The organism is Glaciecola punicea, from assembly GCF_001756615.1.
In the GTDB taxonomy this organism is placed as follows: Bacteria; Pseudomonadota; Gammaproteobacteria; order Enterobacterales; family Alteromonadaceae; genus Glaciecola; species Glaciecola punicea.
Map to the genome: position 1 here is coordinate 1 of NZ_LZXY01000001.1, position 115,343 is coordinate 115,343.

General features: G+C 42.7%; 86 protein-coding genes, 4 tRNA genes and 1 pseudogene (1 of these 91 running past the window's edge). 58 read left to right on the top strand and 33 right to left on the bottom strand.

The window, feature by feature from the left end; translation table 11 throughout:
• Positions 1-165 precede the first annotated feature (165 nt).
• The 5 genes from pgm to BAE46_RS00025 all read left to right on the top strand — a co-directional run bounded on the left by pgm (position 166) and on the right by BAE46_RS00025 (position 6,859).
• Complete coding sequence (gene pgm, locus BAE46_RS00005; protein WP_006003405.1) at positions 166-1,800, top strand: phosphoglucomutase (alpha-D-glucose-1,6-bisphosphate-dependent); 1,635 nt, start codon at positions 166-168, stop codon at positions 1,798-1,800.
• A gap of 196 nt (positions 1,801-1,996) precedes the next feature.
• The gene (locus BAE46_RS00010) at positions 1,997-4,549 is read left to right on the top strand and encodes a glycogen/starch/alpha-glucan phosphorylase (protein WP_006003406.1); all 2,553 of its coding nucleotides are present in this window, start codon (positions 1,997-1,999) and stop codon (positions 4,547-4,549) included.
• A 469-nt stretch (positions 4,550-5,018) separates the two neighbouring features.
• Positions 5,019-6,089, top strand: a complete 1,071-nt coding sequence (gene astE / locus BAE46_RS00015; protein WP_006003408.1) for a succinylglutamate desuccinylase — start codon at positions 5,019-5,021, stop codon at positions 6,087-6,089.
• Entirely contained in the window at positions 6,079-6,507 is a 429-nt protein-coding gene (locus BAE46_RS00020; protein WP_040520111.1) for an HIT domain-containing protein, read from the top strand. Before astE ends, BAE46_RS00020 begins: the two co-directional genes overlap by 11 nt.
• Positions 6,508-6,538: 31 nt before the next feature.
• Entirely contained in the window at positions 6,539-6,859 is a 321-nt protein-coding gene (locus BAE46_RS00025) for a heavy metal-binding domain-containing protein (RefSeq protein ID WP_006003410.1), read from the top strand.
• A gap of 98 nt (positions 6,860-6,957) precedes the next feature.
• Here BAE46_RS00025 and BAE46_RS00030 read toward each other — a convergent pair whose 3' ends face one another.
• From BAE46_RS00030 to BAE46_RS00050, 5 genes are all read right to left on the bottom strand, one after another.
• Positions 6,958-7,137 (bottom strand): DUF2897 family protein, encoded by a 180-nt coding sequence (locus tag BAE46_RS00030; RefSeq protein ID WP_006003411.1) that lies wholly within the window; start codon positions 7,135-7,137, stop codon positions 6,958-6,960.
• 20 nt (positions 7,138-7,157) lie between these two features.
• Positions 7,158-7,844 carry a M15 family metallopeptidase gene (locus BAE46_RS00035; RefSeq protein ID WP_070111459.1) on the bottom strand — a complete coding sequence of 229 codons (687 nt, stop codon included), beginning with the start codon at positions 7,842-7,844 and terminating at the stop codon, positions 7,158-7,160.
• Positions 7,841-8,971, bottom strand: a complete 1,131-nt coding sequence (dapE, locus tag BAE46_RS00040; RefSeq protein WP_070111460.1) for a succinyl-diaminopimelate desuccinylase — start codon at positions 8,969-8,971, stop codon at positions 7,841-7,843. The genes BAE46_RS00035 and dapE overlap by 4 nt, the downstream gene beginning before the upstream one ends.
• A complete protein-coding gene (locus tag BAE46_RS00045) occupies positions 8,961-9,341 on the bottom strand; it encodes a Spx/MgsR family RNA polymerase-binding regulatory protein (protein ID WP_070111461.1) in 381 nt (126 codons plus the stop codon). The genes dapE and BAE46_RS00045 overlap by 11 nt, the downstream gene beginning before the upstream one ends.
• A gap of 87 nt (positions 9,342-9,428) precedes the next feature.
• Positions 9,429-9,812 carry an ACT domain-containing protein gene (locus BAE46_RS00050; protein ID WP_006003418.1) on the bottom strand — a complete coding sequence of 128 codons (384 nt, stop codon included), beginning with the start codon at positions 9,810-9,812 and terminating at the stop codon, positions 9,429-9,431.
• A 227-nt stretch (positions 9,813-10,039) separates the two neighbouring features.
• On the opposite strand from BAE46_RS00050, the gene BAE46_RS00055 reads away from it, so the two are divergent.
• From BAE46_RS00055 to BAE46_RS00065, 3 genes are all read left to right on the top strand, one after another.
• The gene (locus BAE46_RS00055) at positions 10,040-11,107 is read left to right on the top strand and encodes a patatin-like phospholipase domain-containing protein (RefSeq protein ID WP_006003419.1); all 1,068 of its coding nucleotides are present in this window, start codon (positions 10,040-10,042) and stop codon (positions 11,105-11,107) included.
• Positions 11,108-11,220: 113 nt separating this feature from the next.
• Positions 11,221-11,297: transfer RNA gene (locus BAE46_RS00060), tRNA-Val, on the top strand.
• A gap of 1,083 nt (positions 11,298-12,380) precedes the next feature.
• Entirely contained in the window at positions 12,381-12,782 is a 402-nt protein-coding gene (locus BAE46_RS00065; RefSeq protein WP_141729304.1) for a hypothetical protein, read from the top strand.
• Between the two features lie 124 nt (positions 12,783-12,906).
• Here the strand turns inward: BAE46_RS00065 and BAE46_RS00070 are convergent, their stop codons facing one another.
• Positions 12,907-14,319 (bottom strand): dihydrolipoyl dehydrogenase, encoded by a 1,413-nt coding sequence (locus tag BAE46_RS00070; protein ID WP_070111463.1) that lies wholly within the window; start codon positions 14,317-14,319, stop codon positions 12,907-12,909.
• Between the two features lie 582 nt (positions 14,320-14,901).
• On the opposite strand from BAE46_RS00070, the gene BAE46_RS00075 reads away from it, so the two are divergent.
• The 3 genes from BAE46_RS00075 (at position 14,902) to BAE46_RS00085 (ending at position 16,988) form a co-directional block, all read left to right on the top strand.
• Complete coding sequence (locus BAE46_RS00075) at positions 14,902-15,168, top strand: DksA/TraR family C4-type zinc finger protein (RefSeq protein ID WP_006003423.1); 267 nt, start codon at positions 14,902-14,904, stop codon at positions 15,166-15,168.
• A gap of 188 nt (positions 15,169-15,356) precedes the next feature.
• Complete coding sequence (locus BAE46_RS00080; RefSeq protein WP_006003425.1) at positions 15,357-16,082, top strand: SDR family NAD(P)-dependent oxidoreductase; 726 nt, start codon at positions 15,357-15,359, stop codon at positions 16,080-16,082.
• Between the two features lie 27 nt (positions 16,083-16,109).
• Complete coding sequence (locus BAE46_RS00085) at positions 16,110-16,988, top strand: amidohydrolase family protein (protein WP_006003427.1); 879 nt, start codon at positions 16,110-16,112, stop codon at positions 16,986-16,988.
• 52 nt (positions 16,989-17,040) lie between these two features.
• Here the strand turns inward: BAE46_RS00085 and BAE46_RS00090 are convergent, their stop codons facing one another.
• From BAE46_RS00090 to BAE46_RS00100, 3 genes are all read right to left on the bottom strand, one after another.
• Complete coding sequence (locus BAE46_RS00090) at positions 17,041-18,216, bottom strand: mandelate racemase/muconate lactonizing enzyme family protein (protein ID WP_006003429.1); 1,176 nt, start codon at positions 18,214-18,216, stop codon at positions 17,041-17,043.
• Between the two features lie 64 nt (positions 18,217-18,280).
• The gene (locus tag BAE46_RS00095; RefSeq protein ID WP_070111649.1) at positions 18,281-19,051 is read right to left on the bottom strand and encodes a class II aldolase/adducin family protein; all 771 of its coding nucleotides are present in this window, start codon (positions 19,049-19,051) and stop codon (positions 18,281-18,283) included.
• A 134-nt stretch (positions 19,052-19,185) separates the two neighbouring features.
• Positions 19,186-20,226 carry a DUF3080 family protein gene (locus tag BAE46_RS00100; RefSeq protein ID WP_070111464.1) on the bottom strand — a complete coding sequence of 347 codons (1,041 nt, stop codon included), beginning with the start codon at positions 20,224-20,226 and terminating at the stop codon, positions 19,186-19,188.
• 328 nt (positions 20,227-20,554) lie between these two features.
• Here BAE46_RS00100 and thrS point away from each other — a divergent pair, with 328 nt between their 5' ends.
• From thrS to BAE46_RS14950, 9 genes and pseudogenes are all read left to right on the top strand, one after another.
• The gene (gene thrS / locus BAE46_RS00105) at positions 20,555-22,483 is read left to right on the top strand and encodes a threonine--tRNA ligase (RefSeq protein ID WP_070111465.1); all 1,929 of its coding nucleotides are present in this window, start codon (positions 20,555-20,557) and stop codon (positions 22,481-22,483) included.
• A gap of 118 nt (positions 22,484-22,601) precedes the next feature.
• A complete protein-coding gene (infC, locus tag BAE46_RS00110) occupies positions 22,602-23,141 on the top strand; it encodes a translation initiation factor IF-3 (RefSeq protein ID WP_083256746.1) in 540 nt (179 codons plus the stop codon).
• A 129-nt stretch (positions 23,142-23,270) separates the two neighbouring features.
• A complete protein-coding gene (gene rpmI / locus BAE46_RS14180) occupies positions 23,271-23,468 on the top strand; it encodes a 50S ribosomal protein L35 (RefSeq protein WP_081483888.1) in 198 nt (65 codons plus the stop codon).
• Positions 23,469-23,494: 26 nt separating this feature from the next.
• Complete coding sequence (gene rplT, locus BAE46_RS00115) at positions 23,495-23,851, top strand: 50S ribosomal protein L20 (RefSeq protein ID WP_006003434.1); 357 nt, start codon at positions 23,495-23,497, stop codon at positions 23,849-23,851.
• 278 nt (positions 23,852-24,129) lie between these two features.
• Positions 24,130-25,110: a phenylalanine--tRNA ligase subunit alpha gene (gene pheS / locus BAE46_RS00120; protein WP_070111467.1), complete on the top strand. Its 981-nt coding sequence runs from the start codon at positions 24,130-24,132 to the stop codon at positions 25,108-25,110.
• A 12-nt stretch (positions 25,111-25,122) separates the two neighbouring features.
• Positions 25,123-27,510, top strand: a complete 2,388-nt coding sequence (gene pheT, locus BAE46_RS00125) for a phenylalanine--tRNA ligase subunit beta (protein WP_006003436.1) — start codon at positions 25,123-25,125, stop codon at positions 27,508-27,510.
• Between the two features lie 5 nt (positions 27,511-27,515).
• Complete coding sequence (locus BAE46_RS00130) at positions 27,516-27,809, top strand: integration host factor subunit alpha (RefSeq protein WP_006003437.1); 294 nt, start codon at positions 27,516-27,518, stop codon at positions 27,807-27,809.
• 10 nt (positions 27,810-27,819) lie between these two features.
• Positions 27,820-28,431, top strand: a complete 612-nt coding sequence (locus tag BAE46_RS00135; protein WP_006003438.1) for a hypothetical protein — start codon at positions 27,820-27,822, stop codon at positions 28,429-28,431.
• A 42-nt stretch (positions 28,432-28,473) separates the two neighbouring features.
• Positions 28,474-28,632, top strand: a pseudogene (locus tag BAE46_RS14950) (protein translocase subunit SecF); the annotation flags it as partial.
• A gap of 60 nt (positions 28,633-28,692) precedes the next feature.
• On the opposite strand, the gene BAE46_RS00140 reads toward BAE46_RS14950, so the two are convergent.
• The 4 genes from BAE46_RS00140 to mfd are packed head-to-tail and all read right to left on the bottom strand — an operon-like array spanning position 28,693 to position 36,379.
• The gene (locus BAE46_RS00140; RefSeq protein WP_006003439.1) at positions 28,693-31,017 is read right to left on the bottom strand and encodes a penicillin acylase family protein; all 2,325 of its coding nucleotides are present in this window, start codon (positions 31,015-31,017) and stop codon (positions 28,693-28,695) included.
• A 42-nt stretch (positions 31,018-31,059) separates the two neighbouring features.
• The gene (locus tag BAE46_RS00145; protein WP_006003440.1) at positions 31,060-31,587 is read right to left on the bottom strand and encodes a cob(I)yrinic acid a,c-diamide adenosyltransferase; all 528 of its coding nucleotides are present in this window, start codon (positions 31,585-31,587) and stop codon (positions 31,060-31,062) included.
• A gap of 25 nt (positions 31,588-31,612) precedes the next feature.
• Positions 31,613-32,863, bottom strand: a complete 1,251-nt coding sequence (locus tag BAE46_RS00150) for a CsiV family protein (RefSeq protein ID WP_006003441.1) — start codon at positions 32,861-32,863, stop codon at positions 31,613-31,615.
• Between the two features lie 18 nt (positions 32,864-32,881).
• Entirely contained in the window at positions 32,882-36,379 is a 3,498-nt protein-coding gene (gene mfd, locus BAE46_RS00155; protein ID WP_006003442.1) for a transcription-repair coupling factor, read from the bottom strand.
• A 375-nt stretch (positions 36,380-36,754) separates the two neighbouring features.
• On the opposite strand from mfd, the gene BAE46_RS00160 reads away from it, so the two are divergent.
• Positions 36,755-37,951, top strand: a complete 1,197-nt coding sequence (locus BAE46_RS00160) for a lipoprotein-releasing ABC transporter permease subunit (protein WP_040520116.1) — start codon at positions 36,755-36,757, stop codon at positions 37,949-37,951.
• A gap of 72 nt (positions 37,952-38,023) precedes the next feature.
• Positions 38,024-38,590 (top strand): phosphoribosyltransferase, encoded by a 567-nt coding sequence (locus tag BAE46_RS00165; protein ID WP_070111468.1) that lies wholly within the window; start codon positions 38,024-38,026, stop codon positions 38,588-38,590.
• A gap of 12 nt (positions 38,591-38,602) precedes the next feature.
• Here the strand turns inward: BAE46_RS00165 and BAE46_RS00170 are convergent, their stop codons facing one another.
• Positions 38,603-39,247, bottom strand: a complete 645-nt coding sequence (locus BAE46_RS00170) for an energy-coupling factor ABC transporter permease (protein WP_006003453.1) — start codon at positions 39,245-39,247, stop codon at positions 38,603-38,605.
• Positions 39,248-39,503: 256 nt separating this feature from the next.
• Between BAE46_RS00170 and BAE46_RS00175 the strand changes: the two genes are divergently transcribed.
• On the top strand, positions 39,504-41,213 hold the full coding sequence (locus tag BAE46_RS00175; protein ID WP_171900992.1) for an aminotransferase class V-fold PLP-dependent enzyme: 1,710 nt from the start codon (positions 39,504-39,506) through the stop codon (positions 41,211-41,213).
• 14 nt (positions 41,214-41,227) lie between these two features.
• Here BAE46_RS00175 and BAE46_RS00180 read toward each other — a convergent pair whose 3' ends face one another.
• The 3 genes from BAE46_RS00180 to BAE46_RS00190 form a co-directional block, all read right to left on the bottom strand.
• Positions 41,228-42,502 carry a glycosyltransferase gene (locus tag BAE46_RS00180; protein ID WP_006003457.1) on the bottom strand — a complete coding sequence of 425 codons (1,275 nt, stop codon included), beginning with the start codon at positions 42,500-42,502 and terminating at the stop codon, positions 41,228-41,230.
• 148 nt (positions 42,503-42,650) lie between these two features.
• Positions 42,651-43,454, bottom strand: a complete 804-nt coding sequence (locus tag BAE46_RS00185) for an acyl-CoA thioesterase (protein ID WP_006003460.1) — start codon at positions 43,452-43,454, stop codon at positions 42,651-42,653.
• A 194-nt stretch (positions 43,455-43,648) separates the two neighbouring features.
• Positions 43,649-44,806 (bottom strand): alkane 1-monooxygenase, encoded by a 1,158-nt coding sequence (locus BAE46_RS00190; protein WP_070111469.1) that lies wholly within the window; start codon positions 44,804-44,806, stop codon positions 43,649-43,651.
• 88 nt (positions 44,807-44,894) lie between these two features.
• On the opposite strand from BAE46_RS00190, the gene BAE46_RS00195 reads away from it, so the two are divergent.
• Together BAE46_RS00195 and BAE46_RS00200 are read left to right on the top strand one after the other, a co-directional pair.
• The gene (locus tag BAE46_RS00195) at positions 44,895-45,965 is read left to right on the top strand and encodes an AraC family transcriptional regulator (protein ID WP_006003465.1); all 1,071 of its coding nucleotides are present in this window, start codon (positions 44,895-44,897) and stop codon (positions 45,963-45,965) included.
• A 7-nt stretch (positions 45,966-45,972) separates the two neighbouring features.
• Positions 45,973-46,821, top strand: a complete 849-nt coding sequence (locus tag BAE46_RS00200) for an alpha/beta fold hydrolase (protein ID WP_070111470.1) — start codon at positions 45,973-45,975, stop codon at positions 46,819-46,821.
• A gap of 3 nt (positions 46,822-46,824) precedes the next feature.
• Here the strand turns inward: BAE46_RS00200 and glgC are convergent, their stop codons facing one another.
• From glgC to sbcB, 8 genes are all read right to left on the bottom strand, one after another.
• Positions 46,825-48,081, bottom strand: a complete 1,257-nt coding sequence (glgC, locus tag BAE46_RS00205) for a glucose-1-phosphate adenylyltransferase (RefSeq protein ID WP_006003470.1) — start codon at positions 48,079-48,081, stop codon at positions 46,825-46,827.
• A 39-nt stretch (positions 48,082-48,120) separates the two neighbouring features.
• Complete coding sequence (locus BAE46_RS00210; RefSeq protein ID WP_070111471.1) at positions 48,121-49,032, bottom strand: hydroxymethylglutaryl-CoA lyase; 912 nt, start codon at positions 49,030-49,032, stop codon at positions 48,121-48,123.
• 1 nt (position 49,033) lies between these two features.
• Entirely contained in the window at positions 49,034-51,076 is a 2,043-nt protein-coding gene (locus BAE46_RS00215) for an acetyl/propionyl/methylcrotonyl-CoA carboxylase subunit alpha (protein WP_006003474.1), read from the bottom strand.
• On the bottom strand, positions 51,069-51,857 hold the full coding sequence (locus tag BAE46_RS00220) for an enoyl-CoA hydratase/isomerase family protein (RefSeq protein WP_006003477.1): 789 nt from the start codon (positions 51,855-51,857) through the stop codon (positions 51,069-51,071). The genes BAE46_RS00215 and BAE46_RS00220 overlap by 8 nt, the downstream gene beginning before the upstream one ends.
• A gap of 148 nt (positions 51,858-52,005) precedes the next feature.
• Entirely contained in the window at positions 52,006-53,613 is a 1,608-nt protein-coding gene (locus BAE46_RS00225) for a carboxyl transferase domain-containing protein (protein ID WP_006003479.1), read from the bottom strand.
• Between the two features lie 12 nt (positions 53,614-53,625).
• Entirely contained in the window at positions 53,626-54,798 is a 1,173-nt protein-coding gene (locus BAE46_RS00230; RefSeq protein ID WP_006003481.1) for an isovaleryl-CoA dehydrogenase, read from the bottom strand.
• On the bottom strand, positions 54,795-55,187 hold the full coding sequence (locus BAE46_RS00235) for a MerR family transcriptional regulator (protein ID WP_006003483.1): 393 nt from the start codon (positions 55,185-55,187) through the stop codon (positions 54,795-54,797). The genes BAE46_RS00230 and BAE46_RS00235 overlap by 4 nt, the downstream gene beginning before the upstream one ends.
• 303 nt (positions 55,188-55,490) lie before the next feature.
• Positions 55,491-56,975 carry an exodeoxyribonuclease I gene (gene sbcB, locus BAE46_RS00240; protein ID WP_006003485.1) on the bottom strand — a complete coding sequence of 495 codons (1,485 nt, stop codon included), beginning with the start codon at positions 56,973-56,975 and terminating at the stop codon, positions 55,491-55,493.
• 293 nt (positions 56,976-57,268) lie between these two features.
• Between sbcB and BAE46_RS00245 the strand changes: the two genes are divergently transcribed.
• The 3 genes from BAE46_RS00245 to hrpA all read left to right on the top strand — a co-directional run bounded on the left by BAE46_RS00245 (position 57,269) and on the right by hrpA (position 62,731).
• Complete coding sequence (locus BAE46_RS00245) at positions 57,269-57,517, top strand: hypothetical protein (protein WP_006003487.1); 249 nt, start codon at positions 57,269-57,271, stop codon at positions 57,515-57,517.
• Between the two features lie 285 nt (positions 57,518-57,802).
• A complete protein-coding gene (locus BAE46_RS00250; protein ID WP_040520234.1) occupies positions 57,803-58,834 on the top strand; it encodes an isoaspartyl peptidase/L-asparaginase family protein in 1,032 nt (343 codons plus the stop codon).
• Positions 58,835-62,731, top strand: a complete 3,897-nt coding sequence (gene hrpA / locus BAE46_RS00255; protein WP_070111472.1) for an ATP-dependent RNA helicase HrpA — start codon at positions 58,835-58,837, stop codon at positions 62,729-62,731.
• Positions 62,732-63,095: 364 nt separating this feature from the next.
• Here the strand turns inward: hrpA and BAE46_RS00260 are convergent, their stop codons facing one another.
• Both BAE46_RS00260 and rnhA read right to left on the bottom strand, forming a co-directional pair.
• Positions 63,096-64,406: a class I SAM-dependent rRNA methyltransferase gene (locus BAE46_RS00260; protein WP_006003492.1), complete on the bottom strand. Its 1,311-nt coding sequence runs from the start codon at positions 64,404-64,406 to the stop codon at positions 63,096-63,098.
• The gene (rnhA, locus tag BAE46_RS00265; protein WP_006003495.1) at positions 64,403-64,867 is read right to left on the bottom strand and encodes a ribonuclease HI; all 465 of its coding nucleotides are present in this window, start codon (positions 64,865-64,867) and stop codon (positions 64,403-64,405) included. Before rnhA ends, BAE46_RS00260 begins: the two co-directional genes overlap by 4 nt.
• Positions 64,868-65,048: 181 nt before the next feature.
• On the opposite strand from rnhA, the gene dnaQ reads away from it, so the two are divergent.
• The 6 genes from dnaQ (at position 65,049) to BAE46_RS00295 (ending at position 68,439) form a co-directional block, all read left to right on the top strand.
• A complete protein-coding gene (gene dnaQ, locus BAE46_RS00270) occupies positions 65,049-65,711 on the top strand; it encodes a DNA polymerase III subunit epsilon (RefSeq protein WP_006003497.1) in 663 nt (220 codons plus the stop codon).
• Positions 65,712-66,074: 363 nt separating this feature from the next.
• A tRNA-Asp gene (locus tag BAE46_RS00275) sits at positions 66,075-66,151 on the top strand.
• A gap of 54 nt (positions 66,152-66,205) precedes the next feature.
• A tRNA-Asp gene (locus BAE46_RS00280) sits at positions 66,206-66,282 on the top strand.
• Positions 66,283-66,321: 39 nt separating this feature from the next.
• Positions 66,322-66,398 (top strand) — tRNA-Asp (locus BAE46_RS00285).
• 113 nt (positions 66,399-66,511) lie between these two features.
• Entirely contained in the window at positions 66,512-67,207 is a 696-nt protein-coding gene (gene lolD / locus BAE46_RS00290) for a lipoprotein-releasing ABC transporter ATP-binding protein LolD (protein WP_006003499.1), read from the top strand.
• Positions 67,204-68,439 carry a lipoprotein-releasing ABC transporter permease subunit gene (locus tag BAE46_RS00295; RefSeq protein ID WP_070111473.1) on the top strand — a complete coding sequence of 412 codons (1,236 nt, stop codon included), beginning with the start codon at positions 67,204-67,206 and terminating at the stop codon, positions 68,437-68,439. Before lolD ends, BAE46_RS00295 begins: the two co-directional genes overlap by 4 nt.
• A gap of 64 nt (positions 68,440-68,503) precedes the next feature.
• On the opposite strand, the gene BAE46_RS00300 is transcribed toward BAE46_RS00295, so the two are convergent.
• Both BAE46_RS00300 and astB read right to left on the bottom strand, forming a co-directional pair.
• Positions 68,504-69,838 (bottom strand): dicarboxylate/amino acid:cation symporter, encoded by a 1,335-nt coding sequence (locus tag BAE46_RS00300; RefSeq protein WP_070111474.1) that lies wholly within the window; start codon positions 69,836-69,838, stop codon positions 68,504-68,506.
• Between the two features lie 447 nt (positions 69,839-70,285).
• On the bottom strand, positions 70,286-71,626 hold the full coding sequence (gene astB, locus BAE46_RS00305; protein WP_006003505.1) for an N-succinylarginine dihydrolase: 1,341 nt from the start codon (positions 71,624-71,626) through the stop codon (positions 70,286-70,288).
• Between the two features lie 283 nt (positions 71,627-71,909).
• Between astB and topA the strand changes: the two genes are divergently transcribed.
• Positions 71,910-74,687 carry a type I DNA topoisomerase gene (gene topA / locus BAE46_RS00310; RefSeq protein WP_006003507.1) on the top strand — a complete coding sequence of 926 codons (2,778 nt, stop codon included), beginning with the start codon at positions 71,910-71,912 and terminating at the stop codon, positions 74,685-74,687.
• A 67-nt stretch (positions 74,688-74,754) separates the two neighbouring features.
• On the opposite strand, the gene rne is transcribed toward topA, so the two are convergent.
• Positions 74,755-77,916 (bottom strand): ribonuclease E, encoded by a 3,162-nt coding sequence (gene rne, locus BAE46_RS00315; protein ID WP_425307083.1) that lies wholly within the window; start codon positions 77,914-77,916, stop codon positions 74,755-74,757.
• A gap of 801 nt (positions 77,917-78,717) precedes the next feature.
• Between rne and rluC the strand changes: the two genes are divergently transcribed.
• The 20 genes from rluC to rmf all read left to right on the top strand — a co-directional run bounded on the left by rluC (position 78,718) and on the right by rmf (position 109,837).
• Complete coding sequence (gene rluC / locus BAE46_RS00320; protein WP_006003514.1) at positions 78,718-79,665, top strand: 23S rRNA pseudouridine(955/2504/2580) synthase RluC; 948 nt, start codon at positions 78,718-78,720, stop codon at positions 79,663-79,665.
• A gap of 70 nt (positions 79,666-79,735) precedes the next feature.
• Positions 79,736-80,398 (top strand): HAD family hydrolase, encoded by a 663-nt coding sequence (locus BAE46_RS00325; protein ID WP_006003516.1) that lies wholly within the window; start codon positions 79,736-79,738, stop codon positions 80,396-80,398.
• A 55-nt stretch (positions 80,399-80,453) separates the two neighbouring features.
• On the top strand, positions 80,454-80,915 hold the full coding sequence (locus BAE46_RS00330; RefSeq protein WP_006003518.1) for a GAF domain-containing protein: 462 nt from the start codon (positions 80,454-80,456) through the stop codon (positions 80,913-80,915).
• Between the two features lie 6 nt (positions 80,916-80,921).
• Positions 80,922-81,212, top strand: coding sequence for a hypothetical protein (locus BAE46_RS00335; protein ID WP_006003520.1), 291 nt, complete (start codon positions 80,922-80,924; stop codon positions 81,210-81,212).
• A gap of 19 nt (positions 81,213-81,231) precedes the next feature.
• Positions 81,232-81,948, top strand: coding sequence for an RNA chaperone ProQ (gene proQ, locus BAE46_RS00340; protein ID WP_070111475.1), 717 nt, complete (start codon positions 81,232-81,234; stop codon positions 81,946-81,948).
• 25 nt (positions 81,949-81,973) lie between these two features.
• Positions 81,974-84,112 (top strand): carboxy terminal-processing peptidase, encoded by a 2,139-nt coding sequence (gene prc, locus BAE46_RS00345; RefSeq protein WP_070111476.1) that lies wholly within the window; start codon positions 81,974-81,976, stop codon positions 84,110-84,112.
• Between the two features lie 82 nt (positions 84,113-84,194).
• Positions 84,195-85,520, top strand: a complete 1,326-nt coding sequence (locus BAE46_RS00350; RefSeq protein WP_006003525.1) for a sodium-dependent transporter — start codon at positions 84,195-84,197, stop codon at positions 85,518-85,520.
• Between the two features lie 67 nt (positions 85,521-85,587).
• Complete coding sequence (gene nhaC / locus BAE46_RS00355) at positions 85,588-87,102, top strand: Na+/H+ antiporter NhaC (protein ID WP_006003527.1); 1,515 nt, start codon at positions 85,588-85,590, stop codon at positions 87,100-87,102.
• 109 nt (positions 87,103-87,211) lie between these two features.
• The gene (pepN, locus tag BAE46_RS00360; RefSeq protein ID WP_006003529.1) at positions 87,212-89,848 is read left to right on the top strand and encodes an aminopeptidase N; all 2,637 of its coding nucleotides are present in this window, start codon (positions 87,212-87,214) and stop codon (positions 89,846-89,848) included.
• Between the two features lie 474 nt (positions 89,849-90,322).
• On the top strand, positions 90,323-92,386 hold the full coding sequence (locus tag BAE46_RS00365; RefSeq protein ID WP_070111477.1) for a DUF1302 domain-containing protein: 2,064 nt from the start codon (positions 90,323-90,325) through the stop codon (positions 92,384-92,386).
• 13 nt (positions 92,387-92,399) lie between these two features.
• Entirely contained in the window at positions 92,400-93,764 is a 1,365-nt protein-coding gene (locus tag BAE46_RS00370) for a DUF1329 domain-containing protein (protein ID WP_070111478.1), read from the top strand.
• Positions 93,765-93,822: 58 nt separating this feature from the next.
• Positions 93,823-94,896: a YCF48-related protein gene (locus tag BAE46_RS00375; RefSeq protein ID WP_070111479.1), complete on the top strand. Its 1,074-nt coding sequence runs from the start codon at positions 93,823-93,825 to the stop codon at positions 94,894-94,896.
• A gap of 1 nt (position 94,897) precedes the next feature.
• Positions 94,898-97,216 (top strand): efflux RND transporter permease subunit, encoded by a 2,319-nt coding sequence (locus BAE46_RS00380; protein ID WP_070111480.1) that lies wholly within the window; start codon positions 94,898-94,900, stop codon positions 97,214-97,216.
• Between the two features lie 181 nt (positions 97,217-97,397).
• Positions 97,398-102,236: an NAD-glutamate dehydrogenase gene (locus BAE46_RS00385; protein ID WP_070111481.1), complete on the top strand. Its 4,839-nt coding sequence runs from the start codon at positions 97,398-97,400 to the stop codon at positions 102,234-102,236.
• A gap of 61 nt (positions 102,237-102,297) precedes the next feature.
• A complete protein-coding gene (gene pyrD, locus BAE46_RS00390; RefSeq protein WP_070111482.1) occupies positions 102,298-103,302 on the top strand; it encodes a quinone-dependent dihydroorotate dehydrogenase in 1,005 nt (334 codons plus the stop codon).
• Positions 103,295-105,412 (top strand): bifunctional 23S rRNA (guanine(2069)-N(7))-methyltransferase RlmK/23S rRNA (guanine(2445)-N(2))-methyltransferase RlmL, encoded by a 2,118-nt coding sequence (gene rlmKL / locus BAE46_RS00395; RefSeq protein ID WP_070111483.1) that lies wholly within the window; start codon positions 103,295-103,297, stop codon positions 105,410-105,412. The genes pyrD and rlmKL overlap by 8 nt, the downstream gene beginning before the upstream one ends.
• Positions 105,409-105,687 carry a glutaredoxin family protein gene (locus BAE46_RS00400; RefSeq protein WP_006003545.1) on the top strand — a complete coding sequence of 93 codons (279 nt, stop codon included), beginning with the start codon at positions 105,409-105,411 and terminating at the stop codon, positions 105,685-105,687. Before rlmKL ends, BAE46_RS00400 begins: the two co-directional genes overlap by 4 nt.
• The gene (gene uup, locus BAE46_RS00405) at positions 105,684-107,618 is read left to right on the top strand and encodes an ATP-binding cassette ATPase Uup (protein ID WP_070111484.1); all 1,935 of its coding nucleotides are present in this window, start codon (positions 105,684-105,686) and stop codon (positions 107,616-107,618) included. The genes BAE46_RS00400 and uup overlap by 4 nt, the downstream gene beginning before the upstream one ends.
• A 14-nt stretch (positions 107,619-107,632) precedes the next feature.
• On the top strand, positions 107,633-109,279 hold the full coding sequence (locus BAE46_RS00410; RefSeq protein ID WP_070111485.1) for a DUF3466 family protein: 1,647 nt from the start codon (positions 107,633-107,635) through the stop codon (positions 109,277-109,279).
• A gap of 381 nt (positions 109,280-109,660) precedes the next feature.
• Entirely contained in the window at positions 109,661-109,837 is a 177-nt protein-coding gene (rmf, locus tag BAE46_RS00415; RefSeq protein WP_006003551.1) for a ribosome modulation factor, read from the top strand.
• A gap of 85 nt (positions 109,838-109,922) precedes the next feature.
• Here rmf and fabA read toward each other — a convergent pair whose 3' ends face one another.
• Positions 109,923-110,441: a 3-hydroxyacyl-[acyl-carrier-protein] dehydratase FabA gene (gene fabA / locus BAE46_RS00420; RefSeq protein WP_070111486.1), complete on the bottom strand. Its 519-nt coding sequence runs from the start codon at positions 110,439-110,441 to the stop codon at positions 109,923-109,925.
• A 149-nt stretch (positions 110,442-110,590) separates the two neighbouring features.
• On the opposite strand from fabA, the gene BAE46_RS00425 reads away from it, so the two are divergent.
• Positions 110,591-110,875: a hypothetical protein gene (locus tag BAE46_RS00425; protein WP_006003554.1), complete on the top strand. Its 285-nt coding sequence runs from the start codon at positions 110,591-110,593 to the stop codon at positions 110,873-110,875.
• Here the strand turns inward: BAE46_RS00425 and BAE46_RS00430 are convergent.
• Together BAE46_RS00430 and BAE46_RS00435 are read right to left on the bottom strand one after the other, a co-directional pair.
• Positions 110,868-112,370, bottom strand: coding sequence for a cryptochrome/deoxyribodipyrimidine photo-lyase family protein (locus BAE46_RS00430; RefSeq protein WP_083256748.1), 1,503 nt, complete (start codon positions 112,368-112,370; stop codon positions 110,868-110,870). The genes BAE46_RS00425 and BAE46_RS00430 overlap by 8 nt on opposite strands.
• Positions 112,361-113,668: a DASH family cryptochrome gene (locus BAE46_RS00435; RefSeq protein WP_070111487.1), complete on the bottom strand. Its 1,308-nt coding sequence runs from the start codon at positions 113,666-113,668 to the stop codon at positions 112,361-112,363. Before BAE46_RS00435 ends, BAE46_RS00430 begins: the two co-directional genes overlap by 10 nt.
• A 144-nt stretch (positions 113,669-113,812) precedes the next feature.
• Between BAE46_RS00435 and BAE46_RS00440 the strand changes: the two genes are divergently transcribed.
• Both BAE46_RS00440 and BAE46_RS00445 read left to right on the top strand, forming a co-directional pair.
• The gene (locus BAE46_RS00440) at positions 113,813-115,261 is read left to right on the top strand and encodes a cryptochrome/photolyase family protein (protein ID WP_238528935.1); all 1,449 of its coding nucleotides are present in this window, start codon (positions 113,813-113,815) and stop codon (positions 115,259-115,261) included.
• Positions 115,262-115,309: 48 nt separating this feature from the next.
• On the top strand, positions 115,310-115,343 hold the 5' end (the start) of the coding sequence (locus tag BAE46_RS00445) for a cryptochrome/photolyase family protein (RefSeq protein ID WP_083256749.1). It continues 1,505 nt past the right edge of the window; 34 of the gene's 1,539 nt are visible here — the first part of the coding sequence; it begins with the start codon at positions 115,310-115,312; the stop codon falls past the right edge of the window.

The following is a 115,343-nucleotide window of genomic DNA, read 5'->3' on the forward strand; positions in this document are numbered from 1 at the left end:
TTTTTTTTGCGTAAACTAATCACTGCTATCGCCAAGGTAATCCATGTCCTGCGCATAGTGAGTTTTTTGATTGCGGCTACCTTTTCATACCGCGCTTTAAGTCCCTGTTCAGATATTTGCGCTGCAGGACTATATTTGTGTATAAGTTTTATAAGGAAATTAATCATGTCAACACATCCTAATGCAGGAAAACAAGCTCAACAAAGCGAGCTAATTAATGTGGCTAAATTAACCAGTGATTATTATAGCTTACAGCCAGATATGAGCGATCCAAGCCAAGCGGTAAGCTTCGGGACATCAGGTCACAGAGGAAGTGCATTTAAAAGCAGCTTTAACGACGCCCACATAGCGGCTATTTGCCAAGCCTTAGCCGAGTATAGATTGGCTAACAATATTACGGGTCCGCTTTTTATTGGCAAAGACACGCATGCACTGTCAGAGCCTGCACTTGTCACTGCAATAGAAGTGTTTAGCGCAAACGAAGTGTCGCTAGTTATTCAAGAAAACAATGAATACACCCCCACACCAGTTATTTCTCAAGCGATTGTATCTTACAACAAAGGGCGTTTATCTAATCTTGCTGATGGTGTGGTGATTACCCCTTCGCACAATCCGCCTGCAGATGGCGGCTTTAAATATAATCAAACGCACGGCGGTCCAGCCGAAAGCGCTGTAACCATTCAAATTCAAAACCGCGCAAACGAAATACTTAATCATAAATTGCCCGTGAAACGGCATATTATCACCAAAGCGATGGCATCAAACTTTGTGAGCACGACTAACTTCGCAATAGACTATGTTGCGCAGTTGTCCGATGTTATAGACATGCAGGCTATCGCTAACGCTGGCCTAAGTTTAGGCACCGATCCCCTTGGCGGTTCGGGTATTCACTATTGGGATATGATCAGTGAACGCTATAATATTGATATAAAAGTGGTCAACAAATCGATTGACCAGCGTTTTGCATTTATGCCCTGCGACAAAGACGGCAAAATACGCATGGACTGTTCATCTGCATTTGCCATGTCGGGCTTAATAAAGCTCAAAGATGAGTTTGATATTGCCTTTGGCAACGATCCCGACTTTGACCGTCACGGCATTGTGTGCAAATCAAGTGGCTTAATGAATCCTAATCATTACTTGGCGGTTGCTATTAACTATTTATGTCAGCATCGGCCGCAGTGGTCTGCGAGTTTGGGCATAGGTAAAACCTTAGTGTCTAGTAGTATGATTGACAGGGTAGTTGGCAGGCTTGGGCGTAATTTGCTGGAAATGCCCGTAGGCTTTAAATGGTTTGTTGATGGCTTAGTCAATAAATCGATTGCCTTTGCCGGTGAAGAATCTGCAGGCGGCATCTTTCTACGTCGCAACGGTGAAACTTGGGCAACCGACAAAGACGGATTCATATTAAGCCTCTTAGCCGCTGAAATAACCGCTGTGACAGGCAAAGATCCGGGTGAACATTACACTGACTTTACCAAAGACTTCGGTGAACCAAGCTATACCAGAATAGATGTCGCTACGAGCTTAATGCAAAAACAAAAGTTGTCATCATTAACGGTAAGTGATATTGCTGCTACGATGATGGCGGGCGAGAGCATTATCAATGTGCAAACTCATGCACCTGGTAATAATGCGCCTATTGGTGGTATCAAGGTGAGTACGCAAAACGGCTGGTTTGCAGCGCGTCCTTCAGGCACTGAAGACGTGTATAAAATTTATGCAGAAAGTTTTAAAGGTGAAACTCATTTGCAGAACATTATTAGTGAGGCTGAGGCATTAGTTGCAAAGGCTATTTAATAGCTAAATGTATATTAATAGCTATCATAATGTTGTAAATATGTAAAACAAAGCGGATTAAAATTTATATATATCGAAATAGTATTAAAAATTAACAGGTTTTTAACGTTTGACTTGTTTTATTAGCGCTACATTGTAGAGTTGAAGAGAAATCTATAATAAAATTATGGGATGTTTTTTCTTTTTCAGGGTATTTATGAGTAGTCAAACAGATTCAAACATCACAACACCAATAAAAGCGGCAGCAAAGCTTAGAAAGCCAGCAACAACAAAAGCAAACCACGCGAGTCAATCAGAGAATTCCTATAGTACCAAATTAGATAAAAAAGCCTTCAAAGCATCGGTAATATCGCACTTGCATTCAACCTTAGGCACCGACGAGAACAAGGCCGACAATCACGCGTGGTTCAAGGCCACCAGCGCGGCAATTCAAGAGCTTGTGCTTAACAGATTACGTACCACTCAAAAAACGCACTATATGAACGACACGCGCGCGGTGCATTACTTTTCTGCTGAATTTTTAATGGGTCGTTTATTGTCAAACAACATGCATAACTTCGGCTTATTTGAAACTGCAGACGCTGCGCTAAAAGAGTTAGGCGTTGATATAAGCGATGTGCTTGAAGAAGAGCCTGACATGGCCCTCGGTAACGGTGGTTTAGGTCGCTTAGCCGCCTGTTTTATTGACTCATTAGCCACAATGGAACTTCCAGCAATTGGCTATGGTATTCACTATGAAAATGGATTGTTTAGGCAGGAAATAAAAAAAGGTGCGCAAATAGAGCGTCCGGACAGCTGGCGAGACTACGGTAATCCGTGGGAAATTTGTCGGCCAGAATCTACTCAAGAAGTACCGTTATACGGCTATGTTGAAACCAAATATGGCAGCAATGGGAATATTCAAAAAGAGTGGCACCCAGGCTCTATCGTAAAAGGAGTTCCTTGGGATATTCCGGTAGTGGGTTACGGCGGCAATACGGTAAATGTGTTGCGTTTATGGCAAAGTCAGTCATCTAGTCATTTCAACTGGGATGTATTTAATGCCGGAGGTTATGTTGACGCTCAGCGCGAAAACATTCAGGCCGAAACAATATCTAAAGTTTTGTATCCAAATGATGAGACCGAAGCTGGTAAAGAGCTGCGTCTTATTCAACAATATTTTTTCAGCGCGTGTTCTTTAAAAGACATTATTCGCCGTTATAAGCGCGCCCATGGCGACGATTGGACGCGCTTTTCTGAGCAAGTTGTTATTCAATTAAATGACACGCACCCAGCCATCGCAATTCCTGAGTTAATGCGCATATTGGTTGATCGAGCAGAGCTTGATTGGGATACCGCATGGGCTATTTCATCTAAAACCTTCGCCTATACAAATCACACTTTGTTGCCTGAAGCGTTAGAGCGTTGGCCTGTGCGCATGCTTGAAAAAATATTACCGCGTCACCTAGAAATTATCTATGAGATTAATCATCGTTTTATGCAAGAGCTTGAAAAGAAATGGCCCGGCGATAATGTGATGAAAGCGAAGTTGTCAATTATTGAAGAGTCTGATGAAAAAATGGTCCGAATGGGTAATCTCTCGGTAATTGGTTCGTTTAAGGTTAACGGCGTTGCTCAGATCCATTCTAAATTAGTCAAAGAAAACCTCTTTCCTGAATTTGATCAACTTTATCCAAATAAACTGACTAACGTAACTAATGGCGTGACGCCAAGGCGCTGGTTAAAAGCGTGTAATCCTCTATTATCAGCATTAATCACCAAGAAAATTGGCGACCAATGGCCGGTAAATTTGACGCAGTTAGACAAGTTGTCAGTCTTTGCCGACGACAAAACCTTCCAAAATCAGTTTATGAAGGTAAAGCAAAAAAATAAGGAAGCCCTAGCTAAGGAAATAAAGGCGATTACCGGCATAGCGGTAGACACTAAAGCTATATTTGACGTCCAAATAAAGCGCTTACATGAGTACAAGCGTCAGCACCTTAACCTTCTACATATTATGGCTTTGTATAAGCGCCTGCTTAAAGATCCTAGTTACGACATGCATTCGCGAGTGTTTATTTTTGGTGCAAAAGCAGCGCCTGGCTATACTCTTGCGAAAACGATTATTTATGCAATTAACAAAGTTGCGGATAAAATAAATAACGATAAGCGCATAAACAATAAGATTAAAGTCATATTTTTGCCAAATTATCGTGTGTCGCTAGCGGAGAAAATGATCCCCGCTGCAGACGTATCTCAGCAAATTTCAACCGCGGGTAAAGAAGCTTCGGGTACTGGCAACATGAAACTTGCCCTAAACGGCGCGGTCACCATTGGCACGCTAGATGGTGCGAATATTGAAATTGCAGAAGAAGTTGGCGCAGAGAATATCTTTATTTTTGGTAAAACGGTAGACGAAGTAGCGGCCATTAACAAAGCCGGATACAAGCCGTATGATTATTACTATAATAATAGCGAAATAAAAGCGCTACTTGACTGGCTTGATACAGACTACTTTACACCAGAACAGCCAGGAGCGCTGTCGAGCTTAAAACGCAGCATGCTAGAAGGCGGTGATCCTTACTTAGTGCTTGCCGATTTTGAGTCATACAGTAAAGCTAACGAAGCACTCGACAAAGCTTATAAAGATAAAGATCGATGGGCAAAAATGGCCATTCTAAACACCGCTAAAATGGGTAAGTTCACCTCGGATAGATCGGTACAAGAATATGTGGACCGTATTTGGAAACTTGACACATGTAAGGTGTAGCCTAGCTAAGGCTTATATTAAAGTATAGTAAGAACAAAAAAACCGGTTACCCGGTTTTTTGTTTAAGATATATCAACAATCTCTGATAAGACATAGAAGCGTATTTTATTAAAACTCGATCGCTAGGATTGTTACCTTTTTTATGAGTGTAAAATTAACGAAACATTTTAATGAAACTCTAAATCGATAGAGCGTGTCAGCGCTGATATTTTCGGTGTTACATTCACCCACACAGCAACTTAGACAAGCTTGCGCAATGAGCATGCTCGTTTATACAATTATTTTAAAACGCCTATGTTGGTAGAGGGCACCTGTTTTATTGCCGACTTTAAGGCTTTTTATTTTCTGAAGCGCTACAAACGGATACGGTTTTGGCCATGCTTAAGGTCGTTAATTTTCAATATATTATTCACCAATAGCACCAAAAAGTCGGCTAAAACTGTTATTATATTAATGGAATAATATATGAATGGGTGTAGTCAACGGTATGCAATTAGCAAAAAAATCTTATGAAAATTATAGTCATGAAAACCTTCTTAGTGTAATTCAATCCGATTTTCTGCAGTTTTCATTACAGTATACGAGTGAAAATCATGGGGCAGAATTCACGTTTGATAATGGGATATCTATGTGCCTCTTAGCCGATGGCATTGTTGCTTTTAATCACAATAACAAATCACCTACTAGTAAAAGCATCGTGCTGTCGTGCGGCATTCATGGCAATGAAACTGCGCCTATAGAAATTTGCAATCAACTTGTAAACGATTTAGTTAATCAGAAAATAAAGACAGATCATCGTGTGCTCTTTATCTTTGGCAACCTTGACTCAATGCCAAGTGCCCAACGTTTTATCGAAGAAAACCTGAATAGGCTTTTCAGCAAAGAGCAGTCATCAACAAGCATTGAAGGGTTAAGAGCTACCAAAATAATGCGTATTGTGGATGATTTTTTTAGCGCAGCCAGTGAGACTGCCGATCGAATTCACTATGACTTACATACCGCTATTCGTCCTTCAAAAAATGAAAAGTTTGCGGTATATCCGTTTTTACACGGCAAACCTTATTCTAAACAACAGCTCGCTTTCTTGTCTGCGTGCGACGTAAATACAATATTACTGTCGCAGTCGCCCACCACCACATTTAGCTATTACTCATCGTTAAATCATAATGCTAATGCTTTCACGGTTGAACTAGGCACAGTGATGCCGTTTGGTCAAAACGACATGTCAAAATTTACAGCGTTTATGGCGACACTCACCGAGCTATTAACTAAGCCTGACGTAAATCTGCCTGATTTCGGTCAGTGTAATATGGACATCTTTAATGTTAATCAAGTTATAAACAAGCACCATAGCGACTTTGCACTTCATTTTGACGACAACATTGCTAACTTCGAAACCTTTTCAAAAGGGGCCTTAATTGCCAGTGAAACAGGCTGTGAATATCGTGCCCAGCACGACGGTGAAGCCATTGTGTTTCCTAATGCGAACGTGGCCATTGGTCAACGCGCGCTGCTAACGGTTATTCCCTATGCGCTTTAAACTTGATAGCCGCTTGGCACAGGATTCAAGCTTGGTGACTGTAATTGGCTTAAGTCAAATAAGATTGAGCCATGACAGTCGATACCCTTGGCTTATCCTGATCCCACAAATTAATAACTGCAGCGAGCTTGATGACCTATCGTTTGAACAGCAAATAGAGGTACTGAAAGCCTCGAATATCCTAAGTGCTGTGCTTAAAAACTGCTTTTTTCCCACTAAATTGAATATCGCTGCCTTAGGCAACATGGTGAAACAGTTACATATTCATCATGTAGCGCGATTCGAGTACGATGATGCATGGCCAGGGCCTATTTGGGGCCGAGGCCATGCGATTGTTTATGCCAGTGATAAAAAAAAGGCGCTAATAGCCTTGCTGCGCCGCTCAATCACTAATTCAGTATATGCGACAGCCAATTAAATAACATTAAGCTTAAAACAAAGGATAAGTAATGATTATTACTACAACACATACAATCGAAGGTAAACCTATACAGGCCTATTATGGCGTTGTTATTGGTGAAGCTATTATGGGCGCTAATCTATTTAAGGATTTATTTGCCTCTATCCGCGATATTGTTGGCGGGCGATCGGGTGCATACGAGCAAGAGTTAACCAAAGCCAGGCGTGTTGCATTTGAAGAACTAAGCTATGAGGCTCAGCAATTAGGCGCGAACGCTATTGTTGGCGTCGATTTAGATTATGAAGTGGTCGGGCAAAAAGGCAGTATGCTTATGGTCAGCATTAGTGGCACCGCCGTGCGAATAGGCTAAGCGTTGAAGTGCATTTACAGTATTTTTGCCTATTGAATAGCGGTAAAAACAGCGTAAAGCCTATTTAAATAAACGCTTTTTCTATCGTTTAGGAAGGTCTACTTAGTTGACGATTCCTCTTCTTTTCTTGCATCTTCTAATTTTTGTTTTTCTGTTTTCTCATACGAATCGGGAAAAACAAAAGGCTTATTGCTTTGTATAAGCAGCATAATATTACTAATGATGATGGCTAATACGACTACTATAATAATGATAATCCACGTGGTACTAAGCTGCATATGTGTATCCTGTCATAAATTCATGGCCCTAAATTAAATGTATATTGCTTCACGAGGCGGGGCAACTGCTGCAAAATAAGTTCTTTTCCTAGTATATCAGCCTGCTCAAGCTGTGAATACAGTTCATCAATGACAAAGCCTTCTTGTATGCTTGTCGCTTCGCTTTTGTACGATAAATGCCAAGGCTCCCGAGCAACGCCGCCCACGTAGTTGGCATAGGGCAAATAAAACCCAAATTGTGAAGCGTATTGAATAATCCACTTAGAAAGCTTTTCGCATGGTCCGCCATTTTCGTACTCGCTGGGTATTAAGGCCAACTTATGCTTTTGAGCATGAACCGATGCGCGATCGTATACGTCAAAATCGGTGCCCCAATGATGACGGCTGGCGCCCGGCAATGCCGACCATAGCATGATAGCGTGAATCTTTTCTTGCTCGCTTAACTCACTTGCCAGCAGCTCTGTATTTTGCAAAGTATACAGCGGCAGCTCACCTGAGAATTTGCGATTCCAAATCGATAGTTGTTTATCAAAATTACGAAAGCTGCTGCATATTTGCATATCAATATGCTGTGTGGCCGCAGCGTCCTGCATCTCAATAAAGGGTAGCGCCACGTTCTTATGCAAAAAGTGATTATTGCCTATTGGCACTAAATGAGCTTCACTAAGACCCATTACTTCATTTGCCCTGCTGTTAAATGCGTTCATGTAAGCAAGTTGACCAATACTTGGTAATACACTTTCTCCAGCGTAATAACATTGGCGATATTAACGCACTCGTCTATTTTGTGAATAGTGTTGTTTTCAGGTCCTAGCTCAACTATTTGAGCACCCGTTGGGGCAATAAAGCGACCGTCGGAAGTACCGCCGGCTGTGGATAATTCGGTTTGAATGCCGCATACCTCTTGAATACTCTTAACAACCGCGTTTACCAGCACGCCAGGTTCAGTTAAAAAGGGCAGGCCATTATACGTCCACTGTATGTCGTAATTAACTTTGAGACCTTCGAGTATAAAATAAACGCGCTCTTGGATACATTCGAACGTAAGCTCGGTAGAATAGCGAAAATTGAAAACCATACTCGCGGTGCCCGGCACTACGTTAGTGGCACCTGTACCGCCACTTATATTTGATATTTGCATACTGGTGGCAGGGAAAAAATCATTTCCTTCATCCCACTTAGTATTCACAAGCTCAGCAATAACAGGCCCAAGTGCGTGAATAGGATTGTCGACTAAATGCGGGTAGGCGACATGTCCTTGCATGCCTTTAACGTTTAAGTTTGCAGTTAATGACCCTCTGCGGCCATTTTTAATAACATCCCCAGTTACGTTAGTGCTCGAGGGCTCACCTACAATACAGTAGTCTATTTTTTCATGGCGCGCTTCTAGGGTGTCAATCACCTTGGTTGTCCCATTTATAAAGTGACCTTCTTCGTCGCTAGTAATTAGGTAAGCAATTGAGCCTTTATGATCAGGGTAGTCCTGCACAAATTTTTGTGTTGCCACCAGCATAGCGGCTATTGACGCTTTCATGTCGGCAGTGCCGCGCCCGTATAAAAAACCATTATGTTCGGTAGGTGTAAACGGGTCAAACTGCCATCTTTCGATAGGGCCTGTTGGCACAACATCGGTATGGCCTGCAAAACAAAATACAGGCTGGGCAGCACCGCGCCGCGCCCAAAGGTTTGTGGTGTCGGCAAACACCATGGTTTCATTTACAAAGCCCTGTGCGGCCAATTGTTCTTTCAAATATGTTTGGCAACCTGCATCGTTTGGTGTTACCGAAGCTCGGGCCACTAATAATTTGGTGACGTCTATAACATCAAGCACCATATAAAAACTCCTGATAAGCACTGTCGTTAAAGCCTACTATAATGACCTGACCAGTGTCGCTGGATTGCTTGACCAAAAGAGGGCGCTTGATAAGTGAAGAATGCTCGCACAGCAAATCGAGAACAGCGCTGTTATCTTCATTTTGCGCATCCACTATCGACTTTTCTTCATCTGATAGCTTACGGTAGGTGGTACCGCGTTTATTAAGCACTGTGTCGATGCCACTTGCAGCAATGCTTGCCTCAATAATGCCGCGAGGTACGCCGAGCTTTTTATAGTCGTGAAAGGTGTATTTAATATCTGCGGATGCTAGCCACTTTTTGGCCTTTTTAACCGTGTCGCAGTTCGGTATACCGTACATTGTGAGCATATTTTTACTTCTCAGTTTTAAATCAATGTGTTAATTAACATGAAAAAGGTGCGTCAAAAAAGTTTGTGTCATTTATTAGTTAAGTTCCTAAGTAGTTATCCTGTAGTCATCTTGTATCAACGCTTCTTTGGCTGTCTTTAGCTGATTCTCTTTAAGCAATATAATATCAGTGTCAAAGGTAGATACTATAAATACACTCACTTGGGCTTTTGCTAGCACACTGCTAATTTCAGCCATTATTCCCACTAATGAAAGATTAAGTGGCCCAAGGACTTCAAGCGCTCGCCAGTCCAGATCAGACTCTAAGGCGTCAATAGAAAGTGACTGTGGCGCTACAATAGACAGTTCGTCGAGCGTTTTGCCAATAAAAAATAGGGAGCACTGTAGGACCTTTGATGGAATTTCACTGCCAACATCTAGGCTATGAATGGCGAATGTCTCTTTTAGCACTTTTAGTGTTTGCTTAAGCAAATGTCTTTCCTCTTTCTTGCATTATGCTCATGTTTATCCACTAAAGCTGTGGATAAGCTTGTGTGTTACCAGTGCGTTGTCCACTAAGTTAATGAAAAATATAGCAAATATCAAGTGCTTAATATACATTCGATTAACGCTTATTAAGTAGTATTAGGTGTATTTATTTGAATTTCAATGAAATAATTCACATACTGCCAAGACTACACTATTGGAAGAACATTAATATGCAGGCCCTATCTTTTTATGCTGGCAAAACCGCCATGGCCAGAATCCAAGCTGAAGGGTTAACGCCCAGCATGTTTAGCGCGTTTTTAGGCGCAAGCGGCGGCCCTAAATGGTTTGTGCTGGCGGGTTTAGATAAAGTCGTTTTCAATGAATTTATGCATAAATCACCTCAGCATGTGGATATTATTGGAAGTTCAGCAGGAGCCTTTAGGGCAACATGTTTCGCCCAAGACGACCCTTGTGCGGCTATTACTCGCCTAGCCGATTGCTACTCTACCTTGGTGTATTCTGAAGAACCGAGCGTTAAAGAAATTACCCAAAAAGGAATTGAGCTACTCGATTTTATGGTAGGTAAAAACGGCGTGAAAGAAGTACTAGCCTCAAATACTAAATCGCTACATATAGTGGTGGCGAGGTGTCATGGTTTAACCGCGTCTGAAAAAAAGCTTAAGCAGCTCGCTGGGCTTGCGCTTGCGGCAGGACGAAATGCACTATCGCGAAGAAAGCTCGCGAGCAGCTTTACGCGCGTGATATTTTCATCTAATAAGAAAGGCTTTGCCTTCAGTGAAAAAAATCCGATAAAGACTGAACAGGGATTGTTAACGCCAGAAAACTTTTTGGACTGTCTAATGGCTTCAGGCTCAATCCCGGCGGTTATTGAAGGCGTTAAAAATATAGCGGGCGTGCCAAATGGCACATTTAGAGACGGCGGTATTATTGATTACCATTTTGACATGAAAATAGACACGCCCAACTTAGTACTCTATCCACACTTTTATGCGACACCGACACCGGGCTGGTTTGATAAATCCTTAAAGTCTCGCGCATGTCATCCTAAGAGCTATGATAATGTTTTGCTAATAGCCCCAAGCGATGAATTTGTCGCCAAATTACCCTATGCAAAAATACCTGACAGAAAGGATTTCACTGAGATACCTGCGCAAGAACGCATTGCCTATTGGACACGCGTTATAAAGGAGTCAGACAGACTTGCTGAACATTTTTTAAACGTTGTTGAACACAGTGAGCCTGGCCAGTTCATTAAACCTATAAACTTACAACGCTAATGTAAAAAAGCACTTGCCTATCACGGCCTTGGTAGCTATTATACGCGCCGTTGGCTTGGTTCAGTCAGCGAAGGTGTAAAATCCTCTTTTACACCGCATATAAGCATAAATGTGCGCCTATAGCTCAGTTGGTTAGAGCGCTACCTTGACATGGTAGAGGTCCCCAGTTCGAGTCTGGGTAGACGCACCAATATTTATTAGGCTTGTAGAGATATCTTAAAATTGTTAAACACTAAATTTTTTGCTCTGCAAACGGTATGCAAACAATTAATAGCTAATTTGAAGAAAATTTTGTATGTAGCGTGCAGTCAGCATCCCAACATTGTTTGTTGATGTTATGCCAGTTATTAAATAAAGATTGTAAATCTTTCTAACCGTTAACTTCATTTTGCTTAAGGTGTTGTGCTTGCATTCGTCGAACAGCGATCAAATACCGCTGTTATTTGAAAATTCCTTTAGAAAAATGGCCGCTTGGACTTAAGCAAAACACGCTTCCATGACTATCTGCGCACCCAGTGGCTCTTTTTTTCAGATAGCTGCTAACCACGTAAGCCCTTATTACTAAGTATTTTTTACACAGCTACTGCGCTATTCCTACTCATTATGATTACCAAATGCTTAAATGTTCGCTTATTTATCAGTTGTTCTGTTTTACTGCACTTGGCATTTGATCAAGTAAGTCGCGTTACCTGTGCGCCTAGATAAACAAGGCAAAGCGAAGCTTATTTTGGTTCGTTTTTTGCATTAGTGAAGATACTTTATGACACTTGCAAATTATTTGAGCATTCACCTACAAGAGCTGTCTTATGTCAATTAAAATAAAAGATTCAAAGCAGGAGCCTAGCGAAAATGATCTATCGGTCTTAAATCAGCATTTTATAAGGGATATAAGTTAGCCAAACAAGAATCGGTTCAAAGAATAAAAGAAGGCAGCGTAATGCTTATTGTGAGAATGGACAGCCGCCTGTTTATTATGAATGGCGAAAAAGTGGATGAACACTTAATTAACAAATAGCGCTATCATTCCTTAAAGGCGGCGGTACACACAACATTAGCTGCCTTTTACAAGCTTACTCAAAACAAGCTGTCTGACGCAATCTCTGCTATAAAAAAGTGGACTAAAACACTTAGGCAAGAACTAGCTGACGACACATTTGCGTTAATAGCAGATGCAACAGATGAACTAATAGTAGATACACAGCAGCACGGGGCGGTAAGATACCAAGCGCTTGCAATCTATAGCAAGCAGCTGGAGTCGGTGTTCTCTATCATTATGATGAAAGCAGCAGATGACGAAATTGCCAATATTGTTGAAGCGCTAGACGCAGCGTACGAAAAGTATGATAAGTCCAGCGCGGATATTTTCATGGTGGTGTTTGGCGGTGATCAACCAAGGTATAGGGAGTTGGTTAAGTTAGTATTTACGAAATGGTTTAATGAGTTAGATGGACATCTCGTGAATGCAGATCACCACGTCAGATATCTTGAAGGCGGTGAAAGTCTTGATAATACCGTAAATTTGATTACAACAGCAATGACTGACAGTGAGCTAGCGCTTATTTTTATGGGTTCTAGTGAGACACTCAATCAAGATGCGCTTGGTGTAGTGGCGCAAAAGTCATTAGTGCGTTATTGGTCTAATCGAAACGCGTCGCAAGAAACCCAGCGCAAATAAACGCATGACTATAGAATTGCAGGAGCGCATCAAAGTGAATTGGTAATTTTTATCTTACTGTAAGTTCACCATTTGAGGTGGCGCGTTGGAAGTTCAATATCCATCGGTTTATCAAAGACATCCATTAATCCAAGGCATCGTGACCAATCGGTTTGCAATTTGACATATCGGTTCCGCCTGCGCTATCAATATTTTTAGCAAGGTCGCGCAGTGCGCTACGAACGCCTTCTTCAAGCACGGGATGATAGAATGGCGCGGCTAGCATGTCAGCGACAGTCATTTCTCCCTCAATAGCAAGAGCCAATTGATGCGCTATATGTTCACCGCTTGGAATACACATTTCGGCGGCGACAAGGCGGCCCGTTTTACTGTCGGCGTGAATGCGCAATATACCAGCAGCAGTTTGCGCCATACTTGCCCTAGCTTGCTGAGAAAAATCAGCGCTGCCAGATGAAATAGATGTTTCGTCAAGCTGTGATAATGGTGGCCCAACTAATGCAAGTTGAGGAGAGCAGAATACAATTGATAGGCCGGTGCGTCGGCATAACCCTGAATCTGAGTGATCAGGCGCAGCAATGCGTCCTGCGATAGAACCCTCGTCAGAGGCTTCGTGTAATAGCGGGCGATGGCCGTTTGCATCACCTACTAAAAAAACAGACAGCTGGTCTATACGTAATGTATGCGGGTTAATCTCGGGCATGCCCTTATCGTTAAGTTTCACACCCAAATTTTCTAAACCTAAATTACTTATATTAGGCTGTCGACCAATGGCAACTAAAACGGCATCGGCCTCGAAACTCCCCCCTGCACCAGTCACCCGTATTACACCATTTGCTTCTTCCAACTCAGCTTTAGCACCAAGGTGCAGTGGCACTTCTTTTTCAATTAAAGGCCGAAATTTTGCTAAAACTTGGCTGTCGTCAATGCCTGCTAGACTTTCACCAGAGCCAAAACCCGCCACATCGATACCAAGTCGCGCAAGTGCTTGCATAATCTCGATGCCTAGAGCGCCCAGTCCGACGACGGCAATACGCTTTGGCAAGTCGGTTTGCTCAAAGATGGTGTCAGAGGTCAATATGCGATCTTCAAACTTACGCCACTGCTCAGGGATTATGGGGCTGCTACCTGGCGCGAGAATAATTGTGCGAGCTTCAAACTTTTTACCGTTAACTTCTAAATGCTTAGGTCCCAGCAGTTTCGCGCGGCCTGATATTGCGCGCTTACCCATTTTGTAGGGTGTAGCTTCTAGGTCTTCTACAAAATTATCGCGCATTTTCCTGACTCTTGCGAATACGGCAGGGATGTTTGCATAGACCGACTCCGCTCCCTCAATACCAAATTCGTCAAATGTATGTCGAGTGTGGAATGCGTTTGCAGCCTCAATTAAGGCTTTTGAGGGCATACATCCTACAGCAGCACATGTAGTGCCCCAGTGACCATCATTAATGAGTAAAAAGTCTTCGGTATATTGACGAACTTCCCTTAATGCTGAGCGGCCAGCCGTTCCTGCTCCTATAATGATAGTGTCTACTTTCATAAACTTATTTGCCCTATTGTATTTTGAAACAGCTTGTTTCGATATATGTATTGAAGCGCGTGCACAAATCAAACCAATTCTTAAGTTTATGTTTTTATTGCTTAAACTAAATTTTTTAGCTTAAAAATTTATAATAGGGGGTCAGAATTACAGAGCTAGAGTAGTTTTTTCAGGATTATCAAAGAATACTATGAACAATTTATTTAATGAGGCTGAAAATACTGCGCTTTCTTTTCTACATTATTCAAAGTCGACCTCAATCTGGGCATAAACAAGTTCTATAAGTGCTCAATCTTAGTGGTGTGCGTTACTAGTTCCAGCGTTATTTAAAGTAAATTTAAACCAATGTGTAATGCTAAGTATTTATTTAAATCACTCTGGCACTTATTTTGCTCATTCATAAAATGTTGCACTCGCAGTTCGATAAAAATGTTTATCCTTTTACGATTTACGGACAACGCCTGGCACTATGCTCAATATATGATTCTGGCTAGGTTTATTACATAGCGCTACTGCGAGAAACGCTAAACAGCAAAATAATATTGCAGGATAAGAGAGACAGGTAATTAATAGGAGATTAATATGGCTGGTGGTTGGGCGAAAGATGGCGCAGTACAAGATCAGATTGACGCAAGTGTTATCGATGCAGTGGCCTTTGCTAAAAGCAAAATGCCGCGAGGCGAGAGCGCAAAATACTGTGAGGAGTGCGGTAAATCTATTCCTGAGCTAAGGAGAGTCGCGATACCGGGCGTGCAGTTGTGCATCAGCTGTCAGCGGGAAATGGAAAAGAAGCAAGTTAGTCAGTCGGGTATTAATCGCAGGGGCAGTAAAGATAGTCAACTAAGATAAGCATGGGTCTTCTTTGAATTAGCTATGTCATTTGATATGCTTAGTGCTAATTAAACGACTACAAACGATTGGCTGGCGATATTTGAATGAATCAAACTCAGTCTGCTGCTATTGTTTACTGGACGTGTTTTCACAAAAACTATAATGTTTTAGTTTACACACCTTAGTCAACCCTTTAAAAGAAATCTATGAAAAAAACGCTTATCATTACAGGTGCGTCATCTGGCATTGGTTTAGCTATTGCTAAACGCTTTCATTCGGCTAATTATGCTATACATAACTTAGATATTACCTACGGCGACGTTGGGCATTACCACCGGTGCGACGTCACTAAACATGAACAAGTCAGAGCCTGTGTTGAATCTATCGCCGCTGATTATTCAATAGACGTGGCAATATCAAACGCGGGTATGCACTTTTCTGGCAACATAGAAAAGACCTCTGAATCTGACTTTACTAAGGTAATAAACCTCAATGTAAAGGGCGCATATTTGCTGACACAAGCGGTTTTACCGCATATGAAACAGCGGCAAAATGGTGTAATTTTATATATTGGGTCAGACCAATCGACGATTGGCAAGTCTAATTCTTTTATTTACAATCTTAGCAAGCATGCTTTGGCGTCTATGGCGAAAACCACCGCGTTAGACTATGCATCTTACAATATTAGGGCTAATACCCTGTGCCCGGGCACAATAGAAACGCCGCTTTACCACAATGCCATTGCAGCGTACTGCAAAAAGTCGGGTGCTGACTTAGCCGCGGTTCACGCTCAAGAAGCCGCATTGCAGCCCTTAGGTAGAATAGGGCAGCCAGAAGATGTTGCGGCAATGGCGCTATTTTTAGCATCGGATGACGCCGCGTTTATCACCGGTAGTTTGCAGGCGATAGACGGCGGCTACACTACAGGCTAATTTAACGCACAACTATAGGCTTATGCCATGCACAAAATAATTGATCCACACGTTCATTTTTTTGATTTAGCACAAGGTGAATATGCTTGGCTTTTGCCGCAAAACCAGCCGCATTGGCCTGACAAAGCACTCATTAACAAAAATACAATGCCAGACAGCTTGCAGGTATCAGATCATTGTTTGCTTTTGGGCGCCGTTCATGTTGAAGCGGGTTTTGACAACCTAAATCCAAAAAATGAGCTTGACTGGTTAGAGTCGCAGGTTTATCCACAAGCGCCTCTAACGCAGTTCAGTACGATTGGGTTTATCGATATATGCGCTGATTCAAACATTTTTCAACTGCAGCTTGACGGCATGAAAAGCTATCCAACGCTTTGTGGCTTTCGATATATATTCGATGCCCACACTCCCATGTTTGAACAAAAAGCGCAAATCATGCAAAACTTGTCTCTTATTAGCCAAGCAGGCTTGTTACTCGAGTTTCAGGCAGACTTTACCAACACCGCTCTTATACGAGCAGTAATCAGTCTTTTATATTCACTGCCTGAGCTGAAAATAGTGATTAATCATGCGGGATTACCCCCACAAAATGATTCTGGCAGTTTTGGGTTATGGAAAGAAAATATGCGTTTGTTTGCACATTTGCCTAAATGCTACGTGAAATGCTCAGGCTTTGAAATGACGAGCAGGCAGTATACGGTAGAACATGTTTGTAGTGTGCTAAGTGCAACTGTGGATTTGTTTGGAGAAGATCGAATGATGATAGCCAGTAACTTTCCGCTGACCTCATTAACAATGAGTTACTTTGCCTACTGGGAGCTTATGATTGCGTGCGCACAGCAGATTGGCTTGGAGCTTGATAAGGTCTTAAACACAAATGCAAAAGATCTATATGGGTTTGCCTAAGAAAGACGTCACTTTACCCTTTATCTTATCGAGTAAAGTGAAACGTAAAAAGTTATCTGACCGTGACCATAGGCGAACGTTTCACTATTTTATCATTTAATTCAATACCAATACCGGGCAAATCAGGTACCTTGAACTTCCCGTTTACAGGTTGATAGTCCTGTAAACACAGCTCGCGGTTCCAATGTTTTATGGCGTAGGTATGGTGTTCATGTATAAGGAAGTTAGGAATAGCGGCTTCTAACTGTAGAGCTGCCGCAGTGGCGACAGGACCACCGCACACATGGGCTTGAATGCGAATGTCGTATACGTCGGCGTAGTCACACACTTTCTTTGATTCGGTAAAACCACCGCACAGGCCCACATCGGGCTGGAGTACGTCAATTGACTGGTCTTCAAAATAAGGGCGCACATCCCAGCGGTGATATAAACGTTCACCGCCCGCGATTGGCACCTTAACATTCTCGGCTACTTTTTTATGCACCGCTGAATTTAGGTAACTTACGGGTTCTTCAAACATCATGCAGCCGACTTCTTCTACTATTTTTCCCATTTGAATGGCCGATGCACAGCCCATTAAGGAGTGCGCCTCAAAAATAATATCTACGTTGTCGCCTACCTCTTCTCGGATAGCGCGTAGTCTGTCGCCAAATAGTTTCATTTGCGCGGGGGTAAATAAATTAGTCCTATTGAAGCTTGAGTCGCCGTTTGCGTCATACACAATAGGGTCGACTTTTACCGCGTCGTAACCTTCAGCCATTGCCTTAGCGGCAGCTCTTTTATAGTCATCAGGTGTGAGCATTTTTATACAGTCTTGGCTCCAGTCAAATTGCAACTGGCTGGCATAGGTGCGCAGGTTATCGTTTGTTTTGCCGCCTAGCAGTTGGTATACAGGCACATTTAGGGCTTTGCCTTTTATGTCCCAAAGCGCGATGTCTATTGCGCTCATGGCGGAATATAAAACAGGTCCGCCGCCTAAACCCCAAAAGCTCTCGCGTAACATGCGTGACCATAATAGTTCGGTTTTGAAAGGGTCAAACCCTATTAACACCGCTTCTGCAATTTCTTTAATCATCGCGGCTGCGGCGCTGTGTCCCCAATCATATGCCAAACCAGCCTCACCTACGCCGTGAATGCCTTCGTCGGTAAATATTCGCACAAATATTGGATTCCATGGCGGACGTTCAGGACAGTGAATATCGAAGATTTCTACATGAGTTATTTTCATAAATGCTTCTTATCGTAAAGGGTTAAGCTGAATCGCTGTATTTGTTTGTTGCTATATGAGGTGCCTACTTGTCAAAGTCGGGGTAGGCCCGTTTCACGCGGCGCATCATAGCGGGCCATGCTTTTTGGCCGCCAGTTAGGCCCGTGTGAACAATATTAGCTTGGGCTTTTATGCCTTGAATAACCTTATGGTTTACATTTATAACATCGCCAGCACCATGCTGTAATTTAACTTGAATTTCGCACGCACGCAGTAAATCGTACATGTGCATAAAGGCGTCACCGATGGTTTTCCCCATTGTTAAGGCCCCATGATTTCTGAGTAGCATAAAGTTTGCGCTACCTAAATCTTGCTGCAGACTTATTATTTCGTTGTGATCAACGGCTAAACCTTCGTAGTGATGATAGCTCATGCTAGCTAGCGCAAATGCGGCGTATTGGCTATATGGCAATAAACCTTCTTTTGAGCTGGCCACAGCAGTCGCGTCGCTATGATGCAGGTGCAAAGCGCATTGATCCTCTGGGCGGGCATGGTGAACGGCGCTGTGAATGGTGAAGCCTGCTGGGTTTATTTCAAACGGTGAATCAGGGTCGATTATATTGCCGTCTATGTCAATTTTAACGAGGTTTGAGGCCGTTACCTCTTCAAAACTTAAACCAAATGCGTTTATGAGTAGCTCTTCAGTTCCAGGAATACGCGCCGATACGTGGGTGTAAATTAAATCGTCCCAGCCATGCATGACTAATAGTCGATAGCAGGCAGCTAGCTCAACTCTGGTCTGCCATTCAACCTTGGATACTTTTGTGCTTAGGTCTACGTGGGGTATGTCGTACATCATTAGATCATTTATCCTTGTTTGCATCAAAAGCATACCATGCAAGACTAGCTTTGGGCACCAGGCAAAGGCAGCATTTTCCACCAGTTAATCAACTATATTATAGATAATTGGCTTATTGACTGCCTTTTAAGTCACAAACTTGCCTCGAACGCAGCAATATTGTCACAGCGTTCAAATATTTGCTGCCATATTTGAATATGAGACTGCATTGCTTCGGTGTATGCCTCAAAATTTAATGTATTGTGCAACAGCAAGTATTCATTAAATGCGGTCGGCATCTGTGGTGCTTGTGCAAGTTGCTCCACCAAAGGAGACAGCTGGTAATAATAATTGTTTAGCTGCCCCGCAACAGTTTGAATACGCTGCGCAAAGAATATTCTAAAGATATTTCGCATTACCTCAATGCTCTCCTCTTCTTTGCGTGTACTGCAGGTGTTGTTGATTAAATAAGTATTCAGCAGTCGAGAAATGTTATTTAACTCCTGTGCAAGCAACAGCTGTGTGCGCCACTTTTTTGCCATTAATGGCGTGTTATTTAGCTGTTGTAAATGAAGCTCTAAAGCAGATGCATTAACGGGATGTTCGTTTTGACTTTTCAGCAAAAAGTTTAATGCCAGTTTGGTGGCTTGAAAATTATCGTTGCTGGTACCGCTTATATACCCTGTACCCCCAGTGAAATGAGTATCGGTTTCAATAGACTGAGTAATCAAATTCGCCCATACCTGAGGGAGTTGCTGCTGCTTTAATGCAGACCAGTCGGCCAATTTAGCGACAAGTTCAGTCTTACCTTCATTCTCTTGTAAGCTGCGCTGACAGGCTGCAAGTTCATGTACAAGCTCGCTTTCATAGGCATATCGGCTTGAGGGAAGCTGCATCTTACCCAAGGCGGTATTTCGCTGCGCTACAAGCTGATTCAAAGAACAGTCGTTAAAGGCAAAAAGTTCGCGTAAATTGATGCTCGTTCGCTCAATGTCAATTTTTAGGGCTTGCTTGTTGGGCGCATAAAGATTATTTACTTCAGGCAGGGATTCAATCGCTATGCCGGTGTAGCTTTGAAGTCTTTCGCTGTAATCTTCTAAATCGACTGCGATTTTTTTAGTATCGCTGCAGCCGCTTATTATCAGTAGTGCAACTAAGGTCATTGCGGGGTAAGTAAAGTGCTTAGTGACCATGTTTGTAGTCTCGTTATAAACAAAATTTATGTGTAATGTTACCTGTTTAGCCTATGGTTTGGGTCACTATTATGCGCATATTTGTATTAAATAAGCGTAATGTACGTAAATATGCAGTAAAGCCCTTAATTTGTAGGTCTGCGTAATTGCATGTTGTGGGTGCATGTCGGTATAATCTGCCTAGTTGTGAAGTATCGTAAACCCCTAGGAATTTGTTTGTCGGTTGTTAACTGACTTGATTGAAATACGAATCGTTCAATTAAACATGTCCTCATCATACAAAATGCAAGTGGCGCTTGGTAGGTGTCACCACTGCTAAAGGAATTCTATGCCCGTAATTACACTCCCCGACGCAAGTCAACGTTCATTTGAAAATGCTGTTTCTGTGTTAGACGTCGCTAACGACATAGGGCCAGGCCTAGCAAAAGCCACTATAGCGGGGCGTGTCGACGGCAAGCTGGTTGATGCCACCGACTTAATCAAAAACGATGCTAGATTACAAATAATTACCGCTAGAGACGACGACGGGCTCGAAATCCTCAGGCATTCTTGCGCACATTTACTCGGACACGCTATTAAACAGCTTTACCCCGACGTGAAAATGGCCATAGGGCCCACTATCGATAACGGTTTTTACTATGATGTAGATTTAGAAGAGCCTCTTAACGAGCAGGCGCTTGTGCAGCTTGAAAAACGCATGCTACAGCTGGCTAAAACTAACTACGATGTGGTTAAAGAAGTGGTTTCATGGCAGCACGCTAAAGAAACTTTTGAAGCTAAGGGTGAGTCCTACAAAATTGAAATTCTGGATAATAATATTGCGCAAACTGATACGCCTGCGCTCTATTATCACCAAGAATATGTTGATATGTGCCGTGGTCCTCACGTGCCGAACATGCGCTTTTGCCAGCATTTCAAATTAATGAAGGTAGCGGGTGCGTATTGGCGAGGAAACAGCGACAATAAAATGCTTCAGCGTGTATATGGCACGGCTTGGCCAGACAAAAAGCAGCTAAAAGCGTATTTAAATCGCTTAGAAGAAGCTGAAAAGCGCGATCACCGCAAGCTGGGCAAAGCGCTAAACCTATGGCACTGGCAAGAAGAAGCGCCCGGCATGGTGTTTTGGCACAACGATGGTTGGACAATATACACCGAAATAGAAGCCTTTATTCGCAAAAAGCTGCGCCAGTATGGCTATGACGAAGTAAAAGCCCCTTTAATGATGGATCGCACCCTGTGGGAAAAGTCTGGTCATTGGGATAAATACGGTGAAAATATGTTTACCACTATATCTGAAAAACGTGAGTACGCTATTAAACCGATGAACTGTCCAGGGCATGTGCAAATATTCAATCAAGGCTTAAAATCGTATCGTGATTTACCCTTAAAAATGGCTGAGTTTGGCTGCTGCCATCGAAACGAACCCTCTGGCGCACTGCATGGTTTAATGAGAGTACGCGGCTTTACACAAGACGATGCACACATTTTTTGTACCGAAGAACAGGTGCTTGATGAAGTTACGCAGTGCATCAAAATGGTCTACGACACCTACGCCACTTTCGGTTTTGAAAAAATAGTGGTTAAATTATCCACTCGACCTGAAAAGCGCGTGGGTAGCGATGAAGCCTGGGATAAATCTGAAATAGCCTTGGCGGATGCGCTATCTAGAAACAACATTGAGTTTGACTACCTGCCCGGTGAAGGCGCTTTTTATGGGCCCAAAATTGAATTTACACTATATGATTGTTTAGATAGAGCATGGCAGTGCGGTACTATACAGCTAGACTTTTCAATGCCAGAGCGCCTAGGCTCAACCTATGTAGACGAAGACGGGGAACGTAAAACACCCGTTATGATCCATCGCGCTATATTGGGTTCGCTGGAACGCTTCATTGGTATTTTAACCGAAGAGTACACCGGCGCATTTCCAACTTGGTTAGCGCCAACTCAGGTAGTAGTATCTAACATTACTGATTCCCAGTCAGATTACGTCACGCAGGTAGCAGCGCAATTATTTGAACTTGGCTGTAGAGTAAAAGCCGATGTGAGAAACGAAAAGATTGGTTTTAAAATAAGAGAGCACACAATGAAAAAAGTGCCCTACTTGTTAGTTGCAGGCGACAAAGAAAAAGAGTCGGGTCAAGTGTCCGTTAGAACGCGCAAGGGAATAGATCTTGGCGTAATGTCGGTAGCTGAATTTGCTGCATTGTTATCAGATGACGTGAAAACTAAAAAATTAAATAGCACTACAGCATAGAATAGGTATAATGTTAAGTGCGTATGGTACACGAGGGTTAGAGCTGTCGGTACACAAAACTTAAAAACAAGTTTTGCCATACATTCGCTACCTATAAAAATTCTTGGAGGAATAACAAATTAAAGGCGTTAGTAATAAATCTCAGGGTGATAAATCCCGCATTAACGAAGACATAACAGTAAATGAAGTTCGCTTAGTACAAGCAGATGGTGAGCCCGCAGGCGTCGTCACGATTGAAGAGGCCATGGCCCAAGCTGCTGCAGCAAATTTGGATTTAGTAGAAGTTAGCCCTAATGCTGCACCTCCGGTCTGTAAAATTATGGACTACGGCAAGTTCTTGTTTGAAAAGAGTAAAGCCCAAAAAGAGCAAAAAAAGAAGCAAAAGCAAATTCAGGTCAAGGAGATTAAATTTCGCCCTGGCACTGATGAAGGCGATTACCAGGTAAAACTGCGCAACCTGCGTCGCTTTTTAGAAGGTGGAGACAAAGCCAAAGTAACAATACGTTTTCGTGGACGTGAAATGGCTCACCAAGAAATTGGCATCGACTTATTGAAACGAGTTAAAGTCGATCTGGAAGATATTGCTATTGTAGAGTCTTTTCCGCATCGGGTAGAAGGTCGTCAAATGATCATGGTACTTGCACCAATCAAGAAGTAGTATAGGTTTACAAGTTTTTTAGTCTGCACAACTAACGACACCTTGCTGCAAATATTAACAGCTCATGTTTAAGGCATCACGTTAACGTATTAACATTGCCGGTGAGTACAACAATGCGGAGTTTTAGCAATGCCTAAAATGAAATCAAACAGCGGTGCTGCAAAACGTTTTAAGAAAACGGGTTCAGGTCGCTTTAAAAGCAAGCAGTCTCATTTACGTCACATTCTGACCAAGAAGAGTACTAAGCGTAAACGTCATCTACGTAGCAAGAAACTCGTTCATAAGAGTGACCACGCTCTTATTCAACGTATGTTACCGTACGTATAAACTTAGCACTTCAGGAGACTTAAAAAATGGCTAGAGTAAAACGCGGCGTAGTAGCTCGCGCACGTCACAAGAAAGTATTAAAACAAGCTAAAGGTTATTACGGTGCACGTTCACGTGTATATCGCGTAGCGTACCAAGCAGTAACTAAAGCTGGGCAGTATGCATACCGCGACCGTCGTAACAAAAAACGTCAATTCCGTCAGCTTTGGATTGCGCGTATAAATGCAGCATCACGTCAAAATGGTCTTTCTTATTCTCGTTTCATCAACGGTTTGAAAAAAGCGTCTGTTGAAATAGATCGTAAGATACTTGCAGACATCGCAGTACACGACAAGTCAGCATTTACTGCTCTTGTTGATGCAGCAAAAGGCGCATTAGCGTAATCTATTAAACCAAGCTATTAAATTAGTAGTTTAAGTTCTTTTTTAAAAAAGCGAGCAGGAAGCTCGCTTTTTTAATTTTCAACCATTCAAAACTTCCCCTGTGCGCTTCTTCTTTCGATAACATCAGCCACAAAATTTTGCGTTAAATCTATTAATTACCTGTTTTAATAACATTTTATGAATAAATGCGATCAAACTTGTGTAAAATACACTACTGAACAATATAATAATCAGCGCTTATATTACAAGCGTAGATAATGCTCGATAAAGAGGTCGTAATGGAGCTAGAAGTAATCATCGAAGAAGCACGCCAGGCCGTTGAAGGGGCAAATACGCCGCCTGAACTTGATGCAGTGCGCGTTGCCTTTATGGGTAAAAAGGGCAAAGTAACCGACTTAATGAAAGGTCTTGGCGCGCTAAGCGCAGAGCAAAGGCCAGTCGCTGGACAAAAGATAAACCTAGCAAAACAAGAAGTTCAAGGCTTAATTAACGCTAAAGTACAAGGCTTAAAAGAAGCTGAATTAAATGCTAAATTAGCTGCTGAGTCTATAGACGTTAGTTTACCGGGCAGAAGTATACGAATGGGTAACTTACACCCGGTGAGTCGCACCATCGCCAGAATCGAACACTTTTTTGGCGAACTAGGCTTTGTGGTAAAAGAAGGCCCTGAAGTTGAAGATGGTTTTCACAATTTTGATGCGCTTAATATTCCCAAAAATCATCCTGCGCGGGCCGATCACGATACGTTCTATTTCAATCCCGACTTAATGCTGCGTACGCAAACCTCAGGCGTGCAAATTCGCACCATGGAGCATGAAAAACCGCCGCTTAGAATTATTTCACCTGGGCGCGTTTACCGTAACGACTACGATCAAACCCACACGCCTATGTTTCATCAGGTGGAAGGTTTAATGGTCGATAAAAACGTCAGCTTTGCTGAGCTTAAAGGGATTATTCATGACTTTCTGCATCACTTTTTTGAAGAAGATTTACAAATTCGCTTTCGTCCGTCGTATTTTCCTTTCACTGAACCATCAGCTGAAGTTGATGTAATGGGAAAAGACGGCAAATGGCTAGAAGTATTAGGCTGCGGCATGGTGCACCCAAACGTATTAAAAGCGGTAAATATTGATCCTCAAGAGTATACCGGTTTTGCATTTGGTATGGGCGTTGAACGCCTCACCATGCTGCGCTACGGCGTAACCGATTTACGTTCATTTTTTGAAAATGACGTACGTTTCTTGAAACAGTTTGCATAGTAAGAGTATTACATGAAATTCAGTGAATCTTGGTTAAGAGAGTGGGTAAATCCCAAAATAGACACCGCAGCACTATGCGAACAGCTTAGTATGGCTGGCCTTGAAGTAGATGGTATTGCGCCTGTAGCCGGTGAGTTTACCGGCGTGCTTGTAGGTGAAGTAGTGCAATGCGCCAGACATCCGGATGCCGATAAGCTACAGGTAACTAAGGTAGATGTAGGTAGCGGTGATCTGCTTGACATCGTGTGCGGAGCACCAAACTGCAGAGCAGGTATAAAAGTAGCCGTTGCGATTGTAGGCGCGGTTTTACCGGGTCCGTTTAAAATTAAAAAGACAAAATTACGGGGTGAACCGTCACACGGTATGTTGTGCAGTTTTTCTGAGTTAGGCATGGGCGATGATCATTCAGGCATAGCCGAGCTGCCCCACGATGCCACTATTGGCCAAGATTTTCGCGAGTACTTAGACTTAAACGACAATATTATTGAAATTGATTTAACGCCTAATAGAGCCGACTGTTTAGGCCTTAAAGGCATTGCTCGAGAAGTAGGCGTTCTCAATCAGCTGGACGTCAAAAATTTAGCTATAAGCCCCAGTGAAATAAGCACACATGTTGTACGCGGCATTAAACTGGCGAGTCCCCAAGAGTGTCCACGTTATTTGGGCCGTATAATTGAAAATGTTGATTTAACGGTAGACTCTCCACTTTGGCTAAAAGAAAAACTGAGACGCAGCGGCGTGCGTTCTATTGACCCTGTTGTAGACGTTACAAACTATATATTGCTAGAGTTAGGTCATCCAATGCATGCTTTTGATAATGCAAAGTTAAGCGGCGATATAATTATTCGTCACGCGGTAAAAGATGAGAAGCTGACATTGCTTGATGGCAACGAAATAACCTTGCTTGAAAATACCCTCGTCATTGCCGATGAACAAAAAGCGTTAGCTATGGCCGGCATATTCGGTGGGGCAGATTCAGGTGTGCAAACGCACACCAAAGATATTTTCTTAGAGTCAGCTTTTTTTAGTCCTGACGCCATACTTGGCAAGGGCAGACAATATGGTTTACATACTGACGCATCGCATCGCTATGAGCGCGGGGTAGATCCACAGCTACAAACAGATGCTATGGAAAGAGCCACACAGCTTTTACTTGAGATAGTAGGCGGCAAAGCGGGCCCCATCACAGTAGCGCAGAGTGAGTCGTATTTGCCTGTACGTAATCAAGTAGTGCTAAGAAAAGCGCGTCTAGCACATGTGTTAGGTGCAAATATTGAAAATGACAGAGTAAGCGACATCTTAAATAGGTTGGGTATGAAGGTGGTATTCAACAGTGGCCATTGGGAAGTGCAAGCGCCATCATACCGCTTTGATATTGCCATTGAAGAGGACTTAATAGAAGAAGTTGCTCGTGTTTATGGGTATAACAATATTGCAAACACAGCGCCTTTAGCCCGCTTAAATATGTCGTATCAGCAAGAAAAAGTCATTAATCTTAATAGCTTTAAGCAAATGCTATGTGCCAAAGGCTGCCAAGAAGCGATTACGTATTCCTTTGTTGACCCGAAAAAACAAAGCTTGCTGTTTCCCGAGGCGAAAACGCTTAGTTTGGAACATCCTATTAGTGCCGACATGTCGGTGATGAGAGTGAGTTTACTGCCAGGCTTATTGCAGGCGCTGTCTTATAATCAAAAGCGTCAGCAGCAAAATTTGGCTCTGTTTGAATCGGGCCTTGTCTTTAGCGCTGATGAAAACGCGGAGAACGGCGTATATCAGTGTGTTAAGCTGACAGCGGTTTTATCTGGCAATACTGCGGGAGAACACTGGTCGATCGCGAACAAAGCACGCGACTTTTATGATGCTAAAGCCTTAGTGGAAGAAATATTAAGTATGTCAGCAGGGCACATTGAGGCAGAGTTTGTGCCCAGTCAGCATACTATTTTTCACCCAGGCCAGTGCGCTTCGATTGTGGTAAATAAAAAAGTAATTGGCCTTATTGGCGCAATACACCCGCAGTTTGAGAAGCCATTAGGCTTAAATGGACGCACCTTTGCGTTTGAATTAAATGTGGCTGATATTGAACAAAGAAACCTGCCGTCAGCTCAAGCTATTTCTAAGTTTCCGGCTATTCGACGAGACCTGGCAATTACTGTTTTGGAAAATGTAGACACGGGTAAATTACTAAAAAGTATCGAAAAAATTGGAATATCTGGACTGCTTGGCATAAACTTGTTTGATATGTATACTGGTGAAAGTATAAACAAAGGTGAAAAAAGTCTCGCCTTATCAATATGGTTTCAAAGCGTTGATAAAACATTAGAAGATCAAGAAATTCAAGACACTGTCGATAAAGTAGTTAGACACTTGCGAGACAATTTTAGTGCAGCATTAAGAGATTAATATTTATGGCATTAACCAAAGCAGACATGGCCGAACATTTGTTCGAAAAGCTAGATTTAAACAAGAAAGATGCAAAAGATCTTGTTGAGTTATTCTTTGAAGAAATCAAAAAGTGTTTAGAATCTGGAGAGCAAGTAAAGTTGTCTGGCTTTGGTAACTTTGATTTGCGGACTAAAAATGAGCGGCCGGGTCGAAACCCTAAAACCGGTGAAGATATTCCGATTAAGGCTCGCCGGGTGGTAACATTTAGGCCTGGTCAAAAATTAAAAAGTAGGGTAGAGAATATTCCGCTTAAGTAACAGGGTAAAAATGGGTAAAGGTAACTTCTTTTTTAAGCGCATAGTAGTTGTGTGTGCTTTTTTGATGTCTGGCTGTACAGAAAATAGTGATCCTGATGACCCTAGGACCAGTGAAGAACAAGTAAGCGTATATAACGAGCAGCTTGTTTCACCTCCTGAAACCTCAAACACGCCTTTATTGACCTTAGAAGAGATGCTTGGCGCAATAGACGTGCAGCAAGCCCTTGCTCAAGCAGCAGCAGACGATGACGCTGAGGCTTTAGCACTTTGGCAAGAAGCTTTATTAAGCGCCGCAGACCAAGTTAATTTAGCCCCAAATGAACGTTCCCTAATTACCGGAAGACAAGGTCTAAAGTATTTAGAGTTTCAAGGCATGAAGACTAACTATCAAGCCGCATTTGAACGCGTTTTCTTAGAGTTTGAAGACGTAAGTAAAGTCTATGAAAATTATCCTGCCTTTAAAAATTTGCACGAACGCTCAATGGCATTAGTAAAGCAGCGCGATGAACTGGTAGCCAAAGTAGCTTCCCAACTCAAAGAAGACGGCTATGATGGAGATGAAGTGGCGGAAGCTAGACGACAGTGGCAAAACTTCTTTTTGAGCGAATCATCTACAAACTAACGCCAGACGAAAGCCAAGACAATAGTGTGGGTTGGCACATAACTGCAGGGTTTCGCAATAGCCTTATTTGCCGGCATTATAGTAGGTACGTTTTCATCTATATGTATTGCCGCGACATTGCCTGAGCTAATAGGCTTGAATGCTAAAAATTACGAAGTGACAGTAGATGAAGAAACTCAGGCCTTAATGGATAGGCCATAAGCATAGATTGTGAGGCGTTTGTTTTTCCTAACAACACCTCACTTAATGACATCTTTGAGCTTATCGCGACGGTGTAAAGTTGATTTCATGCTGTATCTTTTGGGGTAAAAGTGGTGTATTTCCTTGCGCAGCATATTCGTTGAATCCTGTTTTGTAATACGGCGACATAAAATGGCCAGACTGACCACCGGGCACGGTTAGTATGGCTTTATCTTCATTTCCTGGGCGTACGATAAGGCGCTGTGACGCCCCAAAAGAACCTGATTGCACCGCGGGTAGAAAACTATCACCATAGCCTGCTACTTCAGGCATATCTACCAGCGTACTTAAAGGCCCTAATGTAGAAGAAAACGGATGTTTCACCTCAAGTGCGTTTACATTGCCCCAGTTCAACTGGCTTAAATCATCGCTTTTTGCGTCATGCTGCTCAATAAGACGCGTTTTTGTATCATCATAAACACTGAGCATGAGTGCAGGAAAATCATCGCTGTTCTGGGGTAACCAATCTTTCGCGTCTTGTTCTATTATGGCCCATATTGCAGGCTCTATGCTGCGTAAAAGATAAGACGTGGATAAGTCATGTTCTTTTAATATTTCATTTATGGGCACTAAAAGCTGATTAATAACACCACTGCGAAACATACGTACCAAGGTATAGCCCACAGAGTCTGCACACGCACATGCACCCCAATTATTCAGGGCATCAATATCATGTGAATACTGCTGTGGTTTGCGGTTTAGAGTGTTCAGCAGAAGCTCATGCCAAGGTTTTAGGAATAGAGCGTCGTTGTTTAATTGAATATCGTAAAAATCTTGTTCATTAAAACGTGCTTGCTGCATCAATAAATCTTTAATTTGCTGCTGGCGTGCTCCTAGTGCATAGCCACCGTCGCCAAACTGCGCTAAATCTTTTACGCCAATAACTCTGGCGTTGGCGGTCCATAATCTGCCATTTTCCGGGTTAATGTTGTTAGCTGGCATTAATTGCGGTTCATCCCATAGTGGGCTGTACTGTGCTTCGGCAATGGCATAACGAGGGAGTGGCTTTCGCATCGTCATAGCGCCCGTTAATTGCCACGCTATACTGCCCGCGCTGTCGGCAATTAGCATGTTTTGCGCAGGGATGCGTACTTCTTTAGCCAGTTTGAGCCCGCTTTCAATATTGATCACTTTTGCCATATCGGCAATGCGAATGTTTACCGCGTAGTCTTGATGTGCTATCCATTTTAGGGCGTATCTCTGGTCTTTGAATTTACGCACCGGCCCGTATTTGCTCATTTCAAACTCAAGTGTTTCACTGCCGCTTTGCGTTAATATGGTTTCGGTTATTGTTTGGGTAGATGTGGCGTCATCCAATTTTATCCAGTCAACGTTATCAATATTTGAATTGGTAAATCCCCATGCAATATGACCGTTTGAGCCAACTATAATTGCGGGTGTACCTGGCAAAGATACCCCAGTAACGCTTACATTTTGCTCTCCGCTTTTGTAGTTAAGCTGTGCTCTGTACCATATAGCGGGCACGCGTAATCCTAAATGCATGTCGTTACTAAGCATCGCGCTTTGGCTATGGCTCAACTCACCAATAACGGCCCAACTATTGCTGCCGTAGTCGGGTTGCTCTTGCACCGAATCATAGTAATTAAAAGCCACAGGAGGCTTGTCTTTAGTTTGCTTCATTTTTGAGAGTTGTGGCGCTGGCGGCACCTCAACAGGCGGTATATCGATAATACTGAAGTCGATAGCAGCTTGATAATTGCTTGGTAATGTGAAAAAACGATACATCGAGTCGCCAAACAGGTCTTTTATGACGTTAAGCCGAAAGTCTCTTTCGGTTTGCGCTAGCTGTAAGTCAATATACATACTGTAGCTGGCTAGCAAACTGTCAACAGGCACCCAAGGGGCAAATTTGCTGCCGGTTAATAAATACTCAAATGGCTTCATTGAAAGGGATTGTGCGGCTTCGTTTACCCCATTGGTATAGGCCGATAGAATTTGTTGTTCTTGGCTTGAAAGGCCGTCAAAAGCTATTTGTGCACGTTGACGAAATTGATGAACACGATGTTTTTTATCAACGCTTAGCGCTCGTTGCCCTACAATTTCAGTAAGCTCGCCAGCCGCTTGTCTGCGTAGCAAGTCCATTTGAAATAAGCGGTCTTGCGCGTGTGCGTAACCTAGAGCATAGGCAGCGTCGCTTTGCGATTGTGCGCTAATGACCGCGGTGCCAATGCTGTCTCGGCGTAAACTAGCAGGTTCAGCAATAGTAGATGTTGTTATGTTGCCATCTAAACTTGGCAGGCTGGCGGTTAAGCCTATATAAGCAATGAGAATGAGCATTACAGCAGCAGCGCCAAGACCTAAAAAGCCCCATTTAATCGCCTTCATATATGCGTACCTTAGTTCATATCGTGAAATTTAACATAAGACTTATACGTTAATGTCTACAACGCCCGCAGCGTGGTTGCAGTGCCTTGCCAATACAAATAAATAATCAGACAAACGATTAACGTAGGCTAACGATATGTCATTTACCGCATAGTGTTTGGACACGCTAACGAGTCTTCTTTCCGCACGCCGCGCGATTGTTCTTGCCACCTGCAAATGCGAAGCCACCATGCTACCACCTGGTAAAATGAAGCTGGTTTGTGCAGGTAGGTTTGTTTGCAACTCATCAATACTGCTTTCTAAGTGTTCAACGCTGGTAAGTTCTAGTTTGTCGCTGTCTGACAGAGCAAAGCCGATGGCAAAAAGTTGCTGTTGACACAACAGCAACTTTTCTTTTTGCACTTGCATAGATTCTTCATCTAGGTGGCTTGCGCATAAGCCTAAGTACGAGTTTAACTCGTCAAGGGTGCCATAGCAGTCTAGCAATATATCGTCTTTGTCCATTCTAACCACCGTACTGGTGTAAACAGCGGTTGTGCCTTTATCACCTTGTTTGGTATAGATCTTCAAGTATGTATCCTTGGTTTGTTTGGGGTTAATTGTCAACGTTGTCAAGCGTGCGCGTATCGCTTATTGGCGGCGTAAATCTTTCTAAGTGCACAATGACACCAAAAGCTGGATGGTCAAAGTAATGGATTTGCCGACTAATAATGCGCCTTCTTTGCTTTGATGGAAAGGCCGTTAGTTCACTATTACCATTTTCGTCGATGGCGAGTGAAAAATGATTAAACTCACTGTCTATATGCAGGTAGGGCACTTGGCTTACATAGTCTAAGTAGACTTTTATTTTGCCTTCTATCTCATATTGCTGTGCAAGTGAAAACGGTATCTCTTTTTCATCGTCAAGCGCTGGTTCCTCTTCTAGCCACTCGATGGATTTAAGGTTTTGTAGATCATCTTTTAAATTTTTAAAGAAACGTGCGTCGTCGTTTTGAGCTAGTGCAAGATTAGCTTCTTCGTATGCTTGTTGCCACTGCTTAAAGCTTTGGGTGTTTTTGGCTGCGAGCAGTTTCCCAGCGCGAACGCGAATAAACTCTGCGTTTTCAATGCCAAACTCAATCTCTTGTCGCCATGCTGTATGTAAAAGTGGCGTAATATCACGTTGCCTAAATATATTTTTAGCAAAATCTTCCAAAACTAAGTCAGTTTGTGCTAATAATTGTTTACTGCCCCAAAAATAGCTGTCAGTACTGAATAAACGTGGGCCTATTTGAGGCAAAATAAAATAGCTTAACGGGGCTTGCAAAAAGCTGCTCACACAAGACATGGAAAATGACGAGTTTGCAATATTATCCAATTGATTATTTATAAATAGAATATCGTTTGTTAATGCAGACAGTCTTTCTTTTTGATGCTGGCCTACTGGCTGATCATTACCCAAATCACGCTTGCTTGCATCAGCGGAACTGCTTAAATCAAAGGGTGTAAGTAAACTAGCTAATAGGCTTTCATCAAGAATAACAATGTCAGATGTTTGCTGTGGGTTAACATCACATAAGGGCAACGCGGTGCGATATTTATCTTCACTAAACGCTTTTTGTAAGGCTTTTAAGTACAGAAAATTACTGCTGTAAGCTGTTTTTTGCGTACCGTTACTATTATGCGTATCGATGGCCAATGCAGGCCCAAAGTTCTCATTATTATTGGGCAACAGATCGCGCTTAAACACAATGAGTTCAACATTAAACCACCATTGCGTCTCATTATTATTTTGTGCCAGTACTACAACGCTACCTAACATCAATGTTAAAGATATTGTTGCACAGATTATAAGTCGCTTAGTCATTATATTCCATAGTTATCGTTACGCGTAACAGGTTTCAGCGAGTAATTCTATAAGGTTAAGGGTATAGTCTAGTCTTTCCTTATTGGCCGGTGTTTTACACATAAAGCGTATTTTAGTAGGCCCTTCAAACTTAAACTGAGACGATTTCTTTTGCACTAACTGTATTAATGCACCAGGGTTAACTTTTGCGTCTTGCTCAAACTCAATAGTACCACCTTGATCGTTAGCTTCAATTTTATTTATGCCTAAACTAGCCGCCGCTAGTTTTATCGCCGTTTGCTGAACTAAGTTTTGAGCGGCGGGAGGTAGCAAACCGAAACGATCAATCATCTCTATTTGCAAGCTATCAATCTCGTCTAAATCTTCACAATTAGCAAGTTTTTTATACATGGCTAAGCGCATATTTACATCGCCAATATAATCCTCTGGTAGTAGTGCCGCTACGCGTAAATCGACCTCAGTTTGTTTGCCTAAAGTATCTGCTAAGCTAGGTTCTCTGCCGTCTTTGAGTGCTTCTACGGCTTTTTCTAGCATTTCCATGTACAAGTTGAAGCCTATTGCATTTATTTGCCCAGATTGGCCGTCGCCTAATAATTCTCCCGCGCCTCTTATTTCAAGATCGTGCGTCGCAAGAGCAAAGCCCGCGCCTAGTGTTTCAAGTGAAGCAATAGCTTCTAAACGTTTGCTGGCGTCTTTGGTCATTCTTCTTGGGTGTGGCGTTAGTAAATAAGCATAGGCTTGATGGTGCGAGCGGCCCACTCGCCCGCGCAGTTGGTGGAGTTGCGCTAAACCTAAATGGTCGGCTCTGTCGATAATAATCGTGTTAGCACTTGCCACGTCTATGCCGGTTTCGATAATAGTAGAGCATACCAGGACGTTGTAGCGCTGGTGATAAAAGTCGTTCATGACGTTTTCCAACTCTCGCTCGCGCATTTGTCCATGGCCTATCGCAATACGTGCTTCAGGCACTATTTCGGCAATATCAGCGGCTGTTTTTTCAATTGTCTTTACTTCATTATGTAAGAAATATACTTGCCCGCCGCGCAATATTTCTCGCATTATGGCTTCACGAATAATGTCAGTATGGCGTTGTTGAACAAACGTTTTAACGGCGAGACGCCTAGCAGGCGGCGTTGCAATAATGGACAAATCGCGCATACCGCTTAGCGCCATGTTTAAAGTACGGGGAATCGGAGTAGCGGTAAGGGTGAGTATGTCTACGTCAGCACGTAGGGCTTTAAATTTCTCTTTTTGCCTGACGCCAAATCGATGTTCTTCATCTATTATTACCAAGCCTAAATCATTAAATTTAACATCGTTTTGTAAGAGTTTATGCGTGCCAACCACAATATCAACTTGACCATTGGCTAGTTTTTGCATAATTACTTTTTGGTCTTTTTGACTAACAAATCGCGACATTACTCCTATTTCGAAGGGAAATTGAGAAAATCTGTTTTTAAAGTTTTCGTAGTGCTGCTGTGCCAGTAAAGTGGTGGGCACCAGTATTGCCACTTGTTTTCCGTGAATAGCGCTTATGAAGGCGGCCCGCATGGCCACTTCGGTTTTACCAAAGCCCACGTCGCCGCATACTAAGCGGTCCATTGCGTTATTACTGCCCATGTCTTGCAGAACTGCGTTGATAGCCGTTTCTTGATCGGGCGTTTCATCAAATGGGAAGCTGTCAGTAAAACGTCGATATTCTAGCCAATCAATGGGGTAGGCGAAGCCCGGTTTGGCTGCGCGTTTTGCATAAATATCAAGCAACTGTGCCGCGACATCACGTACTTTTTCGGCCGCTTTTTGTCGTGCTTTTGACCATGTGTCGTTGCCCAATAAATGCAGCGGCGCATTTTCAGCTTCGCCACCGCTGTAGCGACTTATTAGATGCAGCGAAGCTACCGGCACATACAGCTTTGCTTTTTTTGCATATTCAATCGTCAAGTATTCGGTAGTAAGGCCACCTACATCAAGCGTCTGCAGGCCTAGAAAACGGCCCACACCATGGTCAATATGTACTACTGGATAACCTTGCGACAGTTCGGCAAGGTTTCGTATAATAGCGCTTTCATCGACCGATGTGGCTCTACTGCGCTGCTTACGCCGACTGACTTTATGACCGAGTAGCTGTTTTTCAGTAATAAGCAGCAAAGGATAGGTTTTGTCGCTGCAGTCAAAACTTTCTTCTACTTGGCCTATTACAATGCTTATGGGGCTTTTATGCGCTAATGCTTGGGTAAATGAATCAGCAGACACGACTTTTATCGCTGCTTTTTTAAGAATGTTGATTAAGCTTTCTTTGTGTCCCGTAGATTCGGCCACGAATATGACTTTTTTGCGTGTTTCAGCGGCGCGTTTAACTTCTGCTTGAATAGCAGAATAAGGATTCGTGGCTAGTGTATCAATGCCAATGTTTGACACCGCTTGGGTTGAAAATGGTGTGTTCGTCGCTGATTTTTTCACTATCTCACTGGTGATTTTGGCGCTGGGCCACTGTTTCAGGTAGCCATTTAGCTCTTGTTCAGTCAAAAATAGTTTTTCGGGTGGCAACAGCGGGCGCGCTAAATTGTATTGATACTGCTCATACCTGTTTTGCAAATCTGTCCAAAAGCGTTCGCTGGCAGCAGGAATATCATGCGCAAAAACAAGTAGTGAATCTTCATGTAAGTAATCAAACAAGCTAGCGGTGTTTTCGAAGAACAAGGGCAGGTAATATTCAATGCCGCCGGGCATGGTGCCCTTACTTACTTGGTACAAAACAGATTCATGATCATTGTTTGCCGACTGGCTAAACTGGTCTAAATAGCGGGTGCGAAAGCCTGAAATGGCCTCTTTGTCTGTGGGAAACTCGCGTGCTGGAAGCAAACGAATGTTGTTTACTTCTTCTAAACTACGTTGTGTAGACGGATCAAAATAGCGAATAGAGTCTATTTCGTCGTCAAACAAATCGATTCTAAAGGGCTTGTCACTGCCCATCGGGAATAAGTCGATAATAGAGCCGCGCACACTAAATTCGCTGTGTGACATCACTTGCCCCACATGCAAATAACCTGATTTCTCAAGGTTGCGTCTAAACTCGGTGGGATCTAAGGTTTGATTTCTCTCTAAATATAATAAGTGCTGTCCAACATAGGTAACAGGAGAGAGTCTTTGTAGCAATGTGCTCACCGGGACTAAATACACGCCGGCTTTTTTCTTGCTTAATAAATAGAGTGATTCAAGTCGTTTTGACACAATGTCTTGATGCGGCGAAAAATGATCGTACGGCAAGGTTTCCCAGTGCGGGAATAAGTTGACACTCAAGTTCTCGTCATTGCTAAAAAATGCTATCTCTTTTTCAAGTTGATAGGCCTGTGCGGTGTCGGTGGTAATAACAATTAAAGGGCCGTTGTGAGCTTGGGCGGCTTTGGCAATCGCAAGTGATTGTGCGCTACCGCTTAAGCCTGTCCACTTAATACGATCGGTAATGTTGCGCTCTTTTTTGGTTTTTGGTAATCGCGGTTCGATAATTGACGACATATTTTTAAAGCATACTCTTAGTGTAAATTGTTTGAAATGAATCTTTAGCAGTGAATTATGCTGCCTGCATTATTATAAGGGTGTTCGACGCGCTGCAATGATTGTTAGCCTATGGCTGTAAAACGCGAAGAATATTATCATAAAGCAGGCTCATAACCTCTATTAAGGCTATTTTTGTTTTTATAAGGGCTTATTGGCAAGTGAGCATAGGCTGAGTTTTACCGACTCAACTGCCTCGCCATAAGCATAGATAACGGCTGGTTCTGTGCTGATGTAAACGTATATACGCTTGAAGGGATCATATACACCCAAGGGTAAATAATAGTAAACTTGCACGCAAACAACACCCATTTTTCGCTAGGTTACTAATTTTAAATGTCAATTTCTGCTTTTGTCGCGTTGAGATATTCCCAATCAGGCACCAAACAAAGTTTTGTTGCGTTTATTAATCGCTTTTCGATTGTCGGAATAAGCCTAGGTATTGCTGCTTTAATCGTGGTTTTATCCGTCATGAACGGCCTAGAAGGACAATTGAAAAAACGTATATTAGGGATATTGCCGCATATAGTCGTGGCAAGTGAAAACCCTGTGCAGCTGCCGCCTAATTTAGAGATTCAAGTATTAGCGCAGGTACCTTACGCTGAACGTGAGGTAATTGTGCAGTCGCGCTCTACAGTGGCCCCTTTATTTTTACAAGGTACGCAAACGCAAGCGGCAAAACCATTTTCTATTGTGGCTAACAACATTATTGATGGTAATTGGGACAGTCTACTATCTGGAAGTTTTAATGTGGGTATTAGCCGAATTTTAGCCGCTAGTTTGGATGTGAGTTTAGGCCAGCAGCTTAGGCTAATTAGCACCGACACTAGTATTTATTCACCGCTTGGTCGCATACCAAGCCAGCGCTTAGTAACGGTTTCGTTTATATTTGATATAAACTCCGAAATGGACGATAAGGTGATGTTTATTCATCTTGATGATCTGGCACGACTTTCACGTAAAAAAACAACGCAAATACAGCAGCAGCGATTATTTTTGCGTGATGCCTTTGAGTATCTTCCCGTGGTTGAGTATTTAACGGCAAATGATTTTTCGCTTAGAAATTGGCGCGAGCGTCAGGGTCCTTTATTCGACGCCGTTAAAATGGAAAAAAACATGATGTCGCTTATGCTGTTACTGGTCATTGCGGTGGCGGCGTTTAACGTGGTGTCGGCCTTGGTTATGGTGGTATCAGAAAAAAAATCAGACATTGCGATTTTACAAACCCAAGGTATGTTGCCTAAGGATATTATGAAAATATTCTTATTCAACGGCATATTTAATGGCTTAAAAGGTATCATTACGGGTATTTCGCTTGGCCTTTTAGGCTGCTGGGGCTTAAACGATATTCTGCAATTATTGGGATCTAATTTAGCCTTTGGCGAAAATGGGCAAGGCTTGCCTATTGATATTCAAGCGAATCAACTGGTGTTTATTGCACTGGGATCAATCATATTATGTGTGTTGGCAAGCTGGTACCCCGCTTACAAAGCGCAGTCAATTACGCCTGCAAATAGCTTGCGTAGCGAATAATTGCTATTATTTATCATCATATAATTTTTAGCTGCTGGCGGATGCTAGCAGCACAACATCTAGGGAATAACAGTGAGTAAAGTATTCATAAGTTCATCGTCGCTACTGCAGGATTCGTTCAAAGTTGCTTCACAAGTGTTTGAAGATGGCTTTAGGCCAGACTTTATAGTGGGAATTTGGCGTGGTGGTGCGCCCATAGGCATCGCGGTACAAGAATTCTTTGAATACAAGGAGGCGCCCACCGACCATATTGCGGTACGCACATCGTCTTACTATGGCATCAATAAGCAGTCTAAAGAGATAAAAGTGCATGGCTTGCACTATCTGGTTGAAAACGCAAATGCCACCGATAAGTTACTCATTGTTGATGACGTATTCGATTCGGGCCGCAGTATTGAAGCCTTAATTAATCAAATAAACAGCTTGATGCGCTTAAATGCACCTAAAGAAATACGTATTGCAACACCTTACTACAAGCCTAAAAATAACAAAACTAAAAGCAATTTAGTGCCTGATTATTATGTGCATGAAAGTGCTGATTGGCTAGTATTTCCGCATGAATTATCAGGACTGACAAAAGAAGAGATTATAGCGGGCAAATCTGAACTCAACGATTTACACGACATCCTTTTTAAGTAGCGCTTAGTGCGACTACTTTCCATCAATGTAAAATTTGTCGTGGAAGGTATGCACTAAGTCTGGTTTGTAGATGATTAAGCAGGTAATACTGAAGCCATTAAAAAAGGCTTCAGGAAACATCATCAATATTGTCATGGTAGTATAGTTATCTTTAATAATGTCCCACGAGTAGATGCCTTCGGCCAAATAATATCCGCTGAATGAGAGCATTTTGGCTGCCATGGTAATTGCACCGGGGAAAAACGCACACACAAAAATATAGACAAATAACTGGCGGGGTACACGATGAAACGAAAATGCGAAAATACCGTAAGTGATTAGAATGGGCAAAAGCACCCCAAATAGCCCATTTACCCCTAGCATGCTCCATTGCTCAGTGCCTATAGCTGTCATTATAAGCAGTGCGGTTGTGGCAACTAAGACCGCCCAGCGAAAACCTAGCACGAGTGTAAGCGTGGTTAACCACAAAAAGTGCATAGTTAAGCCATCATAAATGCTGACTCTAAATGACCATAAAAACAAAATGCCCACAATTGAACCGAAAATTATATGCTGCCACTTACGTTCTTTTATAATACGGGTATAGTCAACTTTGCTCGCTACGTATACAAAGCCAAAGGCGTAAATAAGTATGCTGATTGTTTGAATAGTGGTCACTAGGTACTACCGAATAGGGCCCAAAAAACACATAGGGCATTGAAAGATATGCTTTATGAAAAGCACAAAGTCTTTTCATATACTTACTATAGCAGATATGCTTCTTATTAATTTAGGATAAGTGTTTCTAAAAGCACACAGCCTTGAATATAATTAGTAAGCGCCGCTATTACGTTTACACTAGCGACTAATGTATACTACAAAACAATTAGTGCAAACCCTTGCACCGTTCAACAGTATAAGGCCTCTCGTATTTATGTCATTGTTTAAGGCGTTATTCCCATTTTTTGATGCGTCCAATGAAGTTTACTTAGACAGCGCTGCTACCAGTCAGCGTGTCAATGCAAGCCTGCTTGCAATGCAAGAATACTACTGCCAATACAATGCTAATGTGCATCGCGGTGGGTATGTCAGCGCTAGGCTTGCCTCCAATAAATACGAAGATGCTAGAACAGTAGTCGCTGAATTTTTAGGCGCAGCGGATGCCTCGCAAATTATATTTACCAGTGGTACCACCGATGCAATTAACTTAATTGCAAATGGTCTTAATATCGCCGATTTGCAAGGCAGTGAAATACTCTTGTTTGAAAGTGAGCATCATGCCAATTTATTGCCTTGGCAGCATTTTGCCGCAAAGTATAGCCTAAGCTTAACAAGAATAAAATTAGGTGATAACGGTACCTTTAACCAGCAAGAACGCAAAGCCGCTTTAGCCAGTATAACCCGCAATGTTGCTATAGTGGCAATGGCCCATGTTTCTAACGCTTTAGGTAATATTTATCCAGTCACTGAATTGTGTAAAAGAGCTGCTGAAGTAGGCGCATTGAGCGTAATTGATGGCACTCAAGCACCAGCGCACATTACAGTAGATGTATCGGCTATACACTGCGATTTTTATGCGATTAGCGGGCATAAAATGTATGCGGGAACAGGTATTGGTGCGCTGTATGGTAAAAAGCATTGCTTAGAAAAGCTCACTCCCAGCAAACTTGGCGGTGAAATGATATCTCACGTTACTTGGGATGCTTATGTGTTGCAACCTGTGCCTGGTAGATTTGAAGCAGGCACACCCAATATTGCCGGCGCAATAGGCTTGGCCGCAGCAGCAACGTTCATACAAGCTAACCTTCAACGTATCCAAGAAACTGAACTGGCATTAGCCCTATATTTATTGGATAAAATAAATCCCTTAGCGAGGTCTCAAAAACTAGTTATTTTGGGTAATATTGGCACTCCCGAGTACTTTACTAAAGAAAGTTCGGCTATTGCGTTACTTTCATTTTATATTCCAAAGATACATGCAAACGACATAGCCGCTCATTTTGCCAGTCACGGCGTTGCCATTAGGGCAGGCCATCACTGCGCCATGCCGTTAATGCAAAGTCTGTCTATAGAGGGTTGCGCGCGAATATCGATAGCTTGCTATACCACATATCAAGACATTGACGCTTTTGTGGTGAGCCTTGATCAACTTTTCCAAGAAAGTGCTAACGATGACCGAAAAGCTATCACAAAGCCCAAACAGTTTGCAAAAAGCTTGAGCGCACTGCCAACAAACATTGGAGACGCCGTTTCACAAGCGCCAGATTGGAATGCCAAACATCGCTTGTTACTAATACACAGTAAAAGCCTAGCAACATTGCCAACACACCAGCGCACCGTTGCTACAGAAATAACAGGCTGTGAAGCGAGGGTGTGGATGTCACTTATTCATAGCGACGAAAAGCAAGCTATAAATGCTAGTAAGCGAAAGCTTTATGCATATTCAGAAAGCAAAGTTATTCGCGGCATCCTTGCGTTAATTATTGAAAAAGTAAACCAGCTACCTTATGAAGAAGTGTCTCGCCTTGATATTCATCAATACCTCAACCAAGTAGGTCTGTCACATTATTTTAGCCAAGGCAGACGCGATGGCATTAGCCAAGTTATTCAAGCTATTTGTAAAAAATATACACAGGCTAGTTAGAGGTCATGGACGCTTCACTTACTTTTAGCTTCAATCCACTGGCTCATGTACTTACTCGTTTGAAACTGATGATGACTTAGCATCTTGTGCAAAAAATTGCTTTGTCTGTCGCTTTTTATAGTACTTATTTTGGCATCTATAATATTTATAAAGGAAGCGCGATTGGTTTGCGTGTTGTAATCACTTAGTAATATATCTTGTCCATTTTGATGAGCCTGCTGCCATTTTTGTTGGTCCGTGTACAGTCTTATTGCTGCAACAACAAATTCATCTATACTAGAGGCTATTTCACCTGCCCAAGGTTTATTAGTAATCCCTTCACACCCTATGGGGGTGGTGACCGACGGGGTGTTGCACTGCATTGCATCGAGTAACTTTCCTTTTACACCTGCACCAAATGAAATAGGGGCAAGCATTATTCTTGCTTGTTGTATAACGGTAAACTGATGCTGTGCAAAGCCATGCACAAAAAAGCCGAGTTTTTTATTTTCAAGCTGCTTAGCTTTAGGCGACATATAAGCGCCGTATACATTACAGCTAATATTTGGATAGTCCTTATGCAAGGCTTTATAAATTTTTGGCCAGCACTGCTCTGCGAGTATCTTAACCGCATGATAGTTAGGCGCATGCCTAAAATTTCCAATAAAGACAAAATTCTGCTTATGTTCAGCGCTCATTGATGTGTTTGATAATGCCTCGCATGATCCAGGTAATATGAAAGGAACATGCGCAACCTGATTACTAGGAACGTTGAAATGTTCAATTAATAGGGCTTTTTCAAAGCCTGACAGCACAATCGTAAGATCGGCTTGCAGCACACAGGCAATTTCACGTAGCGCAATATCATTGTGTAACAAAGGTAGGTTGGCGCATTGGGTAATATCGGTTTGCTGCATAAATGTGAGCGGGGCATTTTGCTGTTTTAATAACGCTTGGCGAGCAGCTCTGAGGCAATGTAAGTCTTCAATGTCGAGTATTAACATAGCCTTTGGACATGTTTTTTTTACGCGCCAAGCAAACTGTTCAAAGCTAAGGTAGCGGTCAAAAATAACAATGTCAGGCTGTAACTCTTCTATTTTAACGTTGAAACTATCGCAATTAAGCTGTATTGGAAACATCTTCACATTCATTGATGATAAGTCAAAGGTTTGTGGTGTAGTTTGCGCCGCACTGCAAAAGCTTACCTGCCAGTGATTATGCTGGGCAGCTTTAATATAGCTGATGATATTTTGGCCTGCAGCAGACGATGTTGGTTCAGGCCATACAAAACCTACGAATAACACATGCATTGTATTTTACACCTAGGTATTTAAAGATGTGAGCATTAAAAAATAATCGCGTTACATTATTCATGCAACATTAACACTATGGGCTTGTTAGTTCCCTAAGTATAAGCTAAACAAAGCTTAAGTCGCCATATAGCGCTTAATTAAATAGTTAATCGAAAATAGCAACCGTTTGTCTGCTCAACGCAATAACATCACCTTGGGCATCCCAAATTGTGGCTTCGGTATGTCCGTAACCGTCAGCCGCCTGGCGGGTAATCGCTTTATAAGCAAGCCAGTCGTTTGGCAAAATTTCTTTATGCGGATATACAAATTCTACATTCCAACTGACCGTGCTTGCGGGTGCCGGTAACTTTATCATTTGTAATAATGTGGGCGGCCAAACGTCAATAATACTGACAATGTGAGCATCGCTTATTTCTTTTGGAGGATTCTTATAACGCATCCAGCCATAATAGTGGCTTTTTTTACCGCCCAGAAAAGGAATGCCGCCTTCTTGTATGCAAAGATCAAAATGCCGCAAAAATGAAGGCGTAATTTTTGGTATTTGTGGAATATACTTTGATTTGGTGGGTGTGACCAAATTATGCTTTTCAGTATTGTTTACTACTACCTTAGATTTACGCCCTTGGGCAAAACAAAATTGACTTAATACGCACACCTTCCCGTTTTGAAAGGCACGCGCCTGGATCTGAGACACATTTTTACCACTGCGAACAATTTCGACCGTAATAATGAAGGCTTCTTCTGAAAGTAATGGACCGACAAAATTTGTCGACATAGAGCGTAAAACTCTGTTTGCATCTACATACGATTTTGCGGCGCTAAACAGCATACCTGCTGAAAGTCCACCGTATACGGTGCGTCCTTGTGACCATTGCTTCGAAATAATATAACTTTGTTCTGGAAAGTCACTGTGGTTTTGCGTGGCGTTCAGGTAATAGTCAATATGCATAGTAATGTAAAGCTTGCTTCTCTGGTCGGATTAGTTGCATTGTTTATTAATCTGCTCTGTTAATCAAGCGCTGTGATCATTAAGCTTTATCAGAATATTTTATGTTGCAAATAAGTGTGGTCAGCATGAAGCTTTAGTAAAGAGAATAATAAAGTGATGCCCAATCTATCTAAGTAGATTGGACATGCTTAATATTAGTAAAAATAGGCAATAAGAGGGCGTTGACGTCGCTTGATGTTTTGCTGCTCAATAATGTCTAGTTCTTCTTTATTCGCGAAATGTGAGTCCCAATGCGCAAGTTTTGGTTTCATAAGCGCAAACCAAAGCGGTGGTATAAGAGCAATACCAATGGTCGACACATAGCCGCTTATCATCATGGGCGCTTCTGGCATAGGCTGTAATTTTTCAAAGGGCATAGCGCCATGCTCGTGATGATGAGAATGACGAGGCAGGTTAAACATAGCCCAAGTGCTAATTTTTCTGTTTGAATTCCATGAATGCTTGGGTTTTACCGGCTGACGAGGATCACGCACTAAGCCGTAGTGCTCCATGTAATTCACTATTTCCAATATACATTTGCCAGTAGCTCCAATTAAGCCTAAGAATAAGGCACCTTGCCAACCGGCGATCATACCTGCAGCGAATAAATAAAGGGCCGACATTAACCAGCCACGGATTACTTTATTATGATGACTAAGCAGTGCTTGTTTTTTGCGTGCTAAGCGCTTTTTCTCAATGTTCCAAGCAGATTTATTCGTCCCAATAATGGCATACACAGTGTGCACGTATACATTTCTGCCTCGCGGCGCGGTGACCGGGTCAGCCTCGGTGGCTACTTTGGCGTGATGATGATAAACATGCTCTATTGAAAAGTTAGCGTCTAAGGTTAAACTCATTAACCATCGGCCAAAACAAACATCGATAGGCTTGGCAATACGATGCACTAATTCGTGACCTACCACGGTGGCGATACCGCTCAACATGAGCCCACAAAATACCACGGCTATCGTTAATTCAAACCCGCTAGTATTTAGCTTTGCCTGCACGAAATCATAGCCAATGAATTCTGAAAACGTCACCATAAAAGCCCAATTGTGCGGTGTTACTAACCACAATGAGCTTATGAGTAACACTACAAGCAATGGCGCAGAGCCATACAACATAGCATTTATCACCACCCTGTTTGCCAAGGTAGGCGTACTGGTATCATCGCCAAATAGAGCGTCGCCAAGCACATATATACTCGCAAACATGGCAAAGCCAATAAGGATGAAGTAGTCAGCAAACAATAAAAATGCGCATCCTAACAGCACGATCGCGTAATAGTGAAAAAACTTTAAATAGTGAAACATATGGCAACTCCTCTTTTAACTATGGTGATAGTGTGGACCAATAATAGTGATTGGGTGAGGATTAGGATTGTCAAAAAGGAGTCTTTAATTGCCAATTGGCGGGAAAAGACGTATATTTGCTTATTTAAGTGAAATAACGGAAGGTGAATTTATGCAATATGTGCCGGTATATTACTTAGGACACCTAATTGATGTGTTGCAAGAGCATGCATTTCCTATACACGAATGGCTTCAGCAGCAGGGTATTAGCAAAGATAAGCTGTACTCGTATGATACTAAATTAGACCCCGCTCAATTTGATCAGCTTTTAAAAAAAGCCTTGGCTCACCCAAGCAGAGAGCATTTAGGCTTAACCGTTGGCAGAAAATTACAAATTGCGCACCACGGCACATTTGGCCTTGCGTTATTAAATTGCGAAACCATCGAAGACATGATTAAGTTCGTACAGCGCTATTTGGTCATCCGTATTCCCTTTATTGAAATTAGCATTGTGTCGTACGACACAGAGGTAGTGGTCTTAGCCAAAGACACACATTGGCAAGGAGAGCTGCATCGTTTTGTAATAGAAGCGGTAACCGGCGCTGTGTTAAATGTATTTGCAGCCCTGCTACAAAGTGTGCCTAGTTTGTCTATATCGCGTTTATTTTTTGACTATGAAAAACCCGCTTACGCTGAGAAATATAATAGTTTGGCAGTGAAAAAAATAGAATTTAATTACGGCTACTGCGGTATTGCGATTGATAAGCGTAGTTTACAAGCTAAAATTCCTAACGTAGATAAATTGAGCTTTATACAGGCACAAAGAGCCTGTGAGCAGGAGCTTGCACGATGGTTGCGATTTGCTAGTTATACAGGTAAAGTTCAGCAGTGTTTAATGCAGTATCAGTCTTCAAGGCCTTGTTTAGGTGATGTAGCGACGCAGCTCAATGTGAGCGCGCGTAGTTTACATCGCTACTTAAAAAGCGAAGGGACTAGCTTTAAAACAATTTTAGATATTCATCAGGCTGCAATCTCAAAAGAATGCCTACTCATTTACGGCTACTCTGTTGCGCAAACCGCCGCTACACTTGGATTTGTCGACATGGCGAATTTTCGACGCGCGTTTAAACGCTGGTATAAGGTAACCCCTTCTGCATTTATTGCGGATAATAAAAAATAAGACGCTTATGACAACGAATGAACAGCATACTATAGTGCACTTTGCGCACGCCAATGGTTTCCCGTCGGGGAGCTATCAGAAATTCTTTGACCATTTACCTAAGCAGTATGCCGTAATAGCTTTGGAAAAATTCGCCCACAACCCTTGTTATCCTTTAAACGATAATTGGGAAAATCAAGTAGCAGAAATGATTGACTATATTGAAAAGAACAAGGGAAAACACGAAAAAGTAGTCGCCATAGGTCATTCGTTTGGTGCGGTGGTCAGCTATATGAGCGCATGCCTGCGGCCTGATTTATTTTCTGCCCTAATAATGCTAGATCCACCCTTAATGACGGGCTTAGCCCGATACGTGTTTAGATTTGCCAAGCGCAACAATCTCATAAACAGACTGACGCCTGCGGGCATTACGGTGCTCAGAAGACAAAAGTGGCACATAGAACAAGACTTACACGCATACTTTGCGGCAAAGTCCTTATTCAAAGACTTTGACCCAGATTGTATCAAAGATTATGTATCGTGCGTGGTGCAAGAGAAAGACGACCACCATCATCTTAATTTTGATGTAGAAATAGAGGCCAATATTTTTCGGACTATTCCGCATAACTTGCCGTCTTATTCGGGTAAATTGAAAATACCAGGACGCTTGATTACAGGCAAAAATACGGATGTTTGTGTGCCAGTGTTAAGAAAACCGTTTTTGAAAGCAAACCCAAGTATTACCCACCTTGAATTTAAGAAAGGGAAACATATGTTTCCCTTAGAATATCCGATAGAAGTTGCTGCGCTGATTGAAATAGCGATTGCCGATATGGGCTTAACGGCTCCTAAAGGCAAGCAAATTTGTTGCGCTTAAACGTTATTTGAGCGCCGCTAACATTTCGCGGGTCACCAGTACAACGCCGTTTTCAGACACTCTGAACCCTCTTGCACGGTCGTCATCGTGGTTCACGCCTATATGGGTGTTCTCAGGTATAATGGCACGGCGATCAATAATGGCTTTTTTGATAATGCAGTTTTGCGCAACCTCAACCCCTGGTAATAAAACAGATTCGTGTACGTCTGAATAAGACATGACTTTTACGTTTGAAAAGCAAATGCTGCGCCTTATTGTGGCCCCCGATACTATGCAGCCGCCAGACACTAATGAATTTAAGGCTTCGCCTCGACGATCGTCTTGCTCCCACACGAATTTCGCGGGAGGTAGCTGCTCTTGATAAGTCCAAATAGGCCAGAGTTTGTCGTATAAATTAAGCTCGGGAATAGGGGCTACTAGCTCCATGTTAGCTTCCCAGAAACTGTCAAGTGTTCCCACGTCGCGCCAGTATGAATCGTTTTTAGCGCTCTTTTTAAAGTCAAATGCGCATACTCGATGATTGTCTATAATACTGGGAATAATATCTTTCCCAAAATCATGCGCTGAGTTTTCATTTTGCGCATCTAATTCAAGCTGTTCAAACAAGAAGTCAGTATCAAACACATAGTTTCCCATTGAGGCCAGACAAGAGCCTGGGTCGTCAATTAACGGGGCTGGGTTACTTGGTTTTTCAATAAATCCGGTGACTCGGTTTTGTTCATTAACCGATATTACGCCGAAAGCATCGCGTGCTTGCGCAATGGGCACTGACATGCAGCTAACGGTCATTTTTGCACCAGACTCGACGTGTTGAGCAAGCATGGGGCCGTAATCCATTCTGTATATATGATCCCCCGACAAGATCATGACATATTTGGGCAACTCATCTCTTATAATGTCGATGTTTTGGTACACTGCATCGGCGGTGCCTTGATACCAGTCTTCCGAAAATCGCTGCGAGGCAGGCAATACTTCTACCGACTCGCCTAATTCTTTTTTGAAGTGGCCCCAACCTCTGACCAAGTGGCGAATTAAAGAATGTGATTTGTATTGTGTTAATACGCCTATATTACGAATGCCGGAGTTAATGCAGTTTGACAGAGGGAAATCGATTATTCTGAATTTACCGCCAAAATACAAGGCCGGTTTTGCGCGCCAATTTGTTAGTTCGTAAAGCCTTGAACCTCTGCCACCAGCGAGAATTAAAGCGTATGTGTCGCGAGTAAGATTACTAATATAACGATTGTTGGGCTTTTCCATATTTTTTATTCATTAATTTCATATTAACGTAAATCTATACTAATTTACTTTATTGTACAGAGCAATGCCTGTTTTAGACTGATTTTTTCGCCCTAAGACATCGCTGATCTCTTGGCCAATATGCGCCATCTTTTGTAAGTCTACACCGGTTTCAATGCCCATATTATTGAGCATATACACAAGGTCTTCACTGGCTAAATTACCAGACGCACCGGCCGCATAAGGACAGCCGCCCAGTCCACCCACTGACGAGTCGAAGGTATTAATGCCTTGCTGCAAACCAATAAGAACATTGGTAAGGGCTTGTCCATAGGTATCGTGACAGTGCAAAGCAAGTTTGTTTATAGATATCTGCGATATTAATAAATCAGTTAGCTTTTTTGTTTTAAGCGCTGTGCCTACACCAATGGTATCGCCTAAAGACACTTCGTAGCAGCCCAGATCCAGTAGTGCTTTGGTCACATCTAATACTGCTTGAGGTGACACATCACCCTCGTAAGGGCAGCCTAATACGCACGAAACATAGCCTCTTACCGGCCTATTGTCTTTTTTTGCTTGTTCTATAACGGCGGTAAAACGCTCAATACTGGTGGGAATATCACAGTTAATATTTTTCATTGAAAACGAGCTTGATGCACTTGCAAAAACAGCCACCGTATCGGCGTTTGCTGCTGACGCGCCCTCATAGCCTTTAAGATTGGGTGTAAGGGCGCTGTAAATAACGCCTGCTTTTCGCGTAATATTGGCAAATACCTGATCAGAATTAGCCATTTGTGGCACCCACTTAGGCGACACAAAACTGCCTGATTCAATATGCTGAAGGCCAGCTTGGCTTAAAGCATTTATCAAATTAACCTTGTCTGCTATGTGTAACAGGCTTGCTTCGTTTTGTAAGCCATCTCTTGGCCCTACTTCAACAATGTTTGCATGGCTTGGGTAATTCACTTGCATTTTACACGCTCATTTCTTGTTCGTCGGCAGCAGAGCTGTCAGCTAGATCGGCTTTAAGCGATACTAACACTTGGCCGCCGTCGACTAAGTCGCCTTTGTTGCCAAAACATTCGCTTACGGTGCCTGCAAATGGCGCGCGCATGCTGTGCTCCATTTTCATGGCCTCAACCACGGCCAGTAAGTCGTCTTTTTCAACCCGCTGACCCTGTTTTACGTTCATGGCCACCAGCGTGCCGTTCATGGGCGCAAGAACATCACCAGCGTGCAATTTCTCGCCTTCAGTGCCCATATTGATTTTAGGCTTAATAACTTTCAGCTCGCCGGTGTTGTCTAACAACCATGCCACATCGTCATTTTCATAAATAGGGTAGCTTGCGATATGCTCGCGAGCATCCACATTGAGCACATTTTGTGTTTTTGAAGCGCTGTAAACGTGATCTATGTCGTTAATAGTGATAGACCATGTGTTTTTATCGATGTGCTTTTGTGAATAACGGTGATAATTGTCACCATGCGCAAATTCAAGCTCTTGCGCTAGTGTGTGGTTAAGTCTAAATCCTGGATAACTTACGCTGCCTGTATAAGCGTTATGGTTAACATCATTTGTATTGCTAAGGCTCAGCATGGCACTCACTGCTATTATTTGCACTGGGCTTAGGCCTTGCACGCTATCAGGAATCTTCTTATTATTCGTGGCAATTACGTTACCATGTCGTTCAATAAAGTCAGTGGTGAGGATTGCTTTTCGAAACGGCTCGCTGCTAGCAACTTGAATCAGATAAGGAATATTGGTGGTTACCCCACAAATCATATATTGCTGTAAAGATGTAATGAGAAGCGCCAATGCTTGATCACGATTTTCCGCCCATACCACCAGTTTTGCAATCATGGGGTCGTAATAAATAGAAACTTCGTCGCCCGATACCACACCAGAGTCTATTCGTACGTGTTCGTTTTTAGGCGGTTCAAGGAGATATTCGATTAAGCCGGTAGAGGGCAAAAACTCGTTATGTGGGTCTTCCGCATAAATTCGCGCTTCAAAAGCATGGCCTTTGATTGACAATGCGTCTTGTGATTTTGGTAAGGGCAGGTTGTTGGCCACGGCTATTTGCCACTCAACCAGATCTTCGCCTGTGATAAATTCAGTTACGGGGTGCTCTACCTGCAAACGAGTGTTCATTTCCATAAAATAAAATGCGCCGTCGCTGTCGAGTAAAAACTCAACGGTACCTGCATTTGTATAGCCAATAGCATGGGCGGCTTTAAGTGCGGCTTCGCCCATTTGCTGGCGAATGTCGCCTGTCATCCCCGGCGCGGGAGCTTCTTCTATTATCTTTTGGTGACGGCGCTGCACGGAGCAATCTCTTTCAAACAAATATACGCCCTTGCCAAAATTGTCGCAAAATACCTGTATTTCGACATGTCTTGGTTCGGTTAGGTACTTTTCAACCAGCATAATGTCGTCGCCAAAGCCGTTCATTGCTTCACGTTTGGCGGCGTCTAGTGCCTCAAAAAAATCTTTTTCTTGCCATACTTGGCGCATGCCTTTGCCACCGCCACCGGCGGCTGCTTTTAACAAAACGGGGTAGCCCATCGCATTGGCCTGATCACGTAAGAAACTGGGATCTTGATTGTCGCCATGATAGCCGGGAACCAAGGGCACATTCGCGGCTTCCATAATAGTTTTTGCCGCCGACTTTGACCCCATTGCACGTATGGCGGAAGAATTTGGCCCTATGAAAATAATGCCATTTTGCTCACATTTATCGGCAAAATTAGCGTTTTCTGATAAGAATCCGTAGCCGGGGTGAATTGCATCAACACCTAAGGACTTAGCTTTTTGTATAATCAAATCGCCGTTAAGATAACTTTTCGTGGCCGGCGCTTCACCTAAGTAAACCGCTTCATTTGCCATTTTAACATGCTGAGCATTAGTGTCGGCCTGCGAATACACGGCAACCGTTGCGATACCAAGCTTATGTGCACTTTTCATGACTCGGCAGGCTATTTCACCGCGATTAGCAATGAGAATTTTTTTAATCATGAGTGTCTACCCAGTTCGCAGGACGCTTTTCTAAAAAGGCAGCAAGGCCTTCTTGGCCTTCATTTGATACGCGTACTGCGGCAATTTGTTTGCTAGTATATCGCATCATATCAGCATCAATTGGCTTAAAGGCGACGTGATCCACCAAAGCTTTTGCCAGTGATACCGCAACAGGGCCATTTTTGAGCAGTTGGGACGCAATATTAGCGACTTCACTGTCTAATTCATCTTCACTAACCGCTTCACTGATGAGACCTATTCTTCTGGCACGCCTAGATGATATAACCTCCGCGGTCATAAATAAGCGTTTTGCCAGCCTAGGTCCTACCGCCTGAATAACGTAGGGCGAAATGGTTGCCGGTATTAAGCCTAGTTTTACTTCACTTAAGCAAAATTTACTCATACGACTAGCAATGGCAATATCGCAGCATGCTACTAAGCCAACTGCGCCACCAAATGCGCTGCCTTGAACTTTTGCAATAGTGGGTTTTGATAAATGAAACAATTTTGACAGCATCAGTGCTAATTGCTGAGCGTCGGCTAGGTTTTGTTCTTCGCTGTAGGATGCCATCTTTTTCATCCAGTTAAGATCAGCGCCAGCGCTAAATGATTTCCCCGTCGACTGTAAAATCATAACGCGTATATTGTCATCATTTTCTACGCGTTCAAAGCAGTCAATCAAATTGCTTATAACGTGCTCATTAAAGGCGTTATGAACCTCGGGACGGTTTAGCGTAACCGTGGCAACTGCGTTTTCTATATTTAATTCAACATGACTCATTACAATAATCTCACCTTAGATGTTTGATGTTTATTTCACGGTAGCGACATTTTCCATTAGTTTTATCGCGTCAGCTATTGCATTTTACAGCCAATTTGAGCACTTGTTTTCCGCCAATACGGTTCACAGGCGCGAAATATGCCAACACTTACATTCTAAAAATACCATGTTTGGTTTCTGTAATAGCTTTGTTATTAGCCGCACAAAGCGCCAGCGCTAGTACTTTGCGGGTATCGGCCGGGTCGATTACGCCATCATCCCACAAACGCGCCGATGCGTAATAAGGGTGGCCTTGGCGTTCGTAAGTATCAATGACAGGTTGTTTAATCGCGTCTATCACTTCTTTACTTAAACTCAAGCCTTCGCGCTGCGCTTGACCTTCTTTTACCTGTGCTAATACCCCTGCAGCCTGAGCTCCGCCCATAACTGAAATTCTGGCATTAGGCCACATAAATAAGAAACGAGGGTCGTAGGCTCGGCCGCACATACCGTAGTTACCCGCACCAAAGCTACCGCCAATCAGTACCGTGAGTTTAGGTACCTGAGCACAGGCCACTGCGGTGACCATTTTCGCGCCATGTTTGGCAATGCCGTTGGCTTCATACTGCTTGCCTACCATAAAACCAGTAATGTTCTGTAAAAACACGAGCGGAATATTGCGTTGGCAGCATAGTTGGACAAAATGAGCGCCTTTTAATGCACTTTCACCAAACAAAATTCCATTATTGCCTAATATGCCTACTTCAAAGCCTTCTATGCGGGCAAAACCACACACTAGTGTAGTGCCGTAAAGAGCTTTAAATTCATGAAAATCACTGTCATCTACTACGCGCGCAATAATTTCTTTTACGTCATAGGTTTGTTTGCTGTCTTTTGGAATAATGCCGTATATCTCATCCATGGGGTAGCGTGGCGCTATGCTAGAATGTTTTTGCAATGCATTTGGTGTCGGTCTGTTTAGTCTAGCAACTGCATCGCGCGCAATGCTCAATGCGTGATGGTCATTATTGGCAAGATGGTCAACTACGCCTGAAGTTCGACAATGCACGTCGCCTCCGCCTAAGTCTTCAGCCGTGACAATTTCACCTGTAGCGGCCTTTACTAAAGGCGGTCCGCCCAAAAATATAGTGCCTTGTTCTCGCACTATAATAGATTCGTCGGCCATAGCAGGAACATAGGCACCACCTGCGGTGCACGAGCCCATTACTACGGCTATTTGCGGGATATTCTGAGCAGACATGTTGGCTTGATTAAAAAATATTCGCCCAAAATGCTCTTTGTCTGGGAAAACATCGTCTTGTCTGGGTAAATTAGCGCCACCCGAATCGACTAAATAAATACACGGTAGATTATTTTCTTGGGCTATGGTTTGGGCACGCAAATGCTTTTTAACCGTAAGAGGATAGTAACTACCGCCTTTCACCGTCGCATCGTTAGCCACAATCATGCACTCTATACCATTAACCTTGCCAATGCCCGCAACAACACCTGCGCAGGGCACATAGTCGTCATATACTTCCCATGCAGCGAACTGAGCAATTTCCAGAAAGCTCGCGTTTTTGTCTATTAAAGCCTCAATACGATCTCTTGGCAGTAATTTACCGCGTGAGAGGTGGCGTTCTCGTGAAGATTTTCCGCCTCCCAGCATAATTTGAGCGACTTTCTGCTGCAAATCGTTTACTTGGGCCTGCATATGCAAACGGTTTTCTGCAAAGGCGTCATTTTTTGTATTTATTTTTGATTGAATAATGGGCACTGATGAACCTCGTTATTTTGATTCGTTAAAAAGTTCTCTGCCTATCAGCATGCGTCTTATTTCGGAGGTGCCAGCGCCAATCTCATATAACTTCGCATCTCGCAGTAAACGGCCAGTAGGGTAGTCATTTATGTAGCCGTTGCCGCCTAGTAGTTGAATTGAATCAAGCGCCATCTTGGTGGCTAGCTCTGCCGAATATAAAATAGCCCCAGCGGCATCTTTACGCGTAGTTTCCCCGCGGTCACACGATTTGGCGACCGTGTAAACATATGCTCGCGCAGCGTTCATTTGGGTGTACATATCGGCTACTTTGCCTTGTACTAATTGAAACTCTCCAATGGATTGACCAAATTGCTGGCGGTCGTGAATGTAGGGAATTACCGCGTCCATTGTGGCCTGCATAATACCTAGTGGGCCGCCCGATAGCACTAAGCGCTCATAGTCTAATCCGCTCATTAGCACTCGCACTCCGCCGCCAACTTCGCCCAAAATATTTTCTTGTGGCACTTCTGCATCTACAAACACAAGTTCGCAGGTGTTTGAAGAGCGCATGCCCAGTTTGTCTAGTTTTTGCGCTTGACTGAACCCAGGTGTGTCTTTTTCAACGATAAACGCGGTAATCCCTTTAGAGCCGGCCGCGGTATCAGTTTTAGCGTAAATAATGAAGGTGTGCGCGTCGGGGCCATTGGTTATCCACATTTTATTGCCGTTTAAAATGTATTTGTCGCCTTTTTTATCGGCTCTAAGCTTCATACTCACCACGTCTGAACCAGCATTAGGCTCACTCATTGCCAGTGCACCAATGTGTTCACCAGTCACAAGTTTACCTAAATATTTTTCTTTTTGTGCTTGAGTACCATTTTTGGCGAGCTGGTTTACACACAAGTTTGAATGCGCGCCATAGCTCAAGCCGATGCCGGCAGACGCGCGGCTAATTTCTTCCATGGCAACGGTGTGCGCTAAATAGCCCATGTCGGAACCACCAAATTCTTCACTTACTGTGACGCCTAACAGGCCCATGTCGCCTAATTTTGCCCATAATTCGTTAGGAAATTGGTTATTCTCGTCGGCTTTAGCGGCCAGTGGTGCAATTTCATTTTGGGCGAAGTTATAGACATGTTCTCGTAGCATATCGATGTCTTCACCAAGACCAAAGTTTAGAGTAGGATAGGGCCCAGTTATCATGCAACACCTCGTTTAATATCGTTAAGTTCTTCTTCGCAGCGTGATTCAACATCGTCAAGTTCATTCATTAACATTTGAATGTCATTAAATTGCTGCTCTAAAACTGCACGTTTTGTTTTGGTAAGCTGCAGCATTGTTTCAAGCTGAGCCGCTGAATTAGGATTGGTATCGTAGAGTTCAAAAAGAGTGCTAATTTCGGCCAAAGAAAATCCCAAGCGTTTGCCTCTTAGAATTAATTTTAAGCGGACTTTATCTTTGCCATAGTAAACTCTTGTCTGGCCTTTTCGTTCGGGCACCAACAAATGCTGTTCTTCATAAAATCGGATTGAACGTGGAGTAATGCCGAAAGATTTAGCTAATTCACCAATACTGAAGGTCTGCAATGACATGTGTATGACAACTCGTTAACTATAGTCTCTCAATACTACTTTACGTTTACGTAAAGTCAAGTTAACGTAAACGTAAGCTTGGCTTTTCGCTTGTTAGGGGCATTCGCGGCAACGCAAATTATTTCTGTTTTCGAGTATCATCTGGCATTTGTCATAGTCTTTTTTTTTGCCAAAAAGTGTTTCTTGTTCAATTTTATTGAAACTCCAACGTGCAACAATTTGTCTGGCCTAAGTGTTAATTTTATTCCCTTCATTCCCTTCATAAATACCTTTTTTCAATGCTCTTTTGGTAAAGCCAAGGACTTACATACCGGTTAGTTGTTGAGCATAGCGCTGTAAAGACTGCAATATTTTCATCTTTTCAGGATATTGTTGATATTCTTGACTTAGTTCGTCAATCGATTCAAAGAACTCTTGTAAAGACAGACAGCTCTTTTTGTTACCTTGCGTAAGTCGCTCTTGTACGTGTTGCTGCCAGCGTGTTATTTCATTTTCATCTAAAAGGTTAGGGTAGTTGCGAGCGCGGTATCTGAACAATAGTTTGTTTAATAAGGCGCTTTCAAACTTACCACTAAAGGCTGCAAGCTGTTCTGGAAGCTGTTGCCTTACAAAGTCCTTGAGCCTTGTATCGGCTGGTGATGGAAAATCACTAGTGTATAGTTGTTCATCAATATTATCGGGCACAGGCTTAACGTCAGCTTGTGCATAAACACCTGTGCATAAGTCTTTTAAGTGGGGCAAATTTGCTAAACGTTTATAGTGTTTTATGGCAAGATCTACATCAATTCCTAATTGGGCTGCTCGTTCGCCAGACAGAGTTTTGATAGGCGCAACAAACGGGCATTTATTTATGGCGATATTGTATAGTCTGGGAGTATCTGCAACAGCATCAACCAAGGCGGCAGACGATGACGAGTCTGAAACCGAGGTCTGTGTAAATAAGGCTTGTTTTAACTGCTGTGGTTCATTTTCTTCAAATAAATTGATTGGTTTTAGTAAATCAATGCAGATAACCGCATTTTTATTATGAGGGTGTGAACATACAGGCATGATAATACTGCAGCATCCCTGCACACTTGAGATAAAGCCACTTACATGCACAAAAATATTTTTTTGAAACTGCTGCAGCATGTCGTTTACGGTATGTTTATTGCGCAATTGCCAATAGTAGTCATACAGCTTAGGCTGCTTGGTCTTAATAAGTTTTGCAATATTAATGGTGGCATGTACATCAGACAGCGCATTGTGAGCCGCTGTATGCTCTATGCTATTGGCTTGCGTTAACGCTTCTAGTTTAAAGCAGGGCTTACCATCTTCATACAAAGGCCAGGCAATTTGCTGTGGCCGAAGTGCATAGCAAGCTCGCACCAAATCAATAACATCCCATCTGGAATTATTGTGCTTGAACTCGCGTTCGTAAACGGGGAATAAATTTCTAAACAGTAAATGCCGCGTTACTTCCTCGTCAAACTTCATGCTGTTATATCCTGCTACGCAGGTATTTTCTTGGCTAATTTGCTGATAAATTTTTTCAGCAAAGACGGGTTCTGGTAGACCCTTGTGTAAGCTGTAAAAAGGTGTGATACCAGTTACTAAACATGCTTTTGGATGAGGCAGATAGTCAAACGGCATTTTACATAACCAGTCGATACTGGCTTTATCATCAATTATATCTAAATTTAGATCGGTGCGAATAGCGGCAAATTGCACAGGAAAATCTACCTTTGGATTTATGCCGAAAGTTTCATAGTCGTGCCACAAAATGGTTTCTTGTATCTCATTAGTCATTTATGTCTTCTCAATCTCCATTGGCGATGTGTAAGCTTGATTAGTAAGCGCTTGAATTTATTAGCTACTTTACACAACCGTTTTTAAATAGCGCTGCGTGCACCTACTGCTTTATGTATGCAGTTTTCAAAGACAGCTTGTGTGTCCATGATTATAACCTAAAGAAAAGACGAGATAGACTCAATCCTTATTTTTAAAAAAGTTATAAAGGATTATTTTTTATTTATTTTAGGAACAAACATAGAGTGTTTTTTTACTTTATTATGTACATAACGGTCAAAGGAATTTGCAACATGAATGAGTCAATCCTGCCCAATAACGAATACATAGAACAGCACAGCACAAGTGGCAACGATTTTGCGTTGAATAATCGCACCGCGCCTTTCTTTTCGATGCGAAAGTTAAGAGTAATATACAATGAATTAGTGGATAGTACCGGTTTTGAGTATTCTTATTTCGACTCATTTAAGTATCAAGTATTAAACTCGACCGCGCCGCGGTTAGAGCTAAACAGATGGCAGTCAATCGCGGCTCGAAGGTAATCGAAAGCAGATAATGAGATAAATAGATACTTGAGTACGACATTTACACTCTATTCTTAAACTCATTACCTAAAAGCATGTAAGACATTGGACATTTTTAAATAATCCTCTTATTCTGCACTTCGGATTAGAATAAGAGGGATTATCATGCTATTAGCTATTTTGCACCGCTCACCCCAAAAAAATAAGGCGTCGTTAGGCACAAATATTGGTCCTGATAAACATTCAAGCAAAGCTATGAAAAAACCGTCATGGTTAAATTCCTACAAGCCTGCTAATCTTGTTATGTCGCTGTATTTGCTTCAATTTGCCGCAAGCGCGGTAAGTGCTGATTTGATAAAAGATACTCTAGATGCCCCAAAAGTTGCGATTGCCATTCATGGTGGTGCGGGCACTATTTTAAAAACAAACATGACAGCCCAGCAGGAAGCCGAATATATAGACATCTTGACCAAAGCGATTAAAAGCGGTCATGAGCAGCTAATGCTAGGCAAAGACGGCACAGAGGCTGTTACTGCTGCAATTATGATCATGGAAGACTCACCGTTATTCAATGCGGGTAAGGGAGCGGTTTACACCTATGAAGGCATACATGAATTAGACGCTTCCATTATGCATGGCGAACAAAAACAAGCGGGCGCCGTAGCCGGTATTAAGACAATCAAAAACCCGATTTTAGCTGCTTTATTAGTCATGCAAAAGTCTGAGCATGTTATGCTTACAGGCACCGGCGCCGAGGCATTTTCAAAGCTGCATAATTTGGAAACGGTGCCAAATAGCTACTTCAATACGCAGCGCCGCTTTGAGTCTTTGCAAAAAGCTAAAAAACGTATTGACACAGCCGCGGCTAACGCGCAAAAGCCTATCCGTAACCAAGATCTAATTGAATATCAAGATCATAAATATGGCACAGTAGGGGCGGTGGTTTTAGACGCCAACGGCAACTTGGTGGCAGGCACCTCAACCGGTGGCATGACCGCTAAACGCTATGGGCGAGTAGGCGATTCTCCCATTATAGGCGCGGGTACCTATGCCAACAATCAATCTTGTGCAGTGTCGGCTACCGGCCACGGCGAGTATTTTATTCGCCACAACGTAGCATCCGATATTTGTGCTCGTGTGCAGTACCAAGGAGTCAGCCTTGATGAGGCCGCCAATACTGTTATGTTTGATGTGCTTAACGAGCAAGCCGGCAGTGGCGGCGTTATAGCGATTGATAACAAAGGCAATATTGCGATGCCTTTTAACACTCCAGGTATGTATCGTGCCAGTATAGACACCAACGGCACGCTAACCGTAAAAATATATAAAGACTAAATGACCATTTCTACAAGCCTTTCAACGCAGCTCGACAAATGTAAACTTCAAGACCAGCTGGCACTTAAGCGCCGCTGGTCAAAATTAAACACTATTAAGGACAGCGAGAAGAAAGAACTCGCTGTTCTAGCATGGCAAGAAAGCCTTGAAGCCGCGCAGCAAAAGTTGAGCGTACGCACCAATGTGAAGGTATTTATTGAATACCCATCACTGCCGGTGTCTGATAAAAAAGAAGATATTAAAGCACTGATTGCCAAACATCAGGTGGTGATAATTGCGGGCGAGACCGGCTCAGGTAAAACCACCCAGCTACCCAAAATGTGTTTAGAACTCGGCCTCGGCCGTAAAGGCATGATTGGGCATACTCAACCACGGCGACTAGCGGCGCGCAGTGTGGCAGCAAGAATTGCTGAAGAGCTTAAGACCAGTGTGGGTCAGGTAGTAGGCTGTAAGGTGCGGTTTTCAGAACAAGTGTCTGACATTAGCCTGATTAAGCTATTAACCGACGGTATGCTGTTAGCCGAAATGCAGCAAGACAAACTTTTGAGTCAGTACGACACCATCATTATTGATGAAGCGCATGAACGCAGCCTTAATATTGACTTTTTGCTGGGATATTTGAAGCGAATTTTGCCTGAAAGACCTGACTTAAAAATTATTATTACCTCGGCCACCATAGATCCTCAGCGCTTTTCTGAGCACTTTAACCACGCGCCAATTGTGGAGGTGAGCGGCCGCAGCTTCGCCGTTGATATTCAATATCGCAATTATGTTGAGCAGCAGCAGGCTGAGGATCAGATTGAGGCGATTAGCCTTGCGGTAGAAGAGCTTTTTGCCCACGGCCGCGGCGATATCTTGGTTTTTTTAAGCAGCGAACGAGAAATTAGAGAAACCCAGCAGGCCCTGCAAAAGAAACAGTATACGCACACTGAGGTTATTCCGCTTTACGCAAGACTCAGCGCCAGTGATCAGCAAAAGATTTTTCACCCACAGGGGCGAAGACGTATTGTCCTATCTACCAACGTGGCGGAAACCTCTTTAACCGTGCCGGGCATAAAATATGTCATAGACACTGGCTTGGTAAGAATGTCACGCTATAGCCATCGTCTTAAAGTACAGCGTTTGCCCATAGAAGCTATTTCACAGGCGTCAGCTAAACAAAGAGCAGGGCGCTGCGGTAGAACCTCTAAAGGTATTTGCATTCGTTTATACAGCGAACAAGACTTTTTATCGCGCCCTGAGTTCACGGATCCTGAAATTACCCGAACCCATTTAAGCAGTGTTATTCTACAAATGCTTAATTTAGGCTTAGGTGAAATTCAACAGTTTGAATTTATTCAGCCGCCACAAGAAAAGTTTATTACTGACGGCGTGCGCTTATTACAAGAACTCCAAGCCGTTGATATTAAAAAAGGCCGCCTATATTTAAATGAGCAAGGCCGAAAAATGGCGCGCTTCCCTCTAGATCCCAAGTACGCGCGTATGCTGCTGGCTGCGGGAGAAACCGATTGTGTGTCTGAGGTAATGGTAATAACGGCAGGTCTTAGCGTACAGGATCCGCGTGAGCGTCCGCACGACAAACAGCAAAAAGCAGATTTGGCGCACGCTGAATTTGCTGACAAAGATTCAGATTTAATTAGTTTGTTGAATTTGTATCAAGCATTCAAAGCTCAGCAAAAAGAATTGACGCAAAATCAGCTCAGAAAATGGTGCTTACAGCATTTTGTGCATTATCAGCGCATGCGAGAATGGCAAGATATTACTCATCAGGTAAAACACATGCTGGTATCGGTAGGCTTGCGCTTAAATAAAGAACAAGCTGATTATCAAAAAATTCACACCGCAATGGCCATTGGCCTGCTGTCGCAGATAGGCTTAAAAGATCTTAATCATGAATATTTAGGCGCGCGTAACAGCAAATTTAAGATATTTCCCGGTTCGGCTTTGTTCAAGTCACAGCCTAAATGGATTATGGCGGGTGAGCTGGTAGAAACTACCAACCTGTATGCTAGGCAAGTCGCCAAAATTGAAACGCAGTGGATTGAAGCTATCGCTCAGCATCTACTGAATAAAAATTATGTGGAAGCGCATTGGAGCAAAAAGCGTGGGGCGGTAATGGCGTATATGAATGCCTTGCTGTTTGGTTTGCCCATTGTATCTAAACGCTTGGTTAACTATTCAAGCGTTGATCATGTGCACACCCGACAGCTCTTTATTCGACACGCGCTCGTGCAAGGCGAGACCAAACTACAGTATGCTTTTTTAAGCAGTAATCAAGCCCTAGTGGAAGACATTCAATTACTTGAAAAAAAGACCCGCCGCAGAGATATTTTAGCAGACGAAGAAGACTTAGTTGCCTTTTATGAGACGCGCGTTGACGAACATGTTTGCAGCGAGCAAAGCTTTACAAAATGGTGGCGCAATGCTAGCCAAAGAACGCCTGACTTACTCAACTTTGAAAAACATGAATTATTAAAACGCGATGCCAGTGATATTACGGAGGCCGCGTTTCCTGACACATGGCACCAAGGCAGTTTGGTGCTGGCGTTGGAGTACCAGTTTGAACCTAACAAAGAGCTTGATGGCATAATTTTGCTTATTCCTATTGAGCTGCTTAACCAAGTTAAAAATATAGGGTTTGACTGGCTAGTGCCAGGCTTACGTCATGAGCTACTGGTGGCTTTAATTAAGTCATTGCCCAAGCGCTTAAGACGTAATTTTGTGCCTGCACCCGACTACGCCAATGCTTGTTTGCATGAACTCCAAGGCACCGATCAGCAAGGCAACGTACTGTCTATTACCCAAGCTTTTGCACTTAAGCTATTCAAAATGTCTGGGGTTGCGCTAAGCAGTGACGACTTCAGCATTGAAGGGCTCGACTCACACCTCACGATTAATTTTAAGGTGGTTGACAATAAAGGCCAGCAAGTGGCGGTCAATAAATCGCTGCCAGCGCTCAAGCAACAGCTGCATAAGCAGTTAAAGCAGACCATAGACAAAGTCGTTACCAGCGATATTGAAAAGCAAGATATTAGCAGTTTTGAGGCAGAAAACTTGCCAACCGTATATACTCAATCGCAAAGCGGCTTTGAGGTAAAGGCTTATCCAGCCCTAAGTGCAGCGGGTAAACAGGTAGATATTAAACTGTTTACCTCAAAGGCTGAGGCTGAAAACGCACATAAGCTTGGCATGATTATGCTGATTAAAAAAAATGTCCCTTCGCCCATGAAATACTTGCAGGAGAAACTGCCAAATAAAGCAAAACTCAGTCTGTATTTTAATCCCTTTGGTCAAATTCAAAAGCTCATTGACGACATTATTGATGCGTCGGTAGATGATCTACTAAAGGCGTTTGGTGGCCCAAGCAATATTCGTAGTCAGCATGAGTATAAAAAAGCCTTAGAAGTGGTGCGCATCAAGCTAAACGCCAAGGCTTTAGACATTGCAAAACAGGTTGAAATGGGGCTGGCCATAGCAAATCAGATTCAAAAACACTGCAAAGGCTCAATCCCTTTACCCTTAGTTGCCCACGTTGGACATATAAAACAGCATTTATCTGAACTGGTATATAAGGGCTTTGTGTTTGATTTTGGATTAGCACGACTGCCCGATTGGAACCGCTATTTGAAAGGTTTACTGCAAAGGTGCGAAAAATTAAAGGTGGATGCGAGTCGCGACAGGCTAAACCAGCTAGAAATAGATAAAGCGCTTAATTTGTTTGCAAGCACTCAAACGCAGCTAGATAGGCAGTTGCGCAAAAGCAACGAGTTAGCACTGGTAAAAGAAATGGTAGAAGAGTTTCGAATTTCTTTATACGCGCAGCAATTAGGGACAAAATACCCCATTTCGCTTAAACGAATCTCTATAAAACTCCAAGAAATTGCAATCACCAGTTGACAGCGTAAAGGCTAAGCCATATGAATTAACACCAGATTTACAAAGCAAACACTAAGACAGGTTTTTTACTTATATATGCTAATAGCATTTAAGACTCAATCGTTACAAGTTAATACACAAGCTAGGTGAGTTCAGTCCCAACGATGCAATTATTTATAGTGTAATATTTTCGTATGTACACTAGTACACCAGCAAAATAGAGGGAATTATTAGGGTTGAGGAATTAAGTCCTTCAACTTCATTTATAAACTTAAAACCGTTGAGTTTAGCCCAGAAGAATATTATAAATGGGACTATTGAAAGGCGTAATAATTAACGATATCTAGTAACTAAGATAAATTTATGTATTGCTATTTAACAAACCCTATATCGAGGTGTTTTTAACGCACACCAAACCTTTCAGGTAATAACCTTCTGGGAAGTAACTTGCCACCATATGGTCGTAGTCTTGGTGGAGGCGCTGAACAATGCTTAAACTGGTGTTGGCATCTAAGGCGGCATCGGCCACTATTTTTCCGAATAAATCTGCAGGCATTAAGCCAGAGCAGCTAAACGTAATAAGCACACCGCCTTCTTCTAATAACTCGCAGGCTAAGCGGTTAATATCTTTATACCCTCTGGATGCTCTTACAAGGTGTCGTTTATTTTCAATGAACTTAGGTGGGTCCATAATTATTACGTCAAACTTATCGCCGTTTTGGTGATAAGTTCGCAGTTGTTCAAATACATCTGCTTTTACGTCAATGACTCGACTCGGGATGCCGCTGTTATTCTCGCCACCGATATTTGCTTTTGTACCATCGTTAGCGTTAATAGCTGCGTGTGAATTAACGTCATCCTTAGCGCTAGAGTCAGGATTGTCAGCATGCTCAGTGCTTATATTAAGCGATAAGTTACGCTTACCTGTATCAAGGGCGGCTTGTGACACATCAATGTTGGTTACGTGCTTAGCGCCATTAAGCGCTGCGTAAACGCCGAACGTACCAGAATAACTAAAACAATTTAACACTTTTTTGCCAGCGCAGTAACTGCCAGCAATTTCACGATTTAGGCGCTGATCCAAATAAAAACCTGTTTTATGGCCATTTAGCAGATCTACTTCTATTTTGACATTGTTTTCGGTAATGATAACAGTGTCAGGCAGGATGCCTGTATGGGTCTTCACGAGTAATTCTAAGCCTTCTTTTTTACGCACTTCAACGTCAGAGCGCTCATGAATACAGGCCTGTGGGAATAGTGCTTTAAGCGCATACACAATTTTTGATTTGTGTTTTTCACCACCTGCGCTCAACACTTGCATGACAACTACATTGTTGTACACATCAATTGTGATACCGGGCAGTCCGTCAGATTCACCTGCCACTAAGCGAAAAGCATTGGTGCGAGATTTTAGCAGCCACGGTTTGCGCAGATCAAATGCGCGCTGAATTTTATTTTTGAAAAAACTGTTGTCTATAATGGCGTCTTTGTTAAAGCTCCATACGCGCGCTCTAATTTGAGAATGAGGTGAGTAGGCGGCTTTCGCCAGCCATTCACCCTTAGATGACATTATGTCAACGGTGGCGCCTATTCTGGGCATGCCCACTTCTTCTTCTATTGCGCCTTCAAATATCCATGGATGCTTGCGCAATAATGACTTCTCGCGTTCTTCTTTCAGTATTAGCGCTGCGTTCATTGTTCTGTAAATCCTGTATCTTGGGGCAGATTGCTACTACCGGCGGCTATTCTGGCCAAATCGTCTACCAGTTCATTTTGGGGGTGGCCGTTGTGTGCTTTTACCCAATGCCAAGTAACACGCTGTTGTTGGCAGGCTGCGTCAAGCTGTTGCCAAAGGTCGGCATTTTTAACGGGTTTTTTATTACTAGTACGCCAGCCGTTTTTCTTCCAGTTATGGATCCACTGATTAATCCCGTTTTTCACATACTGACTGTCGGTATACAGATTAACTTCGCAGGTTTCTTTTAACTGGTTGAGCGCATTTATGGGCGCGAGTAACTCCATCCTGTTATTTGTAGTGTGAGCAAAGCCTGCGCTTATTTCTTTATTGGCATTGTTAAATTCTAACAGTGCGCCCCAACCCCCCGGGCCTGGGTTACCTAGGCATGAGCCATCAGTATAAATGTTTACTTTTTTCATATTGGAATATGTTCACTTCTTTTTGCTACTAAGACGTGCCTAAATTGATAAGATATTGCTGGCATAGGGCATAAAACACGCTAAATAAAAATTTCACGTTTTGGTATGGGCAGCCGCGATGGCCGATAGTATACTATTGCCACGCATTAAATAGCACCACAAAGTAAGAGAATAATACAACATGCGACAAATTGTACTAGACACCGAGACCACCGGCATTAACCCCAAAGAGGGTCACAGAATAATTGAAATTGGCTGCGTAGAGCTTATTGACCGCAAGTTAACCGGCAACACCTTTCATGTTTACATCAACCCAATGCGCGAAATTGAGCAAGAGGCGATAAACGTGCACGGGATCACGAACGAGTTTTTGACAGATAAACCACTGTTTAAAAACGTGGTTCACGGCTTTGTCGATTTTATAAAAGGGGCTGAACTTATCATTCACAACGCGCCGTTTGACGTGGGTTTTATGGATAATGAGTTTGCGCTTACCGATCGTTCTTTACCCATGACTAACACTTTTTGTACTATATTAGACACGCTAGTCATGGCCAGAAGAATGCGTCCAGGTCAAAAAAATAGCCTTGACGCCCTATGTAAGTTTTATCAGGTAGACAACAGCCGCCGCACCTATCATGGCGCTTTATTAGATTCAGAAATATTAGCAGAAGTATATTTGTATATGACGGGCGGCCAAACCAGTTTGTCGTTAAATGCAAACAGCGAAAACAATAATAGTGATGGTATTGAAAACGTCAAAAAGCTTAGCCAAAAACCAGCCTTGAAGATTATTCGTGCAACTGCCGATGATATAGCCAGAGATGAAGCTATATTTGGCTAGCAATGAAAAATACTTATACTTTACGGACATATATACAGGCGCGTTTTTGCGGCTATCATGATAAATAGCAGATTCGCGTTTGCTCCTACAATACAATGTTTAATACAGTAGTGTTTCAATAGTGCTGCTCCAGTAGATGCCCAGTACTATACGAAATTTGCTAATACTGTACGAAATTTATCAATGCTGCACGAAAATCACGCAACAGACTAATTGTTTACAAAAACCAGTTGACTCCTTAATGCTGTCACCGTATTATCTGCGCCGCAATGAGGTAGGCGATAGCGTTTATTAAGGTTTAATACGTAATAAACGCACCAAGCACGGAATTGTTGCAATAAAGTGTTAATGTGAAGTAATTGCGGAGTGGTAGTTCAGTTGGTTAGAATACCGGCCTGTCACGCCGGGGGTCGCGGGTTCGAGTCCCGTCCACTCCGCCAATTTTCATATAATTGATACATTTTACATGGGGCTGTAGTGTAGCTTACCAATGTGGAGTGGTAGTTCAGTTGGTTAGAATACCGGCCTGTCACGCCGGGGGTCGCGGGTTCGAGTCCCGTCCACTCCGCCAACCATGTATCAATGATTATAACACTGCTAAAAACCACGTGGAGTGGTAGTTCAGTTGGTTAGAATACCGGCCTGTCACGCCGGGGGTCGCGGGTTCGAGTCCCGTCCACTCCGCCATTTTTAGTTTTATTGCAAATCTTATCTCTCAAATACATCTATCATATTATTACCTTGGGCTTGTTATTTATAACAGGTACACTATTGCCAAATAAATTTAGTGCGATTGGCTTATGAGTTCTCCTTTATTAGTTGGCAAAAATATTGTCAAAAACTTCATTGATGCACAGCGTAGCGTCGATATTCTTCACGGCGTTAATATAAACGTGCATGCTGGCGAAACACTGGCTATTTTAGGCGCCTCCGGATCTGGTAAAAGCACACTCCTCCATATTCTGGGCACCCTCGATTCTCCATGTTCTGGTGATGTTTTATTTAAGGGCGAAAGCCTTTTGTCGCTGTCCAAAAAGCAGCAGGCGTCTTTTCGCAATACGCAGCTAGGCTTTGTATATCAATTCCACCATTTGCTGCCTGAGTTTAACGCCACTGAAAACGTGGCGATGCCAAAGTTAATTGCCGGTGTAGCAAAAAAAGAGGCCTACGCAGGTGCGCATGAGCTGCTAGAAAGGGTAGGTTTGTCGCATAGGCTAAATCATAAGCCGCATCAAATGTCAGGCGGTGAAAGGCAACGCGTGGCAATTGCTCGCGCAATGATTAACAAACCCAGCATAATAATGGCCGACGAGCCTACTGGTAATTTAGACAACGACGCAAGTGATGACATTTTAAAGCTCATTAATGATATTAATAAAGCAGACAATACCTGCTTTATTATTGTGACCCACGATCATGGCTTAGCCAATAAAATGGATCGTACGCTAACCTTAGTGAACGGTAATTTTATGAATGAAGGTGATGTCGGTAAATGAATAGTTTTGTGTTTGAAATTGCCAAACGATTGCGCCAGCCCAACAAGCAAGATTCCTACATTAGCTTTGTGTCTGCCTCATCTACCGCCGGAATTGGCTTAGGTTGCGCGGTGCTTATTTTATTACTCTCAGTCATGAATGGCTTTGAATATGAACTGCGCAATACTCTATTAAGCATTGTGCCTCATGCGGAAATATTCTCCATTAACGATCGTGGCTTATACCCCGAAAAAGAATTTATTGATTTGCTTGAAAACGATCCTAAAGTTGAAGCTGTCTTTTTGTTAAACAAAGCCAGTGGACTGTTGCAGACGGGTAAAAAAATGAAAGCGGTGTCTGTAATAGGCATAGATCGTGAGTATTTTATGCAGAAACTTATCAGAATGAATAACGATGAAGCTTTATTTGATCAGCTAAGCCAAGTAGAAAACGGCCTTTTACTGGGTAAAACCATTATACAAGACCAAGGGATTTCCGTAGGCGACCAAATCCAGCTACTGCTGCCTTCAAGTACTCAAAACTTAAGCTTTGCCGCGCCGAAATCGGCGTGGCTTGAGGTGGTCGGTGAATTATCGGCAGGCGGGGAGCTAAACAATCAGTTAGGCGTGGTGAACAATCAATATTTGGCTACCTTGTTGGGGTTTAGTGACAAGGTTACCCATATAGAAATTAAACTAAAAGATCCGTTTGACGCGCATGAACTGGTTCGAAAATACGGCTTTAATTTTTCACAAGCCGCTTTTATGTCTGACTGGACACGCACCAACGGCCATTTATATCAAGATATTCAGCTTATTAGGACCGTCGTGTATATTGTCTTGGCCTTGGTCATCGCCGTTGCCTGCTTTAACATAGTCTCGGCATTGGTAATGTCAGTAAAGGAAAAAAGCAAAGAAATCGCTATTTTGAAAACTATTGGCGCCACGAATACTGACATAGGCTCTATTTTTATCTTAAAAGGCCTATATCATGGCCTTAAAGGTGCGCTAGTAGGCACGGTGGTGGGTGTGTTGCTGGCGCTTTATTTACCTGAAATAATTACGCTTATAGAAGTTGTTTTAGGCACCCAAGTTTTTTCAGGCGATATTTACTTTACTGGCAGCATTCCTTCAAAGTTAGACTGGCTTGACGTTGTCATAACTGTGTCGCTTGTCATCGTCATTTCCACCATTGCTACTTTGTATCCGGCCAAACAGGCTGCAAATGTTGAGCCTACCGCTAATTTACATTAATCCTTACGCAGATAAAATGGCGCTTTGTTCTTGGAACAAGCGCCGTTTTCGTCACACTAAAGGTTTATAAAGACCTGTCGTTATAAACTGATTCATCTAGTTCGTTCTCAGACTTTGCCACTATACAGGCCACTGTACAATCGCCTGTCACGTTCACCACCGTTCGGGTCATATCAAGAAGTCTGTCTATGCCAATAATAAGGGCAATGCCTTCTACTGGCAGTCCAACCTGTTGCAAAACCATGGCCAGCATAATGAGTCCTACACCGGGTACACCGGCCGTACCGATAGAGGCAAGCGTTGCCGTTAACACCACCATAAGTAGCTGTGATGTAGTTAAATCTATGCCATAGGCTTGGGCGATAAACACAGTGGCAACACCTTGCATAATAGCGGTGCCGTCCATGTTTATGGTGGCGCCAAGTGGTATGGTAAAAGAGGCTACCGACTTTTTCACGCCAAGCTTGCTGCGTGCAGTTGCCATGGTGATGGGCAAGGTAGCGGCGCTACTAGAGGAGCTAAACGCGAAAACCGCTAGTTCTCTCATTTTATAAAACAAAATAAAAGGATTTAATCTGGCGAGTGTCGCCAGCAATATAGGGAAGGTAACGACGGCGTGCAAAACAAGCACTGCCAGCACTAAGAAGAAGTACTTTCCAATATACGTTAAGTCACCTAAGTCGATAGTGGCACCTAACCTTGCCATTAAGAAAAACACCCCGTAGGGCGCTAGGTTCATCACAATATTCACAATTTGCATGATCACTTCATTGGCTGCCTCAAATGCATTTTGGATTTTTTTGCCGCTGTCACCTGCTTTAGTAATAGCGATGCCAAACACAATTGAAAAAATAATAATCTGCAACATGTTGCCTTCGGCTAAAGAGGCGATGGGGTTAGAGGTAAACATATTGATAACAACCTCGACCAAACCTGGGGCTTCATTAACGACGTAGCTAATTTCCTCTGGTCTTTGAAAACCAACGCCAGGCTTAATGATGAGAGCCGCAATTAGCGCAATTGTTATTGCAATACCGGTAGTCAGTATATAAAGCAGCACTGATTTGCCGCCTAGTCTGCCCATTTTAGAAGGATCAGATAAGCCACTTACTCCACACACTAAACTAACGAAAACTAGCGGCACCACCAGCATTCTAAGTGAGTTTATGAAAATGGTGCCGCCTAACTCAAATATACCCTCTACAAAAAAACCTTTGAAAGAAAAGCTGATGCCTAAGGCGGTTAATATTAGGTCACCGCTGTCGTCATACGACAATTGTATGCAGTAACCTATAACGATTCCTAAAATCATGCCGATAAATATACGAAGGGTGAGATTTGTTTTTACAAGGTGAAGTACTTTTTGGGCACTCGTGCTGTTGTTCACTGCGTTTGACATGCATAGACCTATTTTTATTGGTTATTAGTCTTAATACCTAAGATTGATAAGTATAACTCAAAATCGGAAACCTTTTATATACTCTACACCAGTACGGTGAATTGCTTAAGCCAAAAATTAAAAATGGGTATCATTAATGAAAATCGCTAGGTTAATTTTTACATTCTTTACATCGCTTTGCTTAGTTAATTCGATTTAGCTGTTTTTAACAACGACATCGCCACTGGCCTCACAAACTCCCACGGCATTGTCACGATACAAATGTCGGTAGGCACATTACTGGCAGTGGCACTATTACCGCAAGCGTTGAGAGCTTAGCGGCAGTTTCTATAGGGTTTGCTGCTATTGACACCAAATATCAGTAAGGTCAACAACCCGCTGTGGAACCGAAGCGGCCCGCCGTGTAATAATCTTACATAGCGGACTCTTTGCGTTCAGACGTAAACCTTATATTTGCTGAAAAGGGTACACACTGCCTAGTTGCATAATTTGCGTTAAGTCATCAAGCGCGGTTCTCGACTCTATTAATAGCTGTGGATCGGCTAAATCGTTTGCACTTAATACATCACGGTAGTGTTTATTCACCCATTGTGTAAGCTTGGTATACAAGCTGTCGTTCATCAGCGCATGCTGGTTTACGGCTTGGCGTTGTGCGTCTGTTAAGACCACGCGAAGCCTAAGGCAAGCAGGTCCGCCCCCGTTTTGCATACTTTGTTTTACGTCAAAAAAGTGCACCTTGCTGATAGGGTTGTTGGCCGCTATCACGCGGGTTAAGTAATCATTTATAGCGGAATTATTTTGACATTCCATAGGCGCGATAATTACCATGTCACCGCTGGGTAAATTAATAAGCTGGGTGTTAAATAAATAGCTTTTAACGGCACTTTCAACGCTGACCTGTTCGGTGGGGACTTCTATAAAATGAAAGTCGCCATTACCGTATGCAACGCTAATGTGGCGTTTGACCTGTGCGGTGTTTAAAAAGGCCTGCTCATGGTAAAACAAGACATTTTTATTGCCTACCGCAATAACGTCGTTATGAAAAACACCTTGGTCAATAATATCTGGATTTTGTTGTGCGTATACGGTGTGCTTTTTATCTAAGCCATGAAGGCGAGCAACGGCTTTACTGGCCTCAAGAGTTTGTCTGGCTGGGAAGCACTTGGGAGCGACTTGAGAGTCATCAAAAGCATGTTTTCCATATACAAAAAACTCCACGCCCTTATCGCCATAGTCACTGCAAAAGCGGGTGTGATTTGCGGCACCTTCATCCCCAAAATGATCATTGACTGGTAAGTGTTGATGATGCGTGAAATGCGCATCATCGGTAAAGATCGCACGCAGAATACCGCCGGTTACGGCCGGTTCTATTGAGCGATGGAACTTGTTGGTTAGGTTAGCCGGGGTAAAATTAACTTTTTTGTTGCTGCAGTCGGCGCTAGGCGAGACCGTGGCAGCGTTTGCTGTCCACATACTAGAGGCTGAACAGCACGCTAAGAATATAGCTGGTGCATGCTGTGCAGCCTTTGTTAATACCTCAGCGTCGTTGCCGGTAAAGCCAAGACGACGAAGCGTGTAAACATCAGGGCGTTCTTGTGGTGCCAATACGCCTTGGCACATACCTAAATCTGCAAGGGCTTTCATTTTTTGTAAACCTTGAAGCGCTGCTTGTTTTGGATTGCTGATAGCTTTTGCGTTAGATTTTGAGGCAACGTTGCCAAACGATAGTCCTGCATAATTGTGGGTGGGTCCAACTAAGCCATCAAAATTCGCTTCAAGTGTTTTCATAAATAACCTTATTCTTGCCATGTTGATGATAAGTACTTTAATGTTATCATGCGCGCGATTAGACGCTGAAGTATACGTACTTAAAAATGCTTGCCAATAAATTTTTAAGAAAAGCACTGTGAAAACAACAGCTTTGTGAATTAATTTTAGATATTTATACGGTTCGGCTTGTTTTCTATTCACTTTGCAGATATATCTTAAAAAGAAATCGCACATTATCAATGCCGTTAGTCAGCTTGACTGGCGTAGCAATCATCTAATTTTATAAGGCTTTTAATTATAAATGGGCAAGTCACTCGTTATAGTAGAATCACCCGCGAAGGCGAAAACAATAAATAAATATTTAGGCAAAGATTTTATTGTTAAATCAAGCGTGGGTCACATAAGAGATTTACCAACTAAATCCCTCGGCCTAGTTGAACCTAAAAAACCCGCAAAAGAACTTAAAGAATGGGACGAAGACGCAAAAGCCGATTATTTAAGAACATATGAATACCGTAAGCTAGTAGACAGAATGGGCGTAGATCCTAAGCAAAACTGGAGCGCGCATTACCAAATATTACAAGGTAAAGAGAAAGTCGTTAGCGAGCTTAAAAAGCTGGCTAAACAAGCTGACACAATTTACCTTGCAACGGATTTGGATAGGGAAGGTGAAGCTATTGCGTGGCATCTGCAAGAGCTTCTTGATGGCAAAGGAAAAGAGTTTAAACGTGTGGTCTTTAACGAAATTACCCAAAGTGCTATTCAAGACGCATTCTCTAAACCGAGCACCGTTGACATAAATAGAGTTAACGCTCAGCAGGCTCGTCGCTTCTTAGACAGGGTCGTAGGTTTTATGTTATCGCCACTGCTTTGGAAAAAAGTGGCGCGAGGTTTGTCAGCCGGTCGTGTGCAGTCAGTTGCCGTGCGTTTAGTGGTAGAAAGGGAACGAGAAATAAAGATATTTGTGCCGGAAGAGTTTTGGGACATTCATGCCGATTTAGCCAGCGCTAAATTAGCCAAAGATGCGCCCAATTTACGTATGCTTGTGGCCAAGCAAAATGACAAAGCGTTTAAACCTTTAAACAAAGATCAAGCAACGAGCGCGGTGGTAACGCTTGAAAAAGCTGATTTTGAAGTAGTGAGTAGAGAATCAAAACCGACGCAGAGCAAACCTTCTGCACCATTTATCACATCGACCTTGCAGCAGGCTGCCAGCACGCGTTTAGGGTTTGGCGTGAAAAAAACGATGACCATGGCGCAGCGCCTATACGAAGCTGGGCACATTACCTATATGCGAACCGACTCCACTAATTTAAGCGGTGAAGCGGTCAACACCTGTAGAGAATACATAAGCAAAAAATTTGGGCCTCAGTATATTCCCGAAGATGCAATTAAATACGGCAGTAAGGATGGCGCCCAAGAGGCTCACGAAGCCATCAGGCCTTCGAACGTTGTTGTAACCGCAAACAGTCTTAACGAAATGGAAAGAGACGCACAGCGGCTCTATGAGCTGATTTGGCGTCAGTTCTTAGCATGTCAAATGACTAATGCGAAATATGATGCGACCACCTTGAAAGTAAAAGCGGCTGACTTTGAACTCACGGCCAAAGGTCGTGTGCTGCTGTTTGACGGCTGGACAAGTGTCATGAGTCAGATCAAGAAAAAAGGTGATGCAGAGGCAGACCTGCCTGATTTAAAAGCGGGAGACACGCTCACCTGCAGTGCGGTAGACCCTAAACAACACTTTACTAAACCGGTGGCCCGTTTTAACGAAGCATCGTTGGTTAGAGAGTTAGAAAAAAGAGGAATAGGGCGCCCGTCTACTTACGCCAGTATTATTTCGACTATTCAAGATAGAGGCTACGTTAGGTTAGATACTAAACGTTTCTACGCCGAGAAAATGGGTGAAATAGTCAGTGACCGTTTAGTTGATAACTTTGCTGATCTCATCAGCTATGACTTCACCGCTAACATGGAGCAAAGCCTAGACGATATTGCTCACGGTCAACTACCTTGGAAAAAGGTACTAGATAACTTTTATGCCGATTTCTCTGAAAAGCTAAGCTTAGCCGAGAGAAGTCAAGACGACGGAGGAATGCTGCCTAATCAAGCCGTTCCAGTCGATATTGAGTGTCCTAAATGCGCTCGCCATATGAATTTAAGAACGGCCAGCACTGGGGTATTTTTAGGCTGTTCGGGCTACGCATTACCGCCAAAAGAGAAATGTACGCAAACCTTGAACTTAACCCCTGGCGATGAGGTTATAAAAGTTGATGACGAAGAAGAGTTAGAAACTGAGGCCTTACGCGCTAAAAAACGTTGCCCTATATGCGAAACTGCGATGGACAGCTACCTTGTGGACGAAAATCGCAAACTACATGTATGCGGCAACGTGCCAACCTGCATGGGCTATGAAATTGAAAAAGGTGTCTTTAAAATAAAGGGCTATGATGGCCCTATTATCGAATGCGATAAATGTAAAAGTGATATGGAGCTAAAAACCGGTCGCTTTGGTAAATACTTTGGCTGCACCAGTGAAGAGTGCAAAAACACACGTAAGTTGTTGAGGAATGGCGAAGCAGCGCCGCCTAAAGAAGACCCCGTGTTTATAACCGAGCTTGAATGTGAAAGCTCTGATGCGCATTTTGTGTTGCGTGACGGCGCTTCTGGTATATTCTTAGCAGCCTCTACTTTCCCACGTTCGCGTGAAACACGTGCTCCACTAGTGGCCGAACTAGCTAGGTTCAAAGACAGAATATCGCCTAAATTTTATTACTTAGCCGATGCACCGCTTAAAGATCCTGATGGCAACTTCGCGCTTGTTCGTTATAGTCGTAAAACTAAACAGCAATATGTAATGTCTGAAGATAAAGCTAAGAAGGCGACTGGCTGGGCGGCATGGTATACAGACAAAAACTGGGTGGTTGATGATACACGCAAGCAGTCTGCGGTAGCTAAAAAGCCAGTCAAGAAGACTACTAAAAAGGTCGCTACCAAGTCCCTTAAGAAAGAGTCCCTTAAGAAAGAGGCAGCTAAGAAAACTCCGCCTAAGAAAGAAGCGCTTAACGCCACCAAGTAAGAAACTACAATGTAGACATTAAAAAAGGGACCTGAGGTCCCTTTCTTTATCTCACTACCACCGCCAATTATTTCCCGGGCGTAGTCATAGGAGCGCTGACGCTTGTCTTTGCTTTAGACAGCGCAGAGGTTTTACTTGAAGCCACATATTCGCGTCTATTTTCATCTGCCATTGCCTTTGAGGCCAAGGTCATCTCACCCATATCGACCGATGCTGGGTTTGTACTTGGGTGCGAAGTAAACTTAAGACCGGTTGAAGGCTGAGTTGTTGTCTCATCAGCAACTCCTTTCTTGGATGCAGGTTTTTTGTCTACCGCTGTTGGTTCCTTTTCTTCTTGTTTAGCTTGCACCTTCTGTGTAGCAACCGATCCAAGCGCAGATGCTTGTGTAACGTCCGCCTTTACTTCGCTTTCTGCAACACCCGAGTCAGATTTTGGTGCACTGTATACTTCGGTTTGGGTGACCGTTTCTGGCGTTTCGTTAGCTAAACTATTTTCTATATCAGCGCTTTGCTTAGCATTTTTTGTTTCAGTTGCGTTGGCTACTGCAACGTTAACATCTGCAGGCTTATCATTGTTGACTAGTACAGATGCTTCCTGAGTTATTTGCTTGGCCTTGTTTTTGCTAACTTCAGCGTCAAACATAAGCTCTACCTGCTGAGATTCTTCAGTATTAGACTGTTTACGTTTTTGACCAGCAGCACGAACGTGGCGCGGCGAACGTCGTCTTGTACGCGTTTTCCCATCAGGTTCCTCATCCGATCCTGCGCTGAGCTTTTCGTTAGCGTCGGATTTTGATTCTGCTTTTTCGTCACTGTCTGCAGCTGCTATACTTTCAGCGATTACGCTTTCGCTTTCGCTTTCAGCGTTTACATTCTCGCTTCCAATTTTTACGTTTTCACTATCGAATTTTACGCGCTCACTTACAGCTTTCAAGTCTTCAGAGTTAGCCTCCACCGAAGCTGTTGATGCTTCACTTGCTGACGCGTCGACATTAACATGAGCATTCACTGACGTTTTAGTGACTATTTTGTCCCGCCCTGCAGTGTTTACCGTAGCCGGTTCAGTAGTCTCAACTGCGACTGCCTGCTTCGTATCTTGAGTAACTTCATCACTCACCCTTACACTATTTCGCTCCGGACGACGGTTGCGGCGTTCCTGTGGAATTTTACGAGCTTGCTTAGGCGGTTTAACCTGATTTTCGTCGCTACCATTGTCGAGTACATTTTCAATGTCAACGGCCTTAGTTTCTTGCTTTCGCGCTGGACGGCTGTCTGCCCGTTTGTTGGGCGCTGGTTTTGAAGGCGCTGATGTTTCTTGCGTATCAGCCTTTACTTTATCTGTAGGCTTCTCAGCATTTCTTTCACTTGGTTTTACTCGCTTGTTATTTCGACTCCGAGTACGCTCTGACTTTTCGCCACGGTTATCGTTACGAGTGTCGTTGCGAGGTGTTCTGCGTTTAGCTTGGTTCTCTCTACTGGCCGTAGGCTTTTCAGTTTCTTTGGTTTTAGTCTCAGGTGGACTGAATATATTACTGACCCAAGCACTTAGCTTGGTGAATAAACTGGGCACATCTAGTGCGGTATTGTCGAGTCTTGCCGCTGGGCTAGAACCATGCTGGGCGATAGGCGCTTGTGCTGGTCCTGACATGCCTTGTAAAAGAGGTTCTTCCCGCGTTGAAGTCTTCGCAGCTGGTGTATCAGCTGCGGTTTCTTTTTCTTCTAATAGGTCTACGTTATAGCTTAGTTCTGCAATAACGTCAGCAGCGCGACGACGTAATATTTGGAATTTTGGCGTCTCTAAATTAGGATTTGGGATAACAATAAGATTGACACCATGGCGCGACTCTAGTAGTTGGATAGAAGCGCGCTTTTCATTGAGCAAATAGGTGGCAACAGTAACGGGTAGTTGCGCCTCTATTTGGCCGGTGTTATCTTTTATACATTCTTCTTCCATTATTCGTAAAACAGACAAACCTATAGACTCAATACCTCTAATGTTGCCGTAACCGTCACAGCGAGGACAAACGCTGTGGGCAGATTCGCCTAACGAGGGGCGCAACCGTTGGCGTGACATCTCAAGTAAACCGAAGCGTGAAATCTTACCTAATTGGATCCGCGCGCGGTCATTCGTGACAGCGTCTTTCATGCGATTCTCAACGTCGCGCTGATGTTTAACCGGCGACATATCTATAAAATCAATGACAACAAGGCCGCCGAGATCACGTAAACGCAGTTGGCGGGCAATTTCGTCTGCTGCTTCTAAATTGGTATTGTAAGCGGTCTCTTCAATATCACCGCCTTTGGTTGCTCGGGCACTGTTAATGTCAATCGACGTTAGTGCTTCAGTGGGATCTATAACTATAGAGCCGCCTGATGGTAAGCGAACTTCGCGCTGAAAAGCCGATTCAATTTGGGTTTCAATTTGGTAATGCGAGAATAAAGGAACTTCACCCGTGTATTGCTTTACTTTACTAGCGAAGTCGGGACGCACCAGTTGAATATGTTTCAAAGCCTTGTCAAAAACTTCTTTATCGTCAATAAGGATTTCGCCTACATCACGACGCAAATAATCGCGAATAGCGCGTACAATAACGTTGCTTTCCTGATGTATTAAAAATGGTGCTGGCTTACTTGTGGCGGCTTCAGATACTGCTTCCCAGTGATGGATTAATACGTTTAGATCCCATTTCAATTCTTCTGGTGATTTACCTACGCCCGCAGTTCTAACAATCAACCCCATTCCTTTTGGTACGTCTAATTCACTCAGCGCAGATTTCAGCTCGGTACGCTCGTCGCCTTCTATACGACGAGAAATACCGCCAGCGCGAGGGTTGTTAGGCATAAGTACTAAGTAACTACCGGCTAATGACACAAATGTGGTGAGTGCGGCGCCTTTTTGTCCTCGTTCTTCTTTGTCTATCTGGACAATAACTTCGGTACCTTCACGAATAACTTGTTTAATATTCGGGCGACCATCGTAGCGATAATCTTTAGGAAAGTAAGTTTTAGCAATTTCTTTTAAGGGGAGGAATCCGTGGCGATCTGCGCCATAATCGACAAAGGCAGCTTCTAAGCTTGGCTCAACGCGGGTGATTGTTCCTTTGTAAATATTTGCTTTTTTTTGTTCGTGTCCGGGGCTTTCGATGTCAAGGTCGTAGAGTTTTTGGCCATCTACTAAGGCTACGCGCAACTCTTCTTGTTGCGTTGCGTTAATTAACATTCTTTTCATATTTTAATAGCTCTGTGTCTATGCAGATCTATGAGCAAACAAAGGTTAGCGCAGAGGCTTTCGCCTGTGCTATTTCAAAAGTGCCTGATATGTAAGACGAAGATAAACGAAGCGTTGGTTTGCTTCGTAGCACGCTGTTATGAGTGCTAATATAGGGCACACAATTCAAGGGCCTAAGTCATATTATTATTAACAATAAAGTAATGAGTGGATACGCTAGTTGTAATTAAAATTCAGCGTTACCTCACTACTTTATGCTTGTTAAGTGTGACTCTTTCTTTTCCTACAACTCACAAAAAGTAGTAAAAACTACTGCATGTTCTAAGGCGTGCTAATATCATGTGTTATCACCAAATGCTTTTTCATTCGATGTTGCCTGTTGTCTGCTGTTCAATCTGCATTGTTTCAATGCGTGTTCTACCCTGTTTGTGCATTATCTCGCTGCACATTAGTGGGAAAACACAGTAAATTTATCGTTTGTGCATTCTCGAAACATTAACCGTTGTTATTTTCGGTAATGGCTCATATTTTTAAAATGAAGAAAGAGAATAACTTCCCTTATTTAACGGCGATATACATCACTTTCGTTAATCTTATCTGTTATGAGTGACTCTTAAAAAGTGCGTATGTCATTAATAAATATGCGACTTTTGGTAGAGCGTTTTTACACAGGCTATGATACTATCACATCAAAATTATATGACCTAGACAATTAGCCACTTAATTATGTCACGGCTTCATAAAGCGCAGCGAGATATCATCACAATAGTAACGGATATTAAATGGTAAATAGGATTATTCATGTCTGATGCCTTCGACAAAGTACAATTTGTGACTATTGAAGAAGACAACCACCTTCAACGAATTGATAACTACCTTGTTAGTAAGATGAAAGGGGTCCCTAAAAGTAAAATTTACCGAATTTTACGAAAAGGGGAGGTGCGCGTAAACAAAAAGCGCGCTAAGCCCGATTATAAACTGCAAATTAATGATTACTTGCGAATACCGCCAGTGAAAATAGACGATATGCCAACTCAGCAGCTTAATGTCAACAGTCTTGCTTATATAAAGGACGCTATTATTTACGAAGATGATCGTTTGTTAGTCATCAACAAACCATCTGGTATGGCGGTTCATGGCGGCAGCGGCCTAAGCTACGGCCTTATAGAGGCTTTGCGTGCGCTTAGGCCCAATAGTCCCTATCTAGAATTAGTTCACCGGCTTGATCGTGACACCTCCGGTTGCATAGTACTGGCTAAAAAACGTTCGGCGCTGCGGCATTTGCATGAACAACTGCGCGATAAAAAAATGGACAAAACCTATCATGCACTAGTGGCTGGTCACTGGCCCGAAAAGCGCAGTAAAGTAAGCGCTGGCTTACAAAAGAATCAGATTCAAAGCGGCGAAAGAATGGTATTTGCAGATGAAAACGGTAAACATAGTGAAACACGATTCAGTGTTATTGGATACTACCCGCATGCCAGTTTGCTTGAAGCTAAGCCGATCACCGGCAGAACCCATCAAATACGAGTGCATTGCCAGTTCGCTGGTCACGCTATTGCAAACGACAGTAAATATGGCGACGAAGCGTTTACTAAATACATCAAAAACCTAGGCTGTAAACGCCTATTCTTGCATGCAAAAAGCATCGAGTTTATTCATCCAGCGAGTGAAAAGTTGGTTAAATTTGAAGCCCCTTATGACAAGCATTTGGCGCACTTAATCAAAGCGCTTGAATTAAGCAAATAAGGCCACCTCCCAAATTTTAGTAGGGTGTTATGCGTTTGAGCAGGCGACACATAAGGATACTTAAAACCAAATGTCACAAGATGTAAGCAATGTTAGCCATATCATATTCGATTGGGATGGCACTATCATGAACTCAGCAGGCAAAATAGTGAGTTGTATGCAAAAAGCTGCAGCACTAGCGAGTTTACCCATTCCCAATAGTAAGCAGGTGGAACATATTATAGGCATTAGCTTACTGCCTGCGGTGCAGCAACTGTTTGACATTGGTGTTAATAAGGCGCAAGAAGTTTGCACCTATTATAAACAAGCTTATCTTGAACAAGATCAGACACCTTGTCCTCTATTTGACGGTGCTCATGAGTTGTTATCTGCATTGTCTAGTCGATATACTTTAGGGGTTGCCACAGGCAAAGCAAGAAGAGGGTTACAGCGTGCTTTTGAACAAACGAATTCGGCTGTCTATTTTAGTGACGCTAGATGCGCCGATGAAGCAGACTCGAAACCATCGCCCGATATGCTGATTCAGCTACTCAAGCAGTGGCAAATTGAACCTCATCAAGCGGTCATGATTGGTGATACTACTTATGATATGCAAATGGCTGAGGCTATATCCATGCCCAGAATAGGTGTATCTTATGGCGTGCACGATAAACTTGCAATATTACAACATGGCCCCGCTCACGTTGTCGACGCTTTGCATGAATTACACTGCATTTTTCCGCAGCGTAGTTAATTTTGTAAGCGGTAAAAAACACACAGTTTCATAGAATGAAGGTAAAAAAAGAAGCATGAACAGTAAAGTAAGTCAGTATAAGGAGTTAGTTAGTCAGGTGTCTGCGATAACTGCAGGCGAAACAGACAGTATCGCTAACATGGCCAATATAAGTGCTATTTTGTTTAATGGTATGTCAGGTGTAAATTGGGCTGGTTTTTATATTTACAAAGACGAACAGCTGGTGCTTGGGCCTTTTCAAGGTAATCCTGCATGTATCCGTATACCATTAGATAAAGGTATTTGCGGAAGAGCAGCGACAACGAAAAGCGTTCAGGTGATTGAAAACGTGCACGATTTTGCAGGCCATATTGCCTGTGACGCTGCCTCAAACTCGGAGGTGGTGGTGCCCATCATTAAAAACGGTCAACTTATCGGTGTTTTAGACGTTGATAGTCCCAGTTTTGCTCGTTTTGATAATATTGACGCTGAATATTTATCAAAAGTTGTTGATATTTTAACCAATACTTTGAATTAGGTAAACATGAAACATTTTGTAGATATTCATACTATATTATCAACGGCTGAGGATATGGACGATATTCATGATGAGCCGCAAGCCGCCAGTGATAGGCTAAATGAGGTTTTACATTTAGTATACGATATGAGCAGTGACGATATACCCAGTCAAGAATTAGAGAATATGCTTAGTTTTGTATGGGAGCATTGGCACCCAGACAAGCATTTATCTGATATTGAGGTTGACGATTTGGTCGATTGGGTGGATCATCTAATGAATACTTGGGATAATGACGCTTATAATGGCGAAGAATGAATAGAAGTAACTATATTTAATGGAACAAGAAAAGTTAACAAATCAAAAAGAAACAATTACGTTTTTATGTAATAAGTATCCAAAATGCTTCTTTGCGGATGGTTCGGTAAAGCCACTAAAGATAGGCATATTCCAAGATTTAGCCAGCGAGCTAGAAGGATTAGAAGTCGTCAGCAAACGTTTACTTAGGGTAAGTTTACGCCACTACACCAGTAGTTGGCGTTATTTATTGGCCGTGAAAGCGGGCGTGGCTCGCATTAGTCTAGCCGGTGAAGACGGTGAAGCGGTAGAAGAGCAGCATGCCCAGCACGCTGCTGAGCAGCTTAAAGAAAGCAAAGAAAAAGCGGCCAAATACCGCGAAAACAACCCCAAAGCTCCTAAAAACCCGGCTAAGCATAAAGGTTATGTAAAAAGCAAAGGGATTGACCCTTCTGATATCAGTACGCCGCAGACTAAGACTGCTACTGGCAAAACGAAATTGGGTTCTACAAAGCATTCAAGTAAAACAAGCAAACCTGCAGCTACATCTGTTTTAGCAGATAAACCTCAGGTGTCGCTAGCAATAACTGAGTTGCATATAGGCAATCAAGCTTTGGTGAAATTAGGTAAGGACCCAATGCCAGTAACAATTACCGACATTGCAAAGGACGGTATTTCTGTGCAACTTAAATCAGGTATGACGGTCAAAGTTCAGCAAGCACAATTGTTCAGTTCACAAAAGGCTGCTAATAAATAATTACTATTCTCGAGGTTTCTCACTTATGCAAATAAAACAGGTCGATACACTTGGTCTATTGTCATTCGCAAAGAAGGCAGTCTCCTTTGCGCTGTTTGGTATCGTTACCATTTCAACTGCAGTTTACGCACAGACATCTACAGTTGAAATATCGCCATCTGAATCTTTAAACACTGAACCTGAAGAGGTTTTAGTACTGCCTATTCTATCGCAAGAAAAACAGCATGCTAAGTCGGTTCGACGCATATCTGATTTATTTGTGCGTGCACATTACAAGAAGGTAGAAATCGATGATGCGTTGTCAGCCCAGATATTCGCACGCTATTTAGATTTGCTTGACAACAGTAAACATTTTTTTATCGCCAGCGATATTAGTATGTTTGAGAAATACGCGGATAAATTTGATGAGGCAATAAAGTTAGGAGATTTATCGTTAGCCTATGACATTTATCAATCTAATTTGGAACGCCGTCAGGAGCGTTTCGAATACGCGCTTACCTTACTTAATGATGAGTTTAATTTTGAGCAAAAAGACGACAAGTTTTTCTACGACAGAGAAGACGCTGCATGGGCAAGTTCCCAAACCGAGTTAAATGAGCTGTGGCGGCAGCGCGTTAAGTATGACGCATTAAATTTAAAGCTTGCCGATAAGACATGGGACGAAACCAAAGATATTTTGGATAAACGCTATAAACGCGCTATTAGGCGCTTAACTCAAACAAACAGTGAAGATGTGTTTCAAACCTTAATGAATGCCTTCGCCCGCAGTATAGAGGCACATACGAGCTATTTATCGCCGCGAAATACAGAGCGCTTCCAAATGAATATGAACTTGGAGCTAGAAGGCATTGGCGCCGTGCTGAGAAGTGAAGACGATCATACGGTTATTATGAGTTTGGTCGCAGGTGGGCCAGCGGATAAGACGGGACAAATTAAACCACAAGATAAAATAATGGGTGTTGCGCAAGAAGATGAAAAGACTTTTATCGACGTGGTAGGATGGCGTTTAGATGAAGTGGTTGACTTAATAAAGGGTCCAAAAGGTTCTATTGTAAGGCTTCAGGTCCAAAAGGGCGGTACTGATACCAAAAACATTGAAGAAATTGTAATCACTCGAGACAAAGTCAAATTAGAGGACAGGCAGGCAAAAGCTGAAGTGCTGATAGCGCCTGATGGACCTAATGCTGGGAAAAAGTTAGGCGTAATTGAAATTCCTTCGTTTTATCACAGGCTGCATGCCGACGTGATTAAGCTAATCAGTGATCTTAAGAAAGAACAAGTGCAGGGAATCATAATCGACTTGCGTGGCAATGGCGGTGGCAGTTTACCCGAAGCGATAGCGCTGAGCGGTTTATTTATCGATGAGGGTCCAGTCGTACAAATTAGGTACGAAAGCGGCAGAGTAGATATTGAAAAGAACAGAGATGGCATTAGTTACTACGATGGCCCGCTAACCGTTATGGTTGATCGTTTTAGTGCATCTGCGAGTGAAATCTTCGCGGCGGCAATGCAAGATTTTGGCCGCGGTGTTATTATTGGTGAGCAAACGTTTGGTAAAGGCACTGTGCAGCAGCATCGTTCATTAGAGCGAGCTTTTGACGTATTCGATAAGCCTATTGGCGCGGTGCAGTTTACAACCGGTAAGTTTTATAGAATAAACGGTGGTAGTACACAGCACCTTGGCGTTAAACCTGACATTCTATATCCGTCTCCAATTGATCCCGCAAACTGGGGTGAGAGCAGTGAAGATACTGCGCTGCCATGGGATAGTATTGAAAAAGCTTCTTATGAAGTATTAGCAGATAACACCTCTATCATAAAGGCGCTAAGATTGAAGCATACGCAACGCACGAAAGCAGATCCTGAGTTTCAATATATATTCTCAGATATTGACGAGTACAATGAAAATAAAGACAAAAACTTTATTTCGTTAGTCGCCTCCCAGCGTATTGCAGAAAGAAAAGAAATTGAAATTAAACGTCTTACCAGAGTTAATGAAAGGCTCGTTAGGTTGGGACTGCCGGTTGTTGAATCACTCGAGAACGATCTGCCAGAAGCCTTGGACAAAATAGACCCATTTCTATCTGAGGCAGCTAATATCACCTTTGATATAATAAAATCAGGTAGCTACGCATTAAACAAAGTTGTTGAAGATGCGCTGTAATAAGCGTAAAAAAAAGGCGCCGTTAAGGCGCCTTTTTTGTTAGCATAGAAAAACTAAATAATAAAAATAAAAAGAGGTGGTTATGAGTGCACGGGGCCATTTTTCCTCAAGACTTGGATTTGTGCTAGCGGCCGCTGGCTCTGCGGTTGGCTTAGGTAACATATGGGGTTTCCCCACCAAGGTAGCCGAAAACGGAGGTGCAGCTTTTGTTGTAATGTATCTCGTTATGGCATTTTTATTGGCCTACCCAGTACTTATGGCTGAATTAATCATCGGCCGTGCTAAACAGACCAACATGATTAGTGCACTTCAAAAAATTTCTGGCAATGTCTTTGGCACAGTAACGGGTAGCATTGGTGCAGCGACTGTTATATTAATTTTAGCGTTCTACAGCATTGTAGCTGGCTGGATGATTTCATATTTAATTGACTCTCTCGCCAACGTGTCGACACTCAATATTGCTTGGTTAACCAGCGATTCGGTTTTACGCAACCTGTTCTTTACTGGGTTGTTTTTAGGGCTGACCTGTGTAGTGGTAATTGGGGGCGTTAGCAATGGTATTGAACGTTGGTCGGTAAGGCTGATGCCTACCTTACTAATCTTAATAATACTATTGATAATATATGTAAGCACACTTGAGGGTGCAGCGGACGGTTGGCGTGCATTCTTAGTGCCCGATGTATCACGAGTGCTTGAACCAGCGCTAATGGCCGATGCTATGGGCCAGGCTTTTTTCTCCATGTCGTTGGGTGTGGGTACCATGCTCGTTTACGGTTCATACATTCAAAAGCGCGAGAACCTTCCTCAACTAGGCACCTCTGTTGCCTTAGTGGATATTGGCATTGCGGTACTGGCGGGCATGCTAATTATTCCCGCGATGTATGTAGCATTAGCAAATGGGGTAGAGATATTCGATGATGGAAAGCTAATTTCAGGGCCCAATTTGATCTTCAAAGTGCTGCCTTCTTTGTTTACGTCCATGGGATATGCTGGTGCTTATGTCGCATTCGTGTTCTTTTTACTCATGACAATTGCTGCTCTAACATCATCAATTTCTATGTTAGAGGTGCCCGTTGCCTATTTGGTTGACAGTAAAGGTTTGAAGCGCAAGAAGGCGACTATTTTACTGACCACAATGGTGTTTGGTATAAGCAGTATTATTATATTCAACTTTGACTTATTGTTTGGTTTTGTTGTTACGTTAACGACTGAATATAGCCAGCCCTTGCTGGGCTTAGTGCTTTGTGTTTTTGCAGGATGGATATGGCAGCGTGATCAAATTTTAGATGAGCTTAAGCAAGGTAACAAAGACATTGAAAAAGGGCTGTTTTGGAAAATTTGGCCTGTGTATGTGAAATTCGTGTGTCCTGTTGTCATTGCACTAATGTTTTTGCGTACGGTATTGTAAACTTGCAATATTTTACGGCGCTAAGTCAAATAATAAAAATACAAACACCTAGAATATGGATAATAATATGAGCTCTAGCATTAAGCAGCCGTCTCTTGTAGATGCGTTAATTCCTATATTTACACTTATTGTGTTGATGTTTAGTGCCGTTATGTTATTTGGCGCTGACTCTTCCTACGGACCTAATCAAATAGCATTGTTGATTGGTATGTTTTTGGCCGTAATCATTGGGCTCAAAAACGGACATAAGTGGCAAGACATTGAAGAAGGCATGGTGAAAGGTATTTCGATGTCTTTAGGGGCTTGTTTAATTCTGCTTTCTGTTGGCGCACTTATCGGCACTTGGATGCTAGCAGGTACAGTGCCCACGCTGATATATTATGGTTTGTCATTGCTCAGCCCTAGCTTGTTTTACGCTGCTAGCTGTCTTATTTGTGCGGTTGTGGCTGTGAGTATAGGCAGCAGTTGGACAACAGCTGCCACCATCGGTGTGGCCCTAATTGGGGTGGCCACAGGTATGGAACTTTCGTTGCCAATCACCGCAGGCGCCATCGTTTCAGGTGCATATTTTGGTGATAAACTGTCACCATTGTCTGAAACAACTAATTTAGCACCTGCTATTGCCGGAACTGATTTGTTTGAACACATAAAGTATATGCTGTGGACAACGGTACCAAGCTTTATCATTAGTCTTATCTTGTTTGTTATGTTGGGTTTTAATGCAGAACTTGTTGACTCAGCGCAGCGTATACAGTCTATGCAAGCGCTATTAAACCAAGAGTTTACCATTGGCTGGTTCACACTTATTCCTCTTTTTGTTTTGTTGGGATTAGCCGTGAATAAGATGCCTGCGTTTCCGACTGTCTTTATTGGTGCAATATTAGGTGCGGTGTGGGCACTTATTTTTCAGCAAGATTTAATTGCGGAAATGGTTTTAGCCCAGTCAGATAGCTCAACTAACCAGTTTATTATTAATACCTTAAGTGTAGGGCAGTTTGACGCTATAAAAAGTGTTATGGTTGCTTGGACTGCACTTTTTAGCGGTGTTTCGTTTAACACCCCAGATGAAAATCTGAATAGCTTGCTCTCTAGAGGCGGCATGGCAAGCATGCTAAATACTATTTGGCTGATTATATGCGCCATGTCTTTTGGCGCTGTGCTTGAGCGCGTTGGTTTACTTAAAGCCATAGTCGCAACCTGTTTAAAGGGCGCTACCAGCGCCGGAGACATGGTAACGCGCACTATCTTAACCTGTTTAGGCACTAATTTAGTAACGGCAGATCAATACATTGCGATTGTCATGCCCGGCAGAATGTACAAGAGAGAGTTTGAAAAAAGAGGGCTTCACCAGCTTAATTTATCTAGAAGCTTAGAGGATGGTGGCACCATTACATCGCCTTTAATACCATGGAATACCTGCGGTGCTTATATGCACGGTGTGCTGGGAGTGCACCCTTTCGCTTATATATTTTATGCGTTTTTTAATTTAATAAACCCAGTGCTAGCGATTATTTATGCCTATTTAGGGATCAAGATACTGCGCCTAACGCCACCTAAGGTGGAAGTTAAAGCTCAACGCTAGACCTTGTTGCTTTATGGCCGGTATAAAGACTATTAATTCTCCATATCAACAGTAGTCATCTAATAATATAATTGACTAGTTTTTATTTCTTCACATAGAGTATTTTTAAATGACTATATCATCAACAACATCGCCACTGCTGAGCAAAAAAAGACGCGATTATACGCCGCCAAGCCACACTATTGAGACCGTCGATTTACGTTTTGAACTAAGCCCCCAAGAGACTAAAGTTACGGCCGTTTCAACGATAAAACGAATTGATACGCAGTCGTCTGTTTTATTTTTAGACGGTAAAGATTTGTGTTTGCAGTCGATTAAAATTGATGACCAAATTTTGACAGAAAATGATGATTATAAAATGCTCGATAATGGTCTAGAGCTTTACACCTCGCTTGCGACCTTTACCCTTACCGTTGTGAACACCATAAAACCCATTGAAAATACAAGTTTAGAAGGGCTATATTATTCAAATAACGCATACTGTAGTCAGTGCGAAGCTGAAGGCTTTCGTAAAATTACTTATTTTTTAGACCGCCCCGACGTTCTCGCTATTTTTACAGTAAGCATAGTCAGCACAGCAGAAGCTGACACTTATTTATTAAGCAACGGTAATCTTATTACAGATACTGGTTTTGAAAATGGTGAACGCACTTGCGTATGGGAAGACCCTTTCCCCAAACCAAGCTATTTGTTTGCATTAGTGGCGGGTCATTTTGATAAGCTAGTTGATGAGTTCACTACTCAAAGCGGTAAAAAGATCGCATTAGAGCTTTTTGTAGATGAAGGTCGACTGGGGCAAGGACAACACGCCCTAGACTCTTTGAAAAAGGCAATGAGTTGGGACGAACAAAATTACGGACTCGAATATGATTTAGATATATATATGATAGTGGCCGTTGATTTCTTCAATATGGGCGCGATGGAAAACAAAGGCTTAAATGTATTTAATTCTAAGTTTGTGTTGGCTGATGCGCACACCGCTACAGATGAAGACTATTTTAATGTAGAGGCGGTTATCGCACACGAGTATTTTCATAATTGGACAGGTAATCGCGTCACGTGCCGAGATTGGTTTCAATTAAGTCTAAAAGAGGGTTTGACGGTCTTTCGTGATCAACAGTTTTCGGCTGATATGTACAGTGATTTAGTGACCCGCATTAGCCATGTAAATGTAATGCGCGAAAATCAATTTGCAGAAGACGCGGGCCCCATGAGTCATCCCATTAGACCTGACGAAGTAGTTGAAATGAGTAACTTTTACACAGTAACCGTCTATAATAAAGGCGCAGAAGTAATACGTATGCTGCACACTCTTTTAGGCAAAGCTGGTTTTAGAAAAGGCATGGATGAGTATTTTGCTCGCCATGATGGACAAGCGGTTACCTGCGATGATTTTGTGAATGCAATGCAAGATGCAAACGGCGCAGATTTATCGCACTTTAAGCGTTGGTACTCCCAGTCGGGTACGCCCAGGGTGAGAGTTGAGCAAGCAAGCACAGGTGACAGCCAAACCACCCTAAGCTTCACTCAAATAAATACACCAACGCGCACGCAAGCGCAAAAACAAGATTTGTATGTGCCCATAAAACTCGAATGTTTTGATAAGAATGGCCACAAAGTCGATACTCGTTTAAAAAATGATACATTAGTGATGAATAGTGCAAGCACCGCGCTAGTTTTAGATGTGCCGAACGAACAAATTACGCCGTCTTTGTTACAAGATTTTTCAGCGCCGGTGCTTATTGAATACGACTATACATTGTCGCAACTGCTAATTATTATTGAGTTTGCTGGCAACGACTATGCGAAATGGGAGGCGTCGCACAATGCTTATATAATGTTAATAAAAGAAATATATAATGCAGCAAATGGCGCAAACAATAATGCTGATATGCAACTGAGGCAAGACATTGAAAAACTGGCTACCGCCATTAAAAATTTGACCGTAGCACCTGAGGTGCTCGCGCAAATTCTGTCGGTGCCTAGCGCAGAATCATTATATTCTCAAATAGAAAAAGTAGACCCGATTATGTTATACCATGCTAGACATAAAGTTGTTGTGCAATTATCGAATACTTTACATCATTTTTGTATACGTCATTACCTACGCTTGTCTCAAAACCCAAGGCCATACGCCTATGAAAAACAGCAAGTAAACAATAGATCCTTAAAAAATACCTGTCTTCACTTACTCGCCCATAGCAGTGCCGAGACAGTAGCACCGCTTATTGCCTTACAATATAAAAATGCGCACAATATGTCGGACCGTTTGGGAGCACTAAAAGCTGCACAGGTCACTCAAGATGATACCTTTGACTCTTTAATGATCGCGTTCGAAGAGCAATTTGGAGATGACGCAGTGGTGATGGATAAATGGTTTGCTATGCAGGCAAAATCGAGTAAAACCGATATATTGGCACATTTAGATTTGCTGCAAGCGCATCAGCAGTATTCAATTAAAAATCCTAATAAAGTGCGCTCGCTCATTGGTTCGTTTGCGTTTTATAACACCTTGGGTTTTCATCAAATTGATGGGTCTGGATACAAATATTTAACTGATTACCTAATTACTTTAGATAAAGTAAACCCACAAATTGCGTCGCGATTAATGACACCCCTCATGCAGTTTTCACGCTATGCAAGCACGAATCAAGTGCTCATTAAAGCGCAGCTTAACAGGCTCTACGGTGTAAAGGGTTTGAGCAAAGATTTGTTTGAAAAAATTAGTAAAGCGCTCATTATGTAACCTAGTGTTGGCGTGATTGTTGTATGGTAAAGAAAAGCAATCTTCATCAATCGTACTGTCTTTCAGTGAGTTTGCACTATGCCCAATGTGAAGATTTGTATCGCCAACAAATTAAATTTCTACTGGTGACAAACAGTAAATTCGAATGCCTAAGTAAAATATGCAAAGATTTATTTCGCCAAGCTGCCTGCAGGGCAATTACGGGCTAATCGTCGATACTAATAACAAAATCGTTAGTGTTAAATGTATTCGTTAACAATTATGCAATGATTAACACCTCATAAGCGGCTTAATAAACAAGCATGATATTGCAAGTGGGCGATAAAAGTTTATAAATATCACGATAATGAAGTAACTGGTACGATTTGTTCTTGCGATTACATTAAAATGATGTAATCATTTTGTTAATGTCAAACGAAGTGTTGTGTTTTTTTTTAGCACACCCAAACAAGTGTATTTGAAGAAGGTAAACCCATGACAAATAAGCCTAGCGCCTTTAATAAAACTTCTATCGCAATAGGTATTGCATCAATAATAGCGGCAATGTCTAGCAGTGTTTATGCTGCTAACTGGAGTTTTGGCGACGTAGAAGTCAATTTTGATTCTAACTTCACATTAGCGACAAGTATTCGCGTTGAAGACCGTGATTTTGATCTTATTGGCAACAGTAACCACCCTCAGTTCGACTGGTCTGGCTATAATGCTGCAACCAATGTAATTTATCCAAGCGCAGATGTATGGGCACTGTCAGATGGCGCGTATTCTACTAATGGCGATCTAGGCAACTTAAGTTACGATCCAGGCAAAGCGTTTTCAACTCAGTTCGTTGGCTTACATGAACTCGATGTTAATTACGGCGACTATGGCTTTTTCGCACGTGGCTTCTATTTTTATGATTTTGAATTGTCCGACAACGATAGAGACTGGGCTAATCCTATTACCGGAGTAACGGTTGACCCTTGTAGAGATTCAAATGCTAAAGAGGAGCTTTGCAGTGATGTAAGAATGTTAGACTTCTTTGCTTATGCAAATTTATGGGTCGGCGATATGCCGGTTAGCATCCGTGTAGGTGACCAAGTTGTAAGCTGGGGAGAGAGTACGTTTATCCAACATGGTATTAATACAACTAACCCCGTTGATGTGACGCGATCACGAGCGCCTGGCTCCGAACTCAAAGAAGTATTTATTCCCGTTGGGATGGTATATGCATCGATAGGCCTTACCGATGCCGTGAGCGTTGCAGGTTATTATCAATATGAATATGAGCGTTCGTTGCTGCCAGTAGCAGGTAGCTATTTTGCGGGCAACGACTTTGCAGGCGAGGGCGGTTCGTTTAATAATATCCAACTGGGTTTCACCGGAAACCCTGACATTGACGCAGACACCTTAATAACGCAGCTAAATGGCATAGGAGCAGCCTTGGCCTCTGGTACTATTTCTCCACAACAGGCGGGCCAAGCCTATTTAGCGTATCCGACAAAAGTAGCTGTAAGGGCACGCGGTGACGCAGCGCATGATGAGGCCAGTGACTCGGGTCAATATGGCTTGAAACTATCTTGGTTTGCATCTGAGCTAAACGAAACTGAGTTTGGTTTTTATCATATTAATTATCACTCTACACGACCCTTAGTATCAGGGCGCACATCTGACTTTACGCCGGCTAGCATTGGCAGAGATTTAAATATCCTAGCGTCTGGTGGCGTGACCAGAGATACTATTACAGACTTAGGTGCATTTACGGAAACAAGATTCACCTACCCAGAAGATATTAAATTGTACGGCGTAAGTTTTAACACCACAGTAGGTCAAACAGCGCTCTCTGGAGAATTCGCCTACCGTCAAGACGAGCCCTTGCAAATCGATGATGTTGAACTTTTATATACTGCTATGCCAGAGCAGCTTGCCAATGCAGGTTTACGCCCAGACTTAGCCGGTATATCACAGTTGAATAATATTGGTAGAAATGTGGGGCCCGGCGAGACCGCAGAAGGATTCTTGCTGTCAGATACTTGGCAGGTGCAGATGACTGCTTCGCATGTATTTGGTCCAAGATTGGGCGCCGATAATCTGATACTTTTAGGTGAAGCAGGCTACGTACGCGTTCAAGACTTCCCAGACCCCAGCGTTATTCGTTTAAATGCACCAGGTACTGCTCGTACTCCTTCATTAGAACCCATTGGAAATAATAACAGGGAAGGTTTGCATACAGGTGTTTCCAACGGGCCAGAAACTAATCCATTTGCCACCAGTGGCGCATGGGGATATCGCTTACTCGCGGTAGCCGATTTTAATAATGTGTTTGCGGGTATGAATTTACGCACTCGCGCGACCTTCTCACATGATGTAAATGGCACCACACCCGATCCACTGTTCTTGTTTCTTGAAGATACTAAATCAGCTAACCTAACATTTACGCTAGACTACCTAAGTAAGTGGTCATTTTCGGCGGGCTACAGTGCATTTTGGGGCGGTATAGGCACTACTAATGCGCTATCCGATCGTGATTTTGCCTCATTTAACATTAAATACGATATTTAAGGACCCAACCAATATGAAAAATTTAAGTGTAATTGCAAGCAGTATTGTAATCGCAATTGCCAGCACTCATGCACTTGCGAAAGTGTCTGATGCTGAAATCGCAGAGTTAGGTCAACGTTTAACACCTTTAGGGGCGATACAAGCAGGCAATGCCGACGGTAGCATTCCCGCATGGACAGGGGGCATTACCTCTGCGCCGGAAGGTTACACGGTGGGTGACTTTCACATAGACCCATTTCCAGACGACAAACCGTTGTTCATCATAACCGCAGCCAATTATAAAGAGTACGCTGAGTTTTTATCTGACGGTCAACAAAAGCTTTTTGAAACATATCCTGATACTTACAAAATGCCAGTGTATCAAACAAGAAGAACCGCTTCTAACCCTCAGTTTGTGTATGACGCTACCAAACGAAATGCTAAAACCGCTGAGTTGATACAGGACGGAAACGGCCTGAAAGGCGCTGCGATTGGCATCCCATTTCCGATTCCTCAAAGTGGCGTTGAGGCTATATGGAACCATACGCTTCGCTACAGAGGTCAAGGTGTTCAGCGAAATGGCGGGCAAGCGGCAGTAACCGCAGGCGGCGATTATAACGTTATTGGTTTTGATGAACAGCTAATGATAAAATATGCCGAGACGGGCATGACGCCAGAAAGGCTGACCGAAGAAAATATACTGTTTAAATTTAAGCAAAGTGTGACTAAGCCAGCAAGGCTTGCCGGAACCGCTTTACTCGTTCACGAAACGGTTGATCAGGTTAAAGAGCCACGTCAAGCATGGACATATAATACCGGCCAAAGACGTGTTCGTAGAGCGCCTAATATCGCTTACGATGCACCGGGAACCCAAGCCGATGGCCTGCGCACAACCGACGATTTTGATATGTTTAACGGCTCGCCCAATCGTTATAACTGGACACTCGTAGGCAAGCAAGAACTTTATGTTGCCTATAACAGCTATGCTATTCACAGTAATAACGTTACCTATGAAGATATTCTGCATGCTGGGCATGTAAATCCAGACCTAACGCGATTCGAAAAGCATAGAGTGTGGGTTGTTGAAGCAAACATAAAAGATGAATTTCGTCATATTTACCAAAAACGTGTGTTCTATATTGATGAAGACAGTTGGCAAATTCAAGTCGCTGATATGTACGACAACAGAGGCGAGCTTTATAGAGTTGGCATTGCGCATGGTGTAAACTATTATGATGTGCCGACTCATTGGTCCACGCTTGATGTATATCATGATCTCAATTCGCGTCGTTATCTCGCCATAGGTTTAGACAACGAAGAATCAATGTATGACTTCACCATAGAGCTTGATGACAGAGAATTCACGCCGCAAGCTTTGCGACGAGAAGGCAAACGTTAATTGCAAAAACGGCTGGCTTTGCCAGCCTTTTTTTATGAAAGTTAGAAAGTGAGAGAGTGTGAAAGTAAAAAATATTAGTGTAGCGGCCGTTCTTAGTTTACTTGGGCTTGCAACAGCAAATGCCAACGAGCTATCTTTTATAGCGCCTTTAGTGAAAGAGTCTTTACTGTTGGGTGTAAGCGAAGGCAAGCACAATGTAATTGTAGGTGAGCGTGGCCATATATTGGTTAATCAAACCACGGGTGACGCGTTTGCTGAAAATTTTAGGCAAGTTCTGTCTCCTGCTAACGTCACCTTAACCGATGTATTTAGTCTGAATAACTTTGCATGGGCAGTTGGGCACGATGCCACAATAATTAAATCTTCCGATGCAGGCCTTACATGGACATTAGTGCAAAGCGACCCTGATTTAGATAGGCCGTTGCTGAGCGTCTATTTCTTCGACGAAAAGGAAGGTATTGCTGCTGGTGCATACGGACTCTTCTACCGCTCAACTAACGGTGGTGATTCATGGGTGCAAGAAGGACACCCAGGGATGTTGTCGCCAGATGACAATGATTATTTAGACAGTATTAAAGATGACGAAGCCTTTTATTTAGAAGAGCTGTCGTTTATTTCTCCTCATTTGAACAAAGTTTCTGCAAGTGAAAATACACTTTACGTTGCCGGTGAAGCTGGTTTATTGGCAACTAGCAGCGATAAAGGCAAAAGCTGGAAACGTATTGATATAGGTTATCAAGGGTCTTTCTTTGACGTTGGCATACTACCTAACGAAATATCGTTAGTCGTTGGTTTGCGCGGTCATATGTTTGTATTGGCAACTGATGAACAATTACCTATTGAAACCTGTGTAACGACGTCCTTAAATTCAGTGATTACATCTGAAAACAAAGTGTTTGTGGCGGGCAATAATGGTGTGATATTGAGCATTGACATTCAAAAACTAAACGAAGACTCTGCTAACGCCTACGACACCTTCGATAGAGCCAACATCGCTAATTGCAAAAGGCATCCCTCTGTTTCGCTTGTAAACACTGACTTTTCTGATGCAATTTTAGGCGGTATTATATCCAATGACCGTCTTTTGTTAGTCACCGCAGGTGGTTTAAAAACAATGGTAATAGAAGAATAAGATGAACCCATTCGTTAAAAAAATTGAAAATATGGTGTTTGAGAATCGCATGGCGGTTGTCATCGTCTTTTTAATCGCCACGGTATTCTTAGCCTATCAAGCCTCTTTGCTCAAATTAGATGCTGGCTTTACCAAAAACATTCCACTTAACCATGAGTACATGCAAACCTACATAAAGCATCAAGAAAATTTTGGTGGTGCAAATAATATATTGGTGTCGGTATGTGATAAAAATCAGACCATTTATAATCAAAACTTTTTTGACACACTTAAAAATGTACATGACCAGCTATTCTTTATAGAAGGCGTCAATCGCTCCCTCGTTGTTTCGTTGTTTGCACCCTCTACTCGCTTCACAGAAATTGTAGAAGGTGGCTTTTCAGGTGGCCCCGTTATACCTGCTGACTTCAACTCCTCTGATCCTGAATCGCTACAGATTGTGCGTAAGAATATTGATAAAGCAGGTATTGTTGGACGTCAAGTCTCTAACGACTCGCGCTGCGCTATGGTAACGGCACAGCTTTTAGATATAAGCCCTGAAACGGGAGAGCCTCTTGACACCTTGCAAATAGCCTCAAAGCTCGAAGATCAGCTGCGCGGCCAATATGAAAATGAACAAACAAGTGTTCATATTATTGGCTTTGCCAAGATGATTGGTGATGTGGCTGATGGTGCTAAAGATGTGCTTATGTTCTTTGCTATTGCCATCGCAATAACGGCTATTATGGTGTACTTTTTCTGTAAGTCACTTGTATTAACGTTTTTACCTTTGGCGTGCTCCATTGTGGCCGTCGTTTGGCAACTAGGTCTGCTTACGGTATTCGGATTTGGCATGGATCCCATGTCTATTCTAGTGCCGTTTTTGGTCTTTGCGATAGGGGTGAGCCATGGCGTGCAGATGATCAACGCCATGGGCAAGAAAGCGGCAAAAGGTATATCGGTTAAAGATTCTGCCCGACATGCGTTCTCATCGTTATTGATACCGGGCGGAGTGGCTTTGCTGTCAGACACGATTGGTTTTATGACGCTCTTAGTGATTGATATCGGCATAATAAAAGAGCTGGCTATTACCGCCAGTATGGGGGTTGCGGTTATTATACTGACTAACCTGTTGCTGTTGCCTGTGCTTATGTCATATGTGAAACTATCAGACTCGCATAAAGAGAAATACGCCAAAGAGCCTAAAGAATCGAAATTTTGGTTAATGGTATCCAACTGTGCGTCGCCTAAAATTGCGATAGGTATTGTGGTCGTTACCGGTGCACTCTTCGCATGGGGAAGTTATCAAGCACAATACCTGAAAATAGGCGACCTACACGCCGGAGCGCCTTCTTTACATGAAGACTCTCGCTACAATCAAGACACCTTCTTGATTACCGACAAGTTTGAAATAACGGTTGACTATATTTCGGTTATCGTTGAGGCAACGCCTGAAGCTTGTACGCGCTTTGAAGTAATGAGCGCAATAGATGAATTCCAATGGAAAATGGAGAATATTCCGGGCGTTCAATCCGGCATATCGCTGTCGTCGGTAGCTAAAAAAGTAAACGCTGGTTACAACGAGGGTAATCCCAAGTGGCAAGCACTACCGCGTAATCAGTCCACCATGGTGCAGGCGGTCTCACAAGTACCTTCTTCGTCTGGATTGTTAAACAGCGATTGCTCGGTTATGCCTGTAATCTTGTTTATGGAGGATCATAAAGCGGAAACAATTGATACCGTGGTGAAGGCTATAAAAGAGATTAGTCAAGAGTATGAAACAGACGAACTCACGTTCAAATTAGCATCGGGCCCTGTTGGCGTGATGGCGGCGACAAACGAAGCGGTTGAGGCTTCCCAAGATCCTATGCTGTATTACGTATTTGGTGCCGTAATCATATTATGCCTTATTAGTTTTCGTTCGATAAGGGCGACGCTGTCAGTGGTAATACCGCTTTACGTGGTGTCGGTCTTGGCACAAGCATTAATGACCTTTTTAGAGATAGGCTTAACGGTGTCTACTTTGCCAGTGATTGCCCTTGGGGTAGGTATAGGCGTTGACTATGGGATTTATATTTTGTCGACTATGTCGCAGCGTTTAAAGGCGGGTGACGATGTACAAACTGCCTATTTAGAAGCTTTAAAAGAGCGCGGTAGTGCCGTATTGTTTACCGGCATTACGCTGGCGATTGGCGTGAGTACATGGGTATTTTCAAGTTTAAAGTTCCAAATGGATATGGGGATACTACTCACGTTTATGTTTTTAGTGAATATGTTAGGCGCAATAATAGTGTTACCTGCTATTGCTCGTCTGCTGTGGTTTAACTCACATAAGAAATAACTCACATAAATTACTAAAAAAGGACCAATAAGGTCCTTTTTTTATACATTTTGAAACGATGGGAAGCAAAATGTAAATATTTAGTTAATATAGCTGGCAAACCACTATTAAATCTAGGAAAATGAAAGGAATTACGTGCATTTACAACTAATTCAAATATTAAAAAGGCGGGTATACGAACATGTCGGTCACGCACCAGCAGCAGTCAGTGTTATTAGAACAAGTTTTTTCGCTTATCAACGATAAAGTCGATGCCTCAGAATCGAATAAAGTCATTCAGTTTGGGAATTTGCTGTTAAAGACAATGTCGTTTGACGATTTGGACGGTCGCAGCGATAGCGATTTATACGGCGCTATTTTGAGCTTGTGGAAGCTACTGCAAAGTAAGAAAAATAGTGAACCATCCATCAAAGTGTTCAATCCTGAAATTGCCAAACACGGCTGGCAGTCATCGCATACGGTTATCCAAATTATCGTGGATGACATGCCCTTTTTAGTCGACTCCATCAAAATGGCGATTAACAGACTTAATATTACATCACATCTGGTATTGCATTCTCCTATGCACTTTACCCGTGAGCTTAATGGCAACGTAGGCGCGTTTGTCGAAAAATCAGAGCGCGGAACTAAAGGTTGCTCTGAAACCGCATTTTTGATTGAGATAGATCGCCAGTCTCGCCCCGAGTTTGTAAAAGAGCTTACCAGTGAACTGCATTCAGTGGTAAGTGAAGTGTCTCTGTCGGTAGCTGACTGGCAAACAATGCGTGAAACCTTAACTAATATCACTAAAAATTTCGCCCAGTCTAATAGTAATGCCCTAAATGAAGTTAAGTCTCAGAGCAAAACCTTCTTAAACTGGCTAAATGACCATAATTTCACGCTAATGGGATATCGTTACTACGACGTAAAAGCCATTGAAGGCGATCACCGCTGGATACCCGTAGACGAAAGCTCTTTGGGGTTAATGAAAAATTCGGTAAGTGCACGGGAGCGAGTGCTGTCTAATGTGCCTGCTAGCGCGCGCAAGGAAGCTTTAAGCAGCAACCCACTAATGCTGACTAAAACCAGTTCTAAATCGCGCGTTCATCGACCAGCCTATATGGATTATATAGGCATTAAAGATTTTGATGAAAAAGGCAATGTTAGCGGAGAGCATAGATTTTTAGGCTTATACTCTGCCTCTTTCTACAACAGTAGCGCCACCGACTTACCCATGCTGCGAGAAAAAATTGATAGAATGTGCGTTTTCTCAGGCTTCGAGAAAGGCACGCATGCTTATAAAGCGTTCGTTAACATTATAGAAACTTACCCACGCGACGAGTTAATTCAAACACCTGATCAAGAACTTGCGCAAATTATTTTGGGCATTTTTCAGATGCAAGAAAGAGGAATGACCAGAATATTCGTGAGAAAAGAAGCGTACGGACGCTTTATTTCCTGCATGGTATACGCGCCAAGAGAACGCTATAACACTCAGTTAAGACGAGACACTCAGCGTTTATTAAAAAACGCATTTAATGCTAACGGTGATGTTGAATTTAATACGTATTTTTCAGAATCAGTTTACGCAAGAACGCATTATATTGCGCGCGTCAAAAACAACAACATGGAATTCGATGTGAATGAGATTGAAAAGAACCTGATTGAGCTCACCAAAACATGGCAAGACAAATTAAACAGTAAAATTGTCTCTGTTTATGGTGACGAGCAGGGTAAAAGTATCGCCCAGAAATATGATAACGCCTTTACCCGTAGCTATGCCGAACAAAACCTACCGAGTGCCGCGCTTGTCGATATTCAACGAGTAGAATTGCTCAGTGACGAAAAAACATTGGACATATTGTTTTATCAACCCCAAGAGGAAGTATCGGGTAGTAACATTGTAAAACTAAAGCTTTATCATAAAAATGAGCCAATTCACCTGTCAGATGTACTGCCAATTTTAGAGAACTTTGGACTTAGGGTAGTGGATGAAAGACCTTATAAAGTGACCACTGATAAAGGCGAGCTTAGCTTCGTAATGGACTTCACCATGATTTACAAAACGAGTAGCGTTTTTGATATGGAAAAATCCCAAGAGCTTTTCCAAAAAGCGTTTACCGCTACCTGGGATGGCGACTTAGAAGACGACGGCTTCAACCGCTTAATTTTGAGTGCTGGCATTACCGGCAGAAGAGTCACCATTGTGCGCGCATACGCAAAATATATGCGCCAAATTGGGACGTCGTTTAGTATTGATTACATCGCTAATACAATGGCGAGCTACCCAGAGATCGCTAAGCTTGTCATCGACTTGTTTCACCAGAAATTCAGTCCAAGTATCCGCAGAAACAAAAGTAAAGTTGAAAGCATACAAGCCAACGTAATGGCTAAATTGGATACTGTATCTAATTTAGATGATGACAGAATTATTAGGCGTTATTTAGAACTTCTTAATGCGACTCTAAGAACCAACTTTTATCAGAAAACCAAATTAGGCGCGTTTAAACCCTACATTTCATTTAAGTTACTGCCAGAGCTAATTCCTGATATGCCTTTACCTCTGCCTAAATTCGAGATATTTGTATATTCTCCTAGAATTGAGGGTGTTCACCTTCGCGGCGGAAAAGTGGCGCGGGGTGGACTGAGATGGTCTGACCGCATGGAAGACTTTAGAACAGAAGTGCTAGGCCTTGTAAAAGCTCAGCAGGTGAAAAATACCGTAATTGTTCCGGTTGGCGCAAAAGGGGGGTTTGTGTGTAAGAAAATGCCATCGGGAGCCGATCGGAAGACCATTCAGGCAGAAGGGCAAGCCTGCTATAAAATATTTATTAGAAGCCTATTAGATATTACCGACAACATTAAAGACGGACAAATTATCCATCCTAGAGACGTGGTGCGTTTAGATGAAGATGACCCGTATTTGGTGGTAGCAGCTGATAAAGGCACAGCTACCTTTTCTGACATTGCCAACGCGATATCAAATGAGTTTGATTTTTGGTTAGGCGACGCTTTTGCCTCTGGCGGCAGTGTTGGATACGACCATAAGAAAATGGGAATTACTGCACGCGGCGCGTGGGAGTCAGTGAAGCGCCACTTCCGTGAAGTTGGTATAAATTGCCAAACTACGCCTTTTACCTGCGTAGGAATAGGTGACATGGCAGGTGATGTATTCGGCAACGGTATGCTGTTGTCGCAGCAAACTAAGATTGTGTGTGCGTTTAACCATATGCATATTTTCTTTGACCCTGACCCCGATCCTGAATCCAGCTATAAAGAGCGCAAACGTTTGTTTGGTGACCCTAGTTTAAGTTGGGATGATTACGAGCGCTGCCTTATCTCAAAAGGCGGCGGTGTTTTTAAGCGCAGTGACAAATCAATCAAGCTTAGCCCAGAAATGAAAAAATGGTTAAACACGCGCCAGCTCACCATGTCACCCGTTGAGCTTATTCACAATGTATTAAAAATGCCAGTAGATTTGATTTGGAATGGTGGTATTGGTACCTATGTAAAAAGCAAACACGAGTCGCATTCTGAGGTCGGAGACAGGGCTAATGACGCAACGCGCGTAAACGGCGCTGATGTTAAGGCGAAAATTATCGGCGAAGGCGGAAACTTAGGCTGCACTCAGTTAGGTCGTATTGAATATGCAGCATCTGGCGGTCGTATAAATACCGACTTCTTTGACAACGTGGGCGGTGTAGATTGTTCAGACAATGAAGTTAACATCAAGATATTGTTAAACACGGTCGTAAACAAAGGTGATCTAACTGTAAAGCAGCGCAACAAATTGCTCTACGAAATGACTGATGATGTTGCTCAAATAGTGATTCAAGACTGCTACCGTCAAACCCAATCGCTGTCAATTACCCAAATGATGGGGGTAAAACAGCTTAAAGAACAGCTTCGATTTATTCATGGTCTTGAACGAGAAGGTTCACTTAATCGTGAATTGGAATTTATTCCCTCAGACGATGAAATATCTGAAAGAGTAGTGACGGGTCAAGGCTTAACGCGCCCAGAACTTGCAGTACTTATTGCGTACGGCAAGATGGTACTCAAAGAAGAATTTAATATAGAGGCTATTACTACAAACCCTTATTATAATCAGTACTTGTTAAATGCATTTCCAAAAGTGCTAAGAAATCAGTTTGCTGAACAAATGCAGGAGCATCCTCTTCGCGGCGAAATTATTGCGACAAAATTGACCAATGAAATTATTAATGACATGGGCCTTAATTTTGTGCATCGAATTCGTGAAGAAACGGGTGCAAATGTTGTTCAAATTTGTAACGCCTACTCTATAGTAAAAGCCATTTTTAATATGGGTAGTCTATGGGAGTCAGTAGAGGATTTAGATAATGTAATTAGTGCTGGTCTGCAGCTTGAAATTTTAGACGGCATGCGCCGAACATTACGCCGTATTGTGCGCTGGTATATCCGCCATGGCGAGTTTAAACTAGGTATTGACGAAGCGATTAAAAAATATTTGCCTGCGTTTACTGTCATTAGTACGAATTTGACTAGCTTTTTGGTAGACGAAGAAGTGAAAGAGGTAGAAGACCGCTGTGCCTTTTTAGTATCGGAAAATGTGCCTAAAGAAATTGCATATAAAATTGCCAGTTTAAGCAACTTATTCTCGTCGCTTGATTTAGCCCAAATGGCAGAGCTAAAAGACCGGCCAGTGGAAGTGGTTGCAAGGCTTTACTATCAGCTTGGTCATAAATTTGAACTTCACTGGTTTCTTACTCAAATTATTCAACAGAGTGTTAGTAATAATTGGCAAGCACTGGCAAGAGCCTCTTATCGAGAGGAACTTGATTGGCAGCAGCGCGCGATAACCCTGGTTTTACTGCAATGTTCACCCGACAGCGCCGACGCCGACAAAATACTTAGTGACTGGTCAAGCACTAATAGTGTTAAAGTAGCGCGCTGGTTGCACATGATGACTGAGTTTAAAACCTCAGATAATCACGAGTTTGCTAAATTTTCTGTTGCCTTACGTGAATTGATGCTGTTAAGTATCAGCGCAAACCATTAAACTATAACTCGCAAAAAGTACTCAGCCCTGCTTGCAGGGCTTTTTTATATCTAGGATAAAAGTGTATTCAATCGTTCAAAAATTGTTAATGCTGTGTGATGCAGAACGAAGCCATGATTTTTCGATGGCTTTTCTTAAAGGTTCTCAGCACAACCTGTTGAAAAACATTTATGCCCAATCGCTAAGTGGCAAACCCCTTGAGTGTTTGGGCTTGAGTTTTAAAAACCCAATTGGCTTAGCCGCAGGCTTAGATAAAAACGCCGAGTGTATAGACGCGTTTGACGCAATGGGTTTTGGGTTTATTGAGGTAGGCACCACTACGCCTTTAGCGCAGTTTGGCAACGACAAGCCCCGAATGTTTCGCTTGCCACAGCATAAAGCCATTATTAATCGATTGGGCTTTAACAACAAAGGGGTCGATTACCTTGTTGAGCGCGTAAACCAAAGTAATTACCAAGGTGTGTTGGGCATTAATATTGGTAAAAATAAGGATACGCCTGAAGAAAATGCAATAGATGACTATTTAAACTGCATGCGCAAAGTCTATGAGCTAGCGTCTTACATTACCATCAATATTTCGTCTCCTAACACCCCAGGGCTGCGTAATTTACAATACGGTGATTTACTTAAAACCTTGCTCAGTAGCTTAAAAACAGAACAAACTCTTCTGCACAAAGCAACCGGGAAGTACGTACCATTGGCGGTCAAAATAGCCCCTGATAATACACAAGCAGAAGTTCATGATATTGCCACAGCACTCATCGAAACGGGTATGGATGCAGTGATTGCTACTAATACCACACTTGCCCGAGATAGCGTGCTTGGGCATAAACATGCTGCTGAAATGGGTGGGTTAAGCGGCGCTGTCTTAACTAAGCAAAGTAACGATATCACGCAAATGCTGAGTAAAGCACTCAACGGTGCAATGCCAATTATTGGTGTAGGCGGCATTAGTAATGCACAAGATGCTGCTCAACGCTATGCTTCTGGCGCTCGTTTACTCCAAGTATACTCCAGTTTTATTTACCAAGGACCACCGCTACTAAAAGAGCTGACCAATGTATAAATTTATAGTAACCGCTGCCAAAGGGCTTGACGAATTATTAAAGCTTGAAATAGCAGAAATGTTAAATATTCCTGATGACGAAATTCAATCTTTTGCCCGCGTTCAGCCAGGCCAAGTAAGCTTTGAAGCTGAATTAAAGGACGCCTATAAAATATGCATGAGCTCTCGCCTAGCTAACCGTGTCTTAATCGTCATGAATGAGGGTAAAGCGGGTAATGCTGAAGAGCTATATACGCTTGCCTCTCAGGTCGACTGGCCGCAGCAATTTAGCAGCCATACCTCGTTTGCGGTGCAGTTTGTGGGCGAAAGCAAAACAATCAACAATACCCAGTTTGGTGCCTTAAAAGTAAAAGATGCGATTGTCGATTCTTTTGTAGAAGATGGTCAATCCCGTCCTAATGTTGAAAGACAATTTCCAGAATTTCAGGTGCATGTAAGGCTAAGGCGTGAAAGTGCGGCTATTTGTATCGACTTGTCGGGCACTAGCCTGCATAAGCGAGGGTATCGAGAAGCCACTGGCGATGCCCCTTTAAAAGAACAGCTTGCTGCTGCAATCTTATATAGAAGCGGCTGGCACAAAGACTGCTCAAAAGCCTTGCTAGATCCAATGTGTGGTTCAGGTACCATCGCTATTGAAGGTGCTATGATAGCGGCTAAGATTGCGCCCAACGTTGAGCGTAAGCTATGGGGCTTTAGGCACTGGTTTGGGCATCAGGCCGCTGAATTTGAAAGCGTTAAAGCCGAACTAATAGCTCAGCAGAAAGCACCAGACGGGCCTATTTACGCTTTCGATATTAGTACCACTATTTTAGATTACGCCGTGACCAACGCTGAAAACGCAGGGGTTGTCGACTATATTGATTTTAAACAGTGCGATGCACTGCATGCAAAAGTAAAAGAAACTCAAGGTTACTTTGTGTGCAATCCTCCTTATGGAGAAAGACTTGATGATTACGTTGGTCTGCTGCCTTTATACTCTCAACTAGGCAGCCATTTAAAAGCCAATTTTGCTAATTGGAATGTGGCGCTGTTAAGCTCCAATGACCATTTATTAAAAGCGCTTAAACTTCGCACCCATAAACGGTTCAAGTTATTTAACGGAAAGCTAGAGACTCAGCTAGCCTTGTATCAATTGACTCAAGATAACCTAACTGCTTTTCAGGCTAAGCCCAATGAAGACGAGTTTAGCAACAGGCTCAGCAAAAATGTAAAACGCATTGCGACTTGGTTGAAGAAAACTGACACAAATGCGTACAGAGTTTACGACGCCGATTTGCCAAACTATAACTTTGCCATCGACTGCTACGCCGACTACGTTATTGTGCAAGAATATGCACCGCCTAAAACCATTCCTGAAAATGTTGCGCAAGAGCGTTTAGCCCAAGCTTTGCTGCATATTCCGCATATTTTAAAGGTGGATCGTAAACGTATTGTGCTTAAAGTGCGTAAAAAGCAAGAGGGTAAAACGCAATATCAAAGAGTAGATACGAAGCAATCGCGAATCGAAGTTTATGAGAATCAAGCTAAGTTTTTGATCAACCCGACTGACTATTTAGATGTGGGCTTGTTCTTAGATCATCGTATTACCCGTCAGCGCTTTGCTGCGCAGTCGCGAAATAAGCATGTATTAAACTTATTTTGCTACACCGGGAGTGTGTCGGTACATGCAGCGTTACAAGGTGCCAAATCGGTTACGTCGGTAGACATGTCCAACACTTATATTCAATGGGCTAAAGATAACTTTGCCCTAAATAATCTGCAAGGGGCATATGAATTTGTGCAGGCAGACTGTTTAGTGTGGCTTGCTCGACAAAATCCAGCAAATAAATTTGATATGATGTTTGTAGATCCGCCTTCATTTTCCAATTCAAAACGCATGGAAAACAATTGGGATGTGCAGCGCGACCACGTTGCACTTTTAAGCGATGCTAAAAATATGCTGGCCAGTGACGGTAAAATTTATTTCAGTAACAATTTGCGTAGTTTTAAAATTGATGCCCAAGCTTTAGAAGCACTTGGTTTTAGCCTCAACAATATAGGCACCCAAACCATTGATGAGGACTTTAAACGCAATCAAAAAATTCATCATTGCTGGATATTAAGCCTATGAAAATAACATTATATAAAGGCCCTCAATGCGAGCTTTGCGATCATGCTATTGCGATTATTAAGCAGTTAGACGAGCCCATTGAACTAGAAAAAGTGAATGTTAGAAACTCAAGTGAGTTGTATCATTTATATGGTGCGCGTATACCGGTAATAAAAAAGAATAATGCTAGCATAGGTGGCAGCGTCAGTAATGCTTCAAATAACCCTCCACATAGCTCAACAAACGAGCTTGGTTGGCCATTTTCTCTCACTCAGCTTAAGGCGTTTCTTGCATGAGTTTACTTCAAATTAAACAGGCCAGCATATTGTTTGGTCAGCCACCTTTATTAGACCAAGCCGAATTTGTGCTGCACGAAAAAGAACGCGTATGCGTAGTGGGTCGCAACGGCAGCGGTAAGTCTACCATGCTGCAGGTACTTAGCGGCGAAGTGAAGCTTGATGAAGGACAGCGCATAGGGGCAAATCATGTGAACATAGCGCGTTTAGCTCAAGATCCGCCGACCAATAATGATATTTCTTTATTTGACTATGTGGCCGAGGGTTTAGCTGAAGACGCCTATGCTATTAAAGCGTATAACGCGCAAATACATAAAATTGCTGAAGACAGCAGCGACGCCGCGCTGGCCGAATTACAAAGACTGCAAGAGATACTCGACGCGAATAATGGTTGGCAAACCGAGCAGCGCATAAACAATGTACTTTCCCAGCTAGGTCTGGACGCAGAGATGAGTCTACAGGGCTTATCGGGCGGTTGGCGACGCAAAGCAGCACTGGCAAGAGCCCTGGTGTCGCAACCCGACATATTGCTACTAGATGAGCCAACTAACCACCTAGACATTGATATGGTGAAGTGGTTAGAAAAAACGCTACTGTCTTTTCAAGGGGCCATTGTGTTTATCAGTCACGACCGTGCATTTATTCGCAGCATGGCAACCCGCATTGTTGATATTGATCGTGGCAGCGTGACCTCATATCCCGGCAATTATGAGAAGTACCTTGAACAAAAAGCCATTGATTTAGAAATTCAAGAAACCCACGCGCGCGAATTTGACAAAAAGTTAGCCAAGGAAGAGGTATGGATCCGTCAAGGAATAAAAGCTAGGCGCACACGCAACGAAGGTAGGGTAAGAGCCTTAGAAGCTTTACGGTTGGAGTTTAAAGCTAGGCGCAATCAGTTGGGCAACGCTAATATTGTGAGCTCGGTAGGTGTTAAGTCAGGCAAACGGGTGTTCGAGCTTAAAAACGTCAATTATCAGTATGGCGACAAGCCTGTTATTCAGAACTTAGATGTACTCATAAACAGGGGTGATAAAGTCGCCTTTATTGGCCCGAACGGCTGCGGTAAAACAACCCTTATAAAGTTGCTTATTGGTCAGTTAGAGGCTCAAAGCGGTGAGGTTTTTCAGGGCGCAAACTTAGAAATAGCGTATTTTGATCAGCATCGAAATCAGTTGGATCTAAATAAATCCTTAATAGATGAAATAGCTGACGGTAAAAGAGAAATTGAAGTAAACGGCTCACCTCGACATGTTATTAGTTATTTGCAAGACTATTTGTTTTCACCTGAGCGAGCAAACGCACCAGTATCGACCTTGTCAGGGGGAGAGAAGAACCGCTTGATGTTAGCAAAGCTAATGCTCAAACCTAGTAATCTGCTAATATTAGATGAACCAACCAACGATTTAGATGTCGAAACGCTGGAATTATTAGAGTCTTTGCTAGTGGATTACAAGGGTACTTTGCTGCTAGTCAGCCACGACCGTGAATTTATTGACAATGTCGTAACGTCAAGTTTATTTTTTGAAGGTAATGGCAAGATATCGCAGTTTGTAGGCGGTTATGAAGATGTTCAGCAGTGGTATGCAAGCCAAAGAAGTGCCGCTGAGAAAACGTCTTCGGGGTCAGTAATGAAGCAAAGACTAAATGCACCGCCTAGTGCAGGTAAATCTACAGATTCGGCTACTAAGGTCAGTGCGAAAAAGTTATCATATAAAGAACAGCAAGAGTTACTGGCCTTGCCAAAGCAATTAGAAACATTAGAAGAAACGCTTGAACTTTTGCAACAAGAAGTAAGCCAGACTGATTTTTACAGTCGCGATACTTCCAAAACGCAACCGATAATAGATAAACTAGCTCAGACTGAGCGTAAATTAGATACTACATTTGCGCGTTGGGAAGTGTTGGAATCATTACAGAATAATCAGTAGTTACAGGAAAATTCATGAAATTAAACCGCATAACAGCTTTGTTAATGCTAAGTAGTTTACCTTTACTGGCAAATTCAGCTTCGTATGAAGTGGTCGAACTGCCAGGCGCTAGCATGTCATTAAATCAATTTGGCAGTGCTATAGACGAAACAGGCTTGGTGTTAACGACAGCCGTTCGACCCTTTAATCCGCCTATTGACTTGTCATTAATCGATTTGTCGATTTTTACGATGCTAAATGATCCCCAAGGTGCAGCGCGAGGTGACTTTGAAGAAGAAGACTATAAGCTTATAGCCACTTTTCTTGTTGCTCAAAACGCAAATCAGCAAAACTCCTTATTTGGTCAAAAACTAGCCACAGAGCTTGTCTACTCAAGCGATGGCACCAGCTTGAATTATGTTAGCGGCTTAGATGAAATCGCCGATGCCACGAATGGTTTTTCGTTTGCCCAACGCTCGTTAGTCGGAGATTCGGTAAACGGTACACACATTGTTGGCACAATGGCGGGCCCTTTCTCTAAAATACCTTACACAAATAGCGAAGGTGTTGAACAAGTTTATAATTTAAATACGTTTTCATCACGCGGTTTTGTGCAAGTAGGCAATGCTGTCACCCAACTTGTGCCAGAAAATACAGAGGCAGGGGGGGTTAGCACCGCTCAGGCAATAAATGCTGGTCTGCAAATTGCTGGCTCCACCAGTACTGGCCCGGCACCGGTGTTAGTTGATGTAATTGCTAATTGTGCAGATGATGAACTTCGTCCAGACGAACCTATAGAGGCATGCTTATATAAGCTGCGTATTCAATCGGGCAACGTAGACAGTTTTCGTAACGCAACAACGGAGCGTGCAGCAGTATGGCAAGTAGATGTAAACGGCGCGGTAATAAGTAAAACTATTTATGGCTTGGTATTTGAGCCCCAAGAGGAGTCACGACTCGCATTGTCTACATCAGCAATTGCCATTAACGATAATGGCGTTGCGGTAGGTGTGAGCGATGCACCTTTTTTCAACCGTACTGACGATACCGCTGTAATTTTTGAAAAGGGGCAAACTATTCGCATTATTGAAGATGATGCCTTAATGCCTAACGCTGCAACCGGTATCAATAACAACGGGCTTATTGTCGGTTTTCAGCGATATTTAGTGGGCAGAGACGTGCGCACGAAAATGTTTACTTTTGACCGCAAGACCGATGTTTTGACATTTGTTGATGGTTTTTTTGTAAACTCATCCACAATCCCAAGAGCTATCAATAATAATAACCTTGTTGTTGGAGAGGCAGACCGAGACGCTGGCATCGGTTTGAGGCAGAAAAGTGGATTTTTATATGATATTAATACTGATACTTTTTCAGATTTAAACTCGCTTCTAGCCTGCGATGCAAACTTTACTATTGTAGCGGCCGACGATATTAACGACAGCGGTGAAATAATTGCAAGCGCATTGGTAAGACGACCCGCGCGTAACGTGAAAGGGGAAGAAACAGATGGCCTTGTCGATACAGTCATTGCAGTAAAGTTAATGCCTACTGGTCGGCAGCCAAGTGAATGCGGACCTTCTGAAGACGATATATTTGCTATTGAACGAAAAGGTGCGGGTGTCGGTTTTTTGACTTTATTAGGATTATTCGTAATTAGTGTGTTTAGAAGACGTATTTAAAAAGCTTAGCTTGTAAACATAGAAAATATTAGGATATTTATTCTACTCCTCCCAAAGCCACTCTAGCAGTGGCTTTGCTATTTTTTAATAACTATTTTGCTTATTTATTTCATTTTTTATTGCTAAATAATGTAAGGTGATCCTTCCATATTTTTCAGGCACTTATCATTATTAGCGTTATTTCAAGGGATTACCTTATTGAAAAACTGCTTACATAAGTGTATCAATTAGGGGTAGAGCTTTGATGTTGCCACCCTTAATTATTAAACCGTGGAGGCAACACTTTGACATTGCAGTTAGTGTTCAAAATGTTCATATAAACAAGCGATATTAATTCTCTACTCTATTTATGTAATCTTATTTAATCTAAAGAGGCTATTAATGAAAAGACAAAAAAGAGATAAGTTAATAAGAGCTCATTCAAAAGGCTATCAAGCTGGCATTGTAGGTCGTTCTAAGGAATATTGTCCATTTCAGGCGACCAGCGCAAGATCACATTGGTTAGGCGGGTGGAGAGAAGCATTCTCAGACCGTCAGTTAGGCTTTAGTAGCAGATAATAGCAGTAAGTTCGTAATCAAAGCATTTAGCAAAAAGCCCGTCTTGACGGGCTTTTACATAACATTTACGTAAAGTCCAGAAAATTTAAAAAGCTGATGTATCTTGAAACAAACCGACTTTTAAATCTTTTGCGGTATAAATAACGCGGCCGTCTACAGATACCGAACCGTCAGCCATACCCATGTACAACCTGCGTTTAATAACGCGCTTGAAGTCTATTCTGTACGTGACTTTTTTCGCGGTAGGCAATATCTGACCTGTGAATTTAACCTCACCCACACCTAGTGCTCTGCCTTTTCCTGGACCACCGGTCCAGCCTAAGAAGAAACCAACGAGCTGCCACATAGCGTCGAGTCCTAGGCAGCCCGGCATTACCGGATCTCCTGGGAAGTGGCAATCAAAGAACCAAAGATCAGGTGAAATATCAAGCTCTGCTTCAATAAAACCTTTATCGTTTTCACCGCCTTCTTCACTAATATTGATGATACGGTCCATCATTAGCATGTTAGGTGCAGGCAATTGGCTGTTACCAGGTCCAAATAGTTCACCGCTGCTGCATGACAATAATTCTTCCCGTGTAAAACTGTTTTGATTCATAGGCATAGTCTTTTCTTTTTCAGTTATTATATTATTCTAATTATGCGCTAATTTAGCGAACACTTGTACGCAAAACAACTCTGAGCAGTTAAAAAAAGTAAAATAATTTGATTTTTGTTTTACACTGTAAGTAACCGTTGGTGATTAATACAAATATGAAAAATAAAAAGTTAGTAGCAAACGCTGAAAAACAAAAGCGTTATAGAGATCGACAGAAATCTTTGGGGAAAAAAATGGTGCGCGGTTATGTTACCCCTGAGGCCATGGAAAATTATAAAGAAATGGCCGAAATAACAGGATGGACCGATAACGATATTATCTCTAACTCGTTACGCATAACCTATGCAGCTTATAGGAACAGGCAAATCCGTTTTTTAAATAAGTGGTTGCAAGAAGATGATGTTCGAAAAAAGGCAAAGCAAAATAAAGACTCTAGTTAAGTACTGAATGCTTGCGTAGCACGCGTTTTGCCTCGCGTTTAACGTCGTCACGCTTTCTAAACGCCCATAGCCTGTCGCGCGCTTTTTTGGCTGCAAGGGTCACATCCACAATCGGCAGACAATAGTCGCGCTCTACATTAATATTGTGCATAGCTGCTTCTAAGGGCGGCATAAGTGCAGGTTCATGAATGTAGTGATTAGGCAAACTGGCAATTTCGGGCACCCATTTGCGAATGAATACGCCATCAGGGTCTTTTTCCTGCGACTGTTTGATAGGGCTATAAATGCGAATGGTATTGGTGCCCGTAATACCGGCCTGCATTTGAAATTGTGGGTAGTGAATGCCAGGCTCAAAATCAAGAAACAGTTTACCTAAGTAATCAACACCTCGAAGCCAGTCTATATTCAGGTGATGACATAGAAAGCTGACTACCATAGCGCGCATTCTAAAATTTAAATAGCCCGTTGCGATAAGTGCGCGCATGCTGGCATCTACAATAGGAACGCCTGTTTTTCCTTGCTGCCACGCTATTAGTAGTTCGTGACTTGAAGTTGAACTGTCGTATTCAAATTTTCCATAAGCTTTGTTGACTGGCCTAAACTGCATGTGGTGTTCACTTTCAAACTTTTGTATGAAATGACAGTGCCAGCTTAGTCTGGCACAAAACGCCTCTATAGAACGGGTCCAACCATCGCGATGACGGTGCCCTAGGGCTTGTTGAAATACTTGCCTTATTGATATATTGCCCCAGGCTAAGTAGGGTGATAAGCGCGAGCATGTTGTTCTTGCTTCGTCTGGTTTGCCAATGTTGCCAAAATAGCGTTTGCCTCTTGCTTTGAAGAAGTCGTGTAAAGTGTACCAAGCGCGCTTTTCACCTCCTGGTTGAAACAATGAAGCTGGTGTTAGCCATGCTTGCGGCAATTCCTCAAGTAGCACACTAAAGGCGAGGTTTTTTGTATAAGGTTTTATATCGCTAAGGACAGGGTCGACAACCGGCGCCGATATTTGTTGATACCAGTGCTTTCGCCAGGCATATCTATGGTGCAAGGGACGTTTAACCGCGCTATAAGCCGACTCTTGCCATTTAACATGGTGCTGTTTGCACCATTTCTCAAGCTCAATATCGCGTAAGTAACTTGTTTGTAAGCCTATTTCTTGATGGCTAAATATATGGCTCAAGCCTTGATGGGTAAGGGCTTCTACTATGCTAAGCATATCTTTTTGAAAGATGCTCACTGTGATGTTAAAGGGTAATAACTGTTGATTTAGATCAGCGATAGACTCACAAATAAAGCGCCAATGACGCAGGTCCATATGCGGGTCTGCTAATTGTAAGGGCTCAATAACATAAGCAATTACAATGGGCTTGCCCAAGGTAATTGCATCAACAAGTGGCTTATGATCACGCAGCCTCAAATCCCGCTTCAACCATACCAGTGAAAAAGTATCACTAGTGTTTGCGTGTGAACCTTGCATTGTGCTTGCTACTGCCATTTAGAGATGAAAGCTCCTTTCGGATCGTAAATTTCAGTCTGCTTCGCCAGATTAAATTGGCGATGTCCGCGAGGATCGCTGCCTACGCCAGCCAAATACTGCCAATTGCCATAATTGCTGGCAACGTCAAAATCTATTAATACTTCTTCAAAGTAAGCCGCACCGTAGCGCCAATCTAACTGTAGTTCATGCACAAAGCAGCTTGCCACTAGCTGGCGCGAGCGGTTCGACATAAAACCGGTAGCGGCAAGCTGTTTCATTGCAGCATTGACAATAGGGTAGGCGGTAGTGCCGTCTTTCCACTGCATAAAAGCAGCGTCGTTATGCATAACGGCGGGCGGTTTGTTTTGTATGCCGCCAAAATTGAAAAATAAGCCAGCTTGTTTTTTTGCCTGCAGATGAAAAAATTCACGCCACAGTAATTCAAAGAATAGCCAATAGGTGGAGTCGTTTTTTACGCGCTGGGCTTCATACTTTGTTAACTGCTGATTGATGTAGGCGGGTGATACGAAACCTGCGGCGAGGTAGGCTGAAAAGCGACTTGAAAAATCCCAGCCGTCTAAGCCATTTCTGGTTTCTTTATAGCTTGCTATTGAGTCGGTATTAAAGAAATAGTCGTTTATGCGGGCTCTTGCATTTTCTTCACCGCCTGTATATCCATTTTTGCTGCTTGTGTGTTTTGGCTTGTAGCTTACAAGCGGCTCAGTGTTTAATAAGGACTTGTGTACACTTAGCGTTTGGCTAAGCTTTTGATTAAATTCCTCTTTTAAATATTCTTGCAGATGCTTGCGAACAGTCAGATTCTTTTCTACCTTTCGCCGAAATGGTGAGAAAACATCGGGCATGTCTGCCATATCGAAGGGCAGTGCATCGTGCATAAGTAAATAATGACTTTGCCCATCAATAAGATGGGTTTTAGGGTGCAATTTTCGCAATTGCGCAATTTGCTTTTGTTCATTAAAACCATAGTGATGCTCAAAACTGATGCAGTCTATATTATTGTTATTGATAAGTTCGCTTATACTTCTAACGGGATCGCCGCTAAACATATGCAGATCTATGTTTGCATCGTTTAACGCAGCTTCAAGAGCCAGCAGGCCCTGATCTAAGAATGTATGCCTATGCTTGCCTAAATGGCAGTGTCCATATTTGCTTCGCCTTAGATTTTCTGGGTCAAATATGTAGGCTGCAACCACGTAGTCGCATTCATTAACAAGTTTATGTAAGGCTTCATTATCATCAATTCGTAAGTCGTGTCTGAATAAATGCAGGCCAAATTTATGTGCTTTTGTTTTCATATCGTTTCTTTTCGTTTCATTATTAATTTTTGGACACTGAGGTTTAATTACTAACTTAGGCTCCTAAGCGATCTATATTAAAGTGTGTAGAGTAAAAAAGGGTATTATGAAGCGTAGCTAAAACCAAACAAGTTCACTAATAATATGCCCAGTCCGCCAGAAAATAACAACAAAGCGTCTATCATGTGGTTCAGACAAGATTTACGCGTGAAAGACAACCCTGCACTCATCAAGGCTGCTAAACAAAGCAAAGTATTGCCGGTGTATATTTATGATACTAGCGTGCCGCAAAATGCAGTGTTAGGCGGCGCGTCTAAATGGTGGCTACATCACGCGCTTGTGGCTTTGCAGGAATCGCTGGACGGCAATTTGTTGGTATTAAGCGGAGATCCACAAGAGATTTTACTGTCGTTGTGCACTCAGCATAACATTTCTAGTGTGCACTGGAATCGTATGTATGAGCCTTGGGCAATAGCACGCGACACCGCCATTAAAAAAGCACTCAAGGCCAGTGAGTGCGATGCGCTAAGCACAAACGGCAGCTTACTATGGGAGCCCATGCAAGTGCTGAAAAAAGATGAAACACCCTATAAAGTATTTACCCCTTATTATAAAAACGGCTGCTTAAATGCCCCGGATCCCCGTTATCCGCAGCGCAAACCGCCGTTATCATTCATGGATGACATGGACGAAGTGAAGGGATATCAAGGCGTTGACAGCCTAGCCCTTCTTCCGCGTGTTAACTGGGATTTGCATATGCAAGAAATGTGGAATGTCAGTGAGCAGGGCGCGCAGTGCAAGCTAGAGTATTTTATTAAACAGGCCATTGAAGAATATAACGATGACAGAAACGTACCGTCTGTTGCCGGCACATCACAGCTTTCTCCGTATTTTCATTTTGGTTTGATATCGCCAAATCAAGCATGGTATGCAGTGCACGACGCCTTTAATGGCAGTCGCGAAAATAAGGGAGTGTACGTCTACTTAAGTGAGCTTGGCTGGCGAGAATTCTCTTACTATTTGCTATTTCATTTTAACGATATTCAAAATAGAAACTTCAACACGAAATTCGATAACTTTCCGTGGGTGCAAGACAAAGAGGGTTTGCGTGCTTGGCAACAGGGAAAAACCGGCGTGCCTATTGTGGATGCGGGTATGCGAGAACTTTACCAAACCGGCTATATGCATAATAGAGTGCGTATGATAGTCGCGTCATACTTAGTCAAAAACCTGTTAATTGACTGGCGTGAAGGAGAGCGGTGGTTTTGGGACTGTTTGTTAGACGCAGATTCAGCGAGTAATTCAGCCGGTTGGCAATGGGTCGCTGGCTCTGGCGCAGATGCCTCTCCTTACTTTAGAATATTCAATCCTATTTTACAGGGTGAAAAGTTCGATAAAGAAGGCGCTTATGTTAAAAAATATTGCCCGGAACTAAGCAAGCTTGGCAAAAAGTTTCTGCATAAACCTTGGGAAGCCAGTGAACAAGAGCTTTTATCTGCCAATATTGTGTTGGGTAAAGACTATCCAAAACCGATTGTTGACTTAAAAAAATCTCGTGTAAGAGCACTCGATGCGTACAAGACGATTAAGTAAACAGTATTAATTCAATAGCCCATTTGCCGTAATCTTCGGAGCGTAATTATGTCAACCCTTTGCTTGTTATTAGGCGATCACC

Coding starts and splice junctions, on each gene's coding strand:
- pgm (WP_006003405.1), top strand. CDS start 166: ATGTCAACACATCCTAATGCAGGAAAACAAGCTCAACAAAGCGAGCTA.
- BAE46_RS00010 (WP_006003406.1), top strand. CDS start 1,997: ATGAGTAGTCAAACAGATTCAAACATCACAACACCAATAAAAGCGGCA.
- astE (WP_006003408.1), top strand. CDS start 5,019: ATGGGTGTAGTCAACGGTATGCAATTAGCAAAAAAATCTTATGAAAAT.
- BAE46_RS00020 (WP_040520111.1), top strand. CDS start 6,079: ATGCGCTTTAAACTTGATAGCCGCTTGGCACAGGATTCAAGCTTGGTG.
- BAE46_RS00025 (WP_006003410.1), top strand. CDS start 6,539: ATGATTATTACTACAACACATACAATCGAAGGTAAACCTATACAGGCC.
- BAE46_RS00030 (WP_006003411.1), bottom strand. CDS start 7,137: ATGCAGCTTAGTACCACGTGGATTATCATTATTATAGTAGTCGTATTA.
- BAE46_RS00035 (WP_070111459.1), bottom strand. CDS start 7,844: ATGAACGCATTTAACAGCAGGGCAAATGAAGTAATGGGTCTTAGTGAA.
- dapE (WP_070111460.1), bottom strand. CDS start 8,971: ATGGTGCTTGATGTTATAGACGTCACCAAATTATTAGTGGCCCGAGCT.
- BAE46_RS00045 (WP_070111461.1), bottom strand. CDS start 9,341: ATGCTCACAATGTACGGTATACCGAACTGCGACACGGTTAAAAAGGCC.
- BAE46_RS00055 (WP_006003419.1), top strand. CDS start 10,040: ATGCAGGCCCTATCTTTTTATGCTGGCAAAACCGCCATGGCCAGAATC.
- BAE46_RS00065 (WP_141729304.1), top strand. CDS start 12,381: ATGATGAAAGCAGCAGATGACGAAATTGCCAATATTGTTGAAGCGCTA.
- BAE46_RS00070 (WP_070111463.1), bottom strand. CDS start 14,319: ATGAAAGTAGACACTATCATTATAGGAGCAGGAACGGCTGGCCGCTCA.
- BAE46_RS00075 (WP_006003423.1), top strand. CDS start 14,902: ATGGCTGGTGGTTGGGCGAAAGATGGCGCAGTACAAGATCAGATTGAC.
- BAE46_RS00080 (WP_006003425.1), top strand. CDS start 15,357: ATGAAAAAAACGCTTATCATTACAGGTGCGTCATCTGGCATTGGTTTA.
- BAE46_RS00085 (WP_006003427.1), top strand. CDS start 16,110: ATGCACAAAATAATTGATCCACACGTTCATTTTTTTGATTTAGCACAA.
- BAE46_RS00090 (WP_006003429.1), bottom strand. CDS start 18,216: ATGAAAATAACTCATGTAGAAATCTTCGATATTCACTGTCCTGAACGT.
- BAE46_RS00095 (WP_070111649.1), bottom strand. CDS start 19,051: ATGTACGACATACCCCACGTAGACCTAAGCACAAAAGTATCCAAGGTT.
- BAE46_RS00100 (WP_070111464.1), bottom strand. CDS start 20,226: ATGGTCACTAAGCACTTTACTTACCCCGCAATGACCTTAGTTGCACTA.
- thrS (WP_070111465.1), top strand. CDS start 20,555: ATGCCCGTAATTACACTCCCCGACGCAAGTCAACGTTCATTTGAAAAT.
- rpmI (WP_081483888.1), top strand. CDS start 23,271: ATGCCTAAAATGAAATCAAACAGCGGTGCTGCAAAACGTTTTAAGAAA.
- rplT (WP_006003434.1), top strand. CDS start 23,495: ATGGCTAGAGTAAAACGCGGCGTAGTAGCTCGCGCACGTCACAAGAAA.
- pheS (WP_070111467.1), top strand. CDS start 24,130: ATGGAGCTAGAAGTAATCATCGAAGAAGCACGCCAGGCCGTTGAAGGG.
- pheT (WP_006003436.1), top strand. CDS start 25,123: ATGAAATTCAGTGAATCTTGGTTAAGAGAGTGGGTAAATCCCAAAATA.
- BAE46_RS00130 (WP_006003437.1), top strand. CDS start 27,516: ATGGCATTAACCAAAGCAGACATGGCCGAACATTTGTTCGAAAAGCTA.
- BAE46_RS00135 (WP_006003438.1), top strand. CDS start 27,820: ATGGGTAAAGGTAACTTCTTTTTTAAGCGCATAGTAGTTGTGTGTGCT.
- BAE46_RS00140 (WP_006003439.1), bottom strand. CDS start 31,017: ATGAAGGCGATTAAATGGGGCTTTTTAGGTCTTGGCGCTGCTGCTGTA.
- BAE46_RS00150 (WP_006003441.1), bottom strand. CDS start 32,863: ATGACTAAGCGACTTATAATCTGTGCAACAATATCTTTAACATTGATG.
- mfd (WP_006003442.1), bottom strand. CDS start 36,379: ATGTCGTCAATTATCGAACCGCGATTACCAAAAACCAAAAAAGAGCGC.
- BAE46_RS00160 (WP_040520116.1), top strand. CDS start 36,755: ATGTCAATTTCTGCTTTTGTCGCGTTGAGATATTCCCAATCAGGCACC.
- BAE46_RS00175 (WP_171900992.1), top strand. CDS start 39,504: ATGTCATTGTTTAAGGCGTTATTCCCATTTTTTGATGCGTCCAATGAA.
- BAE46_RS00180 (WP_006003457.1), bottom strand. CDS start 42,502: ATGCATGTGTTATTCGTAGGTTTTGTATGGCCTGAACCAACATCGTCT.
- BAE46_RS00185 (WP_006003460.1), bottom strand. CDS start 43,454: ATGCATATTGACTATTACCTGAACGCCACGCAAAACCACAGTGACTTT.
- BAE46_RS00190 (WP_070111469.1), bottom strand. CDS start 44,806: ATGTTTCACTATTTAAAGTTTTTTCACTATTACGCGATCGTGCTGTTA.
- BAE46_RS00200 (WP_070111470.1), top strand. CDS start 45,973: ATGACAACGAATGAACAGCATACTATAGTGCACTTTGCGCACGCCAAT.
- glgC (WP_006003470.1), bottom strand. CDS start 48,081: ATGGAAAAGCCCAACAATCGTTATATTAGTAATCTTACTCGCGACACA.
- BAE46_RS00210 (WP_070111471.1), bottom strand. CDS start 49,032: ATGCAAGTGAATTACCCAAGCCATGCAAACATTGTTGAAGTAGGGCCA.
- BAE46_RS00215 (WP_006003474.1), bottom strand. CDS start 51,076: ATGATTAAAAAAATTCTCATTGCTAATCGCGGTGAAATAGCCTGCCGA.
- BAE46_RS00220 (WP_006003477.1), bottom strand. CDS start 51,857: ATGAGTCATGTTGAATTAAATATAGAAAACGCAGTTGCCACGGTTACG.
- BAE46_RS00230 (WP_006003481.1), bottom strand. CDS start 54,798: ATGATAACTGGGCCCTATCCTACTCTAAACTTTGGTCTTGGTGAAGAC.
- BAE46_RS00235 (WP_006003483.1), bottom strand. CDS start 55,187: ATGTCATTGCAGACCTTCAGTATTGGTGAATTAGCTAAATCTTTCGGC.
- sbcB (WP_006003485.1), bottom strand. CDS start 56,975: ATGACTAATGAGATACAAGAAACCATTTTGTGGCACGACTATGAAACT.
- BAE46_RS00245 (WP_006003487.1), top strand. CDS start 57,269: ATGAATGAGTCAATCCTGCCCAATAACGAATACATAGAACAGCACAGC.
- BAE46_RS00250 (WP_040520234.1), top strand. CDS start 57,803: ATGTCGCTGTATTTGCTTCAATTTGCCGCAAGCGCGGTAAGTGCTGAT.
- hrpA (WP_070111472.1), top strand. CDS start 58,835: ATGACCATTTCTACAAGCCTTTCAACGCAGCTCGACAAATGTAAACTT.
- BAE46_RS00260 (WP_006003492.1), bottom strand. CDS start 64,406: ATGAACGCAGCGCTAATACTGAAAGAAGAACGCGAGAAGTCATTATTG.
- rnhA (WP_006003495.1), bottom strand. CDS start 64,867: ATGAAAAAAGTAAACATTTATACTGATGGCTCATGCCTAGGTAACCCA.
- dnaQ (WP_006003497.1), top strand. CDS start 65,049: ATGCGACAAATTGTACTAGACACCGAGACCACCGGCATTAACCCCAAA.
- lolD (WP_006003499.1), top strand. CDS start 66,512: ATGAGTTCTCCTTTATTAGTTGGCAAAAATATTGTCAAAAACTTCATT.
- BAE46_RS00295 (WP_070111473.1), top strand. CDS start 67,204: ATGAATAGTTTTGTGTTTGAAATTGCCAAACGATTGCGCCAGCCCAAC.
- BAE46_RS00300 (WP_070111474.1), bottom strand. CDS start 69,838: ATGTCAAACGCAGTGAACAACAGCACGAGTGCCCAAAAAGTACTTCAC.
- astB (WP_006003505.1), bottom strand. CDS start 71,626: ATGAAAACACTTGAAGCGAATTTTGATGGCTTAGTTGGACCCACCCAC.
- topA (WP_006003507.1), top strand. CDS start 71,910: ATGGGCAAGTCACTCGTTATAGTAGAATCACCCGCGAAGGCGAAAACA.
- rne (WP_425307083.1), bottom strand. CDS start 77,916: ATGAAAAGAATGTTAATTAACGCAACGCAACAAGAAGAGTTGCGCGTA.
- rluC (WP_006003514.1), top strand. CDS start 78,718: ATGTCTGATGCCTTCGACAAAGTACAATTTGTGACTATTGAAGAAGAC.
- BAE46_RS00325 (WP_006003516.1), top strand. CDS start 79,736: ATGTCACAAGATGTAAGCAATGTTAGCCATATCATATTCGATTGGGAT.
- BAE46_RS00330 (WP_006003518.1), top strand. CDS start 80,454: ATGAACAGTAAAGTAAGTCAGTATAAGGAGTTAGTTAGTCAGGTGTCT.
- BAE46_RS00335 (WP_006003520.1), top strand. CDS start 80,922: ATGAAACATTTTGTAGATATTCATACTATATTATCAACGGCTGAGGAT.
- proQ (WP_070111475.1), top strand. CDS start 81,232: ATGGAACAAGAAAAGTTAACAAATCAAAAAGAAACAATTACGTTTTTA.
- prc (WP_070111476.1), top strand. CDS start 81,974: ATGCAAATAAAACAGGTCGATACACTTGGTCTATTGTCATTCGCAAAG.
- BAE46_RS00350 (WP_006003525.1), top strand. CDS start 84,195: ATGAGTGCACGGGGCCATTTTTCCTCAAGACTTGGATTTGTGCTAGCG.
- nhaC (WP_006003527.1), top strand. CDS start 85,588: ATGAGCTCTAGCATTAAGCAGCCGTCTCTTGTAGATGCGTTAATTCCT.
- pepN (WP_006003529.1), top strand. CDS start 87,212: ATGACTATATCATCAACAACATCGCCACTGCTGAGCAAAAAAAGACGC.
- BAE46_RS00365 (WP_070111477.1), top strand. CDS start 90,323: ATGACAAATAAGCCTAGCGCCTTTAATAAAACTTCTATCGCAATAGGT.
- BAE46_RS00370 (WP_070111478.1), top strand. CDS start 92,400: ATGAAAAATTTAAGTGTAATTGCAAGCAGTATTGTAATCGCAATTGCC.
- BAE46_RS00380 (WP_070111480.1), top strand. CDS start 94,898: ATGAACCCATTCGTTAAAAAAATTGAAAATATGGTGTTTGAGAATCGC.
- BAE46_RS00385 (WP_070111481.1), top strand. CDS start 97,398: ATGTCGGTCACGCACCAGCAGCAGTCAGTGTTATTAGAACAAGTTTTT.
- rlmKL (WP_070111483.1), top strand. CDS start 103,295: ATGTATAAATTTATAGTAACCGCTGCCAAAGGGCTTGACGAATTATTA.
- BAE46_RS00400 (WP_006003545.1), top strand. CDS start 105,409: ATGAAAATAACATTATATAAAGGCCCTCAATGCGAGCTTTGCGATCAT.
- uup (WP_070111484.1), top strand. CDS start 105,684: ATGAGTTTACTTCAAATTAAACAGGCCAGCATATTGTTTGGTCAGCCA.
- BAE46_RS00410 (WP_070111485.1), top strand. CDS start 107,633: ATGAAATTAAACCGCATAACAGCTTTGTTAATGCTAAGTAGTTTACCT.
- rmf (WP_006003551.1), top strand. CDS start 109,661: ATGAAAAGACAAAAAAGAGATAAGTTAATAAGAGCTCATTCAAAAGGC.
- fabA (WP_070111486.1), bottom strand. CDS start 110,441: ATGCCTATGAATCAAAACAGTTTTACACGGGAAGAATTATTGTCATGC.
- BAE46_RS00425 (WP_006003554.1), top strand. CDS start 110,591: ATGAAAAATAAAAAGTTAGTAGCAAACGCTGAAAAACAAAAGCGTTAT.
- BAE46_RS00430 (WP_083256748.1), bottom strand. CDS start 112,370: ATGGCAGTAGCAAGCACAATGCAAGGTTCACACGCAAACACTAGTGAT.
- BAE46_RS00435 (WP_070111487.1), bottom strand. CDS start 113,668: ATGAAAACAAAAGCACATAAATTTGGCCTGCATTTATTCAGACACGAC.
- BAE46_RS00440 (WP_238528935.1), top strand. CDS start 113,813: ATGCCCAGTCCGCCAGAAAATAACAACAAAGCGTCTATCATGTGGTTC.